Raw genomic sequence first — 115,343 nt, forward strand, 5'->3', positions numbered from 1 at the left:
TTGTATTTTTCTGCCCTTTAATTCATTTGTTAACTTTTCTATTTGTTCATCAGCAGTTTCGTTTTTTCTAGTATATATAATTTCTACACCATTTTGAACATAAGTCTGTTGCACACCTGGAACTAAGTGAGCATCAAATACAACAATTACTCGCCATCCCATGGCAGCTTTAAATTCTGCCATGAGCTCTAGCAAGCGATTACGGGCTTCTTCGAAATTCGTATCTTTTAAAGGACGTAATTCCTTCCAAGCTCCAATCATATTGTAGCCGTCAACAATTAAAATGGTTTGCATGTTTATTCATTCTTTTCTTGACGTTTTCTATATACTTCATACATTAAAAGCGCTGCAGCAACCGAGGCATTTAATGATGTAACATGTCCAATCATTGGTAAGTGGTAAAGGAAATCACATTTATCTCTTAACAATCGGCTCATCCCTCTACCCTCACTACCGATAATGACTGCTAACGGTAAAGTAGCATCCATCTTTCTGTAATCCACTGAGCCTTTCGCATCTGTTCCAGCAATCCATACACCACGATCTTTTAGTTCGTCCACAGTTTGCGCTAAATTTGTAACTCGCACTACCGGAACATGTTCAATCGCCCCTGTAGATGCTTTTGCGACAACAGCTGTTAACCCTACCGCGCGACGTTTCGGAATAATAATGCCATGTACACCAATTGCATCTGCTGTACGCATAATCGAACCCAAATTATGTGGATCTTCTAACTCGTCTAAAATAATAAAGAATGGATCCTCATTTTTTTCCTTCGCTGCATTAAATAAATCCTCTAGCTCCGCATATTTATAAGCTGCTACAGAAGCAACGATACCTTGATGATTTGCATCAGATAATTGGTCTACTTTTTTCTTTGGGACAAATTGAACAAGCACACCACGCTCACGAGCTAAATCAAGAACTTCATTAATTCCCGTCTTTTTTACACCTTCAGCAATCCATAATTTATTAATTTCTCTACCTGAACGCAAAGCTTCAAGCACCGGATTTTTTCCAGCAATCATTTCACCTTGTTGCTCACTCAAGTTATGACCCTCCCTTTGATTGTTCAACAATTTCTATTGCGTAATCAATGATTTCGTTAACACGTGTATATTGCTTCGTTAAATATAGGCTTCCTAATACCGCTTCAAACCCCGAACTATTTCGATAGGTTTGAACATCTGTATTTTTTGGAATTGAACCAGATTTAGCATTTCGCCCTCTTTTAAAAACCGCTACCTCTTCCTCAGTTAAGTAATTTTCATCCATCATTTTATGGACGATCATCGATTGAGCTTTTGCAGAGACATAACTAGTGGCTTCTTTATGAAGACGATTTGGTTTGGCTCTTCCATTTAGGAGGAGATGCTCTCTCACTCTTTGTTCAAGAACAGCATCTCCCATATAAGCTAGAGCTAATGCATTTAACTGCTTTACATCTTCTATACGAAGTTGAGACATTCTTATAACCCTCGTTTCCAACGTGTACCTTGGCGTGTATCTTCTAATATGATGTTCATACTTAATAGTTGGTCGCGAATTTCATCAGAACGTGCAAAATCACGATTTTTACGAGCTTGATTACGCTCTTCAATCAAAGCTTCAATTTCCTCGTCTAATAATTCTGCCTCCACTTTAAACTGAATACCTAAAACATCTCCAAGTTGATTGAACGTTTGTAGGAACGCATTTAATACACGTTCTTCTGTATTAGTTTCGTTTAAATATGTGTTAGCAAGTTTAGCTAATTCAAATAGAGAAGAAATTGCGTTTGCTGTATTGAAGTCATCATCCATTGCTTCTTCAAAGGATTTCTTAACCTCTTCTATTTTCGCTAAATATGATTCACCATTGTCAGTAAGATTCGTTGCAGCATTTAAACGATATTCCACATTTGAATAAGCTGTACGAAGTCTTTCTAAACCAGCACGAGCAGCCTCTACTAAGTCTTGTGCAAAGTTGATTGGATGACGGTAATGTACTGATAACATAAAGAAACGTAACACTTGTGGATCAATTTGCTTACGGATATCATTTACTAACACGAAATTGCCAAGGGATTTTGACATTTTTTCATTATCGATATTAATGTATCCATTATGCATCCAATATTTCGCAAAAGTTTTTCCTGTATACGCTTCTGATTGAGCAATTTCATTTTCATGGTGTGGGAAAGTCAAATCTTGACCACCCGCATGAATATCAATTGTGTCACCTAAATGTTCTCTAGCCATAACCGAACATTCAATATGCCATCCTGGACGACCTTCACCCCATGGACTTTCCCATTTAATCTCGCCTGGTTTTGCTGCTTTCCATAACGCAAAATCAAGTGGATCTTCTTTTTTCTCACCAGCTTCAATACGAGCTCCAACCTTTAGATCATCAATTGATTGATGAGAAAGTTTGCCGTAACCATCAAATTTACGTGTACGATAATATACGTCCCCTTGTGATTCGTAAGCAAATCCTTTTTCCACTAAAACTTTTATAAATTCAATGATATCATCCATATGATTTGTAACTCGAGGATGAACATCTGCTTTTTTACAGCCCAGTGCTGTGATATCTTCAAAATAAGCGTGAATAAAGCGCTCTGTTAATTCAAAAACTTCTTCGCCAAGTTCATTAGCAGCTTTAATAATTTTGTCATCTACATCAGTGAAGTTCGAAACATATTTCACATCGTAACCTTTATATTGAAAATAACGGCGCACTGTATCATACACAATAACAGGACGAGCATTCCCAATATGAATAAAGTTGTATACTGTTGGACCACATACATACATTTTTACTTTCCCTTCTTCAAGAGGGATAAACTGCTCCTTTTGTCGTGTTAAAGAGTTAAAAATTTGAATCGCCATACTTACTCTCTCCTTTTGAGATTCCATAAATTATTTAAATAAAAAACGTCTCTATCATTCCACTATGAAATGACAGAGACGCATTAAAGCGCGGTTCCACTCTGATTGAAAGCAAAGTTATGCCTTCCGCTTGCAGTCCGTTAACGAGGACGAATCGACTTGCCTACTCAAATTTTCAGCACAGTACTCGAAAGGTGCATTTCCGTAAAATAGAGGTTTAGGTCATTTTCAGCCAATGATGACCCTCTCTATAAAACATATTTTACGTACTTCTCCTTCTCAACGCTTTAAAAATATTTACGCTCTAGTCGAATAAAGTTAAATTCATTTTACAATAGGCTATTTAAAAGTCAATTAATAACATTCGTTTATTTTACGTATTTCTCAATACGAGCAATGGCTTTTTCTTTACCAATTAATGCAATTGCATCTGCTAATTCTGGACCATGAGTTTGACCAGTTGTTACGACACGTATTGGCATAAATAAATTTTTCCCTTTGTGTCCAGTTTCTTTTTGAACAGCTTTAATTGCAGCTTTAATAGATGCTGGATCAAATGATTCAAGGGCTTCAAGTTGAGCTTTAAATGACGTCATAACTTCAGGAATTTGTTCGCCAGCTAATACTTCTTTCGCTTCTTCATCATATACAATTTCCTCTGTGAAGAATAAACTTGATAACTCAACAATTTCCGCACCATAGCTCATTTGATTATGGTAAAGACCAATTAACGCTGTAGCCCATGCTTGTTGCTCTTCGTTTAATTCTGCTGGAAGTAAACCTGCTTTTTGTAAATGTGGTAAAGATAATTCCACAACTTGTTCAAGAGGAAGTTTTTTGATGTATTGGTTATTCATCCATGTTAGTTTATTTTTATCGAACATCGATGGTGACTTCGAAAGACGCTTTTCATCAAAAATTTCAATGAACTGTTCTTTAGTAAAGATCTCTTCCTCGCCTTCAGGAGACCATCCTAAAAGTGCAAAGAAGTTAAACATTGCTTCTGGTAAATACCCAAGATCTTTATATTGAGAAACGAATTGAATAATTGATTCATCACGTTTTGATAATTTCTTATGATCTTCATTTACGATTAATGTCATATGACCATATTGTGGATATTCCCAACCAAATGCATCAAAGATCATCATTTGTTTAGGCGTATTTGACAAATGCTCTTCTCCACGGAAAACATGTGTAATATCCATGAAATGATCATCTAGTACTACGGCATAGTTATATGTTGGGATACCATTTGCTTTTACAAGTACCCAATCTCCAATATCTTTTGATTCAAATGTAACTTCACCGCGCACAAGGTCAGTGAAATTATATGTTTTGTTTTCAGGTACACGCATACGAATTGTGTAAGGAATACCTTCCGCTTCTTTAGCAGCTACCTCTTCTGGAGTTAAATGACGACATTTACCGTTATAAGTAGGTGCAGCAACGCCACGTGCACGTTGCTCTTCACGAGAAGCTTCTAATTCCTCAGATGTACAGAAACATTTATAAGCAATGCCGCGTTCTAGAAGCTCTTCTGCATGTTTTTTATAAATGTCTAGACGTTCCATTTGGCGATATGGTGCGTATGGTCCACCGATATCAATTGACTCATCAGGTGTAATGCCTAACCAACGTAAGTTATCTAGTTGTGATGCTTCTCCGCCCTCAACATTACGCTCGATATCTGTGTCCTCAATACGTACGATAAATTTCCCATTATGATGTTTTGCAAATAAATAGTTAAATAACGCTGTACGAGCACCACCAATGTGTAAAAATCCTGTTGGTGACGGCGCATAACGAACGCGAACTTCTTTTGTCATTATATAAGTGCCTCCTATATGTTAAAAAATCACTTTGTCAATTTTACCACTCTGTTGATGGAAATAAAAGCTGGCATACTTAGTTTCCTGACTTGGTGTACTATTTACCAAATAGAGCTAATTATCCGTCTATTTTTATTTCTTAATTAACAGGATTGTTGCCATTGCAGCAATACCTTCTTCACGACCAGTAAAACCAAGCTTTTCAGTTGTTGTTGCTTTTACATTCACTTGAGATGCTTCTGCATTTAATAATTCTGCAATTCGATTACGCATTGGTTCAATGTAAGGAGCTAATTTCGGTCGTTGTGCCATAATCGTACAATCAACATTTCCAAGAACATAGCCCTTTTCCTCAACAATTTTCCAAATGTGTTGCAATAATTTTGCACTGTCAGCATCCTTAAACGCTGGGTCTGTATCTGGGAAATGGTGACCGATATCTCCTTCTCCAATTGCGCCAAGTGCTGCATCAGTTACTGTATGTAATAAAACGTCAGCATCTGAGTGCCCTAAGAGACCACGATCATGAGGAATAGTAATGCCACCTAAAATTAAAGGACGTCCTTCTGCAAATGCATGAACGTCAAAACCTTGTCCAACTCGAAACATATACTAGCTGTTGTAATCGTCTACAACGACACAAACAGCATTCACCGTCCTTTACATATAATTTAACTTAATTTTACTCTACATATATTAACATATTTCCAATTATGTTTGATTGTAAGCAGGAATTTACGTTATTTAAATCGTATGTAATTAATTGTGGTAAATTATTACATATCAGGGGGAGAATAAATGTTCGAATTAAAAGATAAAGTTGCTATCGTTACTGGTGGATCTTCAGGTATTGGATTAGCAACTGTAAAAGCATTTGTAGCAAAGGGTGCAAAAGTGGTTCTTTCAGATATTAATACAGAAGCAGGTAAGCAACATGTCGCTTCCATTCGTGAAAACGGTGGAGACGTAACATTTTTCGAAGCAAATGTTGCAGAGGAATCTGCTGTACAAGCACTGGTTCAATTTGCTGTTGATACTTATGGCAAGGTAGATATCATTGTGAACAATGCAGGTATTGGTGCATTAGCCTCTACACATGAACTAGACTATGAAGATTATCAACGTGTCATTAAAGTTAACCAAGATAGTATTTTCTACGGCAGTAAATATGCAATCCAAGAATTTTTGAAAGCCGGTAATGGTGGTGCAATTGTTAACGTAGCTTCAATTTTAGGAACAGTAGGTGAAGCTGGTGCATTTGCATACAACGCTTCAAAAGGGGCTGCAAACCTTATGACTAAATCATTAGCTGCAGAATATTCCGGTAGAGGAATACGAATCAATTCCGTATGCCCTGGTTATGTAGAATCTGGTATGGTGAACAAAGAAGCTTTAGGTGATTTCTATGATGGATTAGTTGCTCGCCATCCTGTTGGTCGTCTTGGTCAACCAGAAGAAATTGCTCATGCAATTGTCTTCTTATGTGAAAATGAATTTGTAACAGGTTGCAACCTATTAGTAGATGGTGGATATACTGCAATATAAAAGAACACCCGAGGGCAAACATTGCCACTCGGGTGTTTTAAATGAAATAATTAAAAACATTAACTATTAATGCCGCGCTTTTTGAGTATTGCTTCGCCCAACACTAAATCTTCTTTAGTTGTCATTTTTAAATTATCATAGCTTGCTTCTACGATATGAACGGGATAACCAAGTCGCTCAACTAGCATAGCTTCATCTGTACCTAGAAAACCAACTTTTTCAGCTACATCCTCTGCTTCTGCTAGTAAGTCATATCGAAATGCTTGTGGTGTTTGAATCATCCATAAACTTTCGCGGTCCACCGTTTCAACGATGATGCCATCCTTTACTTTCTTCATCGTGTCTTTGGCTTTCACCCCTGCAATAGCTGCACCCTGTTCAATTGCACGCTTAACAAGAGAAGCAATGATGTTTTGTGTAATAAAAGGCCTTGCCGCATCATGAACTAAGACTATTTCCACTTGTTCCATCTCTTTGATACAGGAGTGAACAGAATGTTGTCGTTCCTCGCCTCCATCAGGTAAACCCTTTACTTTTGTAATTTGATATTCCCTTAATAATTGCTGAATAAATTCCCGTTCTTCAGGTTTTACTGCTAACCAAATTCCTGTACAATTTTCATCTTGTTCAAATACTTCAAGAGTATGAATTAATATCGGTTTATTTGCTAGCAATAAAAACAATTTATTTTGACCTGCACCCATGCGTTTTCCACTTCCTGCTGCAGGCAATACTACTTCATATTGCACATCGTCACATCCTACTCCAACCACTTAAGCTACCTGTTCATCCTTTGGTTTTGCAAAAATCATTCGACCTGCAGAAGTTTGTAATACGCTTGTTACTGTAACTGTAATGGATTGACCTATAAACGATCGGCCACCTTCTACAACAATCATTGTACCGTCATCTAAATATGCGACACCTTGATTATGTTCTTTTCCATCTTTAATCACAACAACTTGCATGTCTTCTCCGGGTATAACGACAGGTTTTACAGCATTTGCTAAGTCATTAATATTTAATACTTGCACATGATGCAATTCACACACCTTATTCAAATTAAAATCATTCGTTAAAATTTGTGCGTCCATCTTTTTTGCAAGTCGTACTAATTTTAAATCTACTTCATTGATGTCTTCAAAATCAACTTCAGAAATTTGAACGGTTGTTGCACGTTCGTCTTGAAGTTTTTTCAAAATATCTAAGCCTCTTCGTCCACGTGTTCTTTTTAAGGTGTCGGATGAATCTGCGATATGTTGAAGTTCTGTTAAGACAAACTGTGGAACAACTAAAACACCCTCAATAAAACCTGTAGACGAAATATCAGCAATTCGTCCATCTATGATGACACTTGTATCCAGCAATTTGTATAATTGTTTTGGTTCACTGGCAGGAATAATGCCTACATCCGTACCTTTCTTTTTTGCATTTGGCCCGGATTTTGTAAACATTTGAATCAATTCATCTCGTTTTGTGAATCCTACTCGGAAACCGAGATAACCAAGAATAATAGATAATAATATTGGGATAACTTCAGAGACAATTGGAATCTGAATACGCTCTACTGCAAAACCTATTAAGTAAGCAAGAATCAAACCAATAATTAATCCAAGTGTACCAAAGATTAGATCGGCTGCAGGAATTTTAACTAAAACGCCTTCCATCCAAACAATCAACTTCACAAAATAGTCCGACAATGAAAATGATAAAAGGAATAATAAGATTGCACCTAATGCTACCGAAACATATGGATTGTTAAGCCATGGATTAGATGATAAATTAATAAATTCGTATAATGGCGGTAAAAAGACAAAACCTAACGCTCCTCCGATAAATAAAAATGCAATTTGAATCACTCTTTTTAGCATATTTCCACCTCCTTTTCCTTCTTATGTTAATTATACAGTGTTCGAAACTAGTTTGCCTAAATTACATCTCCATAATTTAATAAACAGTACTAGCTCCCCATTTTACATAAATCTATATAACAACTTATGTTTTATTTTTACCCATAATTAAAAAGAAAAATGCCCATATAATAAAAAGTTTATATGAGCTCTAAATGAAATATTATAAATCGTTAAAGCATGCTCTCAATGCTTCATTTATGGTTTCACAACCGATGATTTGAATGTCCTCTGGATAATCCCATCCACCTAGGTTTGATGCGGGAATAAAAATTCGTTTAAATCCAAGTCTTGCAGCTTCTTGAACGCGTTGTTCAATTCTTGAAACACGGCGTACTTCTCCAGTTAGTCCAACTTCACCTACAAAGCAATCTGTCCCTTTTACAGGTTGATCTTTATAACTCGATACTATAGACGTTAAAACAGCTAAATCGATAGCAGGTTCGTCTAATTTTACTCCACCCGCCACTTTTATATAGGCATCTTGCGCTTGCAACAGCATACCCATTCGTTTTTCTAGTACAGCCATTAATAATTGTACGCGGTTTTGGTCTACACCCGTTGCCATTCGTTTTGGATAATTAAAGCTGGTCGGAGTAACTAATGATTGAATTTCAACTAAAATCGGTCGAGTCCCTTCCATAGATGCTACAATTGTTGAGCCTGCTGCATCATGGGACCTTTCCTCCAAAAACAACTCAGATGGATTTAACACTTCTTTTAATCCTGAATGAATCATCTCAAAGATGGCAATTTCATTTGTGGAACCAAAGCGATTTTTCTGACTACGTAATATACGGTACGTATGATGACGTTCACCTTCAAAATAAAGAACGGTATCAACCATATGTTCTAGTAATCTAGGTCCAGCGATTTGGCCTTCTTTCGTAACGTGACCTACTAAAAAGATAGCAATACCTTTTGTTTTGGCTATTCGCATAAGTTCTGCTGTACACTCTCTTACTTGTGATACACTACCAGGTGCACTAGTTACCTCAGGGTGATGGATTGTTTGAATTGAATCGACAATAACAAATTTCGGTCCAACTTCTTCAATCGTTTTATGAATTAATTCTAAATTCGTTTCAGAGTAAATATATAACTCGGGTGACTGCACACCAAGTCGCGATGCACGAAGTTTCGTTTGACGCATCGACTCTTCACCAGATATGTACAATACACGATGATTTCTATTAGAGAGTAATGCAGATACTTGCATTAGCAATGTGGACTTTCCAATACCCGGATCCCCTCCAATTAATACGAGAGAACCTGGCACTATCCCCCCACCTAATACTCGATTTAGTTCGGACATTTCTGTAAGAACACGTGGCTCTTCTTGTGTTTCGACATGAATAATAGGAGTTGCTTTTTGACTAACACTATTGGAATGCTGGAATGCACCTCGAGGGCCTTTTGTTACCACTTCTATTTCTTCTACAAACGTATTCCATTCACCACACCCTGGACAGCGCCCCATCCATTTCGGCGATTCGTATCCACAAGAATTACAACAGAATTTTGTTTTTTTCTTTGCCATGAAATTCTCCTTTAAATTCTTTCTAGTAAATTTATTGTACAAGAGAACATACCAAAGAGCACATGATAAGAAATATATCCTCAACCCTTAAAACGACTGAGAGTTCCTAAAATCAACATTAAAACATAAAACTCAACAATCCTCGCTATCAAAATCCGTCATTATGAAAATTTGGAAATACTCTAAACCTTATTAGCCTGTTAAAACAAAGAGAAAAAGCGTGAAAATTTCTAATTTAACATTTTCACGCTTTTTTGACATGTTTCACATGAAACATTTTTCGACTACTTCGGACATCATTTTATGACGAATGCCGTTACATTTTGTTATTTTGAAGCTACAGCATTTTTAGATTTTACTACGAACTCGCCATCAACATAATCGAATACCACATGGTCTCCTGGAGAAACTGTTCCTTTTAGTAGTTCTTCAGATAAGCGGTCTTCCACATGTTTTTGTAATGAACGACGTAATGGACGTGCTCCATATTGTGGATCATAGCCTTCTTCAGAGATTTTCTCTAATGCTGCATCTGTTAATTCTAACTCGATATGGTTTTCTTTTAAGCGAGCAGTTAAAGAGTTAGCCATTAATGAGATAATTTGTTTTAACTCTTCTTTTTCTAAAGAGTGGAACACAATCATATCATCAATACGGTTTAAGAATTCAGGACGGAATGCTTTTTTCAATTCTTCTAGCATTGTGCCTTTCATATCTTTATATTTGCTCTTATCATCGCCCGTACCGAAACCTAGGCTCTTACGGTATTTCAATGCATCGGCACCGACGTTAGATGTCATAATAACCACCGTGTTACGGAAGTCTACTTTTCGACCTTTTGAGTCAGTTAAACGACCGTCATCTAATACTTGAAGTAAAATATTGAATACGTCCGGATGTGCTTTTTCAATTTCGTCAAATAGCACAACTGAATATGGCTTACGACGAACTTTTTCTGTTAATTGACCACCTTCATCGAATCCAACATATCCTGGAGGTGAACCAACTAAACGAGAAGTCGAATGTTTCTCCATATATTCTGACATATCAATACGGATCATCGCATCCTCATCGCCAAACATTACTTCTGCAAGGGCACGAGCTAGCTCAGTTTTACCTACACCTGTAGGACCAAGGAAGATGAATGAACCGATTGGACGTTTAGGATCTTTTAAGCCTGCACGAGCGCGGCGGATTGCACGAGAAATTGCTTCTACTGCTTCACCTTGACCAACCACTCGTTTGTGTAACTCTTCTTCAAGGTTAAGAAGTTTTGCAGATTCTTCTTGTGCAATTTTTGATACAGGGATTCCAGTCCACATCGAAACAACTTGTGCAATATCATCCACTGTTACTTTCGATTCTTCTTTACCTTGTTTTTCTTTCCAAGTTTTCTTTGTTTGTTCTAGTTCATCTTTAATTTTTTGTTCTGTATCTCGTAATGCTGCTGCTTTTTCAAACTCTTGAGAAGATACAGCGGCATTTTTCTCAGAACGAACACCTTCTAATTTATCTTCTAACGCTTTTAAGTTTGGTGGAACCGTGAATGAACGTAAGCGTACTTTTGAACCCGCTTCATCAATTAAGTCAATTGCTTTATCTGGTAAGAAACGATCTGAAATGTAACGGTCTGATAATTTAGCAGCTGCTTCAACCGCTTCATCCGTAATTTTTACTCGGTGATGTGCTTCATAGCGATCGCGCAATCCATTGATAATTTGTATTGTTTCTTCAACAGTAGGCTCATCTACTTGAATTGGTTGGAAACGACGCTCTAGGGCAGCGTCTTTCTCAATGTATTTACGGTATTCGTCTAGGGTAGTTGCACCGATACATTGTAATTCACCACGAGCTAATGAAGGTTTTAAGATGTTGGATGCATCAATTGCACCTTCTGCACCACCAGCACCAATTAATGTGTGAAGCTCGTCAATGAAAAGAATAACGTTACCTGCTTGGCGAATTTCATCCATAACTTTTTTCAGACGGTCTTCAAACTCACCACGGTATTTAGTTCCTGCAACAACTGTACCCATATCTAAAGTCATTACACGTTTATCACGTAATGTTTCAGGTACTTCATTGTTTACGATTTGTTGTGCTAAGCCTTCAGCAATTGCCGTTTTACCAACACCTGGTTCACCAATTAATACAGGGTTGTTTTTCGTACGACGAGATAACACTTCGATAACACGTGTAATTTCTTTGCTACGACCGATTACCGGATCAAGAGAACCTTCACGAGCAATTGCAGTTAAGTCACGAGCTAATCCATCTAAAGTTGGTGTATTAACAGATTGTGTTGGATTTGCTGAACTTTGAGCAGCATCGTTATTACCTAACAATAACAACACTTGTTGACGTGCTTTATTTAAACTTACTCCTGCATTTGCTAATACACGAGCAGCTACACCTTCACCTTCACGGATAAGGGCAAGTAAAATATGCTCTGTTCCGATATATGCATGACCAAGCTTTCTTGATTCATCAACAGACAATTCAATAACTTTTTTTGCTCTTGGTGTATAATGCACGATTGGACCTACATCTTTTTGTCCTTTACCCACTAGTTCCTCTATGCCAGATTCAATAATTTGCGGACTTACATCAATTGCTTCTAATGCTTTTGCAGCAATTCCGCCACCTTCACGAATCAAACCAAGTAAAATGTGCTCTGTACCTATTGATTCGTGTTTCCAACGAATCGCTTCTTCTTGAGCTAGTTGCAACACTTTTTGTGCTCTTTGAGTAAATCGGTTAAACATCATATCTTTCCTCTCCTTTTTCCAATGAGTTTTGACTATTTAAATTGAGTTTTTCGCGTAATAATTTTGCTCTAAAGATGTCGCGCTCAGTTGGTTGTAAAGTTGTACCTGCATACTGTTGCACAAAACCTGGTTGAATTAAAATCATGCATTCATTCAATATATTCAATGGAACATCTTTAATGATGCCCAAATCAACACCAAGTCGAACATTTGATAAACAAGATGCCGCTTCTTCACTCGTCATTATCCTCGCATATCGCAGAGTTCCTAATGAGCGGTTGAAACGATCTTCTAACACAATTCGAGAATTTTTGAGTAAAGATTGTCGTGCGCCTCTTTCGTTTTGAATGATTTGAACAACAACATTTTGTAAATCCTCGATAATCTCCTCTTCAGATTTCCCTAAAGTAACCTGATTGGAAATTTGATATATGTTACCTATATTTTCGCTACCCTCACCATAAATACCTCTTACAACCATTCCAAATCGGGCTAACATTTGCGTCACCGCTTTAATTTGTTTGGACATAGTAAGTGCTGGTAAGTGCATCATTACTGAAGCTCGTAGTCCCGTTCCTACATTTGTAGGACAACTTGTTAAATAACCAAAACTTTCATTAAAGGCATATGGTAAATGCTTTTCTAATTGACCATCGAGTTGATTTGCTAAAGTATAGGTTTCTGAAAGTTGAAGCCCCGGTAAAATACATTGAATACGTAAGTGATCTTCTTCATTGACCATTACGCTCATTGTTTCATCTTCCGAAAGTAAAACCGATGCATGTTTTTCCTTCTTAGCAAGTAATGGGCTAATTAAATGTTTTTCAACTAATACTTGCCTTTGTAACGCGGGCATTTCCTGTATAGTAAAATGGGAAAAAATCCGCTTATCTTTATTTATGTTTAATAGTGCCTGTGTTACTACTTCATCTACTTGTTTTGCTTCTTGTTCTGAAAAACTTAATGGGAATCGGTAGCCATCTAAATTTCGGGCTAATCTTATGCGAGTACTTAAAACAATATCTCCATCAAGACCTTTGCCATCCATCCATCCTGGCGCCTCACTTTTTAGAAAATGTTCTAGATTCATGGTGTATCAACACCCCCATGTTCCAGCTTACGTTCCAAATCTTTTATTTCGTCCCGCAGCTCTGCAGCATCTTCAAATCGTTCCTCCATAATTGCAGTTTGTAATTGCTCTCGAGTAGTCTCGATTTGTTTTTTAATCCAAGTATGATCATTCGATGGTTTTCCAGGTGCTTTACCACTATGCTTAGTGCCTGCTTGAATTTTAGTAAGAACTTGTGGAAGTTGTTTACTAAAGGTTTCATAACATTGAGAACATCCAAGTTTACCCTCATTCAAAAAGTGTCTGAAAGTAAAACCACATTTCGGACATTGGGATACCTTCTGAGTTGTCGTTTGAGTTTTCTCTTGAGTATTATTCCAAACTGGTAAACCAAATAAATTGGCCACTAGTTGATGGATTGGTATTTGATCTTCTTTATGAAAGTCGATGTTGAAAGGGTGAAATTGTTTCGCACATACTTCACAATAATGTCGTTCACTTTTTTGGCCATTAATTACTTGTGTTACCGTGACTGATGCCTGACGTTCTTGACAGTGCTCACAAATCATGACCAATCACCTCTTTTTAAGATTATATTGTTTTTAAAACTTGAAGAGTCGAGAAGATTTAACTAACTTTACTTATCATATTTTAAAGTCGTTAACATTGCTTTTAGAATGTTCGACCTCAGTTCATCTCTCGCAGGCAAATGCAATCTAAGAGTTGACCTATCCACAGCAGCTAACATTAATTTTGCTTCCCGTTTCGTTATCACCTCTTCATCGATTAGCCGATAAATAATATCTTCAGCCATCGATTGAGTTGCACCTTTTTCAATTTGACTTATCATATCTTCAAGTAAATCGATTTTCGAATTCGTTTTTACACGTAATATCCGAATATAGCCACCGCCTCCGCGTTTACTTTCAACTAAATAACCTCGTTCAGCCGTAAATCTTGTATTAATGACATAATTTATTTGTGAAGGTACACATTGAAACTTATCTGCCAGTTCACTTCGTTTTATTTCAATAAGTCCTTGACCACCTAATTCGATAACTTGCTTTAAATACCCTTCAATGATGTCAGATATATTTCTCATTTTTATACCTCACCTCACTTAATACTGACTTTGACTATCTTTGACTATATTATATAAACAGGAAAACCAAAATGCAATCAAAACGCCCACTATAATTTTTAATTTTATTTGACGTTTCATAAAGTTTCTTTCCTTTATATATGTATATGAGAGGAATACAGGTATAAAAAAATCGACATGCTGTATTAACCAGCTATGTCGATGTAGTATTCCCCTATTTCGCTGTAAATAACCTATATTTGCTATGTTTTACCAAAAAAACTTATACCCATCGTCCAACAATTGGGTAATTCCAACTTGTTTCATTAAGAGCATTTACAATCCCAATGATTGGTACAACGATTGTCATAATACCAAAGATAATTAAGAATGGTATACCGATTAATACAAAGCTTAGTAGGGATGAAATAAAAATTAACACCCACATAACACCTTGGAATAGTAAAGCTTGAATAGAAATCCGTTTTACTTCTTCCTCAGAACTTAATAATAAAAATAAAATTGGTACTAACACCGGAGCAAAAAAAGCACTTGCATGTACAATTACTTTGGCCCATTTATTATCCATAACGCTTCAGCCTTTCGTCACTTTTTGTATAATACATATACGATTCACTTCTACTTTAGTTTCATTTGATACAAAAAAATTTTAAACATATTTTATTATTGTTATTTTAAAAAAAGCATGGATTCACACCATGCTTTAAAAATTTATTTATTCTTTTTATTCATATTAGGCTTTGGGTCTGGCGCTTCTTCATCATCATGTGGAAATAACCCATGTGCTAAAACCCCAGATAAAAGCGTAGCGCTAATAACAATTAAAACCCTGTGATTTGTCGGTACTTCCGTATGATATTTCGCTAACATAAATACAGCTGTAACCGCAACAATGACCATTGTCGGAATGATAAATTTAAGGCGTCGTTTCTCCATTTAACTCTTCCTTTACTATGTATATTGACCTCTTCGAACAGTATATTTAAACTACTCGTATTTTACATGGGAAATTAATAAATTACAAATCAAGCTATATTTAATTGTTTACATAATAGAGAAAAAGACATAAATAATAAAGAGAAATTGCCCATTTCGTGGAAATTTATAGTAGAATAGATTTAATATAAAAAAAATTAAAACTAATAAATTATAAAATATATTAGGATAGAATGGAGAATAATATGGTTATTTTCAAGAGCAGAGCACAAAAAAACCAAGTATCTAACTTCTTTCAAGTTGAAAAATACTTAAATGATGTACAACTTGACCTATCTCAATACCCAGATTTACTTAAACAAGTTGAGTTAATCCAGTTACGAAAAGAAGACTTAGCCATATTAAAACAATTGCAACCCCTTACAGAAGAGTTAATCCCATCTATGGTAACTCAATTTTATGATGCTATTTCTATAAGTAGTAACTTACTAGACATAATTAATCAAAATTCGAATATCGATCGCCTAAAAATAACGTTATCTAAACATCTATCTGATATTTTCGAAAGTAAGATTAATAACACATACATAGAAGGACGTAAAGCGATTGCAGCTGCCCATGTTCGAATTGGTTTAGAATCAAATATGTATTTAAGTTCATTCCAATCATTAATGACTACATTCATTAATTTTGTGAATGATCTAGATATTTCTAAAAATGATGCATGCAAAGCAATTAATGCCTTTTCAAAAATTATTAACTTTGAACAACAACTTGTAATTAAAGCTTACGAAGCAGAACAACAACGAATTCGTACGGAAGATTTACAAGTTAAACTCGATCTTGTCGCTACAATCCGCAATACAGCAAAGGAATTAAATGCAATTAGTGAAGAAACAACTGCTTCGCTATATGTAATTTCTCACCAATCTGAAAATATTTCTTCTGCTACAAAACAAGGGTTGGACTTCGTGGCAGATACTGAGGACAAATCGAACCTTGGTAAAAATCATTTAGAAACGCAAACGAACCTAATGAATGTTATATTGGAAAGCGTTAACTTATTGGAAAAATCCATGTCGAGTTTACGAGTATCCTCACAAAAGATTAGTGAAATTGTTGGCTTAGTAACAGGGATTGCAGATCAAACAAACCTTCTTGCACTAAATGCATCTATCGAAGCAGCACGTGCTGGTGAACATGGAAAAGGTTTTGCAGTTGTGGCCGAAGAGGTACGTAAACTTGCAGAGGAAACAAAAAGCGCTGTTCAAAACGTGTCTCATTTAATTCGTGAAACAGAAAACAACATTGAAAATATGACGACATCTGTTAATAATGTAGATGAACAAGTTCAGAAAAGCGTTCAAACGCAAAAAAGCTTAGAGGAATCCTTTAATTCCATCGCAAAAGCAGTATCAGGTATTAAAGAACAATATACAAATACATCAAAAGACGTGAATGAAATTTCCAACCTAATCAGTGAACTAACAGCTAGCGCTACATTAGTATCATCTTCATCGGATTCATTGCTAAACGTTGTACAGGAATTACAGGAATAAAATGTGATGGGGATGGCGCGTTTTTAAGCGTCCACTGCGTGAGTAATAATTGTTAAAAGATATTTATTAAGAGGTAAGGGGGCACCAAATATTTTTTGGTAACCCCCTTTTATTTTTCATTATCTTTCAGTATCTAGTAACTTTCTACGTTCCTTTGTATTGTCCCGCTTCGCTTTTCTTAACTTTTGACGGGCCCCACCAGTTTCAAAAAGTTTTCTCTCCCATTCTTCTTCTGGAAAGACGCCCGGTACCGGAATTGGTTTTCCATCTTCTCCGATTGCAACCATCGTTACAAAAGATTCTGTTGTTAATTTTCTTTCCCCTGTACGAAGGCTTCGAGTCATAACCCGTACATATATTTCCATAGATGTACGACCTGTAGAAGATACCATTGATTCTAATTCAAGAATATCTCCAGCATAGGCAGGTGAAACAAAATCTACAGAATCGAGCGATACGGTTACTACCTCTGATCTTGCATGTTTCATTGCAGTAATCGCTGCAATTTCATCAATATAAGCTAAAACCTTCCCCCCAAAAACCGACCCATGATGATTGGTATCGGGAGGTAGTATTAAATGTGTTTGATAAGAACGTGAATTACTCATTGGTAGTGCATTGCCCATTGTAGACCTCCATTTTGTATATCCCATTTGTTAGAAAGATGTTTTAATCGTAATGAATTTTAAATCAGTCATCTCTTCAATTGCATACTTAATACCTTCTCGACCATAGCCACTATTTTTTACGCCACCATAAGGCATGTTATCTATACGAAATGTTGGGACATCATTGATGACGATCGCTCCTGCCTCTAATTCATCAGCAGCTTTCATAGCATCCGTTAAAACATTTGTATATATCCCAGCATTTAATCCTAAATCAGAAGAGTTTACGAACGAGATAGCTTCATCCAAGTTTTTATAAGGCACAATCGATACAATCGGTGCAAAAGTTTCTTGGCAAACAATTTTCATGTCAGGTGAAACATGTGTCATGACTGTCGGTGCCATTGTTCGCTCTGTAAATTCAGCGCCTGTTGCCACAACCGCTCCCTGTTGTTTTGCTTCTTCTATCCATTCTTTAATTCGTTCAACTTCTTTTGGATGAATCATAGCACTCACATCAGTGGATGCATCTAATGGATCGCCTAACTTTAACTTCTTCGTCTCTTCTACAAAAGCATTTGTAAATTGTTCATAAATCGATTCATGAACATATACGCGCTGCAATGAAATACAGACTTGTCCAGCATACCCAAAAGCACCAGTAACACAACGAGGTATTACTTTTTCAATTGGGGTACTTGGCTCTACAATCACAGCGGCATTTGATCCAAGTTCTAAGGTAATTTTGCGTAAACCTACTTTTTCTTTTAATTTTAAACCAACTGCTCCGCTTCCCGTGAATGTTACTTTTTTAACTAATGGATGTGTAACTAAAATATCACTTAATTCACTACCAGAACCAGTTACAATTTGTAATGCACCATCTGGTAAACCCGCTTCTTTAAAAATTTCTGCCAACACAAGTGCACTTAAAGGAGTTTGTGTTGCAGGCTTTAATACAACCGTATTTCCGACCGCAAATGCTGGTCCTAATTTGTGAGCAACTAAGTTAAATGGAAAATTAAATGGTGTAATTGCCGATACAACACCAAGTGGAACCCGTTTTGTGTAGCCGATACGATCTTTTACTCCTGGTGCCGCATCCATTGGTACAGTTTCACCCATTGACTGTTTTGCTGCTTCTGCTGAAAATTGGTACGTGGCAATCGTTCTATCAACTTCTACTAATCCAACAGAAAGAGGTTTTCCTGCTTCCATTGCTAAGATTTTTGCAAAATCTTCTTTTCGGTTACGTATTAACTCTACTACTTTATATAAAATTTCTGCCCGTTCAAAAGCTGTTGTCTTTTTAAATGATTGAAAAGCTTCATGAGCTCCTTCTATCGCTTTCTCTACATCTTGAACAGAAGCCATAGCAACTTTTGCTATCTCTTCTCCTGAGTATGGTGAAGTTAATACATAACTATTTTTCGTTTCTACCCATTGTCCATCTATCCAAAGCTTTTTCTCTTCCATCGAATCACCTCTTCCTTATTATACTTCTTAGCCGATTAATTCAAAAATCTGGAACGCTTAGTTAGTTAAAGAAATCTGCTACTTCAGATATTCCCCCAGGTAATATACGACCAATTTCAACTAGCATTTCAGCTATATCAAGCAACTCCACTAATTGGGGTAAATTTGTTATTGGAGCAAGGTCAATGATTTCTTGTATCTCTATTGTATCTCTTATAATTTTCTGTATTGCTACAATTAACGCATAATACTTTGCCGTTTTAAATACTTTTAGTTCCAATAATTGATTATGTAACTGTATAACCTCATCAATTTTTGAAGCATTCGTAGCTGCCATTGCTAGAACCCCTATAAATGGGTAATGCATCTTTTTAACCTTAATACCCCTTTTTTCTAGTTCCTTTTTAAGTTGCAAAACATATTGCAATAATATTTCATTATATACCGAACTATATATAGTCATAATTTGCGCTAACGCTTGTAATTGATTACCCATAACAAATTTTTGTTTTCTTAACGCTTGATAATATTTATATATTGTTTGAGCCTGTGTGAGAGGGTCATTTTCGTTATTGGATGTTAAAAATACAATATAAGGTATATCACCATTTGTAGTTAATATCCGTTGATTCCGATTCATTTCCACATACATTTTTCTAGCACGTTCTGCATGCTGTTGTTGTTTATCTTCTTGAAGAAATAGCGCTCCAATCCCTCGAAACGGTGATTTCTTAAACTTAGCTTCTTTTAAGAATTGATCATTTATTATAATATCAGAAATTGTTTTTTCCATATTCCCTTCCACAATTAAGTGAGATGCAATACGATAGTTCACCGTTGAATACTTAGGAATAGAAAATGTCCCTTTTCCTGCATCCTCTAATTTTTCGCACACCTTTTGTAGTTGGACACCACTAAATTGTTTCTCTGCCAATGTATATTTACACGCTAAGGAAATTAAAAGTTTTAAATCACCACCACCCATGTAATTAAAAACCCGATTATAGTTTTGTTGAAATGCTTCTAAAAATTGCTCATTATTCAAGTCAACCACTCCTATAATTTTTGTACGAATCCACTTGGAAATAGTTTCAAAATTTAGTAAAAGCATTTCATTAAAATGAGTGGAAGTATTTATCACTTCGGTCTTTCTAACGTAATTATCTCTCCTATCGTAGCGTAATCTGAGCCTGCTAAACGACTAATCGCATTTAACCCTTTTGCATCAATCTTTCCATTATGATAAATGGAATCATCAATATGAAATTGCACAATTTCCCCAATAATGAAGTCTGTATTCGTTTTCTCTTCTCCAAGTTGAATGGCCTTTACTAATTTACATTCCATACGAATTTTTGATTCGACTATGCCTGGTACTGCTATTTTCTTACTAGATACAGGAGTCAATTTTGCTAATGCTATTTCACTTACTTCTGGTGGTAAAGTTGCTGCCGTTTCGTTCACCTTTTGTAAATTTTCTTCGTCGACAATATGTACAACAAACTCATGCTTATGGTAAATATTCCGGGCAGTATCCTTCATTTCACCTTGATTACGTTGAATCCCTAAGGAAATCATAGGTGGATTCGCTGAAACGATACTAAAGTAACTAAAAGGTGCTCCATTTAATACACCTTCTTCTGATTGTGTAGTGACAAATGCAATTGGTCTTGGAATAATTGAGCCAATCATCAATTTATAATTATCTCTTTCACTATTTAACTGAGGATCTATTGAAATCATCTACTTCATTCCCTTCATGTATGGTGTACATGCCATAATCTTGCTATCAATTGTGCACAAAATCAAAACAATTTACAACAATCGGTGATAAAGAAAAACGCAAGAGTGATGGATAAAATCATCATTCTTGCGTTTTATTTTTATGCAGCTGGGTTAACTTCTAGCTCTACTTTAATTTTAATATCTTTACCAACTAAAACGCCGCCTGTTTCTAGTGCTGCGTTCCATGTTAAGCCAAACTCTTCACGGTTGATTTTTGTTTCTGCCTCAAAACCGTAAACTTCAACTCCCCAAGGGTTTTTCCCTTTCCCACCATATTCAACGTCAAACGTTACTGGCTTTGTTACATCTTTGATTGTTAAGTCACCAGTTACTTTATAGTCATCACCTGATTTTTCAATGTTTGTCGATTTGAATGTGATTGTTGGGTATTTCTCAACATCGAAGAAATCAGCAGATTTTAAGTGATTATCACGGTCTTCTGAACGTGTATTAATGCTTGCTACATCAAAAGAGAATGAGATTTGAGCAGTTGTAAGATCTGCTAAATCTTCTGCATCAATATCTGCAGTATAAGAACCAAAATCCCCTTTTACCTTTGAAACCATCATATGTTTTACTTCAAAACCAACTTGCGAATGTGATTGGTCAATAATCCACTTAGCCATTCATAATCTCCCCCAATTAATTTATTTAGAATTCGAGATATTATTTTAAAAAATAAATAATTAGAATCGATTATTATTTCGAAACTAATTATCTTTAATTCAAGGTAAATTTATCATACATTTAAGTACATTGTCAATAATACAATTTATAATTTTTTAAAAAAAATATGCACTCCATAAAAGGAATGCATATCTTTATTATTTACTTAATAGCGCCAATTCTTCAGATGTAAAGGCACGAGATCTCGTTAAAAATCGTTTCCCTTCCACACCTTCCAATGAAAACATCCCTCCACGACCATCAACCACATCGATAATCAATTGTGTATGCTTCCAATAGTCAAACTGGCTTTTATGCATATAAAACTTAGCTCCACCTATTTCACCAAGAAGGACATCTGCATCCCCAATAATTAAATCACCGACTGGGTAGCACATTGGTGATGAACCATCACAACATCCTCCTGATTGATGAAACATAATAGGACCATGTTTTTCTGTTAACTTGTCGATAAGGGCAAGTGCAGCATCAGTCGCGGTTACCCTTTCTACCATAAGATCCCCCCTTTGTGACGTTTAGTAAAAAGGTAAAACATATTTCAGGATCTTACTCTAATACGTTAACAATTTACTAATGCAGTATAGTAGTTTAAATCTTCCTTATTAGAAGAATCCTAATTTATTAGGGCTATAACTTACTAGTAAGTTCTTTGTTTGTTGATAGTGATTTAACATCATTAAGTGTGTTTCACGACCAACACCTGACATTTTGTATCCACCAAATGCTGCGTGTGCAGGATAAGCGTGATAACAGTTTGTCCAAACACGTCCTGCTTCAATAGCACGGCCAAAACGATATGCAGTGTTCATATCACGTGTCCAAACACCTGCACCTAAGCCGTATAATGTATCATTCGCAATTTCTAATGCTTCTTCTTTAGTTTTGAATGTTGTTACTGCAACAACAGGTCCAAAGATTTCTTCTTGGAAAATGCGCATTTTGTTGTTACCTTTAAATACAGTTGGTTTAATATAGTATCCATCTTTAAGGTCGCCTTCTAATTGGTTACGTTCTCCACCAATTAAGCATTCAGCACCTTCTTGTTTACCAATATCTAAATAAGATAAAATTTTCTCCATTTGTTCAGATGATGCTTGAGCACCCATCATAACAGTAGGATCTAATGGATTACCTGTTTTAATTGCTTCAACGCGTTTTAATGCGCGCTCCATAAACTTCTCATAAATAGATTCTTGTATTAATGCACGAGAAGGACAAGTACATACTTCACCTTGGTTTAATGCAAATAATACGAATCCTTCAATTGCTTTATCTAAGAACTCATCATCTTCTTCAAAGATATCTTCAAAGAAAATGTTTGGTGACTTACCACCAAGTTCTAATGTTACAGGAATAATGTTTTGAGATGCATATTGCATAATTAATCGGCCAGTTGTAGTCTCACCAGTGAACGCAATTTTGCCGATGCGTGGGCTTGAAGCAAGTGGTTTACCAGCTTCTAAACCAAAACCGTTAACAATATTTAAAACACCTGGTGGTAATAAATCTTCAATTAACTCTGCTAAAACTAGTATAGATGCAGGTGTTTGTTCTGCAGGTTTTAACACTACACAGTTTCCTGCAGCTAAAGCTGGTGCTAACTTCCAGCAAGCCATTAACAATGGGAAATTCCAAGGGATAATTTGTCCAACTACTCCAATAGGTTCATGGAAATGATATGCTACAGTATCTTCATCAATTTGGCTTATGCCACCTTCTTGAGCACGAATTGCGCCCGCAAAGTAACGGAAATGGTCAATAGCAAGAGGTAGGTCTGCATTTAATGTCTCACGAACTGCTTTACCATTTTCCCATGATTCAGCAACTGCTAACATTTCTAAGTTTTCTTCCATACGATCAGCAATTTTATTTAAAATATTTGCTCTCTCTGCTACAGAAGTTTTACCCCAAGCTTCTTTTGCTGCATGAGCTGCATCTAGAGCAAGCTCAATATCTTCAGCAGTAGAGCGTGCAACTTTCGTATACACTTTTCCAGTAACTGGTGTGATATTGTCAAAATACTCTCCATTAACTGGTGCTGTCCATTGTCCCCCGATAAAGTTATCATACTTTTCTTTGAAGTTTACAACTGCTCCTTCTGTGTTTGGAAATGCATAAGCCATTGTTAATACTGACATGTAAAATTCTCCCCTTTTCACCTATTAATCTCTACAAATACCTTTTAGCACTCACTTCCCCTAGCTATGAAAAGGTATTTGTATACTATATGTTCTTAATTTATCAAACATTCCAAAAAATTGAAATAGTATTTTCTTTTGTATAACGTTTTTTTCTACAAAATGTATCTATTTTACTATAAAATGTTATTAACTATTTAGTCTTATGTATTTCAAAGTAGTACGATGTCTACAATAGTAAAGTTAGAAATTCTAGGGTATTGTATACTAAAAATAAACAGCATTAGGAGTTTTTATGAGAATTAATAAATATTTAAGCGAAACTGGCATCGTATCTCGTAGAGGGGCAGATAAATGGATTGAAGAAGGACGCATTACAATAAACGGTGAACTGGCGACTGTTGGGAGTCAAGTAAATGAAGGTGATGTTGTTTGTGTAGATGGCAAGCCTGTGAAAAAAGAAGAAGAACTTGTCTATATTGCATTAAATAAACCCGTTGGCATTACGAGTACAACTGAAAAGCACATTAAAGGAAATGTCGTTGATTTTGTCGGTCACTCTAAACGAATCTTTCATATTGGTCGATTAGATAAAGATTCAGAAGGTTTATTGCTTCTTACAAACGACGGCGATATTGTGAATGAAATTTTACGTGCAGAAAACCACCATGAAAAAGAGTATATCGTACAAGTAGACAAGCCAATAACTGATCAATTCTTAAAAAAGATGGCCAGTGGGGTTAAGATTTTAGATACTGTTACTCTTCCTTGTAAAGTCGAAAAAGTATCATCACAAGTATTTAAAATTATTTTAGAACAGGGATTAAATCGTCAAATTCGACGGATGTGTTCAGCACTTGGTTATACCGTAAAACGACTACAACGAATCCGCATTATGAATATTCATCTTGGTAATTTAAAAGTTGGGCAGTGGCGTGATTTAACAGATAAAGAAAAGAATGATCTATTTAAATTATTAAACTATACGCCTAAGAAAGGGTAAAATGCATAATTTAATGGAAACGACAAGCAGTCATCTATGCTTGTGTTTCCAAACTTATATATGCAAAGGAGTTGGAAAAATGTTATCAATCGAGTGTACAGAACAGCATACAGGTGCACGAATTAGCGGGGATTATTGGGATTTAGATGAGCTAGTCAGTGCAGTTTACGTTGTCATAGGAGATGAAAACCGCTATTACGATTACCATGGAGCAAGGCAAAGAATTTTAAATGTTTGCTATAATTTAAGAAAAGCAATACAAGGTGAAAAAAATATAGAACTCATCTCAAATGGTGTTCATCGCGAAATGTTAAAACGTCATAATATGATTGCTCCAGAAAAAAATGTTTATTTCAGTGTTGAAATATTATGGCCTGAATTGATTTTTACAGCACTAGCCTTAGACGATTTTATTAAATTACATAATGAAATGATAGACGATTCTTTGTGGAATATACATATTGGCATTATACGAAAATTCCAAGGAAATGTATTAGATTGTTTAAAATACCAACTTTCTGATGAGCACAACACAGTTATCTCACAACTGATACAAAATCGAACATTAAACTATTTCCGCTATGCAACACAATATGTAGATTTATTAAATTTGGAATATATCAATCTATCAATAGAGGAAAGAAAAGAACATTTAGCTGCATATGCAATCCGATTAATGATTGAGGATGAGGCTTATGTTATCTTAAAAGAAGAAATTCTAGCAACTGCAAGCGTTACAAAAAATGAAATACACGAACTTCCCCTATCAATGAAATATCCTGAGCATATAGATTGGTAGGAAAAAATAAGATAACAAAAAAGAAGTTGTCTGAAAAGTCATTTTGAGACAGCTCATTTGTGACGAGGATGGTGACAACCACCGCAGGAACAATAATTCATAAGAGTTATTTATCAAGAAAGAATAGAGGTGTCCGAAAAATTATGATATTATCCCCTTTAAGTAGACAATGTAAAAAAGGCTACGGTAATCTGTAGCTAACAGTCTATTTAGAGGGGATTTTTCTATGTCCAGAAAAAACAATACTTATTCAAATGATTTCAAATTACAAGTTGTTTTATCTTACTTAAATAGTGAAGATAGCTATGTAACAACTGCAAAAAAGTTTAACCTCCGAAGTAAAACTCAGGTGGAAAGATGGGTTCAAAAATATAAAGAAGTAGGTTCGATTGAAGCTTTTAACCGCCTACCTTCTTCAGGATCTGGCGCAAAAGGTGTGAAGAATCCCTTAAAAGGAAAACGTGTTCACTTTAATAGTGTAGAAGAAGAACGTGATTACTATAAAGCTCAGGTTGAATATTTAAAAAAGCAGTATCCAAATCTGTAAATGGAGGAATGCCAACTTATCCAGATCGTTATCAAATTATAGAGGAAATGAAAGATCGCTATCCTATTACGTGGCTGACTGAAATGGCAAAAGTAGAACGTTCAGGCTATTATAAGTGGATTAAAAACGGTAAGACATCATCCCGTAAACAAGCTGATATCGTGTTAAAGGAACACATTTTATCGATTCATCAGAAATATAAAATGTATGGTTATCCACGCATGAAAATTGCTTTACGGGAGAAAGGATTCCATGTGAATCATAAGAAAGTTTATCGATTAATGTGTGAACTCGGCATTCACTCGATTATCCGTAAAAAGCGTCGTGTATGGAAAAATCAGATGTCACGTGTATTTGATAATGTACTAAAGCGCCAATTTAACGAGCGAACAGAAAATGAAGTATTCGTCACTGATATCACATATTTACCAACGAAAAGTGGATTCCTCTACTTATCGGCTGTGCAAGATTTATATAACAACGAAATTGTCGCTTGGAAGATTAGCGAACGTAACGATTTAGAATTAGTGATGGATACGCTACAGGAATTGACGGCAAAAAGAAATGTGTATCGAAGCATTATTCACTCAGATCAAGGCTTCCAATACACATCCATTAAATATCATCAGACAGTTGAACAACTTGGCATGATTGGTAGTCATTCTCGCAAGGGAAACTGCCATGATAACGCATGTATCGAGTCATTCTTCTCGCACTTTAAAAGTGAGTGTTTGTATTTATTACATGATCATTCAGCAGATGAAGTGAGACAGGCTGTGGAGGAATACATTTACTTTTATAACTACCAACGCTTCCAAAAACGACTCAACCACCTGGCACCGATAGAATATCGACACCAGATGGCTGCTTAGTCTCTTTTAAAGCTGTCTACTTGACTGGGGTAAGTCCATTATTACTTTTTGGACACCTCCTTTTTATTATTACTATAATCCTCCAAGATAAGCTGCTTTAACTTGTTCACTTTCCTGAAGCTCTTTCGCTGTTCCAGACAATACAATCTTACCTGTTTCTAAAACATATGCACGGTCTGCGATTGACAATGCCATATTTGCATTTTGCTCAACAAGTAACACAGTTGTACCTTGACTATTAACCATTTTGATAATCTCAAAAATCTTTTTAACGACAAGCGGCGCTAACCCCATTGATGGTTCATCCATTAGTAAAAGCTTTGGTTGTGCCATTAAAGCTCGACCCATTGCTAACATTTGTTGTTCCCCACCAGATAAAGTACCCGATAACTGTTTTCGACGTTCATCTAAAATTGGGAATAGTTCATATACATGATCCATATCTTTTTTAATGCCATCTCGATCATTTCTCAAATAGGCACCTAATTCCAAGTTTTCTTCAACGGACATATTAGAGAACACACGACGTCCTTCTGGAACATGGGAAATACCACTTTTCACAATTGATTGAGCGGGCTTTCCAGCAATTTGCTGCGTCAAATACATGATATTACCATGTTTTGGTTTTAAAAGACCTGATAACGTTTTTAATAAAGTTGATTTACCTGCACCGTTTGCACCAATTAGTGTAACAATCTCACCTTCATTTACTTCTAAGGAGATATCTTTCAATGCATGAATATTTCCATAAAATACGTCTATGTTGTTTACTTTTAGCATTAATCAATAACCTCCTCACCAAGGTAAGCTTCAATAACTTTAGGATTATTACGAATTTCTTCTGGCGTTCCGTCCGCAATTAATTGACCATGGTCTAGTACATAAATACGTTCGCAAATACCCATTACCAAATGCATATCATGTTCAATTAAAAGAATGGTTAAATTAAATTCTTTTCGAATAAATGCAATCAATTCCATTAAATCACGTGTTTCCTGTGGGTTCATCCCTGCTGCTGGCTCATCCAGTAGCAATAGTTGTGGATTTGCCGCAAGCGCACGAGCAATCTCTAATCGACGTTGCATCCCATACGGTAAATTTTTTGCAAGCTCATCTTTATAAACATCTAAACCAAAGATTTTTAAAAAATCGATTGATTCCTTTTCCATTTTTGCTTCCCCAGAAAAATGGCTCGGTAAACGAAGGATAGATGAAAGTAAAGAATGCTTAGCAAGATTATGGTTCGCTACTTTTACATTATCAAGCACCGATAAATCTTTAAATAGGCGAATGTTTTGGAAAGTACGACTAATACCAAGTTTACTAACTTGATAGGGTTTTAGACCATTTAGCTTTTTCCCATCAAAGGTAATAGCACCTTCTGTAGGTTGATATACACCTGTAAGCATGTTGAATGTCGTTGTTTTACCAGCACCATTCGGACCAATTAGTCCAATTAATTCACCTTTATTTAAATACATATTTACATTTTGAACAGCTTTTAAGCCGCCAAATTGAATACCCATATTTTCTGTTTTAATAAGAAGGTTACTCATACTTTAGAACCTCCCTTTTTTCCAAACTTGAATAATGATGTAATTTCTTTCGTACCCATTAAACCTGTCGGACGATAAAGCATTACGATAATTAATACTACTGAATAAATAATCATACGTGTTTCTGGGAAGTTTGCTAAGTATGCTGATACTAATGTTAAGAAAATAGCAGCAATTACCGAACCTGATAAACTTCCTAAACCACCAAGAACTACATAGATTAAAATATCAAAGGATTTTAAGAAATTGAATGTTGTTGGTTGAATGATGAAAAAGTTGTGTGCATAAATTGCTCCTGCAACACCTGCAAAGAAAGACCCAATTGTAAAGGCAACAACTTTATAATAAGTAGTATTAATCCCCATGGCATCTGCAGCAATTTCATCTTCACGAATTGAAATACATCCACGACCGTGTCGAGAGTTCGTAAAGTTGGCAATAACCAAAATTGTAATTACTACTCCAACAAATGCATATGTCCAAGTTGTCAGGTTAGTTACTACCATACCAGCAGCACCACCAACATACTCAACATTTAAGAACATAATACGAATAATTTCAGCGAATCCTAATGTAGCTATCGCTAAATAGTCGCCTTTAAGTCGTAACGTTGGAATTCCAACAAGTAATCCTGCTAAAGCTGAAATTACAGCTCCTAAAATAATCGCTACAATTAACGGTAAGCCTAATTTCATCGTTGCGATTGCACTTATATACGCACCAACCGCCATAAATCCAGCATGACCAATTGAAAATTGACCAGTAATACCGATTACGATATGTAAACTTACGGCAAGCATAATGTTAATACACATCTGAATTAAAATATTTTGATAATATAAATCTAGCATTCCGCCTGAGATCATGCCCTGTACGACTGCATAGATTACTAGTGCTAAAACGAGGAATCCCCAAAAGGCTTTAGACTTTTTCATGCAATGTCACCTACACTTTCTCACGGGCGTTTTTACCGAATATACCCGATGGTTTCAAGATTAAGATTAAAATTAAAATAACAAAGGCTGCTGCATCGCGCCATAACGAATAACCTATAGCACTTACAATTGTTTCAACTACACCTAAAACTAAACCGCCGACCATAGCACCAGGAATACTTCCAATACCTCCTAGTACTGCTGCAACGAATGCTTTTAGCCCTGGTAGTACACCCATTAATGGATCAATTCTTGTATAGTAAATACCAAAAATAACACCTGCTGCACCAGCTAGAGCTGATCCAATTGCGAATGTTGCAGAAATTGTATTATCTACATTAATACCCATTAGTCGAGCTGCATCTGCATCATGAGATACCGCACGCATCGCTTTACCGATTTTTGTTTTATGAACAATAAATTGTAATAAAATCATAAGAACAATTGTTACTGCTAGAATCATAATAGACTGCGTACTAATACTTGCTCCTAAAATTGAAATCGATTTATTCGCCAATACTTCAGGATAAGCTTCAGGTGATGCTCCTCTGAAGAAAATCACAGTATACTCGATTAATAAAGATACTCCAATCGCAGTAATTAATGCTGCAATACGAGTCGCATTTCGTAACCGTTTATAAGCAACTCGTTCAATAATAACCCCGATGATTGCGCAAAGTAACATCGAAATAATTAACGCTGGGATAAATCCTAAATCCCATCGTGCAATGGCATAGAATCCTATAAAGGCACCAAGCATAAATACATCACCATGGGCAAAGTTGATTAACTTGATAATCCCATATACCATTGTATATCCTAGTGCAATCAATGCATAAATACTCCCTAGTGATATACCATTCACTAGTTGTTGCAACCATTCCATAAGGCCTCACTCCTTTAACTACTTATTCCTTAATAATTACATCATTTAGTACTAAAGATTCTATTTAACTTAAACTATTGTAAAAAAATGATAAAAGTAAACTGTAAAAAGGGAGGCCTCAAGCCCCCCTTGTTTGTTCAAATACGAATAATACGTATTTTACGGATTAACTTTAGAGTTGAACTTTTGATTGCCGTCTACATATTCTAGAACTGTTGCAGATTTAACTGGGTTGTGTTTTTCGTCAACTGAGAAAGTACCTGTAATTAAGCTTAAGTCTGTTGTTTCAGCTAAAGCTTTTTGAATCGCTTCACCATCTGTTGAACCCGCGCGTTTGATTGCATCAGCAATGAAGTAAACTGTATCATAACCAAGTGCGTGGAATGCATTTGGTGCTTCGTTGAATTTACCTTGGAATGCTTCAACAAATCCTTGGATTGTTTTATCAGGATCTTGAGATGAATAGTGGTTTGTAATGAATGTGTTGTTTAATGCATCTTTACCAGCAAGTTCAACTAAAGTTGGAGAGTCCCAACCATCTGCACCCATTAAAGGTACATCAATACCTAATTCACGAGCTTGCTTAACGATTAAACCAACTTCTTCATAGTAACCAGGGATAAAGATAAATTCTGGGTTTTTAGATTTTAAATTTGTTAATGTTGACTTGAAGTCCACATCTTTTGCTACATAAGCTTCTTCAGCTACAACTTTTCCACCGTTAGCTTCAATTTGTTGTTTAAATGATGCTGCTAAACCTTTTGCATAGTCAGAAGAGTTGTCCGCATAGATTGCTACGTTTTTCGCACCAAGTTCAGTTGCGAAGTTAGCAGCTACAATACCTTGGAATGGGTCAATGAAACATGTACGGAATACATAATCATTGATTGAACCATCTTCGTTTTCTGTTACGTTTGGCGCAGTACCAGAAGCAGTAACAGTTGGAATTTTATATTGGTTTGCAATTTGAGCAGTTGCAATTACGTTACCTGATGTTGCAGGAGCAATCATAGCAGTAACTTTATCTTGAGTAGCTAGTTTAATAGCTGCGTTTGTTGCTTCTGAGTTTTCTGATTTATTATCAACTTTTACAAGTTCGATTTGTTTACCATCAATTCCACCAGCAGCGTTAATTTCTTCAACTGCAAGCTCTGCACCTTTTCCAATAGAAGAACCATAAGATGCAACCGAACCAGAAAGTTCTAAGTTAGCTCCGATTTTAATAACTTCACTAGAATCGCCATCAGAGGATGAGCTTCCGCCACTTGATGATGTTTTTTCTTCTTCGCTTGAGCTACAACCTGCTAAAGCACCTACGATTAATGATGATGCTAAAAATACTGATGCGAATCTCTTTAAAGTCTTTTTTTCTGTCATTTGGATTTCCCCCCGCATAGATGTTAGTAAGATTATTGATATTTCTGATAATTATAGCTAATAGAATAGAATCCAGCAATAGTTAATCGAAATATTCTGAATGATTTAAATATTGCTAAGTCCTGTTTTCTGACTATTTGACTTTACGATTGTAAACCATTCTATCTATTTCGTCTAGTATAATTTTTAGTAAATTTAGATTGTTTTTTAAAAACTAAATATTATGCGTTAACAAAACTGTAACATTATTCTGATAATTAATGGTGGTGACCACACTTACAATTATTCTTGTATAAGAGAAAAACCTATCATTCGATTGATAGGTTTTTACTAGATTATGAATATAGCCGAACTTCCAAAAGAAAACACATTTAGGATGCGCACTAAGCATCTTATTGTTTGCCCCCATCAAAAAAATACTAGAAATTAATTTAATACAATAAAGTGGCTGCTTCTAAAATTATTTTTTCCCTTTCTTAAATAAGTCTCTCGTTTTATATCCTTCCGACAAAATCTTTTTCATTTCTTCTTGTCGTTTTTTCCTCGTAGAATCTTGTTTTGCACTAAAAATATATCGAGCCCAATCCTTTTTGTACCCCGGAGTTAATGATTGATAAAAGGTTAACAAATCTGGGGTATCTATTAAAATCTGTTCTATTTCCGGAATATATTCTATATAATCATCTACACTTTGACTCGCTTTTCTGGATGCTTTATTTTTCGATTTTGCATCTTCTTTTAAGCCAACTACCGTAAATACGTCATCTAAACCAACCATTCTTGAAAATTTAATAGTACTATTACCGACATACCCATCCTGATCTGCACCTAATCCTTCTAGCAATTCATCGCGGTGAATATAGGTTTGATACACTTTATTTCCTTTTTTGGGATAGGCAAAATATACGTAGCCTTGTGCATTTAAATAATTTCCTTCTATAATTTTACTTACACGACTTTGTAAGCTTTTCATATCGAATACAAAGGAAAATATTAAGTCATATTTCTTTGTTTCTAGTTCTGTGTCATAATCTGATAACTCATCAAAGTAAAGAATGTCTTCTGGAACATCTAATAATGCAACTTCTTTATATTTCTTCAATTTTAACTTCTCTACAATTGTACTTGTATTTTTACTAACTCCCAATTTCAAGTTAATCATTCACCGTTATATGCTTTTTTCCAGTTGTTCAACATTCATTTTCTTCCGTTGTAACAACACTTTCATTTTTATGACAAGGTGCTAGTGATAATAAGGAAGTTTGATTGTAACAGTTGTCCCTTTGCCAACAGCACTTTCATAATGTATGGAGCCATTATTATTTACAACAATTTGGTTACAAATCATTATCCCAAGGCCAGTTCCCTTTGATTTCAATGAATAAAAAGGAGTACCAATTGACTCTAATTCTTGAGATGACATGCCTTTTCCATAATCGGTTACTGTAATAATCACATCTTCATCCCGTTTAACTGCTCTTACTACAATTGAATCTCCACTATACGATGCTTCTATAGCGTTTTTAATAATATTAACGAGAACTTGATGCAACTCCATTTTATTCATATTAATTGTACAATCATTTTCTATATCTATTTCAATTTTATTTTTTGTCGATAACCCATAAGATTGAAGCAGTTCTGCTACATTATCAATTACTGTTTGTACATTAATTTTCTCAGCAACTCTATTAGTTGACGGCTTTGATAAGGATAACAAATCAGTTACTACTTGTTCTGCAGTTTCTAGTTCTTCTATTAATAGTCTAAATTTTTGTTTATTCCCAGAATCACTAGCTGCGTCTTGATCATAAATTTGCAAATATCCTTTCACTACAGTTAGTGGATTTCTAATTTCATGGGCAACAGCAGCAGCCAATTCTCCTGCCGTTTTTAACCGCTCATTGTGTTTCATTTGCTCATAAAGCATTTGTTGCCTTTTTATTCGTTCAGAAGTTAAATGGAAAATAAACGCAAGAATGATTTGACTAATAATTAAATTAATACAGTTTCCTATTAAATCATTAGTTAAATAAGGATACATCGCCTCTAAACTTTCAAATTTTATATATGCGACAGATATTGAAAGCAATAATGTATTAAGGATAATAGAAAAATAAAATAGCAAAGTATCAAAAAATAATATTGAAATTGCAGGGATAAAACAGATTAATAATATTGTCGATCCAGTATCCGGATATAAAAAGAAAAGTAAATAAAGTAACGCAAAGGATATAAGAACAATACTGAATCGTATATGACGTGTATTAAATTTAGGATAAATTAATAAACATACAGATAGAATTATCACTAGGGCAACATGTATTAAAAAGCCAACATCACCTAATCCAATACGTGGGTTAAATACACTTAAACCCATCACCATAATAAAAATCGTTATACTTACCGTAATGTAATAGCGACTCGGACTACTTTCATATAGTATCTTTTCCATAGGAACTCCTTTAATTAGTATTAAATTCCCCTTCTCCGCAATAATTTTATACTTAATTTTCCATCGTTTATAGCCTTATTGAGATTAATTATGTTAATTTTTCTTAAAAAGAGCATGAATTTTTCATTATTCTTATGAATTATTCATAAATATAATCATGTTGATAGTTTTCTAAAATAGCAAAAACCCTACTTAGGGTGAGAGGAGGAAATTAATTATGAAGAAATGGAACTGGGACAATGCGAGGCAATATTTTTCAAAAACGTTACAATGGTTTTTAAACAGTTGTTTAATTATTTTGGCTGTCATTCTATCAATTCTACTTATAAAAGAAATAGTTAAATTTTTTGAAATCCTCCTTATATCAGGGACTGATTATAAAGTCTTCTTAGCAAATATTCTTTTATTCTTTTTATATTTTGAGTTCATTACAATGATTGTGAAATACTTTAAAGAAGACTATCATTTCCCATTACGTTACTTCATCTACATTGGTATTACTGCAATGGTTAGACTTATCATTGTAGAACATGATCATCCAAAAGATACACTCATTTATTCCATTGTGATTTTAATCCTCATTATTAGTTACTTTATTATTAATATTACTCCATTAGAAAGACCCAAGACTTCGTTAATTTTCCGTAAACACACCCAATCAAATAAGTCTTAGTAAAAAGGAATCAAACTCTCCTTTCTGATAGTCCCACTTTAACATGTGGTGCATACACTATCATAGAAATGGAGGAATGTATAAGTGTACTGGTATAATGGCTATCCATATTTTGCTCAACAAGTCCCTATGCACCCTACACCTCAACAATATCCGCAATATATTGCACAACAACAAAGACAACCACAACGACAACAACAACCATCTCGACAATCTGAAAAGCCAAGTGTTCAAGAAATTATGCAAACAATTCGAACACAACATAGTAATCTTTATACACAATTAGAGCAGGCAGGGGTAAATAGACAGCTAGCTGAGACTTTTATTTTTTTAATCGTGAACTTTACTCGAAATGAAGCAAATATAAATCAATCTGCAAGTGAGATTTATGAACAATTTCAAAGAGAAACACCTTGGTTCAATATCCTTATTCGCCAACTGAATTTCCCACTTAACACGATTGACCGTATACTAACAAGATTAATTGAAATAACAGTTAATATTCTCCGAGGACAACAACCAAGTCCAGGACCAACTCCTACACCAGGAGGTCGATGGTCTGACTGGGAGAACCTTGGAGGAACAATTGTTGGCGCACCTACAGTTTCCTCTTGGCAACCGAATCGTCTAGATGTTTTTGCAAGAGGTACGGATAATGCCCTTTACCACATTTGGTGGGACGGTAGTAGATGGAGTAATTGGGAGAACCTTGGCGGCGTTTTAACATCTTCCCCTGGTGCAGTATCTTGGGGGCCAAATCGTATTGATGTGTTTGTGCGAGGTACAGACAATGCACTGTATCATAAATGGTGGGATGGAACACGTTGGAATGACTGGGAAAACCTTGGCGGTGTTTTAACTAGTGGTCCTGCAGCATCCTCTCGCCGAACAAATCAGTTAGATGTTTTCGTAAGAGGATCAAACAACCGATTATACAAAAGAACTTGGAACGGATCTCGTTGGGAAAATTGGGAAGATCTTGGTGGAAACTTAAATTCAGAACCAGCAGCAATCTCATGGGGGCCAAATCGTATTGATGTATTTGCTCGTGGACAAAACAATGATTTGATTCACAAATGGTGGAATGGCTCAACGTGGTCTGATTGGGAATCCCTTGGTGGAACATTAACAAGTAGCCCAACCGTATCATCAAAACGTGCAAATCACCTTGATGTATTCGTAAGAGGTACTGGTAACCGACTTTACAAACGTACTTGGAACGGTACTCGTTGGGATAGTTGGGAATCCCTTGGTGGTAACTTAACAAGTGCTCCTGCAAGTGTATCTTGGGGACCTAATCGTACAGACGTATTTGCTCGAGGACAAAATGGTAATTTAATTCATACGTATCAAGGTAGATAAAGATGTTTAAAGCTAGGCCATTGGTATTCTCTCTATACTAAGCCTAGCTTTATTAATATTACTCTACTTAAGTAAATCTTTCTTTACCATCTCCACATTTCATTCATAAACAACATGATAATTTTGAAATTTCTTATTACATATGACATGGTTTCTGTTAAAATTTTTTATAAAAAGTAAAATTTCTTCTTAAAAAAATAATGCGTTAAGATTATATATTTACCTATTTTTTCTAAATCGAGGTTTATTCCTTTATTTTGGCGGAGGTTCCTGATGTACAGAAAGTTGCAAAAAGACAACGATCAAAGCTTGTTTCAAAACGGAAGTGATAATAAAAATAGAAACCATATAGATAGTTGGAAAATTTTAATTGTAGATGCTACTCAACAAATGCACGACCAAACAAAAAACACACTTAAGGATGTCATGTTTGAACAGAAACCTGTTACATTTTTGCATGTATATTCTGCAAAAGAGGCTGAACAGCTTTTGTCTAAATACGATGATATTGCCATCATAATTCTAAGTGCAGAATTAGAAACAAAAGATGGTAGCGTCCATTTAGTAGATTACTTACGTAAAGATTTACAAAATAATAGAACAAGAATTTTCTTATTGATTGATCAACCAGACCAATTGCCAATAAATGAAGTAATTATTTCCCAAGATATCAATGAATGTATAGAGAAAAAAGAACTTACTTCACAAAAGCTTTTTACTTCCGTTATTTTTATGTTACGTTCCTATCGAGATCTGTTCACAGTAGAAGATAGTAAAAATAGGTTAGAAGATGTTATTACTGCTACATCAAAAATTATACGAGATACTTCGAAACATCAATTAGTAAATAACATCATGCTACAATTTACATCCATCCTCAATCTATCTGATTCATCCAAAATTGGCGGTGTTTTTCTACAAAGAACAAATGAAGATTCATCTATACTAATTCACAATGGAATTTTTGATAATATACTAATTAACGACCTATTCAATAGTTTCACTAGGGAAGTTTTAGATAGCATTAATAATTTGCAAAGTTTTATTGGCAACGATTCATTCTTACTCTATCTAGGGACTGTATTTAATCGCCATTATTTCATTTATTTTTATACAGGTAGAACATTATCAGATTGGGATAAGAGAATGGTTGAAATATTTTCTTCTCAAACTTCAGCAACGTTTAAAAATGTTTGTCTTGTTGAAGAAATCGATAATACTCAACGCGAGATTATTTATACATTAGGTGAAATTGGAGAAATGCGCTCAAAAGAAACTGGTAACCATGTTAAACGGGTAGCTGAGTTCTCTAAACTGTTAGCTCTAAAGTACGGCCTTTCAGAAGAAGAATCGGAAATTATACAACTTGCTTCCCCTATGCATGATCTTGGAAAAGTCGGGATTAGTGATGCCATTATGAACAAACCCGATAAGCTCACAAAAGAAGAATACGAAATAATGAAAAGTCATGCTCAAATTGGATACGATATATTGAAAAACTCAGAGCGTCCTATATTAAAAGCAGGTGCGATTATTGCCCATCAACACCATGAAAGATATGATGGAACTGGTTATCCAAGGGGCTTAAAACAGAAAGAAATTCATTTGTATGGTCGAATTACCGCAATTGTTGATGTTTTTGATGCATTAATTAGTGACCGTGTTTATAAAAAAGGATGGAAGATGGATAAAATCATTAAATATTTTCAAGAGCAACGTGGAAAACATTTCGATCCTGAACTTACAGATATTTTCCTATCTAATATAGAAGAATTTATTAAAATTAATAATGAAATTAAATAGTTATTTAATTCTAAAAGCTTAAGTCCTTTTCAAGAGATTTAAGCTTTTTAATTTTTTAGAAAAATAACAAATATTTAATAATTAAGAACATTTAATTTAGCAAATTGTTATAAATTATCTACATATTCGATAAAATTCGTCATTTCATATAATAAATATTTGACCAACAGCTGTAATCATAGTAGTATTTCTTCATAATAAAAAGAATAGGTGTATATCGTGTCAAATTTGTTCAGAAAAAAGAATATTAATGAATTGTTAAGCAAAAACAATGGTGTACGTCTTAAGCAAACATTAGGTGCCTTTGATTTAATATTATTAGGTGTTGGTGCAATTGTTGGTACGGGTATTTTTATCTTACCTGGTACTGTAGCAGCTAGTCACTCGGGGCCAGCTATTGTTTTCTCGTTTCTGATAGCAGCTATTGTTTGTGCTCTGGCCGCAATGTGTTATTCAGAATTCTCTTCTGCAATTCCTGTTACTGGTAGTGCTTATACATACGGCTATATTATCTTCGGAGAATTACTCGCTTGGTTTGTAGGCTGGGCTTTAATTCTTGAATATGGTTTAGCCTCAGCATCCGTAGCTACAGGGTGGTCTGCATATCTAGTCTCATTATTAGAGGGCCTTAAAATTAAGATACCGTCATCTTTAACAGGTCCTTTTAATCCAGCTGAGGGTACCTTTATTAATTTACCTGCCGTATTAATCGTATTAATCATTTCATTTTTATTAACTCGAGGATTACAGGAATCAGCCAAAATAAATAGAATTATGGTTTTTGTTAAAGTAGGAGTTATATTACTATTTATTTTAGTTGGAGTATTTTATGTAAAACCGGAAAATTGGCAGCCATTTATGCCATTTGGATTTGAAGGAGTTTTAGCAGGTGGGGCTCTCGTTTTCTTCGCCTATCTTGGTTTTGATGCAGTCTCTTCCGCTGCTGAAGAGGTAAAAAACCCTCAAAGAAATTTACCTATAGGAATCATTGGATCATTATTAATCTGTTCTTTCCTATATATATCCGTTTCATTAGTTTTAACTGGTATTGTTCCTTACACGGAGTTAAATGTAAGTAATCCTGTAAGTTACGCTCTCCAAATTGTTGAACATGATTGGATTTCAGGTGTGATTTCTTTAGGGGCAGTAACTGGAATGATGACCGTTATACTCGTTATGCTATATGGTGGTTCTCGTCTCATTTTTGCCATTGCCCGTGATGGTTTACTACCACAAGTTCTGACAAAACTAAATCCAAAACATAAAACACCAGATGTTAATACATGGATTTTTGGAATTGCTGTTGCTTTTTGCGCTGGTTTTATACCATTAAATACATTGGCAGAACTAGTAAATATGGGGACTTTAATTGCATTTACGATTGTCTCCCTAGGTGTAATTTTCTTAAGGAGAAATAAAAGCATTCCTAAAGGTGGATTTAAAGTTCCGCTATTTCCACTCTTACCAATACTATCGTTTCTCGCATGTTTATTCCTAATACTTCAGTTATCTATTCACACTTGGATTGCATGCGGCATTTGGTTTGTAGTTGGACTTATCTTCTATTTTGTATATGGAAGAAAACATAGTAAACTAAACAATTAATAATTAGAAAAGGTGAGTACCACTCAAACATTCATGGTACTCACCTTTTATCTTTCTCCATTCTTTTCAATCTCAATTTGATAAAGAAATGCTATCCACTTACATTGATCATGTGTTCTTATATTCTTTAATAAGCCTTGAATGATTACATCACTTAAATTAGGTTCAATTAAATTCTCCCTTAATAACACTAATGACTCTTGAACAAGTTTATGATCTTCAGTCTCAATGATAACCTCATCTATTAATTCAATAATCATTTCCCTCGTAACTTGTACTTCATCGTTTGTAGAAGCAAAATAATCTGGTGTAATAGTGTGAATCTTTGCATGCTCAGCAATAATTGTTACTTTCTCAACAATGGAATTACATAAATTCTCTATATCAACAGAACAATCGCCTAGAAAGAATAACTCTGAATAACTCTTTGTAAGACCATTAATCACCATCACAAGATCCAAATGCATTTTTTTATTCGTTTGCACAAATTGTCTTTGCACGACAGAAAGAATCATTTTATTAAACATTGATTGATACATTTTCATTTTTTCCAATAATTCTTTATTAAAGGATACAACTTGTTCCTTCATAAACAACTTTGCAATATTTGCTTGCTCTTGGAACTCATTAAATATTAAGTGCAATAGATTGTATAGTAATTCTTCCGATGGTGTTGCTTCACTGACCGACTGTTCAACTTTGGCAATAAAGTCACTCATAAACTGGTCAATTAAACAATAGATTAACTCGTCCTTAGATTTAAAATGGAGATAAAAAGCCCCCTTCGATATGCCGCATCTTTCCGTAATTTGTTGTACAGAAGTTGATTCAAAACCATTTTCAACAAATAACTCCAAGGCTTTTTCCATAATGAGTTGTTTTTTAACCATTTGTAAACACTCCTACTCATTCGTTGACAACTGACCAATTAGTCATTAGTATAAATAACGGAAACACAAGAGTCAAATAAGGGCAGGTGTAAAAGTGAAAGGGTTAGTTAATTTTGTCCTGAAAAATAAACTCGCTGTATGGTTATTAACAATCATCATTACAGTATCGGGTATTTATTCAGGTACACGTATGAAAATGGAATCAATACCTGATATCTCTATTCCATACTTAATCGTTATGGGTGTATATCCAGGTGCTACTCCAGAGCAAGTGATGAATGAAGTATCCATACCGATGGAAAAAGCCGTTGAGAGTCTTGAAGATGTAAAAGCAGTCTATTCAAACTCTTCATCAAACGTCTCTCAAGTTCAAATAGAATATGAATATGGCGTGGATATGGATGAGAAAAAACGCCAATTAGAATCTGCTTTAGATAATGTCAAATTACCAGATGTTGTAGAAGAACCTACAATCATGGCAATTAGTATGAATATGATGCCTGTTGTTGCATTATCAGTAAGTAGTTCTGAAGAAGATATTGTTGAGTTAACATCAACAGTTGAAGATGTTTTATTACCAAAAATCCAAAAAATCGATGGGGTTGCTTCGGCTACAATTACAGGACAACACATCGAGGAAGTAAATTTCACTTATGACGAAGCAAAAATGACAGCACTTGGCTTAACTGAAGACACAGTAAAGCAAATGGTTCAAGCAAGTGATATGGCACTTTCTCTTGGTCTTTATGAATTTGTAGACGGTGAAGAAGCTGTTGCAATTGATGGTAAATTTAAAACCGTTGATGATTTAAAAGAAATGCTGATACCTGTAACACCATCTGCTGAAAATCCAGTTCCTTTTGTTAAACTAAGTGATATTGCTAAGATTGAAACTGTAGGTAAAGTTCAATCTGTTTCACGTACGAATGGTGAAGATGCAATCTCCATCCAAATCGTAAAAGGGCAAGAAGCAAATACTGTAACAGTAGTAAATGCAGTGAAAGATTTAATGGAAGAAGAAGAAAAAGCAATTGATGGTTTAAATGTCGATATAACTCTTGACCAAGGTGAACCGATTGAAGAATCTGTCTTCTCAATGGTAGAAAAAGCTGTATTTGGTGGTTTAATTGCCGTATTAATTATCCTACTATTCCTACGTGACTTTAAATCAACTATTATTTCCATCATCTCAATACCAGTGTCTATCTTTATGGCAATGTTATTATTAAATTGGATGGATATAACGTTAAATATCATGACGCTTGGGGCGATTACTGTAGCAATTGGTCGTGTAATTGACGACTCGATTGTTGTTGTAGAAAATATTTATCGCCGTATGCACTTAAAAGAAGAAAAACTTCGTGGTCGTTCATTAATCCGTGAAGCAACAATTGAAATGTTCAAACCAATCTTAGCTTCAACAATCGTAACTGTAGCTGTTTTCGCACCACTTATGTTTGTTGGTGGCATGGTTGGAGAATTGTTCATGCCATTCGCATTAACAATGACATTTGCATTAGGAGCTTCATTACTTGTAGCGATTACAATCGTTCCTGCTCTTTCTCACTTCTTATTCCGTAAAAAACTATACGGAGAGAAAACAGAAAAGAGCCATAAAGAAGTAGGCAAACTTGCATTATGGTATAAAGGTGTATTAGAAAAAGCGTTAAATCATAAAATCATTACGTCTCTAATCGCTATTATTTTATTAGCTGGCTCCCTTGCTCTGACTCCATTAATTGGATTTAGCTTCATGGGATCATCTGAAGAAAAGGTAATGTATTTAACTTACACGCCTGCAGCAGGAGAATTAAAAGAAGAAACGTTAGCTAATATTGAAACTGTTGAAAAAGAGTTAATGAAACATAAAGATATTGACATTATTCAATTATCTGTAACGGATTCAGAAAATGCAGATCCAGCCGCAATGATGATGGGTGGTGGCGGAGGCGGTGCATTAATGTACCTAATCTTTGACCCAGATATGAAAGACTTCCCAGCAGCACGCGAGGAAGTAGAGGAATATGTATTTAACATTGGCCAATCAGGTGAATGGAAATCACAAAACTTCACATCGATGTCGATGTCATCAAATGAAATTAGCTACACTCTTTACAGTGAAGATTTAGACGACTTAATGAAAGCCGTTGATCAAGTAGAAGATGCTCTAGTCGGTGTGAAAAACTTAGAAGATATTACAAGCGATGCTGAAGATCCATACGTAGAAAATGTCTTTAAAGTAGATCAAAAACATGTCCTACAATATGGCTTAACAACTGGTCAAATTGTGATGGCTCTATCTGATAAAGGAAGTAAAGAAGTATTAACAACTGTTGAGTCAGATGGAAAAGATATTGATGTAATTATTCAACGAAAAGCAAAAGCGACACCAAAAACATTAGAAGAATTGCTAGATATCGAAATTCAAACTGGTATTGGTACAACGATGCCATTATCTGAACTTGTTACTTTAGAAAAAGGTACAACGCTTAATACACTTAACCGTTCCAAAGGTGAATACTATGCAACGGTTTCTGGTACTGTTGTTGGGGATGATATTTCTGTAGCTTCACAAGCAGCAGATAAGAAAATTGACAAACTTGACTTACCTAAAGGTGTAACAACAGGTGTTGCAGGTGTTGCAGCAGATATGGCTGAAACATTTACACAACTTGGAGTAGCAATGATTGCAGCAATTGGTATTGTTTACTTTGTATTAGTTGTAACATTTGGTGAAGGATTAGCACCATTCTCAATTTTATTCTCATTACCATTTACAGTAATCGGAGCATTCGTTGGACTGTTTATTACAGGACATACAATCTCTGTTCAAGTAATGATGGGGCTATTAATGTTAATTGGTATTGTTGTAACAAACGCAATTGTATTGGTAGACCGTATCATTCATATGGAACGTGATGGACTGTCAATGCGTGAAGCCATCTTAGAAGCCGGTGCTACACGTTTACGACCAATCCTAATGACAGCCATTGCCACAATGGGTGCGATGATACCAATGGCCATTGGATTCGGCGGCGGTGGCGGTCTAATGTCAAAAGACTTAGCAATCACAGTAATCGGTGGTCTACTAAGTTCTACATTACTAACACTAGTCGTAGTACCAATTGTATACGAAATCCTATCAAAAATGCTCAAGAAAAACCGTAAAGAAGTAGAAGAGGATTAGAAATGCGAAGCGCGTTCGTTCAGCCGTGACGGAAACTGGAGGCTTCTGACAAGTGTGCTTGCACACGCAGAAGGAAGGCGAAGTTTCCGAACGGCTAACGCGCGGAGCTGGACATAGAAAAGCGGAGAACGCTCGCTCAGTTCTCTTCCAAATCTAACTTAAAAAGGTGTCTCACTCAATGATGGTGAGACACCTTTTTCTATTCAATGAGCATCAATTCTACAAAGATTAACGCCCTACTCTACTCTCTTAACATCTTACATACTTTCGTTTGAAACCTATTTTACCTCTATCAATTTCCTTTTGAATATTTTCGTAAGCATTTAGGAAACTATTTTTCTTTTTATCCCGTTTAATTTCCACGATACTAATTTCTTTTGCTGTCTCGATTGCCTTTTCATGCAATGGTACATAGGAAACCCCAACTGTATATACAAAATTATTCATTGAAGCTTTTGTTCTTTCTGGAGATTGATGAATTGCATTTTTCACCCTATCCAACATATTCGCAATTTTCTCTTCAGAGAATTCATGGTCTTTACGGTTTCCTAAGAGCCAACAATAACAACTCCAGCCAGCCGACATTTTCAACTCGTCTCCGCTCTCAATCCACTTATCGGCAACGTCTTGTGCAATGTCTGATTCTGCTAAAGTAACTGCAACCACATAATCAGATAGCATATAAAAATATGCTCCTTCAATCCATCGTTCATAATCTGACTCTTTCATTGCTTTTGGATCAGCAATAACCCCTGCAAAATACATTGCATCATAGTTACCTGTAGCATAGAGCTCTTCCGCTAAAGGTTGATTAATTTTTATTTTCTTTGCCATCGGTTTCATTGCTCCTGTAGCTACACCAAAAACTGGCTCATGAGCACCATTGGAAATGTACATCTTTTTCATCCGTTCTTTACCTAAAGCTTCAAGCTCACGCATTACTGTTTCGAAATCCAAGTTATTACCCTCCTCATTCAAAGATATTATTCATGGTTAAATATTAACATTTAACTTGGCGATAAAAAAACGCCGAGAATCATTAGTTCCCGGCGAGTAAATATTTAATTACTTTTGAATAAACATTTGTGTCCAGTAGTTACCATTTGATACGTAACCAACACCAATATGAGTATAGTTTTTGTTTAAGATGTTTGCTCTATGACCTGAACTATTCATCCATGCATTTACAACTTCAGCAGCACTACGTTGACCTTGTGCAATATTTTCCCCTGCAGAACGATAGCTAATTCCATAGTTTTTTAACATTGTAAATGGTGATCCATATGTAGGGCTATTATGGTCAAAGTATTTTTTAGTAGCCATATCTTGAGATTTATGTTCTGCAACTCGAGCTAACTCCCAATCATTTTTTAATGCTGGAAGTCCAACTTTCGCTCTCTCAACATTTACTAAACGAACCACTTCTGCTTCAACAGCTTGGCCTTCTTGGTCTGGTACGTTAATTTTTTGACCTGGATAAATTAAATTTGGATTTGCTAGTTGTGGATTTACATTAATTAATTCTTGAACGCCTGTTTGAGTTTTTACTGCGATTTTCCAAAGAGTATCTCCTGAAGTAACTGTATATGTTGAATTTGCTGCTAGTGCAGTTGCTGGAATTAATAAGGATGCTCCAAGTATAGTAGCCATAACACCTTTTTTTAATTTCTTAAACATTGTATGTATCGATCCTTCCTGTTTCTTGTTATACCTCTATATTAAAATAGTTTTCTAACACCTATAAACCCGCAATTTTTGGTTGCATTATTACGAAACTATTACATTTATTAACTATTAAACTAAAAATCCAAAAACAGTAAGGCTTCAACAAATGAAATAATTGTTATAAAAGTAATAATGTTTAATTTGGTAATTTCTTCTGAGTCTATCTATTCTTTAATACAGACGCCATGAAGGGGAAATTTGATAATAATCTAGCAATCTATAAAAGGAAAAAAATAATAATAATATAAATATTTCTGAATTATATTAATAGTTTCCTTAACTACAATAATGATAGAATATTAATAGAAAGGAGATGGTTAATATATGAAAAAGCAATGGAAGTTTATTTGTTTGCTTTTAACTGCACTATTACTAATTATCCCATCAATTGCTAGTGCCTCAACTTTATCGGATAAAGTTGAAAATGTACCTACTAACAAAGAATGGAAGATTACATTTAACTATCCTGTCGACCAATCTACTATCAATAAGGACACCCTTTATGTAACAAATAGCCAAAACGTAAAACAAGAAGTTACGTATTCTTTTGACGGAAAAATTGTAACGGTTCACCCTCCAAGTAACGGCTATAAACTTGGCCAATCTTATACATTACATATTACAAAAGCAGTTTCTGGTATTGTGAATGACCAGAAAAAGTCTTTGAATCAAGCAATTGCAAAACCATTTACTATTACAGAAGGCTATTCAGTTGTGACCATACAAGCTGATGGTACTTCTTCAAAGATCGCAAACTACAAAACTTTTGAAGAAGCAAATAGAAACCTAAAGGCTAATCAAGGGATTATGAAAAACGGTGAATATTTGAAAATTCCTAGTGGCATTGTTTCTACTAATGTTTTGACAGTTTATTATGGGGATACAGCATTCAAAAAAGATTACGGTGGAATTGCTGCAAATAATGAGTTAGCTTATGTAGACTCAACTGAAGACTATGTGAAAGTCAATGTAGCTGGGCAAGAAATGTATGTGAAGCATAAAGATGTAAAACTTATACCTGCGCCAAATGTGAAATCCTATTATACAGCTAATAACACAGGATTATATCATTACGTGTATCGCCCAAATACAAGGAAATATGACGGTGCTTATTTAATTGGTAAAAAACCAAACTTCATGACAAATGGCGAGAAGTATTATAGTGTAGATGGAATTAACTTTTATGACACATCTGGAAATTTTGTAGGTAAAAGCTATTCCTACTTCCAATACGTGTCTCCACGTGTTTCTACTAGCTATACTGCAGCTCAACTAGATCGATATATTGCTAGTGTACTTCAAGAAAGACAAAGTACAGGTCAATCGAAATATGCTAACGCAACAACGAAAAGCCAACTTATTGGACTTGGTACTAAATTAAAAGCACTTGAAAAAGAAAAGCGCTTAAATGCATTATTTATTCTTTCGCTTGCAATACATGAAAGCGACTATGGGATGAGTTGTCATGCTCAATACTATAACAACTTATTTGGTTTAAATGTGCCTGACCATAACGATTCATGTTCATCAGTAGTAGACAAAGATTCTCCGAAATATTTCACTTCTATTGATAAAAATATTAATGATTTTATCAATAGCATAAATTCAACATACTTTAATCCCCTTAAAATGGGTGATTATCAATATAACGGGGTTGCTTTAGGGAATAAAATGATCGGTATGAATGTACGTTATGCAACAGATCCTTATTGGGGATCTAAAACAGCAGGCCATATGTATCGAATTGATCAAGCACTTGGCGGTAAAGATTATAAAAAATATCAAGTTGGAATTACAACTACAGAACAAGTTAGTGTTCGAACTGAACCAATTGTTATCAATACACCTCCAACAAACCGCGCATATCAGTATTTAGTTTATGGTTCGATTAAACGCTTAGATAAAATGCCGATTACATTGTCTAATACCCCTTCAGAAGATCCAAAGTGGTATCGTGTAATTTCAGAAATACCAACTAGTGATGCTGATTTATATACAGTAGTGGAAAATGTAGAAATTGTCCCTACTCATTAATTTAAAGGTCGTTCCAATCTTTGGGACGGCTTTTTTTATATGTTATGATGGAGTTGGGGTGATGAAATGAAAACGAAACTTTACTTAGATAATCAATCTCTTATTTGTGGGACTACTCTAAAAGATAAGTCTGAACCAGAGCAGAACAATATGGCTTTACACGTATGCGAACGTCCTCAGCAAGTAATTGAAAATCGATTAAAATTAGCATCAGCATTAAATTGTGGAATCGATCAATTCGTTTGTGCGAATCAAACCCATAGTGCTAATGTTCACCGAGTCTCTGCTAACGATAGTGGTAGAGGGTCTCTTAGCACAGAAACTGCAATTAATGAAACAGATGCTCTTTACACTTTTGAACCAAATATTTTGCTATGTACATTTACTGCAGATTGCGTCCCTGTCATGTTCTATAATAATTTAGCTGGGGTTGTGGGAGTTATTCATTCTGGATGGCAAGGGACAGTAAAAGAAATAACAAGTAAAGTGTTTCAGCATTTAGTAGAAGAAGAACATTGTAACCCATCAGATTTTCACGTAATTCTCGGACCTGCCATTAGTCAAGAAAAGTTCGAAGTAGATGAAGATGTATATGTAAAATTTAAAAACCTCGGATACGCTGATGACTTTATTACATTTAATGATAAAACGAAAAAATACCATATAGATAATCAACAAACTGTGAAGAAGCAATGTGAATTAATAGGCATCCCTTCAGAAAACATTCAACTTGACTTAACTTGTACATTCAAAAGTAGTGAAGGTTTTTCATATCGAGAAGATAAAAAGGCTGGTCGACATTTAAGCTTTATTATGAAAAAGAACTAAATGATATTGCCCATGAAATAATTACTATTAGCCAGGTATGTTAATTTGCCTGGCTTATCTTTTATTTAACTCCCAGAATATATCCCTCTTTTAATTTCACTGATACTTTCTACTAATCTTTCATATATTACTTTATTGAACATAAATTAGAGGGGGCTTTTATATTGCTCGTACATGTTGTGCGACAGGGTGAAACACTTTGGTTACTTGCAAGCCGCTATAACGTAAGTGTAGATAACATTATGAAAGTCAACGAGCTACCTAATCCCAATCAATTATTAATCGGCCAAGCAATTCTCATTCCAACACCTGGCACCACTCACACCGTTCAAGTTGGAGAAAATTTATGGTCTATTGCTCAAAGCTATGGAGTTTCTGTTAACTCCATTATCATGGCAAATAGAATCGCAAATCCTAATCTACTCCTTCCTGGAACAACTTTATATATTCCACCAATTACCCACACTGTGCAACCAGGGGAAACCTTATGGCGCATTGCCAATAGGTATCAAACAACAGCTCAAGCAATTATGAATGCAAACAACATTCAAAATCCGAATATCATCGTTGCTGGTACTCAGCTACTAATTCCATGGAAAAAACCAACCATTGCAGTAAATGCTTATACGTATCAGAAGGATGCTGCAGCTGCACAAACCGTCAATGAACTCGGTCATCTTTTAACCTACCTAAGTCCATTTGCTTACATCATTAAGGAAGATGGTACGCTTCAGCCATTTACAGATGAATTAATGTTAGAAGCTGCGCGAGCTAATAACGTCACACCTATGCTTTCCATAACAAATCTTTCTTTGACAGACGTAGGTACAAATTTAGCCCATGAAGTTCTTTCAAACCCTGAAGTTGTTGAAAGACTTATCACTAATATTCTTAATGTGATGGATGAAAAAGGATATAAAGGATTAAATGTTGACTTTGAATATGTACTACCAGAAGACCGCGAAAATTATAATCAATTTCTTCAGCTCGTTGTTGACCGTCTTCACCCTAAAGGCTATTTTGTGTCAACAGCCGTTGCACCAAAAACAAGCGGTGCTCAAGAAGGTTTATTATATACAGCTCATGATTATGAAGCACATGGTAGAATAGTAGATTTTGTTATGTTAATGACTTATGAGTGGGGATGGAGAGGGGGGCCTCCACAGGCAATCTCACCAATTAATGAAATGCAAAAGGTTGTTGAATATGCCTTATCTGTTATGCCTGCAGACAAAATCTTTTTAGGATTCCAAATCTACGCAAGGGATTGGAAAATACCTCGCCAAGTAGGTGATGAAGCGGAGACCTTTAGTGCACAAGAAGCAATTCGCCGTGCAACACAATATAATGTACCCATTCAATATGATATAGCGACTCAATCACCATTTTTCCGTTATGTCGATGAACAAGGGCAAGCTCATGAAGTGTGGTTTGAAGATGCCCGTAGTGCTCAAGCAAAATTTAATCTAGTTAAACAATATAATTTAGGGGGAATTAATTATTGGGTATTAGGCTATCCATTCCCTCAAAACTGGGCGTTATTAGAAGATAATTTCGAAATACAAAAGCGTGTATAAAAAGGAGAGATGCTATGGATATATATGTTCGACCCGGAGTAACCTTTTGGTATTTAAGCCAGGTATTTTCCATACCCCTTCGATTAATTATCGACTCAAACCGTAATGTCAATCCACAACTCTTAACAATCGGCCAAACATTACGCGTTCCAGGGTATGTAACATACAATTATCAAATACGAAGCGGCGATACTTTATGGCAAATTGCTCAACGAAATAATCTACCTGTCGATACACTTTTCCTTGTAAACCCTGATTTAAATCCAAACCGCTTACAAATTGGTCAAGTCATTCGAGTGCCACGTAGAGTTACTTGGCGTTTTGTTAATGGCAAACAAAATTACGATTACAATACAATGATGAATGATTTATGGACACTCGTTGCTGTCTATCCTTTTATACAAATGGAGTCAATTGGAAATAGTGTTTTAGGTCTAAATATTCCTGAAGTTGTCATTGGGAAGGGTTCTAAACATGTTCATTACAATGCCTCTTTCCATGCAAATGAATGGATTACTACACCAATTCTTATGACTTTTTTAAATGACTATCTATTATCACTCACCAATCAAAATTCAATTCGCGGCTTATCTTCACTTCCACTATATATACAAACATTCCTTTCTATTGTACCAATGGTGAATCCAGATGGTGTAAATTTAGTGATTAATGGTGCCCCTCAAAATGCCTCATGGCGAGATCAAGTTATCGAGTGGAATAACGGCAACTCTGATTTTTCCAATTGGAAGGCCAATATAAACGGGGTAGACTTAAATGATCAGTTCCCTGCGAAATGGGAAGAAGAAAGAGCACGAAATCCAAAGACACCTGGACCAAGGGATTATGGTGGGGAAGCTCCATTAACTCAACCAGAAGCAATAGCAATGGCAGACCTTACTAGAAGACGGGATTTCTCAAGAGTACTTGCTTTTCATACACAAGGGGAAGTCATCTATTGGGGCTTTGAAAATCTTGAACCCCCTGAATCCGAAACGATGGCAAATGAGTTTAGTCGTGTAAGTGGTTATCAACCAGTAAAAACACTTGAAAGCTATGCTGGTTATAAAGACTGGTTTATACAGGATTGGCGTAGACCAGGTTTTACAATTGAGATCGGTTCAGGGACAAATCCACTTCCTCTTTCTCAATTTGATGGGATTTACGATGATGTACTCGGAATATTTTTAGCTGGACTTTATCTTTAAAATAAAATGCCGGATCAAAGCATTTCTTGATCCGGCTATCTTTATGTGAAATATTCAATCTTTGCCTTTGGAAAGAACTTTTCCATTGCTCGATACAAATGTTCTTTCATCTCTTCTTCTTCATCTTTTTGATAGATAAATTTATTAATTCCATACTTCCCCCATTTAACTCGCCTTTTTGCTTCATCCAATTCTAACTTTGTCATTGGATAGTTTTTTTCAATGACCTTTTTAGCAGGTCTTGTGAAACGGTGTTGAATAAATTCAAAAGTTATATCATCACGTACATCTTGTGGAAGTTCTGCATCAAGTCGTTCAAACATGTGATAATACCCTTCTTGCCAACCCTCATGTAAATAGATGGGAGCCACTATAAAACCTAGTGGGTAGCCTGCTCTTGCCACTTTCCCAGCAGCTTCAATTCTACTTGCTAATGGAGAAGTTCCGGGTTCAAAATGTTTAATGACATAATCTGCATTGATGCTAAAACGAAACCGGGTATTTCCATTATGTTTTGCATCAAGTAAATGGTCCACGTGATGAAATTTCGTAACAAATCGTAAACGGCCATATTCGGTTTGTCCAAAATGTTCAATCGCTCTTTTTAAAGTATGGGTTAAGTAGTCAATACCAACAATATCTGAGGTACACGATGCTTCAAAACGAGTTATTTCTGGTGCACGTTCTGCTATATATTTGTCTGCTTGTTCTAATATTTCTTCCACATTTACATATGTACGAATATACGGTTTACTGCCCATTGTTGTTTGTAAATAACAGTAATGGCAATGTCCCATACATCCTGTTGCAAATGGAATCGCGTATTCAGCAGATGGTTTTGAAGTATCAAATTTTAACGTTTTTCTTACCCCTACTACTAATGTAGATTTTGCAATACGGTACTTTTGAAAATCGTTATCTCCAGGAAGATTACGAATTTGATTGTGGGACGTTGTTGTACGAATTTCAATCCCCATACCTTCAAATTTCCCTTTTAGCTCTTTTCCAAGTGGGTAATCTAAAGCTTTCGGTTCAAAATAAACAAGCTGAGGGATAAATGGTTTTCTCATGCAGTATCTTCCCCAAAATATTTATTGTAGGCTTGCTCGGCTTCTTCAAAAGTCGAATAAATAGCCAATTCCTCCGTTAAAGGATAGTACGTTTCATATAAAAATACAGCCAATTGTTTTGGGTTTTCTGGATTTTTGACAACTGCTGCTTCCTGTATTGTAGCTACATCCGGTATATGGGGATTACGAATAAAAACATAGACAATATCCCCCGCTTTATACTTGTTAAACATGTCTTCACCTTCCTCAAACAATAGCATGTCAAAAGAAGAATAAATTATGACAATAAAACTATTCTCCTAAAAATATTTACTGGGACAAAATAACAATTAATATATAGTCGAATATAATTAATCGTGCTTTATTTTAAATTTTTCCAAATATACTACGGAAGGATTGGAGACCCCATGAAAAAACTTTTGCTATTTGTTTTTGTTTCTTCGCTCATGTTTTTGTTCGGGTGTAGTGCCTTTTTTGGATCAAAAGAAGTACCTGCAACACCAGTCACTAGTAGTGAACAACCTATTAAAACAGAAGAGACAAAGACAATTGAAACGCCAAAAATTACAGAGCCAACCATAAATAATTCCAATGATAATTTAGCAGATGCATTTACAAGTTATATGGATGAAATTTTTTTATTAGCACCTGAAGAAGATCGCTTAATCAGTCTGTATGGTAGTGTAACAGGTGCCAACTATACAGATGATGCAACAATGTACTACACACTAGTAGATGAGGTGCTGCCTGGGTATAGACAATTTGTTGTTGATTTAGAAGCCATTAGGCCGAAAAATCAAGAGATTCGAGATTTACATGAACTCTATATTGATGCAGCAAACGTTCAATATAATGCGTTTGTCATTATGATTGATGCTTTAGAAGAACAAGATGGTAATAAAATTGCAGAAGCTAACCAAGGGCTGGATGAAGCAAGACAGCTCATTCGTCAGTGGCTATATGGGGTTGAAGATCTTTCAGCTAAGACAGGAGTTAGTTTAGAATAGTATGTGTAATATGTACACACAACATGTAGAAGTTTTGCATGTTGTGTATTTTTTTGTGATAAAAATTTTCAGTCCATGCCATATTAAGAATGTACAAATTAGAAGGGAGTGTTTCTTATGGGTAGAGACGATAGTAATAGTAAAGGTACAAACAAGCAATCATTACCCCAAACACCAGATAATTTAAAGATAGCCCCAAACAAAATAAGAGAAGAAATTGCATCTGAGCTAGATGAACTCCACCAACTAGTAGAAAAGACAAAACAAAATACAAAACGCAAACTATAGGAGGCCTTTACTTTGGACTTTAGCCGTGCTCAGCAAATTTACTCTTCTCCAAAAGAATATGAAGTTAGTTATAATGGTGTATCAATTTGGATTGATAAATTACATGAAGACGGAAAAACAGCAACTGTACATTTGAGACATTCCTTAGAAGAACGCTCCGAAGTGGATGTTTCGGAATTAAAAGAAGAATATTTAATTCAATAAAAATTTTTTATACTGGCACAAATAAAAATAGCCCATTACATTATTGTATTGGGCTTTAACCGTTATTACTTTAAAAAATACCCCTCTATCAATTCTTTTAAAAGAGCAAACACGAAGAAAAGGCACGGAACGATTAGTATATAGAAAGCAATATAACAATATTTAATATGTGCTATTTCTTTTTCAATCCATTTTTCAGCAATCATTACGAATTTAGATAAAATTATTCCTCCAATAATGAAAAGGAAAGAAAATAAAAATATTCCCAAAGGTTTCTGAGGGCCATTTAATTCCCCATTTTCTTCTGTGAAAAATGGATAACTAAAAATACATAAAATAATCAATCCGTACAGAAAACCACCAATGAACCAATTGCGAGGTAAATAATTACGACAAAATATAAACAATGTACTAAAGGCTAATGCAGACCCAATACCAATGATTATTAAAAGTAAGGTACCTTGAAATGTAAAACCTGTTGAAAGATTAGGATAAACAACTGCTACAATTTTCATGATAAGCCGTAATAATATCCCTAGTATGATTCCAGTACCCATTGCCGCAATAAATCCAATCCCTATTTGTTTTATTCCCCTACTAAGTAAAGATCTAATATGAGTCCCCCCTAATTTTGCTACATTCCTATATATTATTTTTTTAAAATGGAAATATTTCAATGTCAAATAAATATTATGAAGAAGGGAAAATTAACAACTTCAATCAGTTTGAAAATGGGGATTTATGTTAAAAATAATATTGTAATTATGTTCTAAAAGGGGATTTTATGAATAAAAAAAGTTGGATTATCTTATTGAGTGTTCTAGTTGCGTTTTTAAATCTTTTTGATGGGGTAGCAACATTTATTGGATTGGAGAATCATTACATTGATGAGTCAAATCCCTTCATGAAATTCATCTTTACTGTTAGTCCTGTGTTGTTTGTCTGTTTCAAAATTGTGCTATCATTATTAATTTTCTATGTATCCTTTTTAATCTATAAACACAGTAATTCTTCATTCCAAGATTTCTATCTCTTCACCTTAGTAGGGGTTAGTTGCTTGTATATCGGTATCTTTGGATTGCATGTATTTTGGATTAGTTCCTTCGCATAAAAAACGCCCTAGTTATTAGGACGTTTTTAGTAATATTATTAACCCTTAAGTAAAAATTCATTACCTTCTTCATCACAGAATTGTACAAAAGTACCCCATTGCATCTCTTGCGGTTCAGATTTGAAAGTTACACCATTTTCTTTCAATGTTTGATATGTGCCAAAAATATTGTCACATTCAAATACTATTGATGCCTTAAAGTTTTCATATCCTTGCATCATTTCTTTAGGATAAATTACAAGTCGACTTTTTGCATTTTCCGGAGCTACTTCCAACCAAAAAGAATTTGTTCCCATTGGTTGTTCTGCAACTACAACAAATCCAACTTTCTCTGTCCAAAATTTCTTTGCTTTTCGTTGATCATTCACATAAATTGCTACTGTCCCGATATTTGTAATCACTTTATTACTCCTTCTTATCACCATACTGCTCTTAAAGTTTCTCTAAATAGATTATCCAATTGTTCAGTAGTATCAACATTTTTTATAGCAGTTAGTGAACTTATATAGTCTTGCAAACGGATAAGTTCTGTTTCTATAAATCCATTTGTTGCTAGTAATTTCCCCTCAAAACCTTCCAATTTAGATCTTTTTTTATGTTCAAATAAGATTTCTATCTCTTCCTTTAATTCACCCTGTATATCTAAACTGTGTAATAATTGTTGGAAATCGATAGGAGGGAAGGAGTGGTTTTGCATAATCCATTTACATACAAATAACGATCTTAGTACATAAAAATATAATTTATTCTTTTGAGAACACTTCTGATAATTAGTCTTAGCTACATTGAAATAATGATGCAAACATACTTTTGAATTAAATACCTTAGACTCCAATAAATTTAACCGTTTTAAAAAAGTTGAGTTTTGATAATACACAATTTCACTTCTCATCCATTCAAAAAGTGTCGGGTTACTTTTTCGGAATAAGCGTAAAGCTTTTGTAATTTCCCAACCGTTGATATCTAAAAGTTCATCTATTGATAATTCAATTACGTCTCTTTTCCCTCCAACTCCTTGTGGGTCAATGGATAAATACCATTCTGGGGGAGGACAGTATATAAAGCGAACATCATAATCACTATTATTTGAAGAGTATCCCCATGCTCGACTACCTGACTCTACAGCAAAAAGTACTTTAACATTCGATTTATCTTCAATTTCTTTTATCTTTTCTATTATCAAATTTTTCATATCATCACTCTTTAATTAATTTAAAGGGACTATAGAGATATCTCTCTAAAGTCCCTCTTGAATCAATGTTTTGTAAGCTGCTAACAATCTTTTTCCGGTTTGAAGGTTTTACAACATGTTTCATTAGAACTTTTTGCTTCTTCAGAAATCATGTCGAAGTCTAAATCGGAAGCAAACTCTGTATTTCTGTTTTTAGAATGGTAATCCATATCAACCTCAATTTTTTCAGCTCCACAAATATTTCCTTCTTTATGGAAAAAACAGTTAGATACAGCACAGTTTACTTGTACATTTGCCATTAGCAGCTTTCCTCCTCATTGATGTTTTTAGAGAATCCAATTGCTATGAATTCTCTTAACATATTTTGTCCATTTTAAAATAAATTATTGATACTGTTTCGTACCAATAAACGTATATTTTTTTAATATAATTTTCGATGTTATTTTAATATAAAAATATGAGGGGTTTTTCGAATCAGTTTTATATGCATCACATAAATAAAAAGGCAATTCGACACTACATGGATTGTAGCGGATTTACCTTTTTTTAACTCTATTTTAAATTGTTTACTAGTAAATCTTTAATTCTTATGAATGCATCATGTTCTTCACCAGTTGAAAGCTCGCCTTCCAATTTTTTCGTTTCAATATCTATTATCAGGCGAACAATGACATCGATGAAAATATTATTAATTTCTAAACCTTCAGTCAATAAATTATAGAAATTCACCGCTTCTTCCATATTCCCGCTAATTACACTTGCAGAGAAATAATTCCAATATATCTCCTTTTTATCAATAGAGTCATCTTCAGAATTATCAACCACCTGATCCCACTTAACAAAACGACTTATTGTTACTGAGAAATTTAATGGCAACTGATAAACTTTGCTCGTTCCAAGTTCCTCAAGAATAGGGAAATATGGTTGATTATCATGGACATAACGAATACGTGCCTTTTTACCATTTGATAAATTTACAATACTTGAAGTAGGATAAATATTTATTAGCTCCATTAGTTTAATAACGTATTTTATATCGAATTTATTTCCCTTACTCAACAATAGCTCAAATGCTTTTTTTGCAGGAAATGCCTCTCGATAAGCTCTTTGTAACGTAAGTGCAGAGTATGTATCAATAACTCCTAATAAACGAACTTCTTCAGTAAGGTCTTCTCCTTTTAATCCATCTGGATAACCAGTTCCATCTAATCGTTCATGATGATACTTTACAATGTCTAAAAATGGACCGATAATTTTATGTTTTACAATAAAATCTATTCCATAAAGTGTATGTTTTTGAATTTCATCAAATTCCGCTTTAGAAAGGGCACCTTCTTTATGCAATAACTCATTATCTATATCTAATTTTCCAATATCATGAAGTAAACAGCCCATCGCAAAAGAACGAACGTCTCTAATTCCACATTTTTCCGCTAAAAGGGAGCCTAACAAGAAAACATCGAAGGTATGATAATAACTATATGGGTCTTTATTCTTTAAATTATATAGGGCGATTGCTATATCAGTGTTTAATAATGAGGAAATAAATAAGTTTTCAAGCCACGATATTTTTGTATCACTGTTTAATATTAGACCATATCTCGCTTCACTAACTACATTCTGTAAACTTTCAAAGAATAACTTTTTTATATCAAAAAGTTCTTTGGAATAATATATTTTCTCTTTCTTTTTTACGGCAGTTTCGAATGGTTGTATTAGTTCTTCATTTTTATTATTTTCATCTTTTTCAGTTTTAATATATAAACTATTTAGTTTGGTAATACCCCAACTTTTTAAGTTTCTTAGGATGGTATCATCAATTTTAGTTCCAGCTTTAATCAATAAGGTTTTATTAAAATATATATCGTTAGGAATGATTTCCCCTTTTCTTAAACCCCTTATATAATGGATATCTATATTTGACATCATTATCCCCCTTCGGATAGCCGTACATTTAGTTTATTTAATATGGTTATTATAACCTAGTTGTGGGAATAAGTAGTATATTATTTCATACTATATCTTAACAATTTTATATCAATATTCATGAGTATTCCTTCCTTCGATAATAGAAACCTAACAAAAACTAATATTTATTAACATATAAGAAATGTTGTATTTTAGGATAATAAATCCTAATTTATTTAGTAAAGTGGGAATGAAACAGGTAAATTTAACCTAATTAAGAAGCATACCGTTATGATAATAGAACTACTTTTTAAAAGAGAACAAATTCCAAATTTTAATAAAGAAAAAACCTGCACTTATAAAAGTGCAGATTTATTATGACTTATTTTTTTGTAAAGGTAGTTATCTATTTGTTTTTTATTGAGCTATTTTTTCACGACTTTCCTTTAACCAAAGAACTTCAGATACTGGCTGAGGATTACGTCCATAAATCTCTTCTACTTTATAAGCATGCACTTCTAAATAGATTTCCTGCATTCTTTCTAAAACCCAGCTATCTGAAACTGGTGCTTGAGACCAGCAAAAAATATCCATTTTATTTAATTCACTTGTTATATTATGGATTCTTTCATACCCAATATTCATTTTTTTAAAGTTATGACGTTCTTCATAGAATCGAACTCGTTTTTCTGAATCCGGATCCTCTTCGCTAACAGGTTCAACCTCAAGGATAATTGCTTTTCCTTTACTTTTTAGCTCGTTTAGTACAATACTGCCTACACCTTTACCTCGACTTGTCCCAGAAACGATAATATAGTCGATGAAAATATAATCTTGCTGCTCAAAATAAACTACGACATAATCTGGGCCTTCCATTAATTTGTACATTGCTTGTTCCTGAAAAAGTATTTCAAAGTGCTTTCTAGATTTCATTTCTCTTTCTGGGAAATACTCTCTCAACCTATTATACCAGTTACTAGTACTAAATACTTCCTCGATTAAGCTTGCTTTTAAACTTTCTCCTCTTTGCATTAGCAATGTAACATACCCCTTTTGTTCGCAATATACTTCAATTTTCAATCAAATCTGAATATTGAGCAAGACCTATTCTAACACCAATTTGGCAATTTGATTTTTAAGAGATTGTTAAGATAATGTTACACAGATTAAATTTTATAAGAATAATGAAATCATTTGTCGAAACAATTTGAATTTCGAATATTATCAGTAAAATGATAGGTGCAAGTTTTAATTTGCTAGTTTTTACAATACATTTCAAAAGGCAGGTTGAATTATGGAGATGAAACAAATTCACGGAAAAACAACAGCACTTTTAGGATGGAGTTTACAGGCGATTGAGGCGATTGATAAAATGAACCGCCCTTATGTCGTTGTCGGTCCTCCTGAATTTAAGCCTTTTGCTGATAAAAATGGAATACAATTTGTTCCATGGCAATTCGATGTTCCAATTGAGCACTCCATGGAACTTTATGAAAAACTTAAAGAGCTTGATACAAAAGTTGCAGTTCCAATATATGAAGAAACCGTGGAATGGGCAGGTATGTTAAATTCATTACTTTGGGAAAATCCTAGAGTTTTTAATAAATCCTTACTTCTTCGTGATAAATCACTAATGAAACGAAGAGCACATTTAGCTGGACTTCGTGTAGGTGTCTTTGAAGAAGCTTTTAATAAAGAAGATGTAGCACATTTTCTAAAAAGAATGAATGAAGCTTTATTAAATATGGATGAGGAAAATTACGAACCTATCCATGTAAAACCATTTGATAAAGCAGGTACTGTAGGTCACCGAATGATTAAAAAAAGAGAAGATATTGAGGAAATTGATGATTCTGAATTCCCACTTCTTATGGAAAGCCACTTAGAAGGACAAGAATTTTCTTGCGAAGCCTTTGTCCATAATGGAAAAGTACATTTCCTAAATATTACGGAATACGTTAAACTAGGACATTCTAATTTCGTCCCAGCATCTCCTACACTTGAACAATGGCGACCACAAATACGAGAAACGATTGAACAACTGGTAAAAGCTTTTGAAGTAGAAAATGGTATATTGCATCCTGAGTTCTTCATTACACCAAATGGAACAATTTACTTTGGTGAGGTTGCTGCACGTATTCCAGGCGGTCACATTTTTGAGCATATTGAAAGAGTATATGGATTTAGTCCATATCAAGGTCAAATATTATGCTGTGATCCTGAAACAACTGATGAAGAATTAAAAGCATTCTTCCCAGAAGAAGTTGTTTCAGCAAAAGGACACTCCGGAAATTTGATGGTCTATCCAAAAGTAAAATCCATCTCTAAGCTTAATATCCCTGATGAACTGAAGGAACATCCATATTTCTTAAAACACAATATGTTCCTACCTGCGACATCTAAAGTATCTGAACGTGTTGGGTTCGGAAATCACTATGGTTCGATTTACTTTTTCGGGGAAGACAGTACGGAAATGCGAAAACTTTTAGAACAATACGAAAAACATGATTTCTACTTATAAGGAGTGGTTCGAAAGATGAATACAGTAATAAAAGAAAAAAAGACAACTACTGCCACTAGAAGAAAAACAACTGCAAGAAAAAAAACAACTACAACTAAAATCAGCCCTTTAGAGAAAAAATTTGAAACAGCTCTAGAGACATTGAATCAAGCAAAACCTTTTGCAAAAAGCTTATATCAAACAGATGTTTATCAATTAGCAAACGAACTGGCATCTACTATTGAAGGAATGTCAGTGCTCTTTAAATATGCTCATTTATTTGACCAAGCAGGCGTATTCCTGAATGGAGATTGGGAAGATCTAACAAAGTTACAACCTCCATTTGTAGGTGGCTCCCTAAGACTAAGAGGAATCTACTCAATTCTTGAACTATTAAGTGAAATGAGAATGCTTGCTATTGCAAAAGGAACTTATAAACATGAGAGCTTAAGTTCTGAGCATGCAAGTTCATTCCTTAATGAAGTATTAGCTCTAAACCTCGATTTACTGTTTCCTGAAGAACAAGAATCGGAACTAGAAGAACATCTAATTCGAGCTCAAAATTTATTTACCTACCTGCAACAAGAACTTTCCTGTGAATCAGTGGCAGAGCAAATGGTTCAGGAAATAAAACGTATCACTGTTCAACGTCCTATCATTACTAAGAGAATCATTGAGTTAATTGAGAATTCGAAGTTACTAATCAATGACGAGATTGATAGTAAATTTGCGGAGGAGCTTGCAAAATACTCTAGAGCAATTGATGCTCCTACACCTTTAAGTTTAGAAGCAGCTGATCAAAGAGACTATCGATTAAAATTAGAGCAAGCTTCTAGAGAAGAACTGATTAGTGAAGCTGAGCGATTTGCTGAATCAATGAATGAAACTGGACTTGTATCGCCTTACCATGCGATTCTACTTCGTTTCCTAAACCGTAAATATCAAGAGATTATTCCAAGTGCATTGCATTTAACTGAATCTGGTATCACAAGCTTTAACGAAAATATAGACCTAATTCACGATATTATTCAGCTGTCTATCTATCCTGAAACGAAACAAGCAATTTATGGGCTTACTAAATTGCTCAATCGAGGAGTTCTTAAGCTTGAGACATTAATTCCTGCATTACGTCAGTTATTTGAACTACCAATTCATGCCGAAGTAAAAAATGGCTTATCAAATTATATTGGATTAAATGGTATTAGCATCAATGGTATTTTAGTTGCTGGAGTTGTAAGTGTTATTGGGCAACCATTAGGAATTGGGCAAGGGGTGAACCCAATCTGCCAATCTGCTAGAGCAATCTCACTTTGGGCTCAGTATGATATTGAAAAACTCCTTACATTGATTACAACAGCTGCTCGCGATAATAATATCGAAATGACATTCGAAGGTGAACTAATCAACTCTAACCTTCTTCTTGATGGGGTTGTAACTGCAAAATTACAAGATTTAGATCCAGTTTCTATTATTCTAGTTCCTCATCTTGATAGAATTTATAATGAAATGATGAAACGTACCCTACTGCGTGGAGAAGATGGTCATAAGTGGGTAAATCGTGAATTTTATGGGGAATGGATTCCAAGTGGATTTATTAATGTTATCGATCCACTAACATTAAAAGTGACAAACTACCCTACATTCGTAAAACTTTTCTATGCAACACATCATCCTGACTACAATGAAGGTTACAAAATGTTGTATCCAAACCCAGTGGGAATATATTTAACAAATGTCCATGGAGAATTACTCGGACTTCACGCTGTTTCTATCCAAAGAATCGAAAAAGATCAACATGGCGAGTGCAGAATTTACTTCTACAATCCGAATAATGATAGCACTCAAAATTGGGGGCAAGGTATTAAAGCTAGTGTGACTGGCTTTGGTGAACTTGAGGGAGAATCATCCTTACCGTTCCATGAATTTGTTTCAAGAATGTATGCATATCACTATAATTTATATGAACAAGGTGATACTTACATGGTTGAAGAATCCATCGTTGAAAAGGTTGAAACTTTAGCCAAAGATAGTTGGGGCAAAAATTATGAATGGGCATAATAAGGTTGCTTCCTAAATCATACATTTTAATAACCAATTTGACAAAAGACCCGAATTTTCTTCGAGGTCTTTTTTATTCCTCATGGTTAAACAATTTGAAATAATATTTATTTCGTGGTACATTAATCGAAATTTTAAAATATTCTAAAATAAGAAGTTTTCAAACAATTTTAACTGTACTTTTGGAAATTGCTGAAAGGAGGACGAACAAATGGGACTTTACCTTTACTCATCAGAGAATTCATTTCAGAAAGCCTTTCAACATCTACTGCTTGCACCGACATCAAGTAAAAAGTTTTTTCAGCAAACCGTTTTTGACCTCGCCTCAGATCTTCTCAAAGAACCAAATGGATTGGAAAAAATTTATAGGTATGCACATCTCTTTGATTCTTCTGGATTATTTATTGGAAAACCATGGGAAGACGTAACGAAATTAAATCCAACCCTTGTTAGAGGGACTCTTCAAGCTGGTGGAACGACAGAAGTTGCAGAAATTCTAAGTGAATTAAGAATTCTTGCAATTGCTAGAGGGGAATATGTACATCCGGAAATGAATGCTCTAGAAGCAACCGAGTTTTTAACGAAGGTATTGGCTTTAAATATCGACTTATTAATAATGAAAGAAACGGAAGAAAACCGAGTTAAACAACTTTATAAAGATGAACAGGCATCTGAAATATTGAGGTTCATTTCAGAGCATTGCTTTTCAGAACGGGTATTTGAAAACCTTTATCAAGAAGTTGATAATCTTGCCGTACAGAGGCCTATTATTACTGATAAAATATTAAAATTAATTACAAGTGCAAAAAAGTTAGCTGGCGGGTTAGAAGAAAAAGACTCGAAGTTAACTCGTTATGAAAATGCTGTTTACTCTCCAACTGATTTGGCAACCGATACTTTGGAGAGTTATGAAATAAAACTAAAAACATGTGATGATACAATTTTAATTAAGGAAGCACATCAGCTAAAAAACACGATGGTACAGACAGGTCTTGTGTCCCCTTATCATGTTGTATTTTTAAAATTTATCGCCAATGAAAAACAACACTTACTTGAAAGTATGTTAACTGTAGATAATATATCAAAGACCAATTTAAATGCTAATCTTCCAATTATTTTATCCTTAATTTCTTCATCAATTTCTATTGATACGCGAAGAAGCATATATGGGTTACTTTGTTTATTACAACGGGACATATTTACAAAGGAATTTGTCCAAGAGTTAGAACAATTAATGTCATCAGCAATCCATGAAGAAATTCTCATTAATATTAATAAATTAAAGGGAATTCAAAATGTTGATTTTATTAAATCCTTAATCGTATCAGAAATGATTAATATTTTAGGGACGCCTTTAGGCATTGGCCAAGGATTTAATCCTACTTGTCAATCAACAAGAGCACTTAGTTATTGGTCTCAAAATGAGCCAACAATGTTGTTAAATATGATAAACACCTTCTTAAAAACAGCAAACTTGACAATAGAATTTGAAGGGAAAAAAATCTCGTCAAACTCACTTCCACAAATTCCTTTAGAAGATGAGGAGCATATTGATTTTATCTCCTATTTGGTAGTACCACATCTTGATTCAATTTACTTTGAAATGTTAAAAGCTGCAGATGGTCGGGGGCAAGATCCTCATAAGTGGATTAATCCTGCCTTTCATATAACAGGGATATGGTCGGGGTTTTCAGATATCTATAGTGATTTGAATTTTCTAGATAATTTTTATTATTATTATCACCCCACTAATAATCCAAATGTCAACAGAGGACTGCCTCAACCGGTAGGCATTACAATTTACAATCGATCAGGTCAAGTGCTTGGTGCCCATGCTATCCTCATTCAACGTGTTGAAAATGATCCAAAAGGCGTAACGCGTGTTTATTTTTATAATCCAAATAACGATAGCTTACAAATTTGGGGTAAATCTATTCGAACAAGTGTTAATGGAAATGGAGAGCTCCCTGGTGAATCCTCCCTTCCATTTGAAGATTTTGTACAGTTCATTTATGCCTTTCATTATCCACAATAATTGTTTGTTTAGGGGACTATTTGGAATAGTCCCCTAAATCAAGCTTACTGGAATTTGCTTATCTATAAATAAGCTATCTTCCTCAACAATTGAATCATAGGCAATAATTTGTACTCCTTGTTGGGCTGCCTGTAAAAGTCTATCAGCGAAATTTGGATCCATTTCTCGATTCGGGGTAAAACTTTTGCATCCTTTCATTTGGATTACAAATAATATTGTGCCTTTATAACCTTCTTGAACTGCTTGGCACATTTCAAGTACATGTTTCATTCCTCTTAAAGTAGGTGCATCTGGGAAACTAGCAACCTCATTTCTCTCTAACGTTACACCTTTTACCTCTATAAATCCCTTCTCATCACCATTTTCATAATAAAAATCAAATCGTGACTCACCAAATGTTACTTCTTTTTTTAAGAAATCAACTTTCCCAATTTCCTTAATTTTTCCTTCCTTTAACGCTTCAAATATTACTGCATTCGGTGCTTGAGAATCGATATTAATCCATTTGTCATTTTTATTAGCAGCAATGATTGAATAATTAGTAGTTCTTTTAGGGTTATTACTTTTTTCCAAAAGCACTTTGTTATCGGGATATAAAAGTTCTTTTAATCGTCCAGTATTTTTCACATGTACCCGCTCTACACTATCGTTAATTGATACTTCTGCAACAAATCGGTTCATTCTCTTAATTAACGTACCTTGTACAACTTGTTTATATCTCATTTTTTCGCTCCTTAAAGACCAACTTCCCTAAATATAGTTTATCAATTTTAATATCTAACATAAAAAAAGACCATCAAGAGATGATCTTTTAAATAATTATGATTCTGTAATAGCTTGTTTCCCGTTTAAACTGTATATTTTCCCAAATACAATTGCTCCAATCATTTGAATCAATGACTTTACGATAAATTGACCTGCTATAGCAAATGGTATTGCTTCCCAAGGTAAAGCTCCTGCTCCTAATGGACTTAACCCAATAACTACGAAAATTACTGAGTCCAGAAGTCCACCAATAATTCCACTATAGAATACACGCCATGCCATTGATACTTTTAAACGTGAATAGATTTCGGTATCCGCAGTTTCAGAAATTAAAAATGATATCGCTGAAGCTGCTACAATCATTAATGTGTCGCCTAACATGGAAGATACAACCGCAGATAAAACTAATGCAATAAAAATAAACAAATAGGTCTTTTTTCGACCATACTTATTTTGTACAAGATCTCGGAAAATGAAAGTTGCTCCAACTAAAAGCGTTCCCATTGGTACAATAAATATCCCTAATTGCATTGGTGCAAATGCTGCAGTTACTACATTGGCAATGACTATTGATAATAAATAAAATAAGATTCTCATATTCACGTCTCTCCTTAGTTTTTTATAGAGGGTCAGCTAAGAACCTCTTTTTTGTTGATTATTTTAACGGTTATCAATTTTTTCCGGGTTAAGGTCATGATTCATTAATCGATAATTAGCCATTTCCTCATATTTCGTTCCTGGTCTTCCATAGTTACACCATGGGTCAATTGAAATACCACCACGTGGAGTAAATTTCCCCCAAACTTCAATATAACGAGGGTCCAATAACTTTATTAAATCGTTCATAATAATATTTACACAATCTTCATGGAAATCCCCATGATTACGGAAACTAAATAAGTAAAGTTTCAACGATTTACTCTCTACAATTTTCTTATCTGGAATGTATGAAATGTACATTGTTGCAAAATCCGGCTGATTTGTTAATGGACATAAACTCGTAAACTCCGGACAATTGAATTTAACAAAATAGTCTCGATTTGAATGAAGATTATCTACCGCCTCTAATACTTCAGGTGCATATTCAAATGCGTATTTTGTATTTTGATTTCCTAGTAAAGTTAAGTCTTTCAAACCTTCTTCATGGCCTCTGCCAGACATAAAAAAGCCTCCCTTATGTATGTTTCCCAATACTTGTAAGAGAGGCGTCTATAAAAAATGATAAAAACATATAAAAAGCCACATCCAATTATGGACATGGCGTAATAGACATGTTTCCATAGTTTTTTATAGAGGGTTTCAGCTATGAACCTCTCCCGTTCAAGTACGGGACATTCTTTTACTAAAATAATAATATATGAAACAGAAATGAACGTCAAATAACTTATAAAATTTTAACTTAGCGTTAAGTTTATATTTAAAGTTTCAGGGTATTTTAATTAGAAAAGAACCTTTAACCATCAGGATGATTAAAGGTTCAAAGTTTATTAAACTGTTTCTAATACTTTCTCTTCATTAGAAGTTGCTTGATCTTTATCTAAACCTAGAGTTTTAGCAGTTGAATCAAGAAGTTCTTTGAAAAGTTTTGGATTTTCTACTAATGATACACCGTAAGATGGAATCATTTTTTTGATTTTTGGTTCCCAGCCTTTCATTTCTTGTGGGAAACATTTTTTCATTACTTCAAGCATTACGTGAACAGCTGTAGAAGCACCTGGTGATGCACCAAGTAATGCTGCAATTGAACCGTCAGCAGCACTTACAACTTCAGTACCGAATTGTAGCGTACCTTTACCAGCTTCAGTATCTTTAATAACTTGTACACGTTGACCAGCAATAACGATATCCCAATCATCTGATTTAGCATTAGGGATAAACTCACGTAATTCTTCAATACGTTGCTCTTTTGAAAGCATAAGTTGTTGAATTAAGTATTTTGTTAAAGGCATTTCTTTAACGCCTGCTGCTAATAACGTTGTAAGGTTATGTGGTTTGATTGAAGCAAATAAATCCATATATGAACCAGTTTTTAAGAATTTAGGTGAGAATCCAGCAAACGGTCCGAATAATAATGATTTTTTACCATCAATATATCTTGTATCAAGGTGAGGAACTGACATTGGTGGTGCACCAACTGCCGCTTTTCCGTAAACTTTTGCATGGTGTTGTTCTGCGATTTCTGGGTTATTACAAACTAAGAATAATCCACTAACAGGGAATCCACCAATATGTTTACCTTCAGGAATACCAGATTTTTGTAGTAATTCTAAGCTTCCTCCACCAGCGCCTAGGAATACAAATTTCGCTTTATAATATTTCGCTTTGCAACCATCAAGGTCATGTACTACAACTTCCCATTGACCATCATTAGTACGTTTTAAGCTATGAACGCTGTGTTTGTAGTTAACTTCAACATTTTGTTGTGCTAAGTTGTCAACAAGCATACGTGTTAAAGCTCCGAAGTTTACGTCTGTACCAGAGTCAATTTTTGTAGCTGCTAATGGCTCGTTGAATACACGATCCTTCATCATAAGTGGAATCCATTCTTTTAGTGTCTCTGGATCATCAGAGAATTCCATACCTTCGAATAGATGACTTTTTGACATTGCATCGAAACGATTTTTTAAGAATTTAACGTTATCTGCCCCATGTACATAACTTAAGTGTGGTAGAGGCATAATAAAATCTTGTGGGTTACGAATTAAGCCTTTTTCAACTAGATATGCCCAGAACTGTCTTGAAAGTTGGAACTGTTCATTGATTTTAAGAGCTTTGCTAATATCTACAGAGCCATCTGGTTTTTGAACAGTATAGTTTAGCTCACATAACGCAGAGTGACCTGTACCTGCATTATTCCATTCGTTAGAGCTTTCTTCTCCAGCTTTTTCGAGCTTTTCAAACACTTTAATTTCCCATTCTGGTACTAATTCTTTTAGTAACGTTCCCAAAGTCGCACTCATAATCCCAGCACCGATTAAGATAACGTCTGTTTGTTCATGTCTGTTACTCATAATAACCTTCCTTATCTCCCCTATTTTTCAAAAAAGATGTAGGCGCTCTCCTTAGGTGTTTCAAAAGTCGACTGTCCTAGAACACACCTTTTCTGTATCTATTAAATCTTCAATATAGTATAACACTAATATTTATAGATTGAAATATCTACTATTATATGATAATACCTATAAAATGCTAGTGAAAAGATGTTTCAAATAAAATCATTAAAAACAAAGTAAAAATTTAAAGTAAGATTACTAACGTGACCTATTATACCATTAATACAATAAAATTTAAGCCATCATTATTTGCACCTATATCCAAAGATATACAAGTAAGAGAAAATTTCATACCTTTTACAGTTTAGTTCAATAAAAAGTGACAATTAATTTGTGACATAGTAATTCAAATATTTAGTATATCTCATTCCTAGTAGAACATCTTATTAAATAGTACACATGTCCATATACAGACAATAAAAAACGTTATTCTGCCCCTTTGGAGCAGAATAACGTTCCTATTAATTAATCTTCCACTATATCTTGTACTTCCTCGATTTGCTGTTTCAATTGTTCTAAATGTGCTATATTTTGCTCGATGATATCCATATGTTCATTATGTTCTATTGCATTCATTTTTGCATTCTCTGCATGTGAAATGGCATTAAATGCATGCTCTACCGCAATTTCTTGTGGGTGTGACATTGCCTGCTTAACTGCGCGGTCTGCCTTTTGAACAGAGTTACTAAATAAAGTACTTGGGTGATCTTGTTTCCAACTTTGATCCGTATGTTTTGCCATATTTCCCTTCCTCTCTTTTTAGATTAGATAATGCTTATCTAAAGCATAGTATTGTAAAGAGGAACACAAAATATGTATACATAGGATTTCGTAATATGGGAAACGGGAGTGTCTGAAAATTTGTTTTGAGACTCTCATCAAATATAAACTACAGTTTCTTTAATTGCTCAACAAAGTGTTTTAAAATTCTTGCTGTTAATCCCCAAATGGTATATTTTCCATAATCAAAGAACCATTCTTCTATAGAACGAGTTCTCCACTGATAATTTGCTCCATTCATAATTTTTTCAAACGGGAAATCAGCTTTAGGAGCAATTTCAACAGATACTGAGTGCATATAAGGCTCATATTGTAAAAGCCATTTAACAGGTACTGTAAACACCTCTTCGACTTCATCTTTATTGAACGAAAGCTGATGATAATCCAGTGTTGCAACAGAAGGATATACGACAAATGAAGGGGATGCAATATAGGGGCTTAATTCACCAATAACATTTATTGTTTTAGGATTTATGCCAAGCTCCTCGGAAGTTTCCCTTAAAGCAGCAGCTAGTGGAGATGAATCTGTATCATCAATCTTTCCACCAGGAAAACTAATATCCCCAGGTTGCTTTCTCAAAGTGAAGGAACGTACTTCAAAAAGGATATGCCATTCATTTTCTATTTCCACAAGGGGAATCAAAACTGCTGACTTAAAAGCTGTCTCTTCACCGATAAAATGAAATTTATTCTGCTGTATTTGATTTTTCAGTTTTTCTAAGAACATATTCTCCCCCATTACTTTAAACATTTTCATCATTCCTTAATTATCATTTTATTCTAATTAAAAGTAACAAGCTAGGACATACATTAATCTAAATATATATGTAAGTTTTAAAAAAACATACCCACTCGATAGGATTCGAGTGGGTTATTTATTAATATGCAATTACCTGTTCTAACTCAATTGTACTATTATGAACCTTTTCAAATAATTGTTTTAATTTTTCTAATGTCTCTTCTACTTCAATAATCATTGAAAGTAACTCTTCACTATTGGCAGCATTTCTTTCAATACTTTCATTTAAATGGGTAAAGATTTGTTGAACATCTTTTTCATTGGATGATAAAATTGCAAATTGCATATTTAAATTATTAATTTCAGTAGCAGTGTTTTTCGTTTCACTAATCAAGTTTTCAATCTGATCAACAGATGCTTCTACATCCGTATGACTACCTTTTATAAAATCTGTTAGCTCTAAGTTTGCTTCATTTGTAGCAGCTACATCAATTTGAATTTCGTGTAGAATTTCCCCTATTTTTTCCGTAGCAGCTTTGCTGTCTTCTGCAAGCTTTTTAACTTCTTCTGCTACTACAGCAAAACCTTTCCCAGCTTCTCCTGCTCTTGCTGCTTCAATTGATGCATTTAAAGCTAAGAGATTCGTTTGTTCAGAAATTCCTTGAATCACTGAAATAATGCTACTAATTTCAGTAGAATTATTTTGTAGCTTTTCAAGTCTTCGTTGGTTTGTGTTAGTCTCAAAACCAATCTTTTTAATAAAGTCTGACATTTTTTTAAGTCCCTCAATGCTGTTATTAGCATTATTCGTTGTTTTAACGGAGACATCCTTCAACTTAATGTTAATATCACTTGCTTGATTTACTGCATTGCTCATTTTAGAAACGATTTCATTTCCTAATTCTACATTTTCTAATTGCTTTTGATTAATAATAGCAGAATCATGAACTGCCTGAGAAAGTTGTCCAATATTTTCTAACATGTGGATCATTTTATCTTTAAAATCACTTTGTACATACGTTAAATTTTCTGTGCTTTTTTCAATTGTTTTAAATACATTTTTGCTTTCGTCAATTACATATTGGATAGATTCTTGTATTTTTTTCAATTCTACTTCATCTCTAGTACCTACAGAAACAGAATCTCCCTCTGTTCTCATATTTCTTAAAACTCCAGAGAATCTTTGTAGTTTGTTTGAGAATTTTGTAATGATAAAAATTAATAGACTGATGAATAACACTGTTACTACTATTACTGCAATTGCTATATTTGTACTAGATTTTGTAAATGCTCCTTGCGCCTCAATTAATGCATTTGGCAATCAAAAAATGTAATAAATGGTCATTAATTTTGCGACCACTTGCCAACACTATTTTTACTTATTTTCGAATACTAGAATTACGGTATCGATAGCTTTCTCCAGTAAAGATGATTAAATGTGAATGATGGATTAAGCGATCGATTACCGCCTCTGTTAAAATTTGATTCCCAAATACATGATTCCATTGTCCAAATTGAAGGTTCGTCGTAATAATGACGCTACGCTTTTCATAACACATCGAAATCACTTGAAAGAGAAGCTCTGCCCCTTCTTTTCCTAACGGAATATAGCCTAGCTCATCAAGAATAAGGAGGTCTAATTTATCAATTTGGTTCATTAATTTATTCAGCTGCCCTTTTTGATTCGCATCAATCAGTTGATTAACGAGTCCTGCAATTGTGTAAAAGCGTACTTTATGACCAAACTTAGTAATGGCATTTAATGCAATGCAACGACTTAAGTAAGTTTTTCCAGTGCCTACACCACCGTAAAGAATAAGATTCTCCTTTTCAGAGATAAACTGTCCATCCCATAAATCCTCTTTCGATAATGTTTTGGCTAGTTGCACATGCTGCCAATTAAACGGCTCATGACCACTTTGAGGCAACTGCGCCTGCTTTAATAATAAATTCAGTTTTGTTGCTTCACGATGCTCAATTTCTCGTGTAAAGAGCTGCTCTAGAAACTGAATTTGATCAGCGGTTAATTCCGCAATATGTGAACGTAACTGACTTAATTTCAAACGTTTTGCACAATCCTCTAGTAGCTGCGTCATGATTTCTCCTCCATTTTAAAAAGATCATCATAGTGACTTGAACCTCTAGTCACTTCTGGCAGTTTAGGGATTTCCTCAGAGGTTTGAATGTCCTGATAGAGCTGCTGATTGAATTTTTGTGCATTAAAAGCCTGCCTAATTTGTTCAGCCGAAGGATGCCCATTACTAGATGCGGTCATCAACGCTTCGTTTAGTTGACCAAATGTAGCTACGGTCATTAATTCTGCTAAAAGTGATAGTGCTGCCTTTTGCTCATCTTCCGTAGAGGCTTTTAAATAGGCTTGCCATTCTGATGGTAAATGATCATATACACCCGAATATTTAATTGCTTTTGGCCGTTGTGCCAATAATTTTAAATAAGGTTGCCAAACCATAGATTTGGCCTGATTGCCATACAATCTCGGATGCTTTACAATGCATTCATAGTTTTCGTTTAAAATCCGAATTTCATCATACAGAACTTCTACGAACACTTTCTTTTGCGCAAAACGCGGTGAAGTAGAATAAAGTTTTGAATCGATGTGCACAAATCCAGATTTGTCTGCTTTCGCAGTCATGATACGAGCGCAATTAAACTCCTTTTCTGGTAAAACTAAATGTTTTGCGACGGACTCTAAATGAAGTTCAGACTGCTTTCGCTTCTTTTCATAGTGAATCCGTTCCCAGTCTTTCTCAGCCTTTTCCCATAATTGCTCATTCAATTCATTTAAATCTGTAAGCGATAGCGCAGGTAATAAATAGTTGTTTCGTGAATACTTCACCATGTTTTCAACGTGTCCTTTTTCATTTCCCTTGCCAGGATTACAGAATTCATATTCGAATCCATAATGTAAAACAAAACGTTCGAACATGTCCGTTAACTCACGCTCTCCCTTTGCGTGAATCTTTTTAACCGCAGGTGAAAGATTGTCAAAACGAATTGTTTTAGGTACGCTACCTAACCGTTTAAATATACGTTGCAGACCTTCTAATAGACATTCTGTATTTTCGGATGGAAATACCTGAAAGTAGAATGTATTTGAATAAGGAAAAGACATTACTAAAAATGGTAAATCTATTATTTCCCCTGCATATTTAAAAGGGGCTTTCCCAAAATCAACTTGTGCAGTACCTTTATGCGCCTCTAATGGAAGTACAGCACTTTCTGCTTCTTTCTTTAACTCTTCTTTTCGCGAGCTAACATAACGTCTTACAGTTCTTGCTGAACCTTTAAATCCATGTTCCTCAACTAACTGCGTATACATGCGTTTTGCAGTACGCTGGAACTTCTTTTTCATTTTTAAATCTTCTTCAAGCCAACTATTTAAGATCGGTTTTACGGCATCTAATACGGGCGATTTGCGTTTTTGCTTTAACTTTTGTGGAAACTCTTCTAAATCAGCGTACTTTTTAACTGTACGTTGATCATGATTTACGCTTTCTGCAACTTCCTTGTAGGAACGCCCTTTATGATTAACTTCATGTCTGATATAATTAATTTCTACCACTTGCAACATCTCCTATATTACCTCCTGTTAAACGTTGTTGGTCCAACGAGGAGTGTAACTTTATTGGATAATGTTGACAAGTGGTTTTTTCATGCATAAATTAATGTCCGAATGGTACATTTTTAGTTTGCCATAACCATCAATTAACGCTTCATTAGCTGATAATGATGCAAGAAAATATGGATTTGCATCAATTTGAGAATAAATGACGTATATCGTTTTCCCATCAACTTTTATTGGGTAATAAATCTCAGAAACTTGTTCTTTTTGTACTTTTAAAATGGGTTCGCCATTTTCCATTACGGCTTGTACATTTTGATCATTGATTGTTACGCCTTTTTTCCAATTCCCTTCATAATTACCGTTAATATTTTCAGTTAATACTAGACCAGATGCATCAACTAAAAATAGACTTTGGATCGTGTTATCTTGTTGAATAAAAGTTGAGATGGATCTTTCAATTTCTTCAGCATTTAATGCTGTTTCTATAATGCCTTTACCATCTGTTCTAGGGATTGCAGTAAATTTAAAAATTTCTCCTGTTTCCTCTTTAATCTTTAAGTTGGAAGGTAAATAAGTAGATTCCCCTGTAAGAAGCATTTTATATCCATCCCAAATATCAAATAAATTTAGGCCAACTGCCGCTTCTTCAGTAGTTGTTGTAAAAATACCATTTTCATCTGTTAAATAGAGATCTGCCATCCCTGTTTGTTGTTTTAGTTGTTCTAAGTCTTCAGTAGAAAGGCTGTTTGTAGAGTCCATATATTGAATAAGGTAGGCTGTATTTAACATATTCTTATCAATCTCTTGCTCTACAGTCACTATATGATTTGAAATCGAACTTGTTAACTGTTCTAATTGTTGGCTGACTAATTCTTTTGATTGCTGATCAATTTCATTAGTTAGTTTTTGAGAGTTACTCTTCATCTTTGAACTCTCAATAAAAGAAAATAGAATAGTACAAGCAATGATAGCTGTCATTAATAACATCAATAGAATAACTAATTTTTTCTTCAGTGACATCGACATGTTTTTCCACCTTCTTAAGGGTAATTTTAATAAACGTTATTAGAACAATAATATTAAATTAAAAAGATAATACCAAAATATTACATTATCTGTAAGTAATATTTTTACCTTTTTATGGTTTTTAAATTTTTGGACTATTTTACCATTTAAAATATGTTTCTCCTCTTTCTTTCCTACATAAAAACAAATGTTGGTTACATGCCACTTAGTGAAGGTGTGAAATCTAATGTCAGAAATACTGAATTTTATAACTGCAACAACCACGATAGAATAATAAAGTTGTAATAAATAAGCCACCATTCTGAAAATGAATGGTGGCTTCCTTATTAGATCTTTGTTAATACAATTCCTGCAACAGCTGTAAGAATTCCAATAATTTGATAACTTTTAAGTCTTTCTTTAAATAATAGACAACTGCCTAAAACGACAACCAAACAGCTTAAACTGACTATTGGAAAGACGATACTTGCAACGCCAGTTTTTAAAGCGAAAAAATAACTACTATAACCTATTACACTAATACAACCAATCATAGTACCTAATGCAAATTCAGTGCGCTGCCATTTTTCCTTAATGATGAAGCTATTTATAAATAGATAGACAGCACCACCACCATACATACTGACAAGAATATTAACTGAATCAATATGTAAGTTAGAAGAAGTTTTCATTAGTATACCAAGTATACCAAATGAACCAATCGATAATAAAATATGATATAGCCATGGCTTATAATCAATTTGTATATTGTTACTTGGTACATATTGAATAATTGCAGCAGAACTCAGCATTACTATAATACCGATCCATTGTAATAGAGTAATATGTTCATGAAAAATAAGTGCCGCGCTTAATAACGGAATAATCGTATTTGTACTAATTAATGGAGAAGTAATGCTTGCTGGTCCTTTTTCAAAAGCCTTAGACATTTGAATATTTCCGTTTGCATTTAATATTCCAATGGTCGCACCAAGAATAATCGTTAATGCGTTAAAGGGTGAAAACTCTACAACTACTCCATAGAAGAGCATGATTAAAAAGGCAGCAAGGTAGAAGGTAAACTGCAAATGTACTTTTGATAAACCTTTTCCTGAGGTAATCTTGAAAATCATATTTGAAATACCAAAACAAAACATTGTCATCAATGCTGCTACAATCCACATGTAAAATCCCTCTCTCTGATGATCGACGTTAGTTTAATATAAATCTATTTTCTATTAAATGAATCCTACAATTAGAGAAAATAATTGTCAATGGACACCCTAAAACTAGAGACAGATTTTAATGAAAACATAAAAAAGCCAGAGAAGTTTACTTTCCGTAAATTTTCTCTGACTAATTATTGCTGTTAAAATAAATCACTTAGGAAGGATTGCATAGATTCAGGTAGCATCTGAAAGAATAATCCTTGAAATTTAATATCTAAAATTCCGGCAATAAGAATGATAATTACACCGAAAAATACAATCCATTTCTTTTTTAAATTCACTAGTTAATCCTCCAACAAAAATATTATAGTTCATAGTTTATAGTACTTTCTTGATTAAGGCTAACTAGTTTATATCTAATTAATACGGATTAGTTGCAATAAAACTCGCTGTTTTTACATAAATACGTGGATTTAACTTTAATTGATTCACGATAAATTCTGCGATATCTTCAGGTTGCATTAACTTGCTCTCATTATTTTCTTTAATTAAATTTAAGTCGAGGGCTAAATCTGTAGCAACTGTACTTGGAGTTAAAGCAGAAACTCGAATATTATTTCGGCGAACTTCTTGTGCTAGTGATTCAGTGAACCCAATAACACCAAACTTTGATGCACTATAAGCACTTGAAGTAGCAGCACCGCTTAAACCATTTGTCGATGATATATTAATGATATCCCCACCATTTTTCTCAATTAACTGTGGTAATACAGCACGAGTTACATAGTACGTACCCATTAAGTTCACATCAATAATTTTTTTCCATTCTTCAGGATCCATATCTAAAACAGAAGCGAAAGATGCAATACCTGCATTATTAATTAAAATATCCGCAGTTCCTAATGTTTCTGTTAAAAAGGCAATTGCTGTATCCACTTGCTCCTTTGACGATACATCGGCTACAGCATACGCTACTTTCACACCAAAACTTTCAATTTCTGAAGCCACATCTTTTAAAGATGATTCAGTTCTTGCAACTAAACCAATGTTTACTCCTTCTTTTGCTAAAAGTAATGCAGTTGCCTTCCCAATTCCTCTTGCTGCTCCTGTGATAAATGCAACTTTTCCTGTTAATGATTGTGCCATATACTTATCTCCCTTCAGTAGTACGAATTCCGCTCCCATTATACAGCTTTAATTATTATTTGGCATTAATTTGAATTTCGCATTTTCCTTCTATGAATTAAAATTCTATTAAAGCCATTTATAAAGTGAGGCATGTTATGAAAGTTTTGATCGAAGTGATTAATAAAAACCAAGAAGAGGAAATTTGTATTCGATGTCATGAAGTAAATAATGAAATCAATCAGATTGTGAATCAATTAAAATTGAATCTCACTACTATAGTTGGTCATGAAAATGATAAATATCATCAAGTTAAACTTCGAGATGTGTATTATTTTGAGGCAGTAGAAGGGAAAGTTTTTATTTATTGCAAAGACAAAGTATATGAAGTGAAAAACAAACTTTATGAAATTGAAGAAATGTACAAAGGGAAAAAATTTTTCCGAGCATCAAAATCAACTATTATTAATATTGCTAAAATCTCTCACATTTCACCTTCCTTTAGCGGTAGATTTGAAGCACTACTTGATAATGGAGAACGTCTTATGATTTCTCGTAAGTACGTACCAAATCTTAAAACGATGCTTGGTTTATAAGAGGAGGAAAAAAATGCAGTTATCTGAATTTATCAAAAAGGTACTTCAGCAATTCCTAATTATTTTTGCGCTGATTATTATAATCCTTACGTTTTTACGCCAACTATATTATCCAGAAGCCTCTTTCGATTTGAAATCCATTTATATTGTGATGGCATTTTCATTTTTCGCTTCACTACTTGGGTTTATACTATATTCTCCAAATAATTTAAGTGAAAAAAACAGTCGTATAAGAATGGTGATTCATTTCTTAGCATTAGAGGCATTATTAATTACTCTTGCTTCAATAACTGGAATTGTAGATAGTGTAATAAGCAAATCCATTCTTGCCATTCAGATTGCAGTCATTTATTGCATAGTCCGTCTACTCTCTTGGCAACAAGATAAGAAAGTATCAAATGAGATTAATGAAAAGCTCCATTTATTAAGAAAAAGCTTAGAGGAATAGCTGTTATTTTGAGGTGTCTCAACGCATGTGGAACACCTCTATTGCATCTTACATAGCTCAAAATGCATCTTATCGATTTTTTGTAGATTTCCACTCCAAAATTTCCTATTCTCAAATTACCAAATTTGAACTAAAGGGGAATTTGAAAAAATGGGGATTGTATTATTTTGTATTACATTGGTTTTAGAATGCGGTTATGCTATTTACTGCATTGCTACAAAACAACATCATAAAAAGATAAAAAATTGGCTGAGAATTGCTGTACTAATTGTATTTTTAATACTAATTCTTTCACCGATAATTACTTGGAGTTTCCGTTGGGTATTAATTACGACCGTGTTTACAATATCAGCAGGATTGGCAACAATCTCATTAATTCGTCAAAAAGCATATACTAAAGAATTTAAAAATTCTAGAATCATTTTCAATACATTCTTTACAACATGTATCTTCTTTTTGGCCCTTACACCTGCTATCATTTTCCCACAATATCACAAGCCCGAAGTAACAGGGGAATTTAAAGTTGTTACAGCGACTTTCACATATGTGGATGAAAATCGAAAAGAAGAGTTTGAAAACCCTTATAACAATCGAAGTGTAAATGTTGAATTTTGGTATCCTGAAGAAGCAAAAGGTACTTATCCACTATTGGTATTCTCTCATGGAGCGAACGGTGTTAAAGCTAGTAATGCATCAACTTTTAAAGAGTTAGCTAGCCATGGTTATGTTGTCTGTTCCATCGACCATCCTTATCATTCCTTTTTTACTGTTTCCGATATGGGTGAGATTACGACCATTAATAATGAATATATGAAGGAAGTTATGGATTCGAATAAAGGTATTTATACAAATGAAGAGTATTTTGAGCTATTTCAAAAGTGGATGAAACTCCGAACAGAAGATATAAATTTTGTCATTGATACCATTCTTCAAAAGACTGAAACTGATACAAACCTTGTTTATCAATTAATAAATCCTGAAAAAATAGGGGTATTTGGACACTCTATGGGTGGCTCAGCAAGTGTTTGGGTAGGGGGAAAACGAGAAGACATAGATGCTGTTGTAAATTTAGATGCTCCATTTTTCAGTGAATTAAAATTTAATAAACAACAAAATATAATAGAAGCAAGCAACCATACGTATACAACTCCTATATTGAATATCTACACTGACGATGTTTGGAAACAACTTGGAAGTAATCCTACTTATGCTGCAAATAAAGCTGCAAATCAGAATTTTGTAGAATCCTATACAACGCATTTCCTGGGTGCAAAACATTTAAGCTTAACCGACTTATCAATGATTTCTCCTTTCCTTTCAAATCTATTGCAAGGTGGAAAAGCAGATATTGATCCATTGAAATGTCTTGAAAAGGAAAATCAACTTATACTCCAATTTTTTGATTATGCATTAAAAGATGACACTAATTTTGAACTAGAACAAACATATGTACTGAAGTAAAATTTCCCAGGAATTTTTCTGTTAGCACAAGAAAAAAGGCAACCCTTGACCTATCAAGAGTTGCTCATTTTTCATTGTAGACTCATGTGCATTAAGAAGTTCGTTCCTGCAAAATCGATTGAACACTTTGTTTTGAATCCTTCTTTTGTAACATTCGTACATATACATTATTCGATATGAGCGAAATAATAATTAAAATAGTGCCAATAAAATCGAATAGTGTTACAGGATTTCCCTGGAAAATAGAGATTAATAGTGTTGTAACAGGAACAAAGTTAATAAATAATAAGCCATTTAATGGTGTCAAAATACTTACACCGATATTCCACCCAAGCAGTGCAATGACTCCTGGGAAAATAATCATAAACAATAAATGCGGACTTACAATAATAATTTCATTTATAGATGGAATCTCAGTATAACCAAATAATGTTGTACCAACTGTAATGACAATAGCTGTAATCGTTCCAAGTAAACAACTTAATGTGGAATAGCGAAGAGCTGACCATCCACTAAACTCACTTCCACCCATTGTATAAATCACCCATCCTATTACGGCAATAAAGATAAGCATGGATGGGATAAAATGATCAGTTGCACTAAGGAACCCTTGAATATCGCCTTTAGTAATAACTAACACTGCACCGATAAATGATATTAAAACACATCCTAATGTGAATGAATATGGACGTTTTTTTAATATCATCCACACAATCACAATGGATATCATTGGCATCAGTGATTCCATAATAGACGCAACCATTACTCCTGAATGACCTAATAAATCCTCTCCCCAGAAGATAAAGAGATTATAGATTGTAAAGGCCATTGTGCCAAAAAACCATAATTGCAGACCCTTTCCTTCAAAACGAAAAGCACCTTTTCCTTCTTTCCATAATAAAATTGCTACTAAGATAACAGAAACAGATCCATAACGAATAATTGTAAAATAAAATGGATCTATATACTTAAAAGCTGCATGTGCTACAGGAAACATTGCTCCCCATGAAACGGCAGCTATAAAACATAAAACTGCTCCAACTAATACACTATTTTTCAATTTCTTTCTACCCCTTTCACCAGTTTGTCATATTCAACATATTAGCTCCATTTCCATATCTCGTAAAATGAATAAAAGGGATGTTTAATATCATTTTTTTTGATACCATGAATATTTAAGAAGGGGTGAGTAAATTGGAACTTAAAGATTTGGAAATTTTTCAAATGGTTGCGGATAAGGGGACGGTTTCAGAAGTAGCAAAAGAATTGAATTACGTTCAATCAAACATAACTTCAAGAATACAAAAGCTTGAAACAGAACTGAACACTGCATTATTTAATCGGCATCGTCGTGGGATGAGTTTGACACCAGAAGGAAAGAAACTATTAACTTATAGCAAAAAAATACTTCTACTAACTGATGAAATGAAAAAAGCTGTCCAAAGTAATGACGAACCTTCTGGAAAATTAGAAATTGGTACTGTTGAAACAGTCTATCGTTTACCTGAAATTTTATCTGCCTATATGAAAAAATATAAAAATGTCGAACTTTCCTTATTTACTGGGGTTACAGAACTATTAGAAGAGGAAGTACTTAATCACAAGCTAGATGGGGCATTCGTTACAGAGTCGAACTTCCATCCCGATATTATTTCTCATGAAGTATTTCAAGAAGAGCTAGTATTGATCTCTGATTCTCGTGATTATACATTAGAAGAGTTAAAAATCGAACCATTTTTATGTTTCAGTGAAGGTTGTGGTTACCGCGCACGTTTTGAATCATGGTATAAAGACAACAACATTAAACCTCAAAAGGTAATGGAATTTGGTACATTAGAAACTATACTACGCAGTGTCTCCATGGGGCTTGGTGTTTCATTCGTTCCAAGGTCATCAGTTACTTATATGGAGCAAAGTGGACTCATCCAATGCCATTCACTACCTGATAAATATAGTAAAATTAAAACCGTTTTTATCAGAAGAGCAGATACCTATTTAACTTCAACGATTAAAAAATTTATTGAAACAATCGAATTAAATAAGTAATACCTGGCCTCCAAATGGATCGCCAGGTTTTTTATTTTTATCTTATTCCTCCAAATAAATTTTAAATTTTATCTAGAAATATCTTGAACCTCACGTAAGGTGATGTTTTATGATTAAAACAGGAATTAAAAGGGAGATTGATTGAAATGAAAGAGCACCTTTCAATTGGAGAATTTGCAAAAAGAACAGGCGTAAGTATTCGAACGCTTCATTATTATGATGAACTAGGGTTATTGACTCCACTACGTACTGAAAGTGGAAGAAGGGTTTACAATAACACTCATTTTGTAACGATGCAAAAAATCGTTACGTTAAAATTTCTTGGATTTTCCCTAGAGCAAATGAAAAATTTAATACAACAAAACGACTGGAGTGTAAAACAATCTTTAGAGTTTCAAAAAAAACTTATGGAAGAAAAGCTTAGTCAAATTCAAAAAGTTATCAATGCATTAGATCATAAATCAATCTTGTTGATGAACAGGATGCAATCGATGCAAGTATTTTTGCCTCGATTATTCAAGGGATACAACTACAGGACGAACATAAAGAATGGTTAAAATCGATATACACTGTTGAAAAAGTGGATGAAATTTTTGATATCTCAATAGAAAAACAACAAGCATTAGAAAGGAAATTTGCCAATATCCTAGCTGAGTTAAAAAATAAGTGCGGCGCCAACCCTGCAGATGCCGATGTACAACAGTTAATACATGAATTAATGACCATGCTACAAGAAATAGTCGGGGAAGATTTACATTCATTTTTTGAAAAAGTAGATGGAGCTGAAATAGAAGAAGAAGATCCTATGCAGCCTTTACCACTTTCTGATAGTGAGCTGGAATGGGCACGAGAGGCGATGAAAATTTATTTGAAAGAAGCTGGGATTGAGGAGGAAGTACAATGAGTTTCTATGAGCTATTTTTAATTACGATTATCCTATTACCTGGTATACTACTAATGGTGTTCAATGAAAAAGATTTATATAAAGATCTTTCACAAGAGGTACCATCTTTTGCTCTTCGATTAGTAAATCATGTCATATTATCATTTCCATTTGCCATATTAGGTTTATTTTTTTACAAACATGGTGATTTTAATTTATTTTCATTAAACATTGATAAAATTTCTATTCTACTTAGTCTATTGGTCGCTTTAATTAATGTTGCTGCTTATTATTACTTGAAAAAGAATGACTTAAAGGAAGCCCTTTTAGAAGGGGATAAAACGAGAAAAAAAATATGGATTTTAACTCGTTGTTTTTACGGAGGCGTTGTAGAAGAAATTATTTTCCGCTTTGGTATGATAAGCTTCTTTGTGTGGGTTGGTAACTTATTCATCGCGCAATCAACCGTATCATTTTGGGTTGCGAATGTGCTGACGAGTATCTTATTTGCTCTTGCTCATCTACCAGGGATCTATCAAAAACAGAAAACTGTAACAAAAACAATGCTTCTTTATATTAATAGCATAAATCTATTAGTTGGCATAACTTGCGGTTGGTTGTATTGGCAATATGGACTTCTAACAGCAATAATGTGTCATATGTTATTCCATCTAGTGTGGTATATATTTGAAAAATTTGAATATCAGTTTAATGGTAAGCTTGAAGTATAATGTGTGCTTTTAAGAGAGAAACCAATAACTAATTTAAAGCAAGGGAGAAATCTCTTGCTTTTTTTATTGTAAAATATCCCATAAAAATTTGAACAATTTTCAGAAGTAATAGCGTCTAAGATTTACAATACAAAGGAGGTGGTCTGAGTTGGAACTAGAAGAGATAATCGAGAATTATGGTGAATATCTATATCATCTTAGTTATTTATACGTTAAAGATTGTCAACTTGCAGAAGAAATTACCCAAGACGTCTTAATGAAATATATGATAAATCGTACAAATTTCCGGGGAGATTCCTCTATTAAAACCTATTTAACTCGAATTTTAATTAACTGCTGTCATGATAAACTCCGAAAACTAAAACGAAAAACCATGTTAAGTCAGTTAATGTTTTTTAGAAAAAATGAACCTTCTATTGAAAAAATGTATGTGCAAAAAGAAGTTTACAAAACTTTAAAAGATAGTGTCCTTGCTTTACCACTACATTATCGAGAAGTAATTATACTATTTTATTACGAAGAATTTGAAGTAAAAGAAATTGCAAATCTTTTAAATGTATCGCCTAACACCATTCGAACAAGGTTACGCCGCGCACGTGAACTATTAAAAACAAATGATTCTTTAGAAGAAATGTATGCTGAGTTAGGAGGGGAATTTTATGAAGGAGTTTAAGGATAAATTAAAAGAGGAATTACAAAGTGAAGTACCTTTTTCAGCTGATGTAAAAAAGCGTTTAATGCAAATTCCACCAAAAAGACAACAAACAAATTGGAAGGTACAGACTATTGCAGCATCGGCTTGTATTTTACTAACGTTCTTGATCATTACTCAATTTCCACAACTATCTAAACAGGCATTTTCAAGTGAAGTTGAACCTCTTTCAATCATAACAACAGATTCTTCTAATGTAATTGACCCTGAATATGCATTTCTATTAGGAGACCAATGGATGCTGAGGGGGCTACCAATGATTGTCGAAGAAAATGCGCAATTAAACTATGGAGATTATGTTGCCTATTATTCGACAAATGGAATTGTTGTTTCGACCGTTTTAGGGTTATCAGGGGATAAAGTACATATGGACCAAGGACAAATTTTAGTAAATGACAAAATTTTACACGTTCATGGATTAGGAGAAAAGATTACTAATGATAATGAAGACAATCCTCTTCAAAATCCATACTTCTTCCATAATATTAGTAAAGTAATTGATGATTTTATTAATAAAGAGGTAATGACTAAAAAGGGTGAATTCGTTATATATGATAATCAAAGTGGACATACAATTACAACGATTACGGATGCCCAAATAATAGGAAAAGTCATCGGTGTTCAAAATTTCAAACCAACATTTAGCTTAAGTACGGATGAAAAAAAATTGTACGATGCATTTAAGGAAAGTCTGGATATTGAATTATTTAGAGGCGTATCTCCACTATCTATCGCTAAAATTTATATTGTAGCTGAAATGGAGCTTGATTATGAAATATATAATGCATTATTTACTACTGTAGAAGACCCTTCTACTAAGCAGATAAGGAAATACAACGAAAAAGCACAAAAAGTACGGGAAGCTTATTTTACTAAGGAAATTCAACAACTAATTAGCGCTTATGTATTTGCAGGATTAGAAAATGGTACCTTTAGAGAAATTAACGATACTTTAGGCGAGATCAGTTACATTTCACCAATCAATGGCAGTGAAACATCCTTCAATATGAGAAAAAATAAAAAAGGCATTTGGCAACCAGCATTCTCACGTGCCTTATATTAACCATAAGAGGGCGAAATACAAGCCCTCTTCTTTAATTTTAAAAAAAAATTAAATTCGATGTTTACAATTGGTAATTAATTGCATATGTTGGCTTACCAGTTACTTTTTATACAGCAGTGTCTTTTATGCATGAACTGTCTTTAGAAGAAAAGCTTGCGGGACTTGAGGATCAGCTTCAGCTTTTAGAAAAGGAATTGGCTGTTCTTCAATCTGGACAAAAAGCAAAAGAGCAACATATTAGCCTTGATCCAATTGCCAAACTCCAATTTGAAAACATGTTTAATCACTATCAGCTTCAAATTGACTTTATCAATAAAATGATAGAAGAATTGAAAACTCAAGAAAACGCACAAACCAAATTAACAAAGGAAGACTTACAAAAGTATTTTGACTAGATAATATTTTTTAGCAACAGGGTGTGAGCATTTAATATTGGACGCTCACACCCCTTTAAAAATATACTACTGCATTATACTTTACTATTCAAAACGAACATCATTCGAATAAAGTTTAACCTTTCCCCAATTTAAAACTTGTACTTTATCTCCCTCTCGATGAATAGTTCCTTCTTCATTCCATTGCTTTAATATACGGTTTAAATGTCTCTTCGTTGTGCCAATTAGAGAGGCTATTTCATCTAAATTATTTGTCGTTATGTATTCACTATTTGCTCTAGAAGATTCGATTGTACAATAATATGCAGCTAACCTAACAGAAACCGGAGATAGAGCATTCACTCTTGAAGAGATTGTACATGTCTTTAATTTATAAGCCATTTCTTTTAATAATAAATGAGTAAAACTACTATCCGATTTTAAATAATTATTATAAATATGTAATGGTACAAATATAAATTCACAATTCTCTGCGGCAATACAATTTGATTGAATTTTACATTGTTCAAAAATCTCAATATCCCCCAAGATGGACGGTTTTTTACTATACCTCAACAACAATTCTTTACCAGTTATCTCAAGACTTGAAACGTAATATTTCCCTTCTATTAAAAAATATAATCCATCAATTTCATCACCTGTTTTTAAAATACACTCATTCTCTTTATAGGTTTTCAATTGAAGTTTGCTTATTATGTCATTGCGAAATTGATAGTTATATATTTTGTAGAACTTCTCTAAATTCATAATTGGAGACACCTGTCCTTTCAACAGCGATTCATTCTCATTATACTAATTACAGGAGGCGAGAGAATGAACTTTGTTTTTGATATTGATGGAACATTATGTTTCAATGGCAAAACGATTGACGAAACTATTATTGCAGCATTAAAAGAGCTTATAGCAGAGGGGCATGAAATTATTTTTGCTTCTGCTAGACCCATTCGTGATTTAATACCTGTATTACCTGAACAATTTAAGAAGGGGAAACTTGTTGGTGGAAATGGTTGTTTTATTTCTCAAAATGGAAAAATTACAGCTAATTTTTTCACACCTAATTTGACACAGGAGCTACATACAATTATTCAACAGCATCAGCTTACATATTTAGCAGATAGTGAATGGGATTACGCTTTTACGGGTAGCTTTGAGCACCCAATCTATCAAAATATAAATCATAGTTCTGCAAAAAATACCCCACTTTTAGAGTTACAAAAAATTTGTAAATTAGTATTATTTAAACCTAATTCAGCTGTTATTGATGCACTTAGCAAATTACCGGTTAGTATCACATCTTATAAAAATGAAGATGCAATCGATATAAGCCCATTAGGTATTAACAAAGTGTATGGTCTTGAAAAGCTACAAATAAAAGAATTCATCGCATTCGGAAATGATAGTAACGATCAATGCTTATTTGAAAAAGCTCAATTTAGTGTCTGCGTGGGAACTAATGACGTACATAAATACGCTTCAATGACCATAACAAAAGAGGAAGTTGCTAAAACCATCATTCATTTAAAAAACAATATTCTAATTAAACATTTCTGAAATACTGCTAATCACAGTATTTCTTTTTTTTTACCTTGAATAGTATTCGATACCTTCTATTAGATTTTTACTGGAATTAACATGCCAGATTCGTTTTTAAATAACATGGTTAAAATATCTATTGTATTCACGAAAAAAATCGCGATTGCGTAGTAATTTTGCGGTTTATCATCAGGAGGTTACAGATGCAATACGTTATATCTGTTTTAGGAATTCTTATAGTATTGTTCTTAGCGTGGTTGGTAAGTTCCAATCGTAAAGAGATTAAATACAAACCCATTATCATAATGCTTGTCATTCAATTCCTCTTATCTTTACTATTGTTAAATACAGAATTTGGCTTAATCATTATCAAGGCTATAGCTACTGTTTTTAGCAAGTTACTTGAATATGCGAGTGAAGGAATTGCCTTCGTATTTGGTGGTATAGCAAACGAGGGAGAAGCACCATTCTTTTTAACTGTGTTATTACCAATTGTATTTATTTCTGCTTTAATTGGGATTCTTCAGTACCTTAAAATTTTACCTTTTATTATGAAAGGAATTGGTTTTCTTTTAAGTAAGGTAAATGGGATGGGAAAACTGGAATCCTATAATGCGGTTGCTTCATTGATGGTTGGACAATCCGAAGTTTTTATCACATTGAAGAAACAACTCGGTCATATCTCAAACCATCGTTTATATACGCTATGTGCCTCAGCAATGTCGACTGTATCCATGTCCATTGTCGGTGCATATATGACCATGTTGGAACCGAAATACATTGTCACAGCCTTAGTTTTAAATTTGTTTGGAGGATTTATCATTGCAACTATTATTAATCCATACGATATTGATCCTAAGGAAGATATATTAGAAATACAGGATGAAAGAAGACAATCCTTTTTTGAAATGCTTGGTGAATATATCCTAGATGGTTTTAAAGTTGCCATTATCGTTGGCGCTATGTTGATTGGATTTATTGCTTTAATGGCTGGTTTCAATCATGTATTTGAGTTAATTTTCAATATTTCCTTCCAAACAATATTAGGCTATCTTTTTGCGCCAATAGCCTTTATTATGGGCATTCCTTTATCAGAAACAGTAAGTGCTGGAGCAATTATGGCAACTAAACTATTAACGAATGAATTTGTTGCGATGTTAGATTTGTCAGAGGGCAGTTATAACTTTACCGAACGAACAATGGGCATTCTCTCTGTATTCCTCGTTTCCTTTGCCAATTTTTCATCAATCGGAATTATTGTAGGGGCAGTTAAAGGGCTAAATGAACAGAAGGGGAATGTGGTTGCCCGTTTTGGATTGAAATTGTTATACGGGGCTACCCTTGTAAGCATTCTTTCAAGTATTATTGTTAGCTTCGTTTTATAATAAGGCATACAGCAACACCACAGCTTATCGGGGAATATCAAGAAAAAAAGGAGATGTCCAAAAGTTTTTACCTTTTGGACACCTCCTTTCTTATTTACCTTGAATAAAGAAAATAATATCAATATATAATTTAGTCATTTCTTCAGGCGTTTTGTCTAAATCATTTTGAACCCATTGTTCGATTAATCCTAAAAATGCAGATGTGATAAACGCTAAAAAATAATCCATTGGAACTTGTAAATTCTCATTGTAGTTTTTATTTTTTTCTAAATTAATGCGTACCTTTTCTAATATTGCCAATTTAAATCGAAGGTGAAATCCTGCTCTACCATGATCACTTAATAAAATTTTTAATAATGGTGAATGCATTTTAATTGTACTAAATAATGTTGCTGCTAATTGCTCTTGCCCTTTTTCAAATGAATGAATCGATGAATAACTCGATTGCAGCTCATCAATATGATTCCCTAAATCCTCAAATAATTGTAGTTCTATTTTGTCTAGCAAATCAAATTTATCAACATAGTGTAAATAAAATGTCCCACGATTAATGTTTGCAGTTTTTGCAATATCCCCTACTGTAATCGATTCAAATGGTTTACTCTGCAGCATTTCCAAAAAAGATTCTTGAATAAGTTTTTTGGTTTTACGATTTTTTTCTATATAAACACTCATCAAAAACACCTTCTATTTTTCAAAATTCAACAATATGTTTATTTTGTTGATTGCTTGTGCGTACTCTTAGATTATAAAATAATCACGTAGCAAACAACAACATGTTGAAAATTGAGAAAGGGGAAAGAAATTGAGATTATTTAAAGAAAAATTAGCATGGGCTGCTCCCATTGCCGTTATATTAATTATTGCGTTATTCTCGGTAAACTTATTCGCTCAAGGGAATCCACAAGTAAAGAACTTACCAGCAGCATTAATCATAAATGATGAGGGAGAGCATGTAGAAACTGTAAAAGCTGCAGTCGAACAAATGAGTAAAGGTGTAAACGGCGCTCAGCCAATGTTAGCTTTTACAACTGAAAAAGAAGAAGATATTGAAGACTTATTTAACGATAAAAAGTATTACGCAGCATTAGTTATTCCTGAAGGCTATAACGATTCATTACAGAATGTGATGACAAATAATATTCCAGCAACATTAAAAATATATATCAACCAAGGATTTAATTATACTGGTGCAAACTTCGCAAAAACAGCTTTAAATGGATTAATTACACAGTTAAGTGGACAATATTCAGCTAACTTCATTCAAAATATGAACGGTCAACAAATTGATGCCACTAAAGCATCTGTTCTTGTAAGTCCAATTGTGCCTGAAGAACAAATATTCAATCCAATTACTGCTTCTACAGCAAACGGTAGTGCTCCAACATTAATGGCTGTACCTGCATGGGTTGGTGCTTTAATTGGTGGTTTCATTCTATTCTTAACAACATCAAGCATCTTAAAAAGAGAGCTATTTACACGTAAACAAACTTTACGTTTAATGGGTGAACAAGTGCTGTTCGGCGTTATTGTTGCATTATTCTCTGGTTTTACAGTTGCAACATTAGGGCAGCTAGCTGAAATTAACATGCCAAGTTACTTATTAGTTGCATCTTTTGTATCCTTTGCTGCATTCTGTTTCTTCTTATTAGTATCAGCAATTACAGCTTGGATTGGTAAACCAGCCATTACATTGTTCATGGTTGTAATGCTTTTAGGTATGGGTGTACTAATGACACCACAAGAAATGCTTCCAAGTTTCTTTGTAAACTTCATTCGCCCATGGGTGCCACTTCGCTTTGCGTCTGAAGGTTTACGTGAAATTTTCTACTTCGGTAGTGGTTTCTACACTGGCGGATCATTCAACACAATTTTAGGAATTGGTATTGTAGGTTTAATAATTTTTGTACTGTCTATTTTCAAACCAGTAAAAGTACCAGTACAAAAAGAAGACTAATAGAAAAAAAGCTAACCTTTTGTGGTTAGCTTTTTGCATAATCTATCTATTTTAATTAAATTCCAATTTAACTGTTTATATAGACAATAATGTATACAGGTGATATGCCATATAGATTGCCATAACCCAAATAATTATTGCTGAAGCTTGGTTCATTCGAGTTAAGAACTTACCGGTTTTATCAATTTGACCGATCTTTCTACCAGAAAAGGCTAAAGAAAAGAACCAAATCCATGAAACCAATATACATGCCATAGTAAATATCCATTTATCATATCCTATGTAAGCCAATGAGCTAGTGCCAATAACACCAATAGTGTCCATAATTGCATGAGGATTCAATAAAGATACTGAAGCTGCGAAAGTGATTTGACGTCGAGCTGAGAATTGGCTTTTCTCTTGATTTGTGTTTACTTCTGGTGTGCTTTTCCACATAACCCAGCCCATATAGGTTAGGAAAAAGAAGCCTATTAAAAATAATAAGATTTTTAACCATTCAAAACTAAAAACAATCATTGATACACCAGCTACGGCCAAGTAAATGAGTATTGTATCACAAACTCCTGCTGTTATGATTGCTGGTAAAGCATTAGTAAATTTGTTATGTGTAGCACCTTGGTTAAATATAAATACGTTTTGAACTCCTAAAGGTAATATTAAACCGAATGCCAATATGATTCCATGAATAAACGGTTCCACTGTTATTCCCCCTGTTCTTATATAGAATAACGGTAGATGTAAAAAACTACTATCATTTTGTCAAAAAGAAAAGTTTTCCATTAGGATGCTATACTGAAAATAGAATATAAAGGAGGAAGATTATGAAAATTATTGTATTTGGAGCAACTGGTGGTGTAGGAAAATCCGTTGTGAAGCAAGCGTTAGAAAAGGGATTTGAAGTAACTGCATTTGTTCGTACTCCATCAAAGGTAGAATTAAAACATGAGCAGTTACATATTCTCCAGGGAGATGCCTTCAATAAAGAAGAGGTCGCTGCGGCAATTGCAGGACATGATGTAGTCGTGTCTTGTTTAGGATCCAGTCAAGGAATGAAAAAATCAACAGAGCTTGAACAAATGACGAAAAATATAGTAGATGGCATGAGAGAAAATAAAGTCAATCGCATCATCTACACAGCTTCTGCTGGAATTAACAACGAAATACCAGGAATCACCGGTAAAATGGTTATGAAAATGCTAAAAAATGCTTTAATAGATCACCGCAATGCTGTTGATTATATTGAAGCAAATGGATTGAATTTCACAATCGTTAGACCAATGGGATTAACAAATGACCCCTTAACTGGCGAGTATAGAGAAGCAAAAATTGGCGTACCAGAAAAAGCAAAAAGTATTCCACGTGCAGATGTTGCTCATTTTATTGTGAAAGCATTAAGCGATAAACAATACGAAAACGCATCTATTAGTATAGCTAAATAAAGAATAATCAACTTACCGAATACCGAGATTATTTTCCTTCTAACTTTAAAAGAACTGACTTATGATATCTCCTCATAAGTCAGTTCTATTGTTTTTTCCCATCTTAATATGTAATTTTTAATTTGATTTTGATAGCTTTTTACTTAAATGTTAGCTTTACAGTATATCCAAGGTTGCTAAAAAAATTATCCAGAACTTTCTCTGCATTCTCTTCTGCTGTTTCCAATAAACCTATTTCAACGGCTTCTTTTTTGATTTCCTCCTGTGCTACTGCTGCTAGATCAAAACCTTCATCCCATTTTACTTCTCCCCGGAATAACCCCTCATCCGAGAATGTTTTGATATGATCCATCTGAATTGCGGGCTCCTGTATAAATGTTGCTCGTGGTAAAGTTATTTCTAATTTCTTTTGTTCATCATCTACTTTTATCGCATCTGAAGTAATACTTTTAAAGTCAACGCCGGCAATGACTGTAGCAGGAACGATTAATAATATTTCTCTTTTTGTGCCTGGTATATTAAGAGAAATATCCTTTCCGAATAACTTATTATCTTCTTCTTCGATTATTACTTTAAGATGTGCTTCCGCTGTGGCAAGCGTTGCTAACTGTTGAACCTGCTCTACAAATGTTGTACTTTCCTTTTTAACTGTACTTCCAGATAATAACCAAGTAACACCAGCTGTAATAGCAATGAGAAATAGTGCAATTAAAAGTATCTTTCTCCCCCAAAATTTAAAAGTAAGCTTTAATAATGCTCCAGAAATACTTTTCTTACTTCTACTTTGTCCTATAAGTGCCGTGGCAGCACTTTCATTTTTACTTTCGTTAAGTTCTTTTAGTACATGTGCAAAATTTGTTAATGCTTCAGCTCTTTTATTCATCATTTCCCCCTACATATTACATCTTCATTTCTACTAGACTCATATTTTAAAAGTAGGTGAAATTGTTAAATTTATCAAGTTATTGACACAAACGATGAAATTAATGAGAAATCCTTTACTTAAAGTTACTTCACTGTATGGAGCTATATGCAAACCAAAAGCCAGTTACTCTTTAATAGAATAACTAGCTTTAGATAGCGATAGTATAAAGTAGACCTTTTTCTTATTCAAAACGAGCCTTTTGCAAAGCATCTAAATCGATTTTTTCCATTTTAAAAAGCACCTTTTGAACTTTTTGGATTTCATCTTTCGAACCATTAGTCATAAACTCATCTATGTTATCCGGAACAATTTGCCATGAAACACCATACTTATCCTTCAACCATCCACATTGTTCTGCTTCAGGTACAGCAGAAAGTTTACCCCAGAAGTAATCAATCTCATTTTGATCTTTACAGTTTACAATAAGAGAAAATGCTTCATTAAAACTGAAATCAGCACCAACTCCATTATCCATTGCCGAAAAATTCATGCCCGCGAGTCTAAATGCGGCATAATTTACTTTTGCCGTTGGTGTTGCGGCTTCACCTGGCCGATATTTGCTAATAAACTCGATTCCAGAGTCCTCAAATATCTCCGTATAGAACTCTATTGCTTCTTCAGTCTTCCCACATGAATCACCTGAGAAAAGTAGGTTGGGTGTAATCTTTTGAGCAGTCTGATTATTGTCTATCAGCATCAACTGCCATGACAAACCATATCTATCTTGAACCCAACCATAACGCTTATTAAATGGATATTCACCTAAGGGCATTAATTCAGTACCGCCTTCTGATAAAGCCTTCCATTTAGTATTTACTTCATCTTCAGACTCACATGCTACCATCAAAGATATAGAGGAATTAAATTTGAAGTAAGGTCCTCCACTTATAGCTTGGAATTGCTGTCCGGCCAATTCAAAGTTAACTAAGTCTGCATCTCCAGAAGGGGTATTTTCCAAAACGTTCACATTCAATATTTTTGAGTCTTCAAACAAACTTACATAAAAAGATGCAGCTTCTTTTGCTTCTTTGTCATACCATAAATGTGGAATTATTTTTTGCATAAGTGGCCTCCTTAATGGTGGTAAATTAATTCTACCTAATTATCCCCTCCTACAAAAAGCTCAAACATAGAAAGGCAATATAAGAAATCTATCTCTAAAGCAAAATACATAAAAAAAGTATGTGAAGTTCACTTTCACATACTCTATTAAAATACTAAATTACATCGATTTAGTATTAATCGTAATGGACGAAGCACACGCTACTGGTGTACAACATCTAGCATTCTATACTTTTATCTCAAAGTGAGCGCCGACTAATTCATGTATGAAACGTAATCATTCTGTCGTTTAACTTATTTATGATACGGTTCAACGTGACTAATAAAAATAAATAAGTTTTCTAAAAAATACCGTCATTAAATTCAATTATTAATTATTCATTAACCAAATAAAAGCTTCAGGGAACCGCTTACTCCATGATTCTATTCTATGTATACCATCGGGATCTATCACCACGTTTACATGTTCTTGATTAAAACCAACATTAAGTAGTAGTTCCTCCATTTCCTTTACATCTTGAGCAGCCAATGGAAACTCCTCTTCGTTTTCTCCAGCATCAAGGTATATTTTTACATCTTCTTTCATTTTCTCTTTATTAATAAAAGCTACATATGGCGCTTTATTAAAACCAAATATTGGTGAAAACGCAGCCACTTTCCCAAATACATCTTGATATTTCATCGTTGCATATAAAGAGATGTACCCTCCCATAGAAGCTCCTGCAATACTAGTATTCTCTCGATCTTTTAATGTTCGGAACTTCTCATCAATATATGGTTTTAATTCTTTAACAATGAAATCTACATATAAATCCCCTTCACCCCCATCATTGACTTGATTTTTCCAAGGAGCATATTCGTTAAATCTTGTTTCAGGATCACTTTCAATACCAACAATGATTGTTTCTTTTGCCTTTTTATCTTTGAAAATACTTTCTAGTGATTCATCAACCTGCCATTCAGTTTCTTTAGATTTAAATAAACTCTGACCATCTTGCATATAAAGAACGGGATAATTGTCATTAGACTCATCATAACTAGGAGGTAAATAAACCCAAATGTTTCTTTCCCTATTTAACGTGTTCATTTTAAAATCAGGAATCACTTTAATATTTCCAACAAGTGCTTTCTCATTTCCATCGAGAAACTCAGATCCCTCTACTAATTGGTATTCTTCTTTTGAGACATTAACTTCTCCACATCCAGTTAATACGATTGATAATACCATTGGAACAATTAATTTTTTCACAAATTTTCTCCTTTCAAAGTAAGTGAATAGTTCACTTTAAAGATAATTTTCCAATTAATTTTAGTAGTCATTGATAACTTCTTAGAAACTAATCTACATATTTTGAGCTCTCCGTGATGTCAGTATATAGAAAATTGTTTGTTCATTTTTTCCCATAGTTAACCTTCAGATTCACTTCAGCACATAATGACTAGGAAGTATCTCAATCAAGTGCAGCTCGAATCAAAACTATAATGGAAATATTAATGCAGTACCAGTTGATAAAAGAATGCTGTAAGCCTACTTACTTTTATTGTAGGAACTGGTTGTCTATCTCTTATGGTAATCTGTTGATTTTGTACATAAATATACCATTTTAACAACAGGTGCTCAATCAATTTAAACATGAGCAATTAAAGTATGAAAGGAAGATTTTTTCAGGGATAAGATCAGCATTTGCAGTTTTTCATTAAAATTAAATATAAAAACAAACAACTTGAAATTCAAAAAACAATCAGTTGAAGTGATTATATATTTAACTGACTATTTAAAGGGGTGAATAATTTAAATGGAAAAATGGAATCAATCTTATGGTTTTTTACTCGGAAAAGTTCTTCAGCAAATGGAAACTAAATTCGCCGAGGGGCTTGTCCCATATCACATTAATGCTAGACAATATGGGGTTCTTTTATTTATTAATGGAAACCCTTACTCATCACAAAAAGATATTTCTGAAAATCTACAAATTGATCGGACAACAATGGTAAGTCATATTGATCATTTAGAAACTTTAGGCTTTGTAGAGAGGACAAGGAATCCTAATGATAGAAGGTCCTACAGCCTTATGATTACACCAAAAGGAAAGGATTTATTGGATTCACGTTGGGAATTTTTAAACGATATTGAATTAGAAGTTTTAGCCCCTTTAAGTAATCAAGAAAGACAATTGCTAAAGGAGTTTCTCATTAAAATTTGGACCACACTTTAAAAATGGAGGTAACATAATTATGAATGCACTTGATTATTTTAATGCCCGTTTAGAAGCAACTATTAGCCCTATGGATTATTTGAGATTGACACAAATAGATCCAGATAAATACTTTTTGCTGGATGTAAGAAACGGCCCACTTCATGTAAGAAGTTTAAAAATTAAGGATGCTAATGTCATACCCGAACAAGAACTGCAAGCTCGTTTAAATGAAATACCAAAAGACAAGGAAATTATTGTTTACTGTTGGGATGTCTGGTGTAACACGGCTGCCAAGGTAGCAAAGTTTTTATTAGAACGTGGATATATGGTAAAAGAGCTAACGGGGGGTATTGCAGCGTGGAAAGAAATGAACTTTCCTGTTTCAGATTCCACTCAAGAGGTTAACATGTCTGATAGCTGTGGGTGTTAACTCTGATGCAAAGGGAATCTAATTAAATAAAAAACAGCTAACACTTTGTAGTAATCTTAACTGCTGGATTGAACGTTCCCTACGTGGCATTGAACTGCACCCCATTTGTTAGACACATACTATCAAGGAGGTGCGGTTGCTTTTGGGAACGTTTATTAAGATTTATATTACATAATGTATAATTTTTTTATGAAAATAGAGATGCTCCTTCAACAATCTCAATAATCGTATCTATCTAGGCAATCCCCACGCCCAAGTTAAGATGGTTACAATAAATGTCCCGGATACAACAAACCATAGCACATTCTTACTTATGTCCGATTCACTTTCTTTAATAAGTTACCTATTTATCTCAACTAAATTAATCAAGAAAACTATAGAAAAAATTGGGTTAAATAGAAAACCTAACCATACAAATGCTTCTACCACTACTCTTATCCCCTTACCTGTTACGTTTAATGTTCTTTTTAATATCCAATTATTTTATTAAATGTTACCCATTGATTTGGTCCGATTGTTGAATTACAAAAATGCACCCAAAGCTGTGTTTGGGAAGAATTCTATTCATAACCTTGTAATTGCATTCACTATTTCACCATCTGAGCGCTTTTACTGAACTACAGAGACTTAATTACCTTATGTTTAACCGATAAATTATTGCAAAATTAAAAGGCTTAAAATGATATTTAACTAATCATTTTAAGCCAACTTACAAAAACCGCCTCTATTTGTGATACGGTTCACCCTTCATTATCCGGAAGCTTCGATAAATCTGCTCCACTAATACCAGCTTCATTAGTTGGTGGGGAAGAGTCATTTTACCGAAGCTGAGTTTTTCATCCGCGCGTTTTAAAACATCATTATGTAATCCCAGTGAACCACCTATAACAAAAGCAATTTTACTTGTTCCGTATGTCATGAGTGATTCCAAGTCACTGGCCATTTCTTCAGAGGATTTCATTTTTCCATCTATAGCTAGGGCAATCACATGGGTGCCATCGCTTATTTTGCTTAGAATACGTTCTCCTTCTTTTCGTTTTACGATTTCCATTTCGGACTCACTTAAATTTTCTGGTGCCTTTTCATCTGGTACCTCAACTAATTCAATTTTGGCATAAGCCCCTAATCGTTTTACATATTCATCAATGCCCATTTTTAAATATTTCTCTTTTAACTTTCCTACTGAAATTATGGTGATATTCACAATTAGTCCACCTTTACATTACATTCTTATTGTTATCCACATGTAATTTCAAATTACTCTAAACATGTTTCAATTCTTGTAACAATGTGGCTATCTTTTTTCATTCTTGTTAGAAAATTTTAATATATACAGTTTATCCACCTTAATTTTTAATTTACGAACAAGTTATCCACAAAAGTTATACACATATCCACATGCACTTTCTAGATATTGTGTAAAGCTACTTACTTGATACAATATATGTTGCTTTCTCTTCACAATAAGAACAATTTGTGGATAACTTTTCTTCATCATTTAATTGTTCCATGATTGGAAACTCCTTTGTTTCTGCAACAAGCATATCTAAAGCGTGATTTATATGGGTTTCACAGCTATATACTTTCATTTATTATTACCTCTTTCTAATTTATATTTTCCACAGACTTATTCACATTTGTGAATATTTTATCCACAAACCATTGTAACAAACAAAAAACGAGTAGGGAAGAATAGGCTTTATCCTTCTCTACTCGTTGTGCTTAATGCACTGTTGATAACTTATAGTTTTCCACAGATGAAATCCTTTATACGTTTGTTCCTTCAGTTAATGTTAATTGTAATTCAACTAATTTTCCTTGACGGTACACTTTAATTGGAAGTGTGTCACCAATATCTGTTTCATTGTATAAATGTTGTCGTAGGTCGATGGAGTTTTCAATTTTCTCTCCTCCCATTTCTACAATAACATCATATTGTTTTACACCTGCTTTATCTGCTGGTGATCCTTGAACAACTTCTGATACAACGACACCTGTTGTTACTTCTTCTGGTAAACGTAATGTTTGTTGTTGATAGAAAGCAGGTACATCTGTTAAGTCTAATAGGCCGATTCCCATCGTTGGGCGACGTACTTCGCCATTTCTTTCTAACTCTTCAACAATCGGTATGACCGTATTTATTGGTATAGAAAAACCTAAACCTTCTATCGTCGACTCAGCGATTTTCATCGAGTTAATCCCTACTAAATCTCCGGCAATATTGATTAACGCTCCTCCACTATTACCTGGATTGATTGCTGCATCAGTTTGTAATACTTCTGTTTCCCAATCTTCCGTACCATCTCCATTTAGATCAACAGGAACAGCACGATCCTTCCCTGAAATAACACCCGTAGTAACCGAACCATAAAAATCTAATCCAAGTGGGTTCCCAATCGCAATGACTGTCTCACCTTGTTTTAATGTTTCTGAATCACCGAATTGGGCTACTGTTTCAATATTTTTACTGTCAATCGAAACAACGGCTAAATCTGTCCAAATATCGCTTCCTACAAGAGTTGCTTCTTCTTTAGTACCGTCCGCTAATGTAACTTCCAGTTGTTTAGCTCCTTCTACAACATGGTAATTTGTAATGACAAAAGCTTTCCCATCTTCTACTTTGTAAATGACACCAGAACCACTACCAGCTTCTTGTTCTTGTGAGCGTTGGTTCCAAAAGTCTGTTACTTCTTGAATGTTTGTAATACCTACAACAGCATCGGAGACTTTTTCAACGGCTGAGGTAATATCCGTTGTAACTTCTGTTGCTGTTTGTGTGATTGTTGTGGTGTTCGTTTTGTTATTCGAATTGCTTGGAAGTTGCCCAACCATAGAAGGAAGTAGTAACCACATCACGAGTGCACCAACAATGACACCTGCAAGGCCACTTAAAAAGTAACCGCCTTTACTTCCATTATTTTTTTTATTTACCCGTTTTTTATTTTCTTCTTCCTCACGCATTAATCGTTCCTGTAATGGTGAATAAGAAGAACCAGATTCGTTTTCGGTTTGTTTATGTTCATCATCATTATTATAGTAACTCATATAACCAATCCTTTCTTCCTCTTATTGTCATTATGATACAAACTAAAGATTAAAATTACATGAAAATGAAATAAAACAAAAATAAAAAAGGGCTCAGTCTGAAAATATTTGAGACAGAACCCTTATGACTTGCACTTTCTTCACAGATATATTGCGTCAAATATAGTGCATCCATCGCAGAAGCAATTTATCTACTAGAAGATATTTATAAATAAAAAAGGTGCCCAAAAAGTTTTTTCTCTTTGGACACCTCTGCCTATTCACACAGTTACTAAAAGAGTCGGCTCTTCAGCATCTGTATCATGTAAATGAACATATTCACCTGTAATGATTCCGCATGATTGTAATGTTTGTGAAACTGTCATACGGGCTAAATCTTTCATATTATTATCTTTACTTAAATGAGATAAATAGATTTGAGTCGGCTTTTCAAATACCACTTCACTCATTGCTATTGCAGCATCTTCATTGGAAACATGTCCAACATCACTTAAAATACGACGCTTGATCGACCATGGATAGCGACCCATTTGGAGCATACCGATATCGTGGTTCGACTCAAAAACAAAAGAGTCGGCACCACGAATAATTCCTTTCATGCGATCACTCACATATCCAGTATCGGTAATTACAACAAGTTTTCGATCATTTTCATGGAATACATAAAACATTGGGTCTACTGCATCATGGGAAACTGCAAAGGATTCAATATCTAACGAACCAAAGGATTGAACCGTCTCCATATTGAAAATAAACCGTTGTTCTGTTGGAATATTGCCAATATGCCCATCCATTGCTTGCCATGTTTTTTCATTAGCATAGATTGGCACTTTGTATTTCCGCGCAACTACTCCAATACCTTTTATATGGTCACTATGTTCATGAGTAACTAATATCCCCGTTAAATTCTTCATGTCACGATCAATCTTAGCAAACAGCTGCTCCATTTTTTTGCCGCTCAAACCGACATCAACTAAAAATGCATGTTCATCATTTTCTACATAAATGGCATTTCCAGTACTACCACTTGCTAAAACACTAAATCGCATAACATTACTCCCTATTCTTCATTAACTTCTTTTATATCAAGTGCATCATCAACTACATCCACTCTTGTATGATCTAGTTGAAAATCAATTACCTTTCCTTCTACAGCATTTACAAAGTATTCTTCATGTACATCATCTTGAGTTTTCACACGAACTTCCCAAGTTGGAACGAATACTTGTGTCTTTAACTGAATCAGTGTTGAATACCCTAATTTCATTTCAGTAATTTTAGAGTCAGGCTTTAATAAACGTTTTCCATAAAGAGCTTGAATTACTTGGATTGGTGGTAGCAATGTTTTCTCTTTATTATATTCTTCTATATTATCTAGCAATGTTTGTTCATATCGGATGATTTCATCATTGTCATTAAGATAAGCTGTGAGAACACCGTTAATATTATAATAGATTTTCCGATCATTCAATCGTTGGAAAAATGTAATTTTCCTATTTTCTTGGTCAACTTTCCATAATGCATAAGAGGCACCTTCATGAACTTGAAATTGGAGGAAGTTTCGATAGCTTTCTTCCTGATCAAGATTACTAATTTTCACTGGATCTTTTAAAGTGACAATTAATTTATTTTTATTTTCCACAACGATTTTTTGCGCATTTTGTAAAACAATTTGTTCTTCTTCAAAATTTTTCACCGTCGCAGAAATATAGGATGCCTTTTCTATATTGGTTGGTAAAACTCCATAAGTAATATGGTCATCTTGGAGTTGTGCTTCAATCGTTTTTTCACCTAATACTTCTACCAATTGTGCTTCCGTGTGTCGGTTTAAATATAAAGAATAGAGAAACACATTCAATATTAGAAATACAACGATGAATATAGATTTTGATTTACTCCAATCCATATCCAGCCCCTCCTAATGACTCTGGCGTAATACGTGTAGCACTTCCATCTTGAATAGAAAACCAACTTGGCTCTAACGTATATAACTTTTCATCAATTTCACTACCCGTTAAATAATATCCAACTATTATATCATCAATATCTTGGATATTTTGTACCCACTTTGCAACTTCAACACCTGATGGTAATTGACGAACTGCTCTCTCTGAAGGAATTGCCATATCTAGTTTAAAATAAGGTCTTCTATAACTGAAAATTTGATTATCTCCCCAAATTGTTGTGATTCGAGTGGATGTGATACTACTAAACACTGGCACACCTCTCAAGAATAATTGATATTCTGTAATATGTTTAGGAACATTTCGATACACATACCGGTAATCCCCTGTTAATCCGCCATGCTCATTTACAAAATCGAAACTTTCTTGTAATAAGGTAGAACCTTTTATATCGTTAATGCTCTCAGAAGTTGGGTACACATAATTAATAATCTTTGTTTTAGTATCAGATGTCATAAAAGACATTGCATCAGTATACTTAGACGATGTTGCACTCTCAATATTTTTCTTCACAATGTTTGTATCTTTAAATAAAATTTCTTTAAATCTTTCAGGTGATACTTCATCGATGTAATACGTATATTTCGCTAATTCTACTGGGTTGGATGGTACATATAAAGATAGTTTATTGTTTCTTGTGATTTCTTCATATTTAATTGCATCTTTAAATAAATCATTAAATGTGGAATTAAAATAGTCATTACTTAATGCAATATCTGTTGTATAGAGTGTTCTGTTTTGTTCACTTACAAATAATAGTTGCAATGTATTGGTTTGATTAAATTTTCCCCAATCAATAACAAGATGACTAAATGATATCTCTGGTAAATCACTTTGAGTAAACTCCAAAATAGATTTAAATATATTAATAGGTACTTCTGATTGGAAAAACAGTGTAATTCGATTATTTGCGCCAACCATAGAATTAATCTTAACGTCCGAGAGGTTACTTTGAATAAAATCTAGCTCTGTAGCCCTTACTTTCGATAAAGTTGTCATTACATTATCAATTAAAGTAGAAGATATAGTACCAGAAAATTGATTATCTTGGCTTAATAATATCCGATAAGGTTGAATAACATCTTCAATAGATTTATGTTCTCCGATTGTAATTTGTTCGACCTGTGACTCTTCAATTACTTGATAAGGTGGTGTGTAACTCCATATGGCAAAAGTTAAAATTAAGCTTAATCCGACAAGGAGTGTAAGGATGATTGATTTAACCTGCTCAACATATTTCACTCCCAATCACCTGCCTCATCTAATTCAAATGGTAACGTAAAGAAGATTGTCGTTCCAACACCTTCTTCACTTTCAGCCCAAATCTTCCCTCCATGTGCTTCAATCATATCTTTTGCGATGGCTAAACCTAAACCAGTTCCCCCCATTGCACGGGAACGAGCGCGGTCTACACGATAAAATCTCTCAAAAATGCGATTAACATTTTCTTTTGGGATACCCATACCATCGTCTGAAATCATCACTTTCAACATATTATCTTGTACCGTACAACCAAAACGGATATTTCCTCCATCAGGTGAATACTTCAATGCGTTAGAGATGATATTATCAATTACTTGTGTAAGTTTATCTGTATCGATTTCTACAAAATATGATGTATCAGGAATAAAACGGCTAAATGTGACGTTTTGAGATTTAGACATTTCAAATCGATCAATGATACGATTGAAAAATTTATTAAATTCGACAAACTCTCGATTCAATTTATAATCACGGCTATCCATTTTTGATAATTGCAGTAAATCATTAACTAACCGAATCATTCGTTCTGTTTCGGTTTGTGTAACATTTAAAAAGGTTGGTGCAATATTTTCATCACGCCATGCTCCATCTGCTAATGCTTCTAAATAACTTCGCATTGTTGTTAATGGGGTACGTAACTCGTGAGAAACATTCGCCACAAACTCTCGGCGCTCCATTTCAATTTTTTCTTGTTCCGTAATATCGTGTAAAACTGTAATTAACCCATTTACAAATCCTGTTTCTTTTTGAATTACAGAAAAGTTCGCTCTTAAAATTAATGGCTCATCTTGCGTACTAAAATTAAGATTTAATGAATCCTTCATATATATTAAATCTTCAAAACTGTATTCTTGATCAACACCAAGTACCGATGTGATTGGTCGATTTAACATTGTTTCACGTGTAACATTTAAAAAGTTTAAAGCTGGGTCATTAATTAAAATTACTTTCCCTTTACGGTCTGTTGCGATAACTCCATCTGTCATGTTACTTAAGACTGAAGCTAGCTTCCTCCGTTCTGCTTCTGTTGTGGATGTTGCTTCTTGCAGACGATTTGTTAAATGGTTAAAAGCAATAGCTAGTTGCCCAATCTCATCATTACCATAGACACGAACTTTACGTGAGAAATTTCCTCTAGACATTGCTTGTGCTTGTCTACGCATATCTAAAATCGGCTTAGTAATTGTTTTTGCAATCAATATCCCAAGAATAATGGTAATTGCCAGGGACATCGCTGTTCCGACAGCAAAGATCCGATTGATATCATTCATTTGTTCAAAGACTTTTTCAATATTTGACTCAAGATATATGGCACCAATAACATCTTTGTTTGGACCAAGTGTATTGGTTATTGGCGTAGCTAAAACCCAAACACGTTTTCTAGTATCTTCATCAATCGCAATTTCATCTTGAAAAATTTCAGCGGATATCGATTTCGTTACAATATCATGATTAAATCTCTGTCCTACAATGCTTTGATTATCAATATCGGATGTTGCCAACACCTTGTTTCGGTTATCAACAATTCGAATTTCATTTATATCACTTGTAGTGAACTCTCGTAAAATGAGATTCAAACTTTGCTCTAATGAAGGTCCTGTTGTTTCGTCCCGATCCTTTAACAACTCTTCTCGAATACTGTATTGAACTAAGTCAATCCGTTGCGTAATTGACTCTTTGAAATTGTTTTTTAAATTCTCTTCTAAATTTGATGAGAAATAAAGCCCAATGATCTGTAATGCAATGATAATGAGTAAAACATAAATCAGTACTAGTTTTACGTGGATAGACTTAAAAAAGCTAACTTTATGCATTTATATTACTCCTGCTCAGGATTTCGTAAGTAATAACCTACCCCGCGGCGCGTAACAATCCAATTCGGATGACTTGGGTTATCTTCTATTTTTTCACGTAAACGTCGAATCGTAACGTCTACTGTACGTACATCTCCAAAGTAATCATAACCCCATACTGTTTGAAGTAGATGTTCACGAGTCATTACTTGTCCAATATGTTTCGCTAAATAATGAAGTAATTCAAATTCACGATGAGTCAATTCAATTGCTTCTCCACGCTTTAACACGATATAAGCATCAGGTTGAATGACTAAAGCACCTACTGTAATATCATTTGACTCCTCTTTTGTTTCTTCCACTTGAGCAGATACTTTAAGTCGACGCATATTTGCTTTTACTCGTGCTATTAACTCTCTCGTACTAAAAGGCTTTGTAACGTAATCATCTGCACCCATTTCTAATCCAAGCACTTTATCAATTTCAGATCCCTTTGCAGTTAGCATAATGATAGGGAAGTCATATTTCTTTCTGACTTCACGGCACACTTCCATACCATCACGTTTTGGAAGCATAATATCGAGAAGCATTAAATCAGGTTGGGATTCTTCAATTTTTTCTAATGCCTCATCCCCATCATAAGCACAAATTACTTGATAACCTTCTTTTACTAAATTAAATTGCAATATATCTGCAATTGGCTTTTCATCGTCCACAACTAATATTGTTTTTGTCATAAATTTTTTCTCCTTCTCTACTCTCTATCTATAGTTAAGTATGTTTAATTTCGATTTTCCTATTATTAACTCTATCATGCTTTACGTTTCGCTGCATTATACTACCCCACACTCCATTATATCAAACAATGTGTTACAACGTTTAAGCTGAGGTTACAATCAGATAACACTAAATATCAATATGAGAACATCGCTATAATATTTTCCGGGGAATATTTCGACAAATTTTGATAGTTAATAATAAAAAAGACAGCCCATAGTGTTTGGACTGTCTTATAATTAGTCTAATAATGTTAATGGATTTACGTATGAACCGTTTTTATGAACTTCGAAATGAAGGTGAGTACCTGTTGAATTTCCTGTTGATCCCATAATGCCGATAATAGAACCTTGTGGAACAACTTGTCCAACAGTTACTTTAATTTCGGATAGATGAGCATATAATGTTTCATATCCATTATTATGGTCTACAACAATTTTTTGACCATATGTTCCATCCCAACCAGCGAATGTAACAACTCCATTATCTGAAGCAGTAATATTATAATTTGATGGTCTAGCAATATCGATACCTCTGTGGAATTCACCCCAGCGATTACCCATATTACTTGAAATATATCCACCTGAAGTTGGCCAAGCAAATGCACCCGTTCCTCGATCTGAAACAACCTTCGTACCAACGACAACAACTCGATCACTAGGTTCAGAGAGTACTGTTTCTTCCGTCACTGCTTTTTCTACTCTTTTACCGTTTAATTCAGTAATTATATACTCGACCTTTTTCTTACCGTATTCGCCTTCTTGTTTAACGATTTTCTCGCCTTTATACATTGAGTCATTTTCTTCTACAATTTTTGTGAAGTCAATTTTTTCTACTCTTGATTTTTCATAAACAACTTTAACATTTACTAATGGCTTTTCCACTGTTACATTCAGTTTTTGACCAATTTGTAATATTGTATTTTCATTAATATCAGGATTTAATTTTAAAAGTTCTGCTACTGATAAATTATGCTTCTTTGCAATTTTGCCAAGAACATCACCATTTTGAACGGCATATAACTCTTGTTCAACAGATCCTGTTTTAAGATAATCTACAGCTTTCTCTGGAGTTAAAATTTGTTCTGGATTAACTTTTGTATTTTCTATTGCGAGATTTTCAACAACTGAAACTTCTAATAGTCGTGATTCATTTTTAGCTAACTCTTTAGATACATTGTTTTCTAATTGTTGTAATTCTTTTTCTGTTACGTATTCAAGTTTTAATTGATGAATTGCCTCTTCATAATCCTGTTCACTTTTGAAGTAAGCTACTGGTTCTTCATCAATTTTCATTGCGAAAGCTGGTGTTTGAACTTCTAACTCTGTATTTAATTTTTCTAAAGTATTCGTATCATCAATTTCGAATGAAAAAACATGCTCCGGAACTAAAGAAACATCTGAGCTAGCATCTACTTCCATATTTTCATATTGTAGACTTGCTTCTTTTTCTTTTTGTTCAACAATTTCAGTTACGGACTCTTCATTAGTTACAGGTCCAATATATGTATCACCTAAATAAACATGGTATATTTTATTTATAGAATTATCGCTTTCTTCTCCGTTTGCAAATGCAAGGTTAAATGTTACTAATGATAAAAGAGCAACAGTTAAAGTAATTTTTTTAAATATATTCTTTTTCTTAGAATCAAGACTTGTATGTTTTTTCATCGAAACGTCTTTTTTCAATTTCCACTTCGAACTCATTATGAAGCCCCTTCCAAAGGTTCCCCTAATTAAGGGTTATTTTTCCATGTGAGATTTTCAAGCCTTTTCTAATTTAACATACTCCTTCTTTTGGTTGAACCGTCCTGAGTCTTTTGTAATGAAATTGTATTATTTGCACGTTTTTTGTTATATTATAGGATTTAAGGACCAAAATTCTCTATTAAATTGTCTAAGGACTGAAAAGAATTTTAGTTTATTATTACTTTTCGAGATTTCTCGACAATATTCTTGTTATTTTTTATGATAATGTTTTTTATTTTACTAGATTTATAATAGAAATTTTTTTATTTTCATAGTTTCATTTCTTTAAACATTAGGGAATAATTATATAGAAAGGGAATTTTTATTATCATCTAGAGAGTCCTTTCATATACAGTTACAAATAAAATTATTAGAGATTGGGGAGAATTTATGGAAGTAAGTGCAAAACATTCTGAAATTAATAAAATACCTATGAGGCATCACATGTTCCGAGTTGTAATGGTAATTATAGGTGCACTAATTTTTGCTATAGGTCTAGAGTTATTTTTAGTTCCTAACAATGTTATGGATGGTGGAATTGTTGGGATTTCAATTATTATTTCTCATTTAGTTGGTTTGCCTGTTGGTGTTTTTATCTTCATACTAAACCTTCCTTTTATATTCATCGGTTATAAACAAATTGGTAAAACCTTCGCATTAACTACTGCCCTGGGAATTACAATCCTTTCGATTGCCACGGTAATTATGCATCATTTAAATCCTTTTACAAAAGATTTATTATTAGCTACCGTTTTCGGTGGAATCTTATTAGGTGTTGGTGTTGGACTTGTTATTCGCTATGGAGGATGTTTAGATGGAACTGAAGTTTTAGCCATTTTATCCAATATCAAACTACCCTTTTCTGTTGGTGAAATTATCTTATTTATTAACTTAATTATTTTCACTGTTGCTGGTTTTGTATTTACTTGGGAACAAGCAATGTATTCCGTTGTTGCTTACTATATAGCATCAAAAGTTATTGATGTTGTCGTGCTAGGGATGGAGGAATCTAAATCCGTTTACATAATTAGTGAAGACATAGAGGAAATTGGCCAAGCCATATTACACCGTTTAGGTCGAGGGGTTACTTATTTACATGGTGAAGGGGCTTATACAGGGGATAATAAAAAAGTGATATTCTGTGTTATTACTAGATTAGAAGAATCTAAGATGAAAGAAATTGTTCGAAGTATAGATAATCAAGCATTCCTAGCAATTGGTAATATTAGCGAAGTAAAAGGTGGACGCTTCAAGAAGAAAGGTATTCACTAATACACATATAAAATGTTTAGAAAAACCGAGCCACTTTTGCTTGGTTTTTTGTTTGGTTGTGATTTGAAAAAAGAGCAATAATAAAGAAAAAACTGCTAACGATTTATTTTATTAGCAGTTAGTTAGTTAGTTTCTATATATAATTTACCTCTAGTTTGCACCTGTCGCTACGCTATCGGTGCAGAACGAATGTCGTTTAAAGTAAAAATTGCTAACGATTTAGTCTGTTAGCAGTTAGTAACTATTACTCCCAGATTGGGTTATCCCAAGGTTTGCGCCTGTCGCTACGCTTTCGGCGCAGACTAACGTGGATAAAAAGAAAACTACTAACGATTTGTAATCGTTAGTAGTTAGGATGTCCCCCAGATTAAGTTAATCCTAAAAGTTTGCACCTGTCGCTACGCTATCGGTGCAGAACGAATGTCGTTACTCCCAAATCGGATTAACGACATTCGTTTGCTCACGTGCTGGGCCTACTGAGAATGTCATTAGGTTAATACCAGTTAATTCTACGATGCGTTCTACGTATTTGCGTGCGTTTTCTGGTAGATCTTCTAATGTACGAACGCCTGTGATATCCTCTGACCAGCCTGGTAGTTCCTCATAAACTGGTTCACAAGCTTCGATTACATGTAAGCTTGCTGGATATTCTGTAATGATTTCATCATTGTATTTATAAGCCGTACAGATTTTTACTGTTTCTAAACCAGATAATACATCGATTGAGTTCAATGCTAAGTCTGTAATTCCACTAACACGGCGAGAATGGCGTACTACAACTGAGTCAAACCAACCTACACGACGAGGACGACCAGTTGTTGTACCATATTCACGACCTACTTCACGAATATGATGGCCAATTTCGTCAAATAACTCAGTTGGGAATGGACCATCGCCAACACGAGAAGTATATGCTTTACATACCCCAACAACACGAGATACATGAGAAGGTCCAATACCTGTACCTGTTGTTACACCACCTGCAACAGGGTTAGAAGAAGTAACGAATGGATAAGTACCATGGTCAACGTCTAACATGACACCTTGTGCACCTTCGAATAATACTCGTCCACCTTCATCTAATACATCATTTAAAACTTTTGATGTGTCAGTAACATATTGCGCTAATTCTTGACCATAACCGTAGAATTCTTCAAAAATGTCCTCAAATTTTAAACCTTCTACTTCATAGTATTTTTCGAAAAGGCGATTTTTCTTTTCTAAATTTTCGCGTAGCTTTTGTTCAAAAACTTCACGATCAAGTAAATCTGCAATACGAATACCCATACGTGCGATTTTATCTTGATAACATGGTCCAATACCTTTACATGTTGTCCCGATTTTTTTGTCGCCACGAGCAGCTTCGTCTACTTTATCTTGATAAATATGATAAGGAAGAATTACTTGTGCACGGTTTGAAATACGTAAATTTGATGTATCAATACCACGCTCTTGTAAACCTTTTAATTCAGTTACAAGAGATTTTGGGTTAATAACCATTCCGTTCCCCATAACTGATGTTTTTTCTTTATAGAAAATACCTGATGGAATTAAATGCAATTTATACGTTTCACCGTCAAACTTGATTGTATGACCTGCGTTATCCCCGCCTGAAAAACGAGCGATTACATCTGCCTTTTTAGATAGGAAGTCAGTAATTTTACCTTTACCTTCGTCTCCCCATTGTGTCCCTACAACTACAACTGATGTCATATCAGCACCTCCGCTAGACATTATGTCCTTTATACCGCAATATTTATTAGTAAAACATCCACAAATAGTATGTCCTACTTTCTTTAACTATATCAAACAGAACCATTGTAACAGTGATTCATTATAGAAGTCAATGAAGAATAAGAAAAAACACGAACATATAATTGAAAAAATTCAATTAACGTTCGTGTTCTAAATATACTTATGCATTAACTGGCTGCGGATGCTGCGACCAATCAATATTAATAAATTTGTTAAATTCCTTTTTAAAAGCAAGCGTTACAGTACCTGTTGGACCATTACGTTGTTTTGCAATAATGATTTCGATCATATTTTTACTTTCGGATTCTTTATCGTAGTAATCATCACGGTATAAGAAGGCTACAATATCCGCATCTTGCTCGATACTTCCTGATTCACGAATATCACTCATCATCGGGCGTTTATCTTGACGTTGTTCTACACCACGAGATAACTGAGATAAGGCAATAACAGGAACTTTTAATTCACGGGCCAAAGCTTTTAAGGAACGAGAAATTTCCGATACTTCTTGTTGACGGTTTTCTCCACTTCGGCCACTACCTTGAATTAACTGTAAGTAATCGATTAAGACCATACCTAATCCACTTTCTTGGTGAAGGCGGCGGCACTTTGCACGAATTTCACTAATACGTAAGCCCGGTGTATCATCAATATAAATACCTGAGTTTGATAAACTACCCATCGCCATCGTTAGTTTGCTCCAATCTTCAGAAGTAAGAGCACCAGTACGCAATGCTTGAGCATCAATATTTCCTTCAGCACAAAGCATACGCATTACGAGTTGTTCTGCCCCCATCTCAAGAGAGAATATTGCTACATTTTCTCGTGCTTTAATCGCTACATTTTGTGCAATATTCAAGGCAAAAGCTGTTTTACCAACTGATGGACGGGCAGCTACAATAATTAAGTCATTTCGTTGGAAGCCAGCTGTCATTCGATCTAAATCACGGAAACCAGTTGGAATCCCAGTTACATCTCCATCGCGAAATTGCAATTGTTCAATATTATCGTAAGTTTGAACGAGTACATCTTTAACGTGTTTAAAGTCACCGGCATTTTTACGATTCGCAACTTCCATTACTTTCTTTTCAGCATCTGCTAAAAGCGCCTCAACTTCATCTTCCCGTGTATAACCTTCTTCAACTATCTTTGTGGCAACACGAATTAAGCGGCGTAATAGTGCCTTTTCTTCAACGATTTTAGCATAATACGCAATATTAGCAGCGGTAGGTACAGCATTGGCAAGCTCAGTTAAATAAGAAAGACCACCAACATCTTCAAGTTCTTTTTTTACTGAAAGTTCTTCTGTAACAGTGACAACATCTATCGCTTTTCCTTGGTCACTTAAATCCAGCATTGTCTGAAAGATTTTTTGATGACTAATTCGATAAAAATCATCAGGAACTAAAATTTCAGATGCAGTAATTAAACTTTGTGGCTCAAGGAATATGGCACCAATAACGGATTGCTCTGCCTCATGGTTATGCGGTGGAACGCGATCCATCATGCCTTCGTTCATTACAGTTCTCTCCTTACGCTTCTTCTGTAACGTGTACCTTTAAAGTCGCTTTAACTTCGTGGTGAAGCTTTACAGGTACATTTGTAAAGCCTAAAGAGCGAATACCTTCGTTACATTCCATTTTTCGTTTATCAATTTTAATACCAAAATCTTTTTGAAGGGCTTCAGCAATTTGTTTTGTAGAAACTGATCCAAATAGTCTACCGCCATCACCTGATTTTGCTTTAATCACTACAGTAAGTTTTTCAAGTTGTTCTTTTAAATCTTTCGCTGCCTGTAATTCAGCCGCTGCATTTTTCTCTGCTAATTTCTTTTGACCTTCTAATTGACTAAGTGCTTGGTTCGTTGCTTCAACAGCATAACCATTTTTTATAAGGAAGTTTTGTGCATATCCATCTGCAACGTTTTTAACTTCTCCTTTTTTACCTTTTCCTTTAACGTCTTTTAAAAATACTACTTTCATTCTTCATTTCTCCCCTCAAGTATATCTATTATTGCATTATTTAATAAAGAAATCGCATGTTCTATCGTATCAACATTTAGTTGGCAAGCAGCATTGGTTAAATGGCCACCACCACCAAGTTTCTCCATAACAAGTTGAACATTAAAGTCTCCTAAAGACCTTGCACTGATTCCTATTAATCCATCAGGTCGATGGGCAACCACAAAGGAGGCTGATACGTCTTTAACTGTGAGTAAAATATCTGCCGTTTGTGCAATTAATACAGAGTCATATATTTTGTTATCCTGTCCATGTGCGACGGCAATTCCCGGATAGAGGAATTCAACAGTTTGAATAATTTTTGAGCGTTCAATATACGTATCAATATCTTCTTTTAATAATTGTTGAACTAATACAGTATCTGCTCCATTTGTTCTTAAATAAGAGGCTGCTTCAAAAGTACGTGCCCCTGTTCGGAGTGTGAAGCTTTTTGTATCTACGATGATACCCGCTAAAAGTGCTGTTGCTTCTAATTTTGATAGTTTTTCATCTTCTGGTTGATATTCTAATAATTCCGTTACTAGTTCAGCTGTAGATGATGCATAAGGTTCCATATAGACAAGAGTTGGATTTTTAATAAACTCTTCCCCTCGTCGATGGTGATCGATTACAACAATTTTGTCAGAGCGTTTTAATAGTCGATCATCAGCTACTAAACTTGGTTTATGAGTATCCACTATAGCTACCAATGACTTCTCCGTCATTAAAGCTAATGCTTCATCAGGGGAAATAAAGTACTTATAAAAATCGGAGTTTTTCTCTATATTCCCCATTAACCGATTAACACTACCATTTAACTCATCAAAGTTTAAGACAATATAGCCTTTAACTTTATTTTTTTGTGCCATTTTTCGCACACCGATTGCAGCACCGATGGAATCCATGTCAGGATGTTTATGTCCCATTATAAATACTTGATCACTTTCAATAATCAGATCTTGTAAGGCATGGGAGATAACACGAGCACGCACTCTAGTACGCTTTTCAACTGGATTTGTTTTTCCACCATAAAATCTTAATTTTCCATTCGGTTGTTTAATCGCTACTTGATCTCCACCACGACCTAAAACTAAATCTAGACTAGATTGAGCTAATTCGCCAAGTTTAATAAGAGAACTTGAACCAGCTCCAACTCCAATACTTAGTGTCAATGAGAGATTCTTTTGTGCTGTTTTTTCACGTATATCATCTAAAATTGAAAACTTTTTCTTTTCAAGCTCAGATAAAATTTTCTCATTTAATATTGCTAGGAAACGATCGGAATTAATGCGCTTTGCAAAAATTCCATGTTCAGAGGCCCAATCATTAATGATAGAAGTTACGATTGTATTCGTTAAACTTCTAGATTGGTCATCCATTCCTTGTGTTAACTCGTCATAGTTATCAATAAATAAGATAGCTAAAACAGTTCGGTCTGCGTAATATTGTGATTCAATTTTTAATTGCTCCGTTACATCAAAGAAGTATAATAACTTTTCTTCTTGTTTATAAACCACTTTATACTTTCGATCATTAATTGTAACGGTTTGCTCTCTTTTATCATCAGATTTCGTTAACTCATATAACTCCTCTGAAAGAATAAACATTTCTTCTCCAATTAAAGATTCTTCATCCATAACTTGAGACATATATGGATTTGCCCATTCAATTATATATTTATCGTTAATGAGTAAAATCCCTATAGGCATTTCTAAAAGTGCTTCAGATCCTACTTTTTTCATACGAAACGAAAGCGATTCGATATGTTTTTCTGTATTAATAAATGTGATTTTCTCAATTTTCCACGCATATATTACCGCAATGCTATAAAAGAGCAAATAGGCTAAGCCAAACCAGATATTCCAAATGGATATAATAGTGGCGCCTATTAGACCAATCACAGTTAGATACATAAGAGGATGTCGAATTAGCCGCTTCCTATAAGTATCCATTTTATCAGCTCCCTACCTCTGAATCTTCCCTTTGACAAATGAACGAATGTCAAAGCCTAAATCAAAAATCCCAATTAATACGACAAAGGAATATAGTGGAATGGCTATAATTGTTGCAAGTACTTTTAAAATACTAGGTGACCCGTATGCATCAAGACAAAAATGAATAAAAGATATTCCTTGAAGGGTCAGTAATAACCATAAGACCATCGATAAATTTAAGCAAATAACATAAAGAGGTGTGCCAGTTTCAGGGCTAATAAATAAGTTAACCGATAATAGTATTAAATAATACCATAAAATTGATTTTGGTAAGCGCAGGTTTTTAAATGCGTTAAACTTTGGAACATTAACTCCTAGACGCTTTAACATCGGTAAATTAATTGAAATGATTAAGAAAGTAAAGAAGAAAACAGCAATGGTAATGGAAGCTGGTAATGTCATCTCCATAGTATCAAAAAGTAAATTTAAAGCCGTTTCATCCATTGGTGTTTGACCAGTTAAACTTTGTGATAGCTCAAAGGATTTTTTGTAACTGTCACGCATTAACTGCATTGATTCTTTAATAAAATCCGTTTCAAACAATTTTAATGAGATAATGTACTGAACTGCAAATGTGATAAGTAAAGTAATACCTGATGACATAAGTAAAAATACTTTACTTTTCTTTAATCGTAACGAATCACCCATTACTACGCCTAATGAAGCAAAAATAAGGGCAAACGGAATGATTAATAAACCTCCAAAAAAGAAGGGGATAATACAACCTAGAATTGCCACTAATATGGATGAACTCCTATCAAATTTTGCACTGTACCATGCAATAGGTAACGGTGCAAAAAGGGTAGCAATAAGATTGATGAATGGTACATAGAAAGCGATTGCAACGAGTACTGTAAATAAGGCAATCATCATAGCACCATGAGCTAGCCTTTTTGATTGATTATTCGGCATCGATAACCTTCCTTTTAATTTAAAACTGTGCTGATTATAAGTCTTTAGAAGTTCAGCCTAAGAAGCCTGATGCATAATGTGATAGCATAATACTTCTTAAGTAATAATCTTATTCATTGATATATTGTACCATTTTTTTAGTTATGGGACAAAAATGCGCTTGTGTAATTGTTATGACACTTACAAAAAATGCAAATAAAAAGTCGACAAAATTTGTAATAAATTTTGTCGACTTTATTATATGCGTAAAAAATATGCTTCGCTTATTTAAGCTAAGGCTTATTTATCTTCAGCTACGAATGGAAGTAGTGCCATGATACGAGCACGTTTGATAGCTGATGTTAATTTACGTTGGTATTTTGCGCTTGTACCAGTTACACGGCGAGGAAGAATTTTTCCACGCTCAGAAATGAACTTTTTAAGTAAATCTACATCTTTATAATCGATTGTAGTGATGTTGTTTGAAGTGAAGTAACAAACTTTACGGCGTTTGCGGCCTCCGCGACGTTGTGCCATTTCGATGTCCTCCTTTATTATTTTTAGTTAGTTTCGAAGAGCGCTACGCTTTTCTAATTAGAACGGTAAATCGTCTTCTGAAACTTCGATTGGTCCTTTGCTTGATGCAAATGGATCCTCATCTACTCGTGTATAATTCTGCTGATTCATAGAAGGTTGACCTTGTGGATATGAAGCAAATGGATCCTGTTGTTGACCCATGTTACCAAATTGTTGATTAGGCTGGCTTGTACTATATGTAGGTTGGTTGCCCCCATAAGGTTGCCCTCCATATTGTTGATTTGGTATATTTGCTCCA

At 34.2% G+C, this 115,343-nt stretch carries 115 protein-coding genes, 2 riboswitches and 1 other annotated feature (2 of these 118 only partly in view); of the genes, 39 read left to right on the forward strand and 76 right to left on the reverse strand.

Going from position 1 to position 115,343, the window contains the following annotated elements; all coding sequences use genetic code 11:
* The 6 genes from NKR20_RS17670 to ispF form a co-directional block, all read right to left on the reverse strand.
* Positions 1–294 carry the 5' portion of an NYN domain-containing protein gene (locus NKR20_RS17670; protein ID WP_121214168.1) on the reverse strand. The gene continues 219 nt to the left of window position 1, outside the view, so only the first 294 of its 513 coding nucleotides appear in the window; its start codon is at positions 292–294; its stop codon lies off the left edge, out of view.
* A gap of 2 nt (positions 295–296) precedes the next feature.
* Complete coding sequence (gene rlmB / locus NKR20_RS17675) at positions 297–1,049, reverse strand: 23S rRNA (guanosine(2251)-2'-O)-methyltransferase RlmB (protein ID WP_121214167.1); 753 nt, start codon at positions 1,047–1,049, stop codon at positions 297–299.
* Between the two features lies 1 nt (position 1,050).
* Positions 1,051–1,467 carry a Mini-ribonuclease 3 gene (locus NKR20_RS17680; protein ID WP_121214166.1) on the reverse strand — a complete coding sequence of 139 codons (417 nt, stop codon included), beginning with the start codon at positions 1,465–1,467 and terminating at the stop codon, positions 1,051–1,053.
* A 2-nt stretch (positions 1,468–1,469) separates the two neighbouring features.
* Positions 1,470–2,873 (reverse strand): cysteine--tRNA ligase, encoded by a 1,404-nt coding sequence (cysS, locus tag NKR20_RS17685; RefSeq protein ID WP_253427903.1) that lies wholly within the window; start codon positions 2,871–2,873, stop codon positions 1,470–1,472.
* Positions 2,874–2,944: 71 nt separating this feature from the next.
* Positions 2,945–3,165 (reverse strand) — a binding site (T-box leader).
* A gap of 76 nt (positions 3,166–3,241) precedes the next feature.
* Positions 3,242–4,702 (reverse strand): glutamate--tRNA ligase, encoded by a 1,461-nt coding sequence (gene gltX / locus NKR20_RS17690; protein ID WP_253427905.1) that lies wholly within the window; start codon positions 4,700–4,702, stop codon positions 3,242–3,244.
* A 135-nt stretch (positions 4,703–4,837) separates the two neighbouring features.
* Positions 4,838–5,314, reverse strand: coding sequence for a 2-C-methyl-D-erythritol 2,4-cyclodiphosphate synthase (gene ispF, locus NKR20_RS17695; protein ID WP_253427913.1), 477 nt, complete (start codon positions 5,312–5,314; stop codon positions 4,838–4,840).
* A 189-nt stretch (positions 5,315–5,503) separates the two neighbouring features.
* Here ispF and NKR20_RS17700 point away from each other — a divergent pair, with 189 nt between their 5' ends.
* On the forward strand, positions 5,504–6,250 hold the full coding sequence (locus NKR20_RS17700) for an SDR family NAD(P)-dependent oxidoreductase (RefSeq protein WP_121214162.1): 747 nt from the start codon (positions 5,504–5,506) through the stop codon (positions 6,248–6,250).
* A gap of 59 nt (positions 6,251–6,309) precedes the next feature.
* Here the strand turns inward: NKR20_RS17700 and ispD are convergent, their stop codons facing one another.
* The 9 genes from ispD to NKR20_RS17745 all read right to left on the reverse strand — a co-directional run bounded on the left by ispD (position 6,310) and on the right by NKR20_RS17745 (position 15,575).
* The gene (gene ispD, locus NKR20_RS17705; protein WP_121214221.1) at positions 6,310–6,999 is read right to left on the reverse strand and encodes a 2-C-methyl-D-erythritol 4-phosphate cytidylyltransferase; all 690 of its coding nucleotides are present in this window, start codon (positions 6,997–6,999) and stop codon (positions 6,310–6,312) included.
* A gap of 24 nt (positions 7,000–7,023) precedes the next feature.
* Complete coding sequence (locus NKR20_RS17710) at positions 7,024–8,121, reverse strand: PIN/TRAM domain-containing protein (protein WP_121214161.1); 1,098 nt, start codon at positions 8,119–8,121, stop codon at positions 7,024–7,026.
* 202 nt (positions 8,122–8,323) lie between these two features.
* Positions 8,324–9,700 carry a DNA repair protein RadA gene (gene radA / locus NKR20_RS17715; protein WP_121214160.1) on the reverse strand — a complete coding sequence of 459 codons (1,377 nt, stop codon included), beginning with the start codon at positions 9,698–9,700 and terminating at the stop codon, positions 8,324–8,326.
* Positions 9,701–10,026: 326 nt separating this feature from the next.
* Positions 10,027–12,468, reverse strand: a complete 2,442-nt coding sequence (locus tag NKR20_RS17720) for an ATP-dependent Clp protease ATP-binding subunit (protein WP_121214159.1) — start codon at positions 12,466–12,468, stop codon at positions 10,027–10,029.
* The gene (locus NKR20_RS17725; protein WP_121214158.1) at positions 12,458–13,558 is read right to left on the reverse strand and encodes a protein-arginine kinase McsB; all 1,101 of its coding nucleotides are present in this window, start codon (positions 13,556–13,558) and stop codon (positions 12,458–12,460) included. The genes NKR20_RS17720 and NKR20_RS17725 overlap by 11 nt, the downstream gene beginning before the upstream one ends.
* Positions 13,555–14,106 (reverse strand): UvrB/UvrC motif-containing protein, encoded by a 552-nt coding sequence (locus tag NKR20_RS17730; RefSeq protein WP_121214157.1) that lies wholly within the window; start codon positions 14,104–14,106, stop codon positions 13,555–13,557. Before NKR20_RS17730 ends, NKR20_RS17725 begins: the two co-directional genes overlap by 4 nt.
* Positions 14,107–14,174: 68 nt before the next feature.
* Positions 14,175–14,639 carry a CtsR family transcriptional regulator gene (locus NKR20_RS17735; RefSeq protein ID WP_121214156.1) on the reverse strand — a complete coding sequence of 155 codons (465 nt, stop codon included), beginning with the start codon at positions 14,637–14,639 and terminating at the stop codon, positions 14,175–14,177.
* A 262-nt stretch (positions 14,640–14,901) separates the two neighbouring features.
* On the reverse strand, positions 14,902–15,207 hold the full coding sequence (locus NKR20_RS17740) for a DUF4870 domain-containing protein (RefSeq protein WP_121214155.1): 306 nt from the start codon (positions 15,205–15,207) through the stop codon (positions 14,902–14,904).
* A gap of 143 nt (positions 15,208–15,350) precedes the next feature.
* Positions 15,351–15,575, reverse strand: coding sequence for a hypothetical protein (locus NKR20_RS17745; protein WP_121215256.1), 225 nt, complete (start codon positions 15,573–15,575; stop codon positions 15,351–15,353).
* 233 nt (positions 15,576–15,808) lie between these two features.
* Between NKR20_RS17745 and NKR20_RS17750 the strand changes: the two genes are divergently transcribed.
* The gene (locus NKR20_RS17750; protein ID WP_419095291.1) at positions 15,809–17,134 is read left to right on the forward strand and encodes a methyl-accepting chemotaxis protein; all 1,326 of its coding nucleotides are present in this window, start codon (positions 15,809–15,811) and stop codon (positions 17,132–17,134) included.
* A gap of 119 nt (positions 17,135–17,253) precedes the next feature.
* Here NKR20_RS17750 and NKR20_RS17755 read toward each other — a convergent pair whose 3' ends face one another.
* The 7 genes from NKR20_RS17755 to adh form a co-directional block, all read right to left on the reverse strand.
* A complete protein-coding gene (locus tag NKR20_RS17755) occupies positions 17,254–17,760 on the reverse strand; it encodes an acyl-CoA thioesterase (RefSeq protein ID WP_121215258.1) in 507 nt (168 codons plus the stop codon).
* Positions 17,761–17,790: 30 nt separating this feature from the next.
* On the reverse strand, positions 17,791–19,218 hold the full coding sequence (locus tag NKR20_RS17760; protein ID WP_121215259.1) for an aldehyde dehydrogenase family protein: 1,428 nt from the start codon (positions 19,216–19,218) through the stop codon (positions 17,791–17,793).
* A gap of 61 nt (positions 19,219–19,279) precedes the next feature.
* A complete protein-coding gene (locus NKR20_RS17765) occupies positions 19,280–20,263 on the reverse strand; it encodes a DUF4003 family protein (protein ID WP_170148452.1) in 984 nt (327 codons plus the stop codon).
* A 92-nt stretch (positions 20,264–20,355) separates the two neighbouring features.
* A complete protein-coding gene (locus tag NKR20_RS17770; RefSeq protein ID WP_253427915.1) occupies positions 20,356–20,961 on the reverse strand; it encodes a flavin reductase family protein in 606 nt (201 codons plus the stop codon).
* Positions 20,962–21,101: 140 nt separating this feature from the next.
* The gene (locus NKR20_RS17775; RefSeq protein ID WP_121215262.1) at positions 21,102–21,629 is read right to left on the reverse strand and encodes a YceI family protein; all 528 of its coding nucleotides are present in this window, start codon (positions 21,627–21,629) and stop codon (positions 21,102–21,104) included.
* A 198-nt stretch (positions 21,630–21,827) separates the two neighbouring features.
* Positions 21,828–22,184 (reverse strand): DUF779 domain-containing protein, encoded by a 357-nt coding sequence (locus NKR20_RS17780; RefSeq protein WP_121215263.1) that lies wholly within the window; start codon positions 22,182–22,184, stop codon positions 21,828–21,830.
* Positions 22,185–22,292: 108 nt separating this feature from the next.
* A complete protein-coding gene (adh, locus tag NKR20_RS17785) occupies positions 22,293–23,813 on the reverse strand; it encodes an aldehyde dehydrogenase (protein ID WP_121215281.1) in 1,521 nt (506 codons plus the stop codon).
* Positions 23,814–24,123: 310 nt separating this feature from the next.
* Here adh and rluF point away from each other — a divergent pair, with 310 nt between their 5' ends.
* The 4 genes from rluF to NKR20_RS17805 all read left to right on the forward strand — a co-directional run bounded on the left by rluF (position 24,124) and on the right by NKR20_RS17805 (position 27,049).
* Positions 24,124–24,831, forward strand: a complete 708-nt coding sequence (gene rluF / locus NKR20_RS17790; RefSeq protein WP_121215264.1) for a 23S rRNA pseudouridine(2604) synthase RluF — start codon at positions 24,124–24,126, stop codon at positions 24,829–24,831.
* Positions 24,832–24,910: 79 nt separating this feature from the next.
* On the forward strand, positions 24,911–25,630 hold the full coding sequence (locus tag NKR20_RS17795) for a DUF6904 family protein (protein WP_121215265.1): 720 nt from the start codon (positions 24,911–24,913) through the stop codon (positions 25,628–25,630).
* Between the two features lie 226 nt (positions 25,631–25,856).
* The gene (locus tag NKR20_RS17800; RefSeq protein ID WP_121216062.1) at positions 25,857–26,177 is read left to right on the forward strand and encodes a helix-turn-helix domain-containing protein; all 321 of its coding nucleotides are present in this window, start codon (positions 25,857–25,859) and stop codon (positions 26,175–26,177) included.
* 8 nt (positions 26,178–26,185) lie between these two features.
* Positions 26,186–27,049 (forward strand): IS3 family transposase, encoded by an 864-nt coding sequence (locus NKR20_RS17805; protein WP_121216063.1) that lies wholly within the window; start codon positions 26,186–26,188, stop codon positions 27,047–27,049.
* A gap of 72 nt (positions 27,050–27,121) precedes the next feature.
* On the opposite strand, the gene NKR20_RS17810 is transcribed toward NKR20_RS17805, so the two are convergent.
* From NKR20_RS17810 to NKR20_RS17840, 7 genes are all read right to left on the reverse strand, one after another.
* Positions 27,122–27,829 carry an ABC transporter ATP-binding protein gene (locus NKR20_RS17810; protein ID WP_121215266.1) on the reverse strand — a complete coding sequence of 236 codons (708 nt, stop codon included), beginning with the start codon at positions 27,827–27,829 and terminating at the stop codon, positions 27,122–27,124.
* The gene (locus tag NKR20_RS17815; RefSeq protein WP_121215267.1) at positions 27,829–28,605 is read right to left on the reverse strand and encodes an ABC transporter ATP-binding protein; all 777 of its coding nucleotides are present in this window, start codon (positions 28,603–28,605) and stop codon (positions 27,829–27,831) included. The genes NKR20_RS17810 and NKR20_RS17815 overlap by 1 nt, the downstream gene beginning before the upstream one ends.
* A complete protein-coding gene (locus NKR20_RS17820) occupies positions 28,602–29,540 on the reverse strand; it encodes a branched-chain amino acid ABC transporter permease (RefSeq protein ID WP_121215268.1) in 939 nt (312 codons plus the stop codon). The genes NKR20_RS17815 and NKR20_RS17820 overlap by 4 nt, the downstream gene beginning before the upstream one ends.
* A gap of 10 nt (positions 29,541–29,550) precedes the next feature.
* The gene (locus NKR20_RS17825) at positions 29,551–30,426 is read right to left on the reverse strand and encodes a branched-chain amino acid ABC transporter permease (protein ID WP_121215269.1); all 876 of its coding nucleotides are present in this window, start codon (positions 30,424–30,426) and stop codon (positions 29,551–29,553) included.
* 159 nt (positions 30,427–30,585) lie between these two features.
* Complete coding sequence (locus NKR20_RS17830) at positions 30,586–31,803, reverse strand: ABC transporter substrate-binding protein (protein ID WP_121215270.1); 1,218 nt, start codon at positions 31,801–31,803, stop codon at positions 30,586–30,588.
* A gap of 460 nt (positions 31,804–32,263) precedes the next feature.
* Positions 32,264–32,965 (reverse strand): YdeI/OmpD-associated family protein, encoded by a 702-nt coding sequence (locus NKR20_RS17835; RefSeq protein ID WP_253427916.1) that lies wholly within the window; start codon positions 32,963–32,965, stop codon positions 32,264–32,266.
* Between the two features lie 81 nt (positions 32,966–33,046).
* Complete coding sequence (locus NKR20_RS17840) at positions 33,047–34,258, reverse strand: ATP-binding protein (RefSeq protein ID WP_121215272.1); 1,212 nt, start codon at positions 34,256–34,258, stop codon at positions 33,047–33,049.
* A 217-nt stretch (positions 34,259–34,475) separates the two neighbouring features.
* Here NKR20_RS17840 and psiE point away from each other — a divergent pair, with 217 nt between their 5' ends.
* The 4 genes from psiE (at position 34,476) to NKR20_RS17860 (ending at position 39,701) form a co-directional block, all read left to right on the forward strand.
* A complete protein-coding gene (gene psiE / locus NKR20_RS17845; protein ID WP_121215273.1) occupies positions 34,476–34,931 on the forward strand; it encodes a phosphate-starvation-inducible protein PsiE in 456 nt (151 codons plus the stop codon).
* A gap of 84 nt (positions 34,932–35,015) precedes the next feature.
* Positions 35,016–36,293: a PLL family lectin gene (locus tag NKR20_RS17850; protein WP_245987589.1), complete on the forward strand. Its 1,278-nt coding sequence runs from the start codon at positions 35,016–35,018 to the stop codon at positions 36,291–36,293.
* A 273-nt stretch (positions 36,294–36,566) separates the two neighbouring features.
* Positions 36,567–38,096 (forward strand): HD domain-containing phosphohydrolase, encoded by a 1,530-nt coding sequence (locus tag NKR20_RS17855; protein WP_121215274.1) that lies wholly within the window; start codon positions 36,567–36,569, stop codon positions 38,094–38,096.
* A 219-nt stretch (positions 38,097–38,315) separates the two neighbouring features.
* A complete protein-coding gene (locus NKR20_RS17860; RefSeq protein WP_341944342.1) occupies positions 38,316–39,701 on the forward strand; it encodes a branched-chain amino acid transporter BcaP in 1,386 nt (461 codons plus the stop codon).
* A gap of 47 nt (positions 39,702–39,748) precedes the next feature.
* Here NKR20_RS17860 and NKR20_RS17865 read toward each other — a convergent pair whose 3' ends face one another.
* A complete protein-coding gene (locus NKR20_RS17865) occupies positions 39,749–40,591 on the reverse strand; it encodes a TetR/AcrR family transcriptional regulator (RefSeq protein WP_121215276.1) in 843 nt (280 codons plus the stop codon).
* 94 nt (positions 40,592–40,685) lie between these two features.
* Here NKR20_RS17865 and NKR20_RS17870 point away from each other — a divergent pair, with 94 nt between their 5' ends.
* A complete protein-coding gene (locus NKR20_RS17870; RefSeq protein ID WP_253427918.1) occupies positions 40,686–43,778 on the forward strand; it encodes an efflux RND transporter permease subunit in 3,093 nt (1,030 codons plus the stop codon).
* 249 nt (positions 43,779–44,027) lie between these two features.
* On the opposite strand, the gene NKR20_RS17875 is transcribed toward NKR20_RS17870, so the two are convergent.
* Together NKR20_RS17875 and safA are read right to left on the reverse strand one after the other, a co-directional pair.
* The gene (locus tag NKR20_RS17875) at positions 44,028–44,735 is read right to left on the reverse strand and encodes a DNA alkylation repair protein (RefSeq protein ID WP_253427920.1); all 708 of its coding nucleotides are present in this window, start codon (positions 44,733–44,735) and stop codon (positions 44,028–44,030) included.
* A gap of 108 nt (positions 44,736–44,843) precedes the next feature.
* Positions 44,844–45,455: a SafA/ExsA family spore coat assembly protein gene (gene safA / locus NKR20_RS17880; RefSeq protein ID WP_253427928.1), complete on the reverse strand. Its 612-nt coding sequence runs from the start codon at positions 45,453–45,455 to the stop codon at positions 44,844–44,846.
* 372 nt (positions 45,456–45,827) lie between these two features.
* Between safA and NKR20_RS17885 the strand changes: the two genes are divergently transcribed.
* The 4 genes from NKR20_RS17885 to NKR20_RS17900 all read left to right on the forward strand — a co-directional run bounded on the left by NKR20_RS17885 (position 45,828) and on the right by NKR20_RS17900 (position 51,147).
* Positions 45,828–47,537: an N-acetylglucosaminidase gene (locus NKR20_RS17885; protein WP_121215280.1), complete on the forward strand. Its 1,710-nt coding sequence runs from the start codon at positions 45,828–45,830 to the stop codon at positions 47,535–47,537.
* Positions 47,538–47,603: 66 nt separating this feature from the next.
* Positions 47,604–48,365 carry a peptidoglycan editing factor PgeF gene (pgeF, locus tag NKR20_RS17890; protein ID WP_253427935.1) on the forward strand — a complete coding sequence of 254 codons (762 nt, stop codon included), beginning with the start codon at positions 47,604–47,606 and terminating at the stop codon, positions 48,363–48,365.
* Positions 48,366–48,529: 164 nt separating this feature from the next.
* A complete protein-coding gene (locus NKR20_RS17895; protein ID WP_253427937.1) occupies positions 48,530–49,942 on the forward strand; it encodes a glycoside hydrolase family 18 protein in 1,413 nt (470 codons plus the stop codon).
* Between the two features lie 14 nt (positions 49,943–49,956).
* Positions 49,957–51,147 (forward strand): M14 family metallopeptidase, encoded by a 1,191-nt coding sequence (locus NKR20_RS17900; RefSeq protein ID WP_121215932.1) that lies wholly within the window; start codon positions 49,957–49,959, stop codon positions 51,145–51,147.
* 41 nt (positions 51,148–51,188) lie between these two features.
* On the opposite strand, the gene splB is transcribed toward NKR20_RS17900, so the two are convergent.
* Both splB and NKR20_RS17910 read right to left on the reverse strand, forming a co-directional pair.
* Positions 51,189–52,217: a spore photoproduct lyase gene (gene splB / locus NKR20_RS17905; RefSeq protein WP_121215933.1), complete on the reverse strand. Its 1,029-nt coding sequence runs from the start codon at positions 52,215–52,217 to the stop codon at positions 51,189–51,191.
* On the reverse strand, positions 52,214–52,450 hold the full coding sequence (locus NKR20_RS17910) for a transcriptional regulator SplA domain-containing protein (protein WP_253427940.1): 237 nt from the start codon (positions 52,448–52,450) through the stop codon (positions 52,214–52,216). Before NKR20_RS17910 ends, splB begins: the two co-directional genes overlap by 4 nt.
* 213 nt (positions 52,451–52,663) lie before the next feature.
* Between NKR20_RS17910 and NKR20_RS17915 the strand changes: the two genes are divergently transcribed.
* The 3 genes from NKR20_RS17915 (at position 52,664) to NKR20_RS17925 (ending at position 53,716) form a co-directional block, all read left to right on the forward strand.
* Positions 52,664–53,224 (forward strand): hypothetical protein, encoded by a 561-nt coding sequence (locus NKR20_RS17915; protein ID WP_253427942.1) that lies wholly within the window; start codon positions 52,664–52,666, stop codon positions 53,222–53,224.
* 117 nt (positions 53,225–53,341) lie between these two features.
* On the forward strand, positions 53,342–53,512 hold the full coding sequence (locus tag NKR20_RS17920; RefSeq protein WP_170148487.1) for a YfhD family protein: 171 nt from the start codon (positions 53,342–53,344) through the stop codon (positions 53,510–53,512).
* Between the two features lie 12 nt (positions 53,513–53,524).
* Entirely contained in the window at positions 53,525–53,716 is a 192-nt protein-coding gene (locus NKR20_RS17925; RefSeq protein WP_121215936.1) for an H-type small acid-soluble spore protein, read from the forward strand.
* 65 nt (positions 53,717–53,781) lie between these two features.
* Here the strand turns inward: NKR20_RS17925 and NKR20_RS17930 are convergent, their stop codons facing one another.
* Positions 53,782–54,399, reverse strand: a complete 618-nt coding sequence (locus NKR20_RS17930; protein ID WP_253427943.1) for a hypothetical protein — start codon at positions 54,397–54,399, stop codon at positions 53,782–53,784.
* A gap of 101 nt (positions 54,400–54,500) precedes the next feature.
* Between NKR20_RS17930 and NKR20_RS17935 the strand changes: the two genes are divergently transcribed.
* Positions 54,501–54,827 carry a DUF5658 family protein gene (locus tag NKR20_RS17935; protein WP_253427946.1) on the forward strand — a complete coding sequence of 109 codons (327 nt, stop codon included), beginning with the start codon at positions 54,501–54,503 and terminating at the stop codon, positions 54,825–54,827.
* A 38-nt stretch (positions 54,828–54,865) separates the two neighbouring features.
* Here the strand turns inward: NKR20_RS17935 and NKR20_RS17940 are convergent, their stop codons facing one another.
* The 5 genes from NKR20_RS17940 to NKR20_RS17960 all read right to left on the reverse strand — a co-directional run bounded on the left by NKR20_RS17940 (position 54,866) and on the right by NKR20_RS17960 (position 58,959).
* The gene (locus NKR20_RS17940; RefSeq protein WP_121215056.1) at positions 54,866–55,228 is read right to left on the reverse strand and encodes a VOC family protein; all 363 of its coding nucleotides are present in this window, start codon (positions 55,226–55,228) and stop codon (positions 54,866–54,868) included.
* Positions 55,229–55,245: 17 nt separating this feature from the next.
* Positions 55,246–56,019 carry a nucleotidyltransferase domain-containing protein gene (locus NKR20_RS17945; protein ID WP_253427948.1) on the reverse strand — a complete coding sequence of 258 codons (774 nt, stop codon included), beginning with the start codon at positions 56,017–56,019 and terminating at the stop codon, positions 55,246–55,248.
* Between the two features lie 80 nt (positions 56,020–56,099).
* Positions 56,100–56,318, reverse strand: a complete 219-nt coding sequence (locus tag NKR20_RS17950; RefSeq protein WP_121215054.1) for a DUF1540 domain-containing protein — start codon at positions 56,316–56,318, stop codon at positions 56,100–56,102.
* A gap of 253 nt (positions 56,319–56,571) precedes the next feature.
* A complete protein-coding gene (locus tag NKR20_RS17955; RefSeq protein ID WP_170148438.1) occupies positions 56,572–57,945 on the reverse strand; it encodes an HD-GYP domain-containing protein in 1,374 nt (457 codons plus the stop codon).
* 399 nt (positions 57,946–58,344) lie between these two features.
* Positions 58,345–58,959 (reverse strand): GNAT family N-acetyltransferase, encoded by a 615-nt coding sequence (locus NKR20_RS17960; protein WP_366519782.1) that lies wholly within the window; start codon positions 58,957–58,959, stop codon positions 58,345–58,347.
* Positions 58,960–59,221: 262 nt separating this feature from the next.
* Between NKR20_RS17960 and NKR20_RS17965 the strand changes: the two genes are divergently transcribed.
* The 3 genes from NKR20_RS17965 to NKR20_RS17975 all read left to right on the forward strand — a co-directional run bounded on the left by NKR20_RS17965 (position 59,222) and on the right by NKR20_RS17975 (position 64,520).
* Positions 59,222–60,448, forward strand: a complete 1,227-nt coding sequence (locus NKR20_RS17965) for an ATP-grasp domain-containing protein (protein ID WP_253427952.1) — start codon at positions 59,222–59,224, stop codon at positions 60,446–60,448.
* A 15-nt stretch (positions 60,449–60,463) separates the two neighbouring features.
* Positions 60,464–62,485 carry a hypothetical protein gene (locus tag NKR20_RS17970; protein WP_253427954.1) on the forward strand — a complete coding sequence of 674 codons (2,022 nt, stop codon included), beginning with the start codon at positions 60,464–60,466 and terminating at the stop codon, positions 62,483–62,485.
* Positions 62,486–62,696: 211 nt separating this feature from the next.
* The gene (locus NKR20_RS17975; RefSeq protein ID WP_253427956.1) at positions 62,697–64,520 is read left to right on the forward strand and encodes a hypothetical protein; all 1,824 of its coding nucleotides are present in this window, start codon (positions 62,697–62,699) and stop codon (positions 64,518–64,520) included.
* A gap of 33 nt (positions 64,521–64,553) precedes the next feature.
* On the opposite strand, the gene sfsA is transcribed toward NKR20_RS17975, so the two are convergent.
* The 13 genes from sfsA to NKR20_RS18040 form a co-directional block, all read right to left on the reverse strand.
* On the reverse strand, positions 64,554–65,243 hold the full coding sequence (gene sfsA, locus NKR20_RS17980) for a DNA/RNA nuclease SfsA (protein ID WP_121215050.1): 690 nt from the start codon (positions 65,241–65,243) through the stop codon (positions 64,554–64,556).
* Positions 65,244–65,339: 96 nt separating this feature from the next.
* Complete coding sequence (locus tag NKR20_RS17985) at positions 65,340–65,882, reverse strand: VUT family protein (protein WP_121215049.1); 543 nt, start codon at positions 65,880–65,882, stop codon at positions 65,340–65,342.
* A gap of 8 nt (positions 65,883–65,890) precedes the next feature.
* Positions 65,891–65,935: riboswitch (PreQ1 riboswitch) on the reverse strand.
* Between the two features lie 10 nt (positions 65,936–65,945).
* Entirely contained in the window at positions 65,946–66,446 is a 501-nt protein-coding gene (queF, locus tag NKR20_RS17990) for a preQ(1) synthase (RefSeq protein ID WP_121215048.1), read from the reverse strand.
* Between the two features lie 112 nt (positions 66,447–66,558).
* Positions 66,559–66,605, reverse strand: a riboswitch (PreQ1 riboswitch).
* A gap of 167 nt (positions 66,606–66,772) precedes the next feature.
* A complete protein-coding gene (locus NKR20_RS17995; RefSeq protein WP_121215047.1) occupies positions 66,773–68,296 on the reverse strand; it encodes a malate:quinone oxidoreductase in 1,524 nt (507 codons plus the stop codon).
* Between the two features lie 507 nt (positions 68,297–68,803).
* Positions 68,804–69,079, reverse strand: coding sequence for a hypothetical protein (locus NKR20_RS18000; protein WP_121215046.1), 276 nt, complete (start codon positions 69,077–69,079; stop codon positions 68,804–68,806).
* A gap of 148 nt (positions 69,080–69,227) precedes the next feature.
* Complete coding sequence (locus NKR20_RS18005) at positions 69,228–69,845, reverse strand: NUDIX hydrolase (RefSeq protein WP_121215045.1); 618 nt, start codon at positions 69,843–69,845, stop codon at positions 69,228–69,230.
* Positions 69,846–69,996: 151 nt separating this feature from the next.
* Positions 69,997–71,178, reverse strand: coding sequence for a methyl-accepting chemotaxis protein (locus tag NKR20_RS18010; RefSeq protein ID WP_253427964.1), 1,182 nt, complete (start codon positions 71,176–71,178; stop codon positions 69,997–69,999).
* 58 nt (positions 71,179–71,236) lie between these two features.
* On the reverse strand, positions 71,237–71,953 hold the full coding sequence (gene istB, locus NKR20_RS18015) for an IS21-like element helper ATPase IstB (protein WP_121216053.1): 717 nt from the start codon (positions 71,951–71,953) through the stop codon (positions 71,237–71,239).
* Positions 71,950–73,449, reverse strand: coding sequence for an IS21 family transposase (gene istA / locus NKR20_RS18020; RefSeq protein WP_097075058.1), 1,500 nt, complete (start codon positions 73,447–73,449; stop codon positions 71,950–71,952). The genes istB and istA overlap by 4 nt, the downstream gene beginning before the upstream one ends.
* A 51-nt stretch (positions 73,450–73,500) precedes the next feature.
* A complete protein-coding gene (locus NKR20_RS18025) occupies positions 73,501–74,469 on the reverse strand; it encodes a cache domain-containing protein (protein WP_253427966.1) in 969 nt (322 codons plus the stop codon).
* Positions 74,470–74,795: 326 nt separating this feature from the next.
* The gene (locus tag NKR20_RS18030; protein WP_253427968.1) at positions 74,796–75,632 is read right to left on the reverse strand and encodes a DMT family transporter; all 837 of its coding nucleotides are present in this window, start codon (positions 75,630–75,632) and stop codon (positions 74,796–74,798) included.
* Between the two features lie 185 nt (positions 75,633–75,817).
* The gene (locus NKR20_RS18035; RefSeq protein WP_170148437.1) at positions 75,818–75,958 is read right to left on the reverse strand and encodes a hypothetical protein; all 141 of its coding nucleotides are present in this window, start codon (positions 75,956–75,958) and stop codon (positions 75,818–75,820) included.
* A gap of 79 nt (positions 75,959–76,037) precedes the next feature.
* Positions 76,038–76,763: a 3-ketoacyl-ACP reductase gene (locus NKR20_RS18040; RefSeq protein WP_121215041.1), complete on the reverse strand. Its 726-nt coding sequence runs from the start codon at positions 76,761–76,763 to the stop codon at positions 76,038–76,040.
* A 137-nt stretch (positions 76,764–76,900) separates the two neighbouring features.
* On the opposite strand from NKR20_RS18040, the gene NKR20_RS18045 reads away from it, so the two are divergent.
* The 3 genes from NKR20_RS18045 (at position 76,901) to NKR20_RS18055 (ending at position 79,247) form a co-directional block, all read left to right on the forward strand.
* Positions 76,901–77,338, forward strand: a complete 438-nt coding sequence (locus NKR20_RS18045) for a LytTR family DNA-binding domain-containing protein (protein ID WP_121215040.1) — start codon at positions 76,901–76,903, stop codon at positions 77,336–77,338.
* Between the two features lie 13 nt (positions 77,339–77,351).
* Positions 77,352–77,786 (forward strand): DUF3021 family protein, encoded by a 435-nt coding sequence (locus NKR20_RS18050; protein ID WP_121215039.1) that lies wholly within the window; start codon positions 77,352–77,354, stop codon positions 77,784–77,786.
* A 150-nt stretch (positions 77,787–77,936) separates the two neighbouring features.
* A complete protein-coding gene (locus NKR20_RS18055) occupies positions 77,937–79,247 on the forward strand; it encodes an alpha/beta hydrolase family protein (protein ID WP_121215038.1) in 1,311 nt (436 codons plus the stop codon).
* 91 nt (positions 79,248–79,338) lie between these two features.
* Here the strand turns inward: NKR20_RS18055 and NKR20_RS18060 are convergent, their stop codons facing one another.
* Complete coding sequence (locus tag NKR20_RS18060; protein ID WP_121215037.1) at positions 79,339–80,307, reverse strand: DMT family transporter; 969 nt, start codon at positions 80,305–80,307, stop codon at positions 79,339–79,341.
* Between the two features lie 134 nt (positions 80,308–80,441).
* Here NKR20_RS18060 and NKR20_RS18065 point away from each other — a divergent pair, with 134 nt between their 5' ends.
* The 7 genes from NKR20_RS18065 (at position 80,442) to NKR20_RS18095 (ending at position 85,077) form a co-directional block, all read left to right on the forward strand.
* On the forward strand, positions 80,442–81,293 hold the full coding sequence (locus NKR20_RS18065; protein ID WP_121215036.1) for a LysR family transcriptional regulator: 852 nt from the start codon (positions 80,442–80,444) through the stop codon (positions 81,291–81,293).
* 146 nt (positions 81,294–81,439) lie between these two features.
* Positions 81,440–81,850 carry a MerR family transcriptional regulator gene (locus NKR20_RS18070; protein ID WP_253427970.1) on the forward strand — a complete coding sequence of 137 codons (411 nt, stop codon included), beginning with the start codon at positions 81,440–81,442 and terminating at the stop codon, positions 81,848–81,850.
* Positions 81,851–81,873: 23 nt separating this feature from the next.
* Positions 81,874–82,197, forward strand: a complete 324-nt coding sequence (locus NKR20_RS18075) for a TipAS antibiotic-recognition domain-containing protein (RefSeq protein ID WP_253427972.1) — start codon at positions 81,874–81,876, stop codon at positions 82,195–82,197.
* Positions 82,194–82,907 (forward strand): CPBP family intramembrane glutamic endopeptidase, encoded by a 714-nt coding sequence (locus NKR20_RS18080; protein ID WP_121215034.1) that lies wholly within the window; start codon positions 82,194–82,196, stop codon positions 82,905–82,907. Before NKR20_RS18075 ends, NKR20_RS18080 begins: the two co-directional genes overlap by 4 nt.
* A 148-nt stretch (positions 82,908–83,055) precedes the next feature.
* Complete coding sequence (locus tag NKR20_RS18085) at positions 83,056–83,580, forward strand: sigma-70 family RNA polymerase sigma factor (RefSeq protein WP_121215033.1); 525 nt, start codon at positions 83,056–83,058, stop codon at positions 83,578–83,580.
* Positions 83,567–84,682 (forward strand): S26 family signal peptidase, encoded by a 1,116-nt coding sequence (locus NKR20_RS18090; protein ID WP_121215032.1) that lies wholly within the window; start codon positions 83,567–83,569, stop codon positions 84,680–84,682. The genes NKR20_RS18085 and NKR20_RS18090 overlap by 14 nt, the downstream gene beginning before the upstream one ends.
* Positions 84,683–84,807: 125 nt before the next feature.
* The gene (locus NKR20_RS18095) at positions 84,808–85,077 is read left to right on the forward strand and encodes a hypothetical protein (RefSeq protein ID WP_121215031.1); all 270 of its coding nucleotides are present in this window, start codon (positions 84,808–84,810) and stop codon (positions 85,075–85,077) included.
* Positions 85,078–85,161: 84 nt separating this feature from the next.
* Here the strand turns inward: NKR20_RS18095 and NKR20_RS18100 are convergent, their stop codons facing one another.
* The gene (locus NKR20_RS18100) at positions 85,162–85,824 is read right to left on the reverse strand and encodes a Crp/Fnr family transcriptional regulator (protein WP_121215030.1); all 663 of its coding nucleotides are present in this window, start codon (positions 85,822–85,824) and stop codon (positions 85,162–85,164) included.
* 66 nt (positions 85,825–85,890) lie between these two features.
* On the opposite strand from NKR20_RS18100, the gene NKR20_RS18105 reads away from it, so the two are divergent.
* Positions 85,891–86,628: an HAD-IIB family hydrolase gene (locus tag NKR20_RS18105; protein ID WP_121215029.1), complete on the forward strand. Its 738-nt coding sequence runs from the start codon at positions 85,891–85,893 to the stop codon at positions 86,626–86,628.
* 185 nt (positions 86,629–86,813) lie between these two features.
* The gene (locus NKR20_RS18110; protein WP_121215028.1) at positions 86,814–87,995 is read left to right on the forward strand and encodes a NupC/NupG family nucleoside CNT transporter; all 1,182 of its coding nucleotides are present in this window, start codon (positions 86,814–86,816) and stop codon (positions 87,993–87,995) included.
* A 90-nt stretch (positions 87,996–88,085) separates the two neighbouring features.
* Here NKR20_RS18110 and NKR20_RS18115 read toward each other — a convergent pair whose 3' ends face one another.
* A complete protein-coding gene (locus tag NKR20_RS18115; protein WP_121215027.1) occupies positions 88,086–88,670 on the reverse strand; it encodes a TetR/AcrR family transcriptional regulator in 585 nt (194 codons plus the stop codon).
* Positions 88,671–88,800: 130 nt separating this feature from the next.
* On the opposite strand from NKR20_RS18115, the gene NKR20_RS18120 reads away from it, so the two are divergent.
* The gene (locus NKR20_RS18120) at positions 88,801–89,952 is read left to right on the forward strand and encodes a YhgE/Pip domain-containing protein (RefSeq protein WP_253427974.1); all 1,152 of its coding nucleotides are present in this window, start codon (positions 88,801–88,803) and stop codon (positions 89,950–89,952) included.
* Positions 89,953–90,027: 75 nt separating this feature from the next.
* Here the strand turns inward: NKR20_RS18120 and NKR20_RS18125 are convergent, their stop codons facing one another.
* Complete coding sequence (locus NKR20_RS18125) at positions 90,028–90,651, reverse strand: LysE/ArgO family amino acid transporter (RefSeq protein WP_121215025.1); 624 nt, start codon at positions 90,649–90,651, stop codon at positions 90,028–90,030.
* Positions 90,652–90,773: 122 nt separating this feature from the next.
* Between NKR20_RS18125 and NKR20_RS18130 the strand changes: the two genes are divergently transcribed.
* Positions 90,774–91,391 (forward strand): NAD(P)-dependent oxidoreductase, encoded by a 618-nt coding sequence (locus NKR20_RS18130; RefSeq protein WP_121215024.1) that lies wholly within the window; start codon positions 90,774–90,776, stop codon positions 91,389–91,391.
* Between the two features lie 139 nt (positions 91,392–91,530).
* Here the strand turns inward: NKR20_RS18130 and NKR20_RS18135 are convergent, their stop codons facing one another.
* The 3 genes from NKR20_RS18135 to NKR20_RS18145 form a co-directional block, all read right to left on the reverse strand.
* Positions 91,531–92,274 carry a DUF4230 domain-containing protein gene (locus NKR20_RS18135; protein ID WP_253427976.1) on the reverse strand — a complete coding sequence of 248 codons (744 nt, stop codon included), beginning with the start codon at positions 92,272–92,274 and terminating at the stop codon, positions 91,531–91,533.
* Positions 92,275–92,497: 223 nt separating this feature from the next.
* Positions 92,498–93,379 carry a VOC family protein gene (locus NKR20_RS18140; RefSeq protein WP_253427978.1) on the reverse strand — a complete coding sequence of 294 codons (882 nt, stop codon included), beginning with the start codon at positions 93,377–93,379 and terminating at the stop codon, positions 92,498–92,500.
* Positions 93,380–93,748: 369 nt separating this feature from the next.
* Positions 93,749–94,627, reverse strand: coding sequence for an alpha/beta hydrolase (locus NKR20_RS18145; RefSeq protein ID WP_253427980.1), 879 nt, complete (start codon positions 94,625–94,627; stop codon positions 93,749–93,751).
* Positions 94,628–95,174: 547 nt separating this feature from the next.
* Between NKR20_RS18145 and NKR20_RS18150 the strand changes: the two genes are divergently transcribed.
* Both NKR20_RS18150 and NKR20_RS18155 read left to right on the forward strand, forming a co-directional pair.
* On the forward strand, positions 95,175–95,594 hold the full coding sequence (locus NKR20_RS18150) for a MarR family winged helix-turn-helix transcriptional regulator (RefSeq protein WP_121216046.1): 420 nt from the start codon (positions 95,175–95,177) through the stop codon (positions 95,592–95,594).
* A gap of 19 nt (positions 95,595–95,613) precedes the next feature.
* Positions 95,614–96,006 (forward strand): rhodanese-like domain-containing protein, encoded by a 393-nt coding sequence (locus NKR20_RS18155; protein WP_253427982.1) that lies wholly within the window; start codon positions 95,614–95,616, stop codon positions 96,004–96,006.
* Positions 96,007–96,730: 724 nt separating this feature from the next.
* Here the strand turns inward: NKR20_RS18155 and rlmH are convergent.
* The 9 genes from rlmH to NKR20_RS18200 all read right to left on the reverse strand — a co-directional run bounded on the left by rlmH (position 96,731) and on the right by NKR20_RS18200 (position 106,554).
* The gene (gene rlmH, locus NKR20_RS18160; protein ID WP_121214575.1) at positions 96,731–97,210 is read right to left on the reverse strand and encodes a 23S rRNA (pseudouridine(1915)-N(3))-methyltransferase RlmH; all 480 of its coding nucleotides are present in this window, start codon (positions 97,208–97,210) and stop codon (positions 96,731–96,733) included.
* A gap of 220 nt (positions 97,211–97,430) precedes the next feature.
* A complete protein-coding gene (locus NKR20_RS18165) occupies positions 97,431–97,595 on the reverse strand; it encodes a CxxH/CxxC protein (RefSeq protein WP_121214576.1) in 165 nt (54 codons plus the stop codon).
* A 178-nt stretch (positions 97,596–97,773) separates the two neighbouring features.
* Complete coding sequence (locus tag NKR20_RS18170) at positions 97,774–99,051, reverse strand: S1C family serine protease (protein WP_301285957.1); 1,278 nt, start codon at positions 99,049–99,051, stop codon at positions 97,774–97,776.
* A 260-nt stretch (positions 99,052–99,311) separates the two neighbouring features.
* On the reverse strand, positions 99,312–100,100 hold the full coding sequence (locus tag NKR20_RS18175) for an MBL fold metallo-hydrolase (protein WP_253427984.1): 789 nt from the start codon (positions 100,098–100,100) through the stop codon (positions 99,312–99,314).
* Between the two features lie 11 nt (positions 100,101–100,111).
* Positions 100,112–100,957 carry a two-component system regulatory protein YycI gene (locus tag NKR20_RS18180; protein ID WP_253427986.1) on the reverse strand — a complete coding sequence of 282 codons (846 nt, stop codon included), beginning with the start codon at positions 100,955–100,957 and terminating at the stop codon, positions 100,112–100,114.
* Positions 100,944–102,257 carry a YycH family regulatory protein gene (locus NKR20_RS18185; protein ID WP_253428203.1) on the reverse strand — a complete coding sequence of 438 codons (1,314 nt, stop codon included), beginning with the start codon at positions 102,255–102,257 and terminating at the stop codon, positions 100,944–100,946. Before NKR20_RS18185 ends, NKR20_RS18180 begins: the two co-directional genes overlap by 14 nt.
* On the reverse strand, positions 102,254–104,092 hold the full coding sequence (walK, locus tag NKR20_RS18190; RefSeq protein ID WP_121214581.1) for a cell wall metabolism sensor histidine kinase WalK: 1,839 nt from the start codon (positions 104,090–104,092) through the stop codon (positions 102,254–102,256). The genes NKR20_RS18185 and walK overlap by 4 nt, the downstream gene beginning before the upstream one ends.
* 5 nt (positions 104,093–104,097) lie before the next feature.
* Positions 104,098–104,808: a response regulator YycF gene (gene yycF, locus NKR20_RS18195; protein ID WP_121214582.1), complete on the reverse strand. Its 711-nt coding sequence runs from the start codon at positions 104,806–104,808 to the stop codon at positions 104,098–104,100.
* 279 nt (positions 104,809–105,087) lie between these two features.
* The gene (locus tag NKR20_RS18200) at positions 105,088–106,554 is read right to left on the reverse strand and encodes a M23 family metallopeptidase (RefSeq protein WP_121214583.1); all 1,467 of its coding nucleotides are present in this window, start codon (positions 106,552–106,554) and stop codon (positions 105,088–105,090) included.
* A 486-nt stretch (positions 106,555–107,040) separates the two neighbouring features.
* Here NKR20_RS18200 and NKR20_RS18205 point away from each other — a divergent pair, with 486 nt between their 5' ends.
* Positions 107,041–107,868, forward strand: a complete 828-nt coding sequence (locus tag NKR20_RS18205; RefSeq protein ID WP_253427988.1) for a YitT family protein — start codon at positions 107,041–107,043, stop codon at positions 107,866–107,868.
* A gap of 426 nt (positions 107,869–108,294) precedes the next feature.
* On the opposite strand, the gene NKR20_RS18210 is transcribed toward NKR20_RS18205, so the two are convergent.
* The 7 genes from NKR20_RS18210 to ssb all read right to left on the reverse strand — a co-directional run.
* Entirely contained in the window at positions 108,295–109,581 is a 1,287-nt protein-coding gene (locus NKR20_RS18210; RefSeq protein WP_121214585.1) for an adenylosuccinate synthase, read from the reverse strand.
* Between the two features lie 202 nt (positions 109,582–109,783).
* On the reverse strand, positions 109,784–111,142 hold the full coding sequence (gene dnaB, locus NKR20_RS18215; protein ID WP_121214586.1) for a replicative DNA helicase: 1,359 nt from the start codon (positions 111,140–111,142) through the stop codon (positions 109,784–109,786).
* A 13-nt stretch (positions 111,143–111,155) separates the two neighbouring features.
* Positions 111,156–111,605, reverse strand: coding sequence for a 50S ribosomal protein L9 (rplI, locus tag NKR20_RS18220; protein ID WP_121214587.1), 450 nt, complete (start codon positions 111,603–111,605; stop codon positions 111,156–111,158).
* Entirely contained in the window at positions 111,602–113,575 is a 1,974-nt protein-coding gene (locus tag NKR20_RS18225) for a DHH family phosphoesterase (protein ID WP_121214588.1), read from the reverse strand. Before NKR20_RS18225 ends, rplI begins: the two co-directional genes overlap by 4 nt.
* 12 nt (positions 113,576–113,587) lie before the next feature.
* Complete coding sequence (locus NKR20_RS18230) at positions 113,588–114,529, reverse strand: YybS family protein (protein ID WP_121214589.1); 942 nt, start codon at positions 114,527–114,529, stop codon at positions 113,588–113,590.
* 279 nt (positions 114,530–114,808) lie between these two features.
* Positions 114,809–115,045, reverse strand: coding sequence for a 30S ribosomal protein S18 (rpsR, locus tag NKR20_RS18235; RefSeq protein ID WP_097073298.1), 237 nt, complete (start codon positions 115,043–115,045; stop codon positions 114,809–114,811).
* A gap of 57 nt (positions 115,046–115,102) precedes the next feature.
* On the reverse strand, positions 115,103–115,343 hold the end of the coding sequence (ssb, locus tag NKR20_RS18240) for a single-stranded DNA-binding protein (protein ID WP_121214590.1). Its footprint extends 332 nt past the window's final position; the window shows 241 of its 573 coding nt (coding positions 333–573); the start codon falls outside the window, past its right edge; it ends in the stop codon at positions 115,103–115,105.

Origin of the sequence: Ureibacillus endophyticus (assembly GCF_024159215.1) — a bacterium.
Lineage (GTDB): Bacteria > Bacillota > Bacilli > Bacillales_A > Planococcaceae > Ureibacillus > Ureibacillus endophyticus.

Bases quoted from the DNA above. Each gene is read 5' to 3' on its own strand.
- gltX (WP_253427905.1), bottom strand. From the start codon at position 4,702: ATGACAAAAGAAGTTCGCGTTCGTTATGCGCCGTCACCAACAGGATTT.
- sfsA (WP_121215050.1), bottom strand. From the start codon at position 65,243: ATGAGATATAAACAAGTTGTACAAGGTACGTTAATTAAGAGAATGAAC.
- NKR20_RS18090 (WP_121215032.1), top strand. From the start codon at position 83,567: ATGAAGGAGTTTAAGGATAAATTAAAAGAGGAATTACAAAGTGAAGTA.
- NKR20_RS18025 (WP_253427966.1), bottom strand. From the start codon at position 74,469: ATGTCGATGTCACTGAAGAAAAAATTAGTTATTCTATTGATGTTATTA.
- NKR20_RS17985 (WP_121215049.1), bottom strand. From the start codon at position 65,882: ATGAGAATCTTATTTTATTTATTATCAATAGTCATTGCCAATGTAGTA.
- NKR20_RS17835 (WP_253427916.1), bottom strand. From the start codon at position 32,965: ATGATTAACTTGAAATTGGGAGTTAGTAAAAATACAAGTACAATTGTA.
- NKR20_RS18055 (WP_121215038.1), top strand. From the start codon at position 77,937: ATGGGGATTGTATTATTTTGTATTACATTGGTTTTAGAATGCGGTTAT.
- NKR20_RS18210 (WP_121214585.1), bottom strand. From the start codon at position 109,581: ATGACATCAGTTGTAGTTGTAGGGACACAATGGGGAGACGAAGGTAAA.
- NKR20_RS17720 (WP_121214159.1), bottom strand. From the start codon at position 12,468: ATGATGTTTAACCGATTTACTCAAAGAGCACAAAAAGTGTTGCAACTA.
- NKR20_RS18140 (WP_253427978.1), bottom strand. From the start codon at position 93,379: ATGCAAAAAATAATTCCACATTTATGGTATGACAAAGAAGCAAAAGAA.
- NKR20_RS17820 (WP_121215268.1), bottom strand. From the start codon at position 29,540: ATGAAAAAGTCTAAAGCCTTTTGGGGATTCCTCGTTTTAGCACTAGTA.
- NKR20_RS17855 (WP_121215274.1), top strand. From the start codon at position 36,567: ATGTACAGAAAGTTGCAAAAAGACAACGATCAAAGCTTGTTTCAAAAC.
- NKR20_RS18150 (WP_121216046.1), top strand. From the start codon at position 95,175: ATGGAAAAATGGAATCAATCTTATGGTTTTTTACTCGGAAAAGTTCTT.
- NKR20_RS17735 (WP_121214156.1), bottom strand. From the start codon at position 14,639: ATGAGAAATATATCTGACATCATTGAAGGGTATTTAAAGCAAGTTATC.
- NKR20_RS17915 (WP_253427942.1), top strand. From the start codon at position 52,664: ATGTTTTTGTTCGGGTGTAGTGCCTTTTTTGGATCAAAAGAAGTACCT.
- NKR20_RS17780 (WP_121215263.1), bottom strand. From the start codon at position 22,184: ATGGTAGAAAGGGTAACCGCGACTGATGCTGCACTTGCCCTTATCGAC.
- NKR20_RS18030 (WP_253427968.1), bottom strand. From the start codon at position 75,632: ATGTGGATTGTAGCAGCATTGATGACAATGTTTTGTTTTGGTATTTCA.
- NKR20_RS18230 (WP_121214589.1), bottom strand. From the start codon at position 114,529: ATGCCGAATAATCAATCAAAAAGGCTAGCTCATGGTGCTATGATGATT.
- NKR20_RS18045 (WP_121215040.1), top strand. From the start codon at position 76,901: ATGAAAGTTTTGATCGAAGTGATTAATAAAAACCAAGAAGAGGAAATT.
- NKR20_RS18080 (WP_121215034.1), top strand. From the start codon at position 82,194: ATGAGTTTCTATGAGCTATTTTTAATTACGATTATCCTATTACCTGGT.
- NKR20_RS17800 (WP_121216062.1), top strand. From the start codon at position 25,857: ATGTCCAGAAAAAACAATACTTATTCAAATGATTTCAAATTACAAGTT.
- NKR20_RS17760 (WP_121215259.1), bottom strand. From the start codon at position 19,218: ATGGAAGAGAAAAAGCTTTGGATAGATGGACAATGGGTAGAAACGAAA.
- NKR20_RS17770 (WP_253427915.1), bottom strand. From the start codon at position 20,961: ATGATTTCAATAGATCCTCAGTTAAATAGTGAAAGAGATAATTATAAA.
- NKR20_RS17700 (WP_121214162.1), top strand. From the start codon at position 5,504: ATGTTCGAATTAAAAGATAAAGTTGCTATCGTTACTGGTGGATCTTCA.
- NKR20_RS18050 (WP_121215039.1), top strand. From the start codon at position 77,352: ATGCAGTTATCTGAATTTATCAAAAAGGTACTTCAGCAATTCCTAATT.
- NKR20_RS18070 (WP_253427970.1), top strand. From the start codon at position 81,440: ATGAAAGAGCACCTTTCAATTGGAGAATTTGCAAAAAGAACAGGCGTA.
- NKR20_RS17730 (WP_121214157.1), bottom strand. From the start codon at position 14,106: ATGATTTGTGAGCACTGTCAAGAACGTCAGGCATCAGTCACGGTAACA.
- rplI (WP_121214587.1), bottom strand. From the start codon at position 111,605: ATGAAAGTAGTATTTTTAAAAGACGTTAAAGGAAAAGGTAAAAAAGGA.
- NKR20_RS17725 (WP_121214158.1), bottom strand. From the start codon at position 13,558: ATGAATCTAGAACATTTTCTAAAAAGTGAGGCGCCAGGATGGATGGAT.
- NKR20_RS18225 (WP_121214588.1), bottom strand. From the start codon at position 113,575: ATGGATACTTATAGGAAGCGGCTAATTCGACATCCTCTTATGTATCTA.
- NKR20_RS17830 (WP_121215270.1), bottom strand. From the start codon at position 31,803: ATGACAGAAAAAAAGACTTTAAAGAGATTCGCATCAGTATTTTTAGCA.
- NKR20_RS17795 (WP_121215265.1), top strand. From the start codon at position 24,911: ATGTTATCAATCGAGTGTACAGAACAGCATACAGGTGCACGAATTAGC.
- NKR20_RS18175 (WP_253427984.1), bottom strand. From the start codon at position 100,100: ATGCGATTTAGTGTTTTAGCAAGTGGTAGTACTGGAAATGCCATTTAT.
- NKR20_RS17745 (WP_121215256.1), bottom strand. From the start codon at position 15,575: ATGGAGAAACGACGCCTTAAATTTATCATTCCGACAATGGTCATTGTT.
- radA (WP_121214160.1), bottom strand. From the start codon at position 9,700: ATGGCAAAGAAAAAAACAAAATTCTGTTGTAATTCTTGTGGATACGAA.
- NKR20_RS18095 (WP_121215031.1), top strand. From the start codon at position 84,808: ATGCATGAACTGTCTTTAGAAGAAAAGCTTGCGGGACTTGAGGATCAG.
- pgeF (WP_253427935.1), top strand. From the start codon at position 47,604: ATGAAAACGAAACTTTACTTAGATAATCAATCTCTTATTTGTGGGACT.
- NKR20_RS18040 (WP_121215041.1), bottom strand. From the start codon at position 76,763: ATGGCACAATCATTAACAGGAAAAGTTGCATTTATCACAGGAGCAGCA.
- NKR20_RS17815 (WP_121215267.1), bottom strand. From the start codon at position 28,605: ATGAGTAACCTTCTTATTAAAACAGAAAATATGGGTATTCAATTTGGC.
- NKR20_RS17825 (WP_121215269.1), bottom strand. From the start codon at position 30,426: ATGGAATGGTTGCAACAACTAGTGAATGGTATATCACTAGGGAGTATT.
- NKR20_RS18000 (WP_121215046.1), bottom strand. From the start codon at position 69,079: ATGGCAAAACATACGGATCAAAGTTGGAAACAAGATCACCCAAGTACT.
- NKR20_RS17840 (WP_121215272.1), bottom strand. From the start codon at position 34,258: ATGGAAAAGATACTATATGAAAGTAGTCCGAGTCGCTATTACATTACG.
- NKR20_RS18130 (WP_121215024.1), top strand. From the start codon at position 90,774: ATGAAAATTATTGTATTTGGAGCAACTGGTGGTGTAGGAAAATCCGTT.
- NKR20_RS17710 (WP_121214161.1), bottom strand. From the start codon at position 8,121: ATGCTAAAAAGAGTGATTCAAATTGCATTTTTATTTATCGGAGGAGCG.
- NKR20_RS17945 (WP_253427948.1), bottom strand. From the start codon at position 56,019: ATGAAAAATTTGATAATAGAAAAGATAAAAGAAATTGAAGATAAATCG.
- psiE (WP_121215273.1), top strand. From the start codon at position 34,476: ATGAAGAAATGGAACTGGGACAATGCGAGGCAATATTTTTCAAAAACG.
- NKR20_RS17965 (WP_253427952.1), top strand. From the start codon at position 59,222: ATGGAGATGAAACAAATTCACGGAAAAACAACAGCACTTTTAGGATGG.
- NKR20_RS18100 (WP_121215030.1), bottom strand. From the start codon at position 85,824: ATGAATTTAGAGAAGTTCTACAAAATATATAACTATCAATTTCGCAAT.
- NKR20_RS17955 (WP_170148438.1), bottom strand. From the start codon at position 57,945: ATGTCAAATATAGATATCCATTATATAAGGGGTTTAAGAAAAGGGGAA.
- ispF (WP_253427913.1), bottom strand. From the start codon at position 5,314: ATGTTTCGAGTTGGACAAGGTTTTGACGTTCATGCATTTGCAGAAGGA.
- NKR20_RS18110 (WP_121215028.1), top strand. From the start codon at position 86,814: ATGCAATACGTTATATCTGTTTTAGGAATTCTTATAGTATTGTTCTTA.
- NKR20_RS17995 (WP_121215047.1), bottom strand. From the start codon at position 68,296: ATGAGTAACAGACATGAACAAACAGACGTTATCTTAATCGGTGCTGGG.
- NKR20_RS17865 (WP_121215276.1), bottom strand. From the start codon at position 40,591: ATGGTTAAAAAACAACTCATTATGGAAAAAGCCTTGGAGTTATTTGTT.
- NKR20_RS18165 (WP_121214576.1), bottom strand. From the start codon at position 97,595: ATGAAAGTATATAGCTGTGAAACCCATATAAATCACGCTTTAGATATG.
- NKR20_RS18105 (WP_121215029.1), top strand. From the start codon at position 85,891: ATGAACTTTGTTTTTGATATTGATGGAACATTATGTTTCAATGGCAAA.
- rpsR (WP_097073298.1), bottom strand. From the start codon at position 115,045: ATGGCACAACGTCGCGGAGGCCGCAAACGCCGTAAAGTTTGTTACTTC.
- NKR20_RS17975 (WP_253427956.1), top strand. From the start codon at position 62,697: ATGGGACTTTACCTTTACTCATCAGAGAATTCATTTCAGAAAGCCTTT.
- NKR20_RS17755 (WP_121215258.1), bottom strand. From the start codon at position 17,760: ATGGGCAATGCACTACCAATGAGTAATTCACGTTCTTATCAAACACAT.
- walK (WP_121214581.1), bottom strand. From the start codon at position 104,092: ATGCATAAAGTTAGCTTTTTTAAGTCTATCCACGTAAAACTAGTACTG.
- NKR20_RS18005 (WP_121215045.1), bottom strand. From the start codon at position 69,845: ATGTTCTTAGAAAAACTGAAAAATCAAATACAGCAGAATAAATTTCAT.
- NKR20_RS18135 (WP_253427976.1), bottom strand. From the start codon at position 92,274: ATGAATAAAAGAGCTGAAGCATTAACAAATTTTGCACATGTACTAAAA.
- NKR20_RS17950 (WP_121215054.1), bottom strand. From the start codon at position 56,318: ATGGCAAATGTACAAGTAAACTGTGCTGTATCTAACTGTTTTTTCCAT.
- dnaB (WP_121214586.1), bottom strand. From the start codon at position 111,142: ATGAACGAAGGCATGATGGATCGCGTTCCACCGCATAACCATGAGGCA.
- NKR20_RS18155 (WP_253427982.1), top strand. From the start codon at position 95,614: ATGAATGCACTTGATTATTTTAATGCCCGTTTAGAAGCAACTATTAGC.
- NKR20_RS17900 (WP_121215932.1), top strand. From the start codon at position 49,957: ATGGATATATATGTTCGACCCGGAGTAACCTTTTGGTATTTAAGCCAG.
- splB (WP_121215933.1), bottom strand. From the start codon at position 52,217: ATGAGAAAACCATTTATCCCTCAGCTTGTTTATTTTGAACCGAAAGCT.
- NKR20_RS17920 (WP_170148487.1), top strand. From the start codon at position 53,342: ATGGGTAGAGACGATAGTAATAGTAAAGGTACAAACAAGCAATCATTA.
- NKR20_RS17910 (WP_253427940.1), bottom strand. From the start codon at position 52,450: ATGTTTAACAAGTATAAAGCGGGGGATATTGTCTATGTTTTTATTCGT.
- istB (WP_121216053.1), bottom strand. From the start codon at position 71,953: ATGACGCAGCTACTAGAGGATTGTGCAAAACGTTTGAAATTAAGTCAG.
- safA (WP_253427928.1), bottom strand. From the start codon at position 45,455: ATGTTTAAGAAATTAAAAAAAGGTGTTATGGCTACTATACTTGGAGCA.
- NKR20_RS17775 (WP_121215262.1), bottom strand. From the start codon at position 21,629: ATGGCTAAGTGGATTATTGACCAATCACATTCGCAAGTTGGTTTTGAA.
- istA (WP_097075058.1), bottom strand. From the start codon at position 73,449: ATGTTGCAAGTGGTAGAAATTAATTATATCAGACATGAAGTTAATCAT.
- NKR20_RS18180 (WP_253427986.1), bottom strand. From the start codon at position 100,957: ATGGATTGGAGTAAATCAAAATCTATATTCATCGTTGTATTTCTAATA.
- NKR20_RS17805 (WP_121216063.1), top strand. From the start codon at position 26,186: ATGCCAACTTATCCAGATCGTTATCAAATTATAGAGGAAATGAAAGAT.
- rluF (WP_121215264.1), top strand. From the start codon at position 24,124: ATGAGAATTAATAAATATTTAAGCGAAACTGGCATCGTATCTCGTAGA.
- NKR20_RS18200 (WP_121214583.1), bottom strand. From the start codon at position 106,554: ATGAGTTCGAAGTGGAAATTGAAAAAAGACGTTTCGATGAAAAAACAT.
- NKR20_RS18115 (WP_121215027.1), bottom strand. From the start codon at position 88,670: ATGAGTGTTTATATAGAAAAAAATCGTAAAACCAAAAAACTTATTCAA.
- NKR20_RS17750 (WP_419095291.1), top strand. From the start codon at position 15,809: ATGGAGAATAATATGGTTATTTTCAAGAGCAGAGCACAAAAAAACCAA.
- cysS (WP_253427903.1), bottom strand. From the start codon at position 2,873: ATGGCGATTCAAATTTTTAACTCTTTAACACGACAAAAGGAGCAGTTT.
- NKR20_RS17740 (WP_121214155.1), bottom strand. From the start codon at position 15,207: ATGGATAATAAATGGGCCAAAGTAATTGTACATGCAAGTGCTTTTTTT.
- NKR20_RS17960 (WP_366519782.1), bottom strand. From the start codon at position 58,959: ATGCAAAGAGGAGAAAGTTTAAAAGCAAGCTTAATCGAGGAAGTATTT.
- NKR20_RS17885 (WP_121215280.1), top strand. From the start codon at position 45,828: ATGAAAAAGCAATGGAAGTTTATTTGTTTGCTTTTAACTGCACTATTA.
- NKR20_RS17970 (WP_253427954.1), top strand. From the start codon at position 60,464: ATGAATACAGTAATAAAAGAAAAAAAGACAACTACTGCCACTAGAAGA.
- yycF (WP_121214582.1), bottom strand. From the start codon at position 104,808: ATGACAAAAACAATATTAGTTGTGGACGATGAAAAGCCAATTGCAGAT.
- NKR20_RS17810 (WP_121215266.1), bottom strand. From the start codon at position 27,829: ATGCTAAAAGTAAACAACATAGACGTATTTTATGGAAATATTCATGCA.
- NKR20_RS17935 (WP_253427946.1), top strand. From the start codon at position 54,501: ATGAATAAAAAAAGTTGGATTATCTTATTGAGTGTTCTAGTTGCGTTT.
- NKR20_RS17680 (WP_121214166.1), bottom strand. From the start codon at position 1,467: ATGTCTCAACTTCGTATAGAAGATGTAAAGCAGTTAAATGCATTAGCT.
- adh (WP_121215281.1), bottom strand. From the start codon at position 23,813: ATGGCTTATGCATTTCCAAACACAGAAGGAGCAGTTGTAAACTTCAAA.
- NKR20_RS18205 (WP_253427988.1), top strand. From the start codon at position 107,041: ATGTTCCGAGTTGTAATGGTAATTATAGGTGCACTAATTTTTGCTATA.
- queF (WP_121215048.1), bottom strand. From the start codon at position 66,446: ATGTCTGGCAGAGGCCATGAAGAAGGTTTGAAAGACTTAACTTTACTA.
- NKR20_RS18170 (WP_301285957.1), bottom strand. From the start codon at position 99,051: ATGAGTTACTATAATAATGATGATGAACATAAACAAACCGAAAACGAA.